The 114,236-nt window shown below is 69.9% G+C and carries 103 protein-coding genes, 4 tRNA genes and 4 pseudogenes (1 of these 111 cut by a window edge); 53 read left to right on the top strand and 58 right to left on the bottom strand.

Annotated features, from left to right (window positions below):
* A protein-coding gene (locus OG734_RS23765; RefSeq protein WP_330289526.1) for an ABC transporter substrate-binding protein crosses the window boundary here: on the bottom strand, positions 1 to 1,083 show its 5' portion. Its footprint begins 228 nt before the window's first position; only the first 1,083 of its 1,311 coding nucleotides appear in the window; its start codon is at positions 1,081 to 1,083; the stop codon falls past the left edge of the window.
* Between the two features lie 277 nt (positions 1,084 to 1,360).
* On the opposite strand from OG734_RS23765, the gene OG734_RS23760 reads away from it, so the two are divergent.
* The gene (locus tag OG734_RS23760) at positions 1,361 to 2,011 is read left to right on the top strand and encodes a hypothetical protein (protein WP_443064900.1); all 651 of its coding nucleotides are present in this window, start codon (positions 1,361 to 1,363) and stop codon (positions 2,009 to 2,011) included.
* Here the strand turns inward: OG734_RS23760 and OG734_RS23755 are convergent.
* The 3 genes from OG734_RS23755 to OG734_RS23745 form a co-directional block, all read right to left on the bottom strand.
* Positions 1,972 to 3,888, bottom strand: a complete 1,917-nt coding sequence (locus OG734_RS23755) for a copper resistance CopC/CopD family protein (protein ID WP_330289525.1) — start codon at positions 3,886 to 3,888, stop codon at positions 1,972 to 1,974. The genes OG734_RS23760 and OG734_RS23755 overlap by 40 nt on opposite strands.
* Before the next feature lie 187 nt (positions 3,889 to 4,075).
* Positions 4,076 to 4,915, bottom strand: a complete 840-nt coding sequence (locus OG734_RS23750) for an SDR family NAD(P)-dependent oxidoreductase (RefSeq protein WP_443064899.1) — start codon at positions 4,913 to 4,915, stop codon at positions 4,076 to 4,078.
* Positions 4,912 to 5,391, bottom strand: coding sequence for a cupin domain-containing protein (locus tag OG734_RS23745; RefSeq protein ID WP_330293767.1), 480 nt, complete (start codon positions 5,389 to 5,391; stop codon positions 4,912 to 4,914). Before OG734_RS23745 ends, OG734_RS23750 begins: the two co-directional genes overlap by 4 nt.
* A gap of 173 nt (positions 5,392 to 5,564) precedes the next feature.
* Between OG734_RS23745 and OG734_RS23740 the strand changes: the two genes are divergently transcribed.
* The 3 genes from OG734_RS23740 (at position 5,565) to OG734_RS23730 (ending at position 6,788) form a co-directional block, all read left to right on the top strand.
* The gene (locus tag OG734_RS23740) at positions 5,565 to 6,158 is read left to right on the top strand and encodes an HhH-GPD-type base excision DNA repair protein (RefSeq protein WP_330289523.1); all 594 of its coding nucleotides are present in this window, start codon (positions 5,565 to 5,567) and stop codon (positions 6,156 to 6,158) included.
* Between the two features lie 87 nt (positions 6,159 to 6,245).
* On the top strand, positions 6,246 to 6,590 hold the full coding sequence (locus tag OG734_RS23735; protein WP_330289522.1) for a hypothetical protein: 345 nt from the start codon (positions 6,246 to 6,248) through the stop codon (positions 6,588 to 6,590).
* Positions 6,591 to 6,665: 75 nt separating this feature from the next.
* Complete coding sequence (locus tag OG734_RS23730; protein WP_330289521.1) at positions 6,666 to 6,788, top strand: hypothetical protein; 123 nt, start codon at positions 6,666 to 6,668, stop codon at positions 6,786 to 6,788.
* 28 nt (positions 6,789 to 6,816) lie between these two features.
* Here OG734_RS23730 and OG734_RS23725 read toward each other — a convergent pair whose 3' ends face one another.
* Entirely contained in the window at positions 6,817 to 8,487 is a 1,671-nt protein-coding gene (locus tag OG734_RS23725) for a helicase HerA-like domain-containing protein (RefSeq protein ID WP_330289520.1), read from the bottom strand.
* A gap of 104 nt (positions 8,488 to 8,591) precedes the next feature.
* On the opposite strand from OG734_RS23725, the gene OG734_RS23720 reads away from it, so the two are divergent.
* Entirely contained in the window at positions 8,592 to 8,888 is a 297-nt protein-coding gene (locus tag OG734_RS23720) for a type II toxin-antitoxin system VapB family antitoxin (protein WP_006377352.1), read from the top strand.
* 101 nt (positions 8,889 to 8,989) lie between these two features.
* Positions 8,990 to 9,640 carry a LytR C-terminal domain-containing protein gene (locus tag OG734_RS23715; protein ID WP_330289519.1) on the top strand — a complete coding sequence of 217 codons (651 nt, stop codon included), beginning with the start codon at positions 8,990 to 8,992 and terminating at the stop codon, positions 9,638 to 9,640.
* Between the two features lie 44 nt (positions 9,641 to 9,684).
* Here OG734_RS23715 and upp read toward each other — a convergent pair whose 3' ends face one another.
* Positions 9,685 to 10,320, bottom strand: coding sequence for a uracil phosphoribosyltransferase (upp, locus tag OG734_RS23710; RefSeq protein WP_330289518.1), 636 nt, complete (start codon positions 10,318 to 10,320; stop codon positions 9,685 to 9,687).
* Positions 10,321 to 10,502: 182 nt separating this feature from the next.
* Between upp and OG734_RS23705 the strand changes: the two genes are divergently transcribed.
* The 9 genes from OG734_RS23705 (at position 10,503) to OG734_RS23665 (ending at position 15,923) form a co-directional block, all read left to right on the top strand.
* Positions 10,503 to 10,718 carry a hypothetical protein gene (locus OG734_RS23705; protein ID WP_330289517.1) on the top strand — a complete coding sequence of 72 codons (216 nt, stop codon included), beginning with the start codon at positions 10,503 to 10,505 and terminating at the stop codon, positions 10,716 to 10,718.
* 263 nt (positions 10,719 to 10,981) lie between these two features.
* Positions 10,982 to 11,536, top strand: a complete 555-nt coding sequence (locus OG734_RS23700; RefSeq protein WP_330289516.1) for a tRNA adenosine deaminase-associated protein — start codon at positions 10,982 to 10,984, stop codon at positions 11,534 to 11,536.
* A gap of 62 nt (positions 11,537 to 11,598) precedes the next feature.
* Positions 11,599 to 12,033: a tRNA adenosine(34) deaminase TadA gene (tadA, locus tag OG734_RS23695; RefSeq protein WP_330289515.1), complete on the top strand. Its 435-nt coding sequence runs from the start codon at positions 11,599 to 11,601 to the stop codon at positions 12,031 to 12,033.
* A 74-nt stretch (positions 12,034 to 12,107) separates the two neighbouring features.
* Positions 12,108 to 12,192 (top strand) — tRNA-Ser (locus OG734_RS23690).
* Positions 12,193 to 12,278: 86 nt separating this feature from the next.
* Positions 12,279 to 12,455: a hypothetical protein gene (locus tag OG734_RS23685; RefSeq protein ID WP_330289514.1), complete on the top strand. Its 177-nt coding sequence runs from the start codon at positions 12,279 to 12,281 to the stop codon at positions 12,453 to 12,455.
* A 39-nt stretch (positions 12,456 to 12,494) separates the two neighbouring features.
* Positions 12,495 to 12,788: a Dabb family protein gene (locus OG734_RS23680; protein ID WP_330289513.1), complete on the top strand. Its 294-nt coding sequence runs from the start codon at positions 12,495 to 12,497 to the stop codon at positions 12,786 to 12,788.
* A gap of 135 nt (positions 12,789 to 12,923) precedes the next feature.
* Positions 12,924 to 13,847: an RNA polymerase sigma factor SigF gene (locus OG734_RS23675; RefSeq protein ID WP_330289512.1), complete on the top strand. Its 924-nt coding sequence runs from the start codon at positions 12,924 to 12,926 to the stop codon at positions 13,845 to 13,847.
* Positions 13,848 to 14,148: 301 nt separating this feature from the next.
* Positions 14,149 to 15,066 (top strand): RNA polymerase sigma factor SigF, encoded by a 918-nt coding sequence (locus OG734_RS23670; protein ID WP_330289511.1) that lies wholly within the window; start codon positions 14,149 to 14,151, stop codon positions 15,064 to 15,066.
* 521 nt (positions 15,067 to 15,587) lie between these two features.
* On the top strand, positions 15,588 to 15,923 hold the full coding sequence (locus OG734_RS23665; RefSeq protein WP_330289510.1) for a hypothetical protein: 336 nt from the start codon (positions 15,588 to 15,590) through the stop codon (positions 15,921 to 15,923).
* A gap of 15 nt (positions 15,924 to 15,938) precedes the next feature.
* On the opposite strand, the gene OG734_RS23660 is transcribed toward OG734_RS23665, so the two are convergent.
* Complete coding sequence (locus OG734_RS23660; protein ID WP_330289509.1) at positions 15,939 to 17,126, bottom strand: endonuclease/exonuclease/phosphatase family protein; 1,188 nt, start codon at positions 17,124 to 17,126, stop codon at positions 15,939 to 15,941.
* A 253-nt stretch (positions 17,127 to 17,379) separates the two neighbouring features.
* Here OG734_RS23660 and OG734_RS23655 point away from each other — a divergent pair, with 253 nt between their 5' ends.
* Together OG734_RS23655 and OG734_RS23650 are read left to right on the top strand one after the other, a co-directional pair.
* Positions 17,380 to 18,078 (top strand): response regulator transcription factor, encoded by a 699-nt coding sequence (locus OG734_RS23655; protein WP_330289508.1) that lies wholly within the window; start codon positions 17,380 to 17,382, stop codon positions 18,076 to 18,078.
* Entirely contained in the window at positions 18,071 to 19,183 is a 1,113-nt protein-coding gene (locus OG734_RS23650) for a sensor histidine kinase (protein WP_330289507.1), read from the top strand. The genes OG734_RS23655 and OG734_RS23650 overlap by 8 nt, the downstream gene beginning before the upstream one ends.
* 97 nt (positions 19,184 to 19,280) lie before the next feature.
* Here OG734_RS23650 and OG734_RS23645 read toward each other — a convergent pair whose 3' ends face one another.
* The gene (locus OG734_RS23645; RefSeq protein ID WP_330289506.1) at positions 19,281 to 19,487 is read right to left on the bottom strand and encodes a hypothetical protein; all 207 of its coding nucleotides are present in this window, start codon (positions 19,485 to 19,487) and stop codon (positions 19,281 to 19,283) included.
* Between the two features lie 224 nt (positions 19,488 to 19,711).
* On the opposite strand from OG734_RS23645, the gene OG734_RS23640 reads away from it, so the two are divergent.
* The 3 genes from OG734_RS23640 (at position 19,712) to OG734_RS23630 (ending at position 23,584) form a co-directional block, all read left to right on the top strand.
* The gene (locus OG734_RS23640) at positions 19,712 to 20,149 is read left to right on the top strand and encodes a MarR family winged helix-turn-helix transcriptional regulator (protein WP_330289505.1); all 438 of its coding nucleotides are present in this window, start codon (positions 19,712 to 19,714) and stop codon (positions 20,147 to 20,149) included.
* Positions 20,150 to 20,233: 84 nt separating this feature from the next.
* Positions 20,234 to 22,729, top strand: a complete 2,496-nt coding sequence (locus OG734_RS23635; protein WP_330289504.1) for an MFS transporter — start codon at positions 20,234 to 20,236, stop codon at positions 22,727 to 22,729.
* Positions 22,730 to 22,735: 6 nt separating this feature from the next.
* Complete coding sequence (locus tag OG734_RS23630; protein WP_330289503.1) at positions 22,736 to 23,584, top strand: YceI family protein; 849 nt, start codon at positions 22,736 to 22,738, stop codon at positions 23,582 to 23,584.
* A 14-nt stretch (positions 23,585 to 23,598) separates the two neighbouring features.
* Here OG734_RS23630 and OG734_RS23625 read toward each other — a convergent pair whose 3' ends face one another.
* The 7 genes from OG734_RS23625 to OG734_RS23595 form a co-directional block, all read right to left on the bottom strand.
* Complete coding sequence (locus OG734_RS23625; RefSeq protein WP_330289502.1) at positions 23,599 to 24,000, bottom strand: hypothetical protein; 402 nt, start codon at positions 23,998 to 24,000, stop codon at positions 23,599 to 23,601.
* A 157-nt stretch (positions 24,001 to 24,157) separates the two neighbouring features.
* Positions 24,158 to 25,507, bottom strand: a complete 1,350-nt coding sequence (locus tag OG734_RS23620; RefSeq protein ID WP_330289501.1) for an ABC transporter permease — start codon at positions 25,505 to 25,507, stop codon at positions 24,158 to 24,160.
* The gene (locus tag OG734_RS23615; protein ID WP_330293766.1) at positions 25,504 to 26,187 is read right to left on the bottom strand and encodes an ABC transporter ATP-binding protein; all 684 of its coding nucleotides are present in this window, start codon (positions 26,185 to 26,187) and stop codon (positions 25,504 to 25,506) included. Before OG734_RS23615 ends, OG734_RS23620 begins: the two co-directional genes overlap by 4 nt.
* A 77-nt stretch (positions 26,188 to 26,264) precedes the next feature.
* On the bottom strand, positions 26,265 to 27,824 hold the full coding sequence (locus OG734_RS23610; RefSeq protein ID WP_330289500.1) for a peptidoglycan-binding protein: 1,560 nt from the start codon (positions 27,822 to 27,824) through the stop codon (positions 26,265 to 26,267).
* Entirely contained in the window at positions 27,821 to 28,771 is a 951-nt protein-coding gene (locus OG734_RS23605; protein WP_330289499.1) for a hypothetical protein, read from the bottom strand. Before OG734_RS23605 ends, OG734_RS23610 begins: the two co-directional genes overlap by 4 nt.
* Positions 28,772 to 28,851: 80 nt before the next feature.
* Entirely contained in the window at positions 28,852 to 29,676 is an 825-nt protein-coding gene (locus tag OG734_RS23600) for a hypothetical protein (RefSeq protein WP_330289498.1), read from the bottom strand.
* Positions 29,677 to 29,678: 2 nt separating this feature from the next.
* Complete coding sequence (locus OG734_RS23595; RefSeq protein ID WP_330293765.1) at positions 29,679 to 30,287, bottom strand: SigE family RNA polymerase sigma factor; 609 nt, start codon at positions 30,285 to 30,287, stop codon at positions 29,679 to 29,681.
* A gap of 273 nt (positions 30,288 to 30,560) precedes the next feature.
* On the opposite strand from OG734_RS23595, the gene OG734_RS23590 reads away from it, so the two are divergent.
* Positions 30,561 to 31,034, top strand: a complete 474-nt coding sequence (locus OG734_RS23590) for a PPOX class F420-dependent oxidoreductase (protein ID WP_330289497.1) — start codon at positions 30,561 to 30,563, stop codon at positions 31,032 to 31,034.
* A gap of 53 nt (positions 31,035 to 31,087) precedes the next feature.
* On the opposite strand, the gene OG734_RS23585 is transcribed toward OG734_RS23590, so the two are convergent.
* The 9 genes from OG734_RS23585 to OG734_RS23545 form a co-directional block, all read right to left on the bottom strand.
* On the bottom strand, positions 31,088 to 31,855 hold the full coding sequence (locus OG734_RS23585) for a TetR/AcrR family transcriptional regulator (RefSeq protein WP_330289496.1): 768 nt from the start codon (positions 31,853 to 31,855) through the stop codon (positions 31,088 to 31,090).
* 143 nt (positions 31,856 to 31,998) lie between these two features.
* The gene (locus OG734_RS23580; RefSeq protein ID WP_330289495.1) at positions 31,999 to 33,501 is read right to left on the bottom strand and encodes an MFS transporter; all 1,503 of its coding nucleotides are present in this window, start codon (positions 33,499 to 33,501) and stop codon (positions 31,999 to 32,001) included.
* A gap of 112 nt (positions 33,502 to 33,613) precedes the next feature.
* Complete coding sequence (locus OG734_RS23575) at positions 33,614 to 35,887, bottom strand: ArnT family glycosyltransferase (RefSeq protein WP_330289494.1); 2,274 nt, start codon at positions 35,885 to 35,887, stop codon at positions 33,614 to 33,616.
* Complete coding sequence (locus OG734_RS23570) at positions 35,884 to 37,416, bottom strand: bifunctional glycosyltransferase family 2/GtrA family protein (RefSeq protein ID WP_330289493.1); 1,533 nt, start codon at positions 37,414 to 37,416, stop codon at positions 35,884 to 35,886. Before OG734_RS23570 ends, OG734_RS23575 begins: the two co-directional genes overlap by 4 nt.
* A 14-nt stretch (positions 37,417 to 37,430) precedes the next feature.
* The gene (locus OG734_RS23565) at positions 37,431 to 39,206 is read right to left on the bottom strand and encodes a sensor histidine kinase (RefSeq protein ID WP_330289492.1); all 1,776 of its coding nucleotides are present in this window, start codon (positions 39,204 to 39,206) and stop codon (positions 37,431 to 37,433) included.
* Positions 39,207 to 39,269: 63 nt separating this feature from the next.
* Positions 39,270 to 40,007 carry a response regulator transcription factor gene (locus OG734_RS23560; RefSeq protein WP_330289491.1) on the bottom strand — a complete coding sequence of 246 codons (738 nt, stop codon included), beginning with the start codon at positions 40,005 to 40,007 and terminating at the stop codon, positions 39,270 to 39,272.
* Between the two features lie 366 nt (positions 40,008 to 40,373).
* Positions 40,374 to 41,285, bottom strand: a complete 912-nt coding sequence (locus OG734_RS23555; protein WP_330289490.1) for an amidohydrolase family protein — start codon at positions 41,283 to 41,285, stop codon at positions 40,374 to 40,376.
* A 78-nt stretch (positions 41,286 to 41,363) separates the two neighbouring features.
* Positions 41,364 to 42,281, bottom strand: coding sequence for a DUF2797 domain-containing protein (locus OG734_RS23550; protein ID WP_330289489.1), 918 nt, complete (start codon positions 42,279 to 42,281; stop codon positions 41,364 to 41,366).
* Positions 42,282 to 42,348: 67 nt separating this feature from the next.
* The gene (locus OG734_RS23545; protein WP_330289488.1) at positions 42,349 to 42,693 is read right to left on the bottom strand and encodes an HGxxPAAW family protein; all 345 of its coding nucleotides are present in this window, start codon (positions 42,691 to 42,693) and stop codon (positions 42,349 to 42,351) included.
* Between the two features lie 84 nt (positions 42,694 to 42,777).
* Between OG734_RS23545 and OG734_RS23540 the strand changes: the two genes are divergently transcribed.
* Positions 42,778 to 43,266 carry a MarR family transcriptional regulator gene (locus OG734_RS23540; RefSeq protein WP_330289487.1) on the top strand — a complete coding sequence of 163 codons (489 nt, stop codon included), beginning with the start codon at positions 42,778 to 42,780 and terminating at the stop codon, positions 43,264 to 43,266.
* Between the two features lie 195 nt (positions 43,267 to 43,461).
* Here OG734_RS23540 and OG734_RS23535 read toward each other — a convergent pair whose 3' ends face one another.
* The 5 genes from OG734_RS23535 to OG734_RS23515 form a co-directional block, all read right to left on the bottom strand.
* Positions 43,462 to 43,986, bottom strand: a complete 525-nt coding sequence (locus OG734_RS23535) for an NUDIX hydrolase (RefSeq protein WP_330289486.1) — start codon at positions 43,984 to 43,986, stop codon at positions 43,462 to 43,464.
* A 72-nt stretch (positions 43,987 to 44,058) separates the two neighbouring features.
* Positions 44,059 to 44,736 (bottom strand): class I SAM-dependent methyltransferase, encoded by a 678-nt coding sequence (locus OG734_RS23530; RefSeq protein ID WP_330289485.1) that lies wholly within the window; start codon positions 44,734 to 44,736, stop codon positions 44,059 to 44,061.
* Positions 44,737 to 45,254: 518 nt separating this feature from the next.
* A complete protein-coding gene (locus tag OG734_RS23525) occupies positions 45,255 to 45,836 on the bottom strand; it encodes a lamin tail domain-containing protein (RefSeq protein ID WP_330289484.1) in 582 nt (193 codons plus the stop codon).
* 476 nt (positions 45,837 to 46,312) lie between these two features.
* Positions 46,313 to 46,385: transfer RNA gene (locus OG734_RS23520), tRNA-Arg, on the bottom strand.
* Positions 46,386 to 46,559: 174 nt separating this feature from the next.
* Positions 46,560 to 46,650, bottom strand: a tRNA-Ser gene (locus OG734_RS23515).
* Between the two features lie 218 nt (positions 46,651 to 46,868).
* Here OG734_RS23515 and OG734_RS23510 point away from each other — a divergent pair.
* Together OG734_RS23510 and OG734_RS23505 are read left to right on the top strand one after the other, a co-directional pair.
* The gene (locus OG734_RS23510) at positions 46,869 to 47,435 is read left to right on the top strand and encodes an SSI family serine proteinase inhibitor (protein WP_330289483.1); all 567 of its coding nucleotides are present in this window, start codon (positions 46,869 to 46,871) and stop codon (positions 47,433 to 47,435) included.
* A gap of 246 nt (positions 47,436 to 47,681) precedes the next feature.
* Positions 47,682 to 52,109, top strand: coding sequence for a PAS domain-containing protein (locus OG734_RS23505; RefSeq protein ID WP_330289482.1), 4,428 nt, complete (start codon positions 47,682 to 47,684; stop codon positions 52,107 to 52,109).
* A gap of 89 nt (positions 52,110 to 52,198) precedes the next feature.
* Here OG734_RS23505 and OG734_RS23500 read toward each other — a convergent pair whose 3' ends face one another.
* From OG734_RS23500 to OG734_RS23475, 6 genes are all read right to left on the bottom strand, one after another.
* Positions 52,199 to 53,875 carry a long-chain fatty acid--CoA ligase gene (locus OG734_RS23500; protein WP_330289481.1) on the bottom strand — a complete coding sequence of 559 codons (1,677 nt, stop codon included), beginning with the start codon at positions 53,873 to 53,875 and terminating at the stop codon, positions 52,199 to 52,201.
* A gap of 167 nt (positions 53,876 to 54,042) precedes the next feature.
* Positions 54,043 to 54,615: a SigE family RNA polymerase sigma factor gene (locus OG734_RS23495; RefSeq protein ID WP_319213259.1), complete on the bottom strand. Its 573-nt coding sequence runs from the start codon at positions 54,613 to 54,615 to the stop codon at positions 54,043 to 54,045.
* A gap of 225 nt (positions 54,616 to 54,840) precedes the next feature.
* Positions 54,841 to 56,007, bottom strand: a complete 1,167-nt coding sequence (locus OG734_RS23490) for a lipid-transfer protein (RefSeq protein WP_330289480.1) — start codon at positions 56,005 to 56,007, stop codon at positions 54,841 to 54,843.
* Positions 56,004 to 56,408, bottom strand: coding sequence for a MaoC family dehydratase (locus OG734_RS23485; RefSeq protein ID WP_330289479.1), 405 nt, complete (start codon positions 56,406 to 56,408; stop codon positions 56,004 to 56,006). The genes OG734_RS23490 and OG734_RS23485 overlap by 4 nt, the downstream gene beginning before the upstream one ends.
* Positions 56,405 to 57,418: a bifunctional MaoC family dehydratase N-terminal/OB-fold nucleic acid binding domain-containing protein gene (locus tag OG734_RS23480; RefSeq protein WP_443064898.1), complete on the bottom strand. Its 1,014-nt coding sequence runs from the start codon at positions 57,416 to 57,418 to the stop codon at positions 56,405 to 56,407. Before OG734_RS23480 ends, OG734_RS23485 begins: the two co-directional genes overlap by 4 nt.
* Positions 57,419 to 57,595: 177 nt before the next feature.
* Entirely contained in the window at positions 57,596 to 57,901 is a 306-nt protein-coding gene (locus tag OG734_RS23475; protein WP_330289478.1) for a hypothetical protein, read from the bottom strand.
* Between the two features lie 452 nt (positions 57,902 to 58,353).
* Here OG734_RS23475 and OG734_RS23470 point away from each other — a divergent pair, with 452 nt between their 5' ends.
* Positions 58,354 to 59,214, top strand: a complete 861-nt coding sequence (locus OG734_RS23470) for a bifunctional DNA primase/polymerase (RefSeq protein ID WP_330289477.1) — start codon at positions 58,354 to 58,356, stop codon at positions 59,212 to 59,214.
* A gap of 157 nt (positions 59,215 to 59,371) precedes the next feature.
* Here the strand turns inward: OG734_RS23470 and OG734_RS23465 are convergent, their stop codons facing one another.
* Positions 59,372 to 59,785, bottom strand: coding sequence for an SH3 domain-containing protein (locus OG734_RS23465; RefSeq protein WP_330289476.1), 414 nt, complete (start codon positions 59,783 to 59,785; stop codon positions 59,372 to 59,374).
* A gap of 238 nt (positions 59,786 to 60,023) precedes the next feature.
* Here OG734_RS23465 and OG734_RS23460 point away from each other — a divergent pair, with 238 nt between their 5' ends.
* The 3 genes from OG734_RS23460 (at position 60,024) to OG734_RS23450 (ending at position 61,473) form a co-directional block, all read left to right on the top strand.
* On the top strand, positions 60,024 to 60,425 hold the full coding sequence (locus OG734_RS23460) for a hypothetical protein (RefSeq protein ID WP_330289475.1): 402 nt from the start codon (positions 60,024 to 60,026) through the stop codon (positions 60,423 to 60,425).
* A gap of 74 nt (positions 60,426 to 60,499) precedes the next feature.
* The gene (locus tag OG734_RS23455) at positions 60,500 to 60,736 is read left to right on the top strand and encodes a hypothetical protein (RefSeq protein WP_330289474.1); all 237 of its coding nucleotides are present in this window, start codon (positions 60,500 to 60,502) and stop codon (positions 60,734 to 60,736) included.
* A gap of 242 nt (positions 60,737 to 60,978) precedes the next feature.
* A complete protein-coding gene (locus tag OG734_RS23450) occupies positions 60,979 to 61,473 on the top strand; it encodes an NUDIX hydrolase (protein ID WP_330289473.1) in 495 nt (164 codons plus the stop codon).
* A 182-nt stretch (positions 61,474 to 61,655) separates the two neighbouring features.
* Here the strand turns inward: OG734_RS23450 and OG734_RS23445 are convergent.
* A tRNA-Ser gene (locus OG734_RS23445) sits at positions 61,656 to 61,745 on the bottom strand.
* Positions 61,746 to 61,809: 64 nt separating this feature from the next.
* Positions 61,810 to 63,291 (bottom strand): S1C family serine protease, encoded by a 1,482-nt coding sequence (locus OG734_RS23440; RefSeq protein WP_330289472.1) that lies wholly within the window; start codon positions 63,289 to 63,291, stop codon positions 61,810 to 61,812.
* Between the two features lie 285 nt (positions 63,292 to 63,576).
* Between OG734_RS23440 and OG734_RS23435 the strand changes: the two genes are divergently transcribed.
* The 3 genes from OG734_RS23435 (at position 63,577) to OG734_RS23425 (ending at position 66,331) form a co-directional block, all read left to right on the top strand.
* Positions 63,577 to 64,386 carry a glycerophosphodiester phosphodiesterase gene (locus OG734_RS23435; protein ID WP_330289471.1) on the top strand — a complete coding sequence of 270 codons (810 nt, stop codon included), beginning with the start codon at positions 63,577 to 63,579 and terminating at the stop codon, positions 64,384 to 64,386.
* Between the two features lie 195 nt (positions 64,387 to 64,581).
* The gene (locus tag OG734_RS23430) at positions 64,582 to 65,220 is read left to right on the top strand and encodes an ATP-binding protein (protein ID WP_330289470.1); all 639 of its coding nucleotides are present in this window, start codon (positions 64,582 to 64,584) and stop codon (positions 65,218 to 65,220) included.
* Positions 65,221 to 65,365: 145 nt separating this feature from the next.
* Positions 65,366 to 66,331 (top strand): DUF5926 family protein, encoded by a 966-nt coding sequence (locus OG734_RS23425; protein WP_330289469.1) that lies wholly within the window; start codon positions 65,366 to 65,368, stop codon positions 66,329 to 66,331.
* Between the two features lie 210 nt (positions 66,332 to 66,541).
* On the opposite strand, the gene OG734_RS23420 is transcribed toward OG734_RS23425, so the two are convergent.
* Positions 66,542 to 67,114, bottom strand: a complete 573-nt coding sequence (locus tag OG734_RS23420) for a hypothetical protein (protein ID WP_330289468.1) — start codon at positions 67,112 to 67,114, stop codon at positions 66,542 to 66,544.
* A 56-nt stretch (positions 67,115 to 67,170) separates the two neighbouring features.
* Positions 67,171 to 67,845 (bottom strand): bifunctional DNA primase/polymerase, encoded by a 675-nt coding sequence (locus tag OG734_RS23415; protein WP_330289467.1) that lies wholly within the window; start codon positions 67,843 to 67,845, stop codon positions 67,171 to 67,173.
* A gap of 612 nt (positions 67,846 to 68,457) precedes the next feature.
* On the opposite strand from OG734_RS23415, the gene OG734_RS23410 reads away from it, so the two are divergent.
* The 3 genes and pseudogenes from OG734_RS23410 to pdxR form a co-directional block, all read left to right on the top strand.
* Complete coding sequence (locus OG734_RS23410; protein ID WP_330289466.1) at positions 68,458 to 69,873, top strand: PP2C family protein-serine/threonine phosphatase; 1,416 nt, start codon at positions 68,458 to 68,460, stop codon at positions 69,871 to 69,873.
* Between the two features lie 111 nt (positions 69,874 to 69,984).
* Complete coding sequence (locus OG734_RS23405) at positions 69,985 to 71,451, top strand: aminopeptidase P family protein (RefSeq protein WP_330289465.1); 1,467 nt, start codon at positions 69,985 to 69,987, stop codon at positions 71,449 to 71,451.
* A gap of 85 nt (positions 71,452 to 71,536) precedes the next feature.
* Positions 71,537 to 72,622: pseudogene (gene pdxR, locus OG734_RS23400) on the top strand (MocR-like pyridoxine biosynthesis transcription factor PdxR); the annotation flags it as partial.
* A 17-nt stretch (positions 72,623 to 72,639) separates the two neighbouring features.
* Here pdxR and OG734_RS23395 read toward each other — a convergent pair.
* The 4 genes and pseudogenes from OG734_RS23395 to OG734_RS23380 all read right to left on the bottom strand — a co-directional run bounded on the left by OG734_RS23395 (position 72,640) and on the right by OG734_RS23380 (position 75,533).
* On the bottom strand, positions 72,640 to 73,473 hold the full coding sequence (locus tag OG734_RS23395) for a triphosphoribosyl-dephospho-CoA synthase (protein ID WP_330289464.1): 834 nt from the start codon (positions 73,471 to 73,473) through the stop codon (positions 72,640 to 72,642).
* A 9-nt stretch (positions 73,474 to 73,482) separates the two neighbouring features.
* Entirely contained in the window at positions 73,483 to 74,427 is a 945-nt protein-coding gene (locus tag OG734_RS23390) for an intradiol ring-cleavage dioxygenase (protein ID WP_330289463.1), read from the bottom strand.
* 26 nt (positions 74,428 to 74,453) lie between these two features.
* Positions 74,454 to 74,907, bottom strand: a pseudogene (locus OG734_RS23385) (zinc ribbon domain-containing protein); the annotation flags it as partial.
* Positions 74,908 to 75,056: 149 nt separating this feature from the next.
* Positions 75,057 to 75,533 carry an ATP-binding protein gene (locus tag OG734_RS23380; RefSeq protein ID WP_330289462.1) on the bottom strand — a complete coding sequence of 159 codons (477 nt, stop codon included), beginning with the start codon at positions 75,531 to 75,533 and terminating at the stop codon, positions 75,057 to 75,059.
* Positions 75,534 to 75,794: 261 nt separating this feature from the next.
* Between OG734_RS23380 and OG734_RS23375 the strand changes: the two genes are divergently transcribed.
* The 9 genes from OG734_RS23375 to OG734_RS23335 all read left to right on the top strand — a co-directional run bounded on the left by OG734_RS23375 (position 75,795) and on the right by OG734_RS23335 (position 85,964).
* On the top strand, positions 75,795 to 76,643 hold the full coding sequence (locus OG734_RS23375; protein ID WP_330289461.1) for a hypothetical protein: 849 nt from the start codon (positions 75,795 to 75,797) through the stop codon (positions 76,641 to 76,643).
* A 187-nt stretch (positions 76,644 to 76,830) separates the two neighbouring features.
* Positions 76,831 to 77,571: a YcnI family copper-binding membrane protein gene (locus tag OG734_RS23370; RefSeq protein WP_330289460.1), complete on the top strand. Its 741-nt coding sequence runs from the start codon at positions 76,831 to 76,833 to the stop codon at positions 77,569 to 77,571.
* Positions 77,572 to 77,693: 122 nt separating this feature from the next.
* The gene (locus OG734_RS23365) at positions 77,694 to 78,347 is read left to right on the top strand and encodes an SCO family protein (RefSeq protein ID WP_330289459.1); all 654 of its coding nucleotides are present in this window, start codon (positions 77,694 to 77,696) and stop codon (positions 78,345 to 78,347) included.
* A 56-nt stretch (positions 78,348 to 78,403) separates the two neighbouring features.
* Positions 78,404 to 78,847: a copper chaperone PCu(A)C gene (locus OG734_RS23360; RefSeq protein ID WP_330293763.1), complete on the top strand. Its 444-nt coding sequence runs from the start codon at positions 78,404 to 78,406 to the stop codon at positions 78,845 to 78,847.
* 19 nt (positions 78,848 to 78,866) lie between these two features.
* Entirely contained in the window at positions 78,867 to 80,846 is a 1,980-nt protein-coding gene (locus tag OG734_RS23355; protein WP_330289458.1) for a copper resistance CopC/CopD family protein, read from the top strand.
* Positions 80,847 to 80,854: 8 nt separating this feature from the next.
* Positions 80,855 to 82,174, top strand: coding sequence for an iron uptake transporter deferrochelatase/peroxidase subunit (gene efeB, locus OG734_RS23350; RefSeq protein WP_330289457.1), 1,320 nt, complete (start codon positions 80,855 to 80,857; stop codon positions 82,172 to 82,174).
* Between the two features lie 210 nt (positions 82,175 to 82,384).
* Positions 82,385 to 83,317, top strand: coding sequence for a prephenate dehydratase (gene pheA / locus OG734_RS23345; RefSeq protein WP_330289456.1), 933 nt, complete (start codon positions 82,385 to 82,387; stop codon positions 83,315 to 83,317).
* Between the two features lie 548 nt (positions 83,318 to 83,865).
* On the top strand, positions 83,866 to 85,155 hold the full coding sequence (gene serS, locus OG734_RS23340; RefSeq protein ID WP_330289455.1) for a serine--tRNA ligase: 1,290 nt from the start codon (positions 83,866 to 83,868) through the stop codon (positions 85,153 to 85,155).
* The gene (locus OG734_RS23335; protein ID WP_330289454.1) at positions 85,152 to 85,964 is read left to right on the top strand and encodes an HAD family hydrolase; all 813 of its coding nucleotides are present in this window, start codon (positions 85,152 to 85,154) and stop codon (positions 85,962 to 85,964) included. The genes serS and OG734_RS23335 overlap by 4 nt, the downstream gene beginning before the upstream one ends.
* Positions 85,965 to 86,270: 306 nt before the next feature.
* Here OG734_RS23335 and OG734_RS23330 read toward each other — a convergent pair whose 3' ends face one another.
* The 5 genes from OG734_RS23330 to OG734_RS23310 form a co-directional block, all read right to left on the bottom strand.
* The gene (locus tag OG734_RS23330) at positions 86,271 to 86,546 is read right to left on the bottom strand and encodes an SGM_3592 family protein (protein ID WP_330289453.1); all 276 of its coding nucleotides are present in this window, start codon (positions 86,544 to 86,546) and stop codon (positions 86,271 to 86,273) included.
* A gap of 110 nt (positions 86,547 to 86,656) precedes the next feature.
* A complete protein-coding gene (locus OG734_RS23325; protein WP_330289452.1) occupies positions 86,657 to 87,376 on the bottom strand; it encodes an ABC transporter permease subunit in 720 nt (239 codons plus the stop codon).
* A gap of 10 nt (positions 87,377 to 87,386) precedes the next feature.
* Positions 87,387 to 88,298 carry an ABC transporter ATP-binding protein gene (locus OG734_RS23320; RefSeq protein WP_330289451.1) on the bottom strand — a complete coding sequence of 304 codons (912 nt, stop codon included), beginning with the start codon at positions 88,296 to 88,298 and terminating at the stop codon, positions 87,387 to 87,389.
* On the bottom strand, positions 88,295 to 89,200 hold the full coding sequence (locus tag OG734_RS23315) for an ABC transporter permease subunit (protein ID WP_330289450.1): 906 nt from the start codon (positions 89,198 to 89,200) through the stop codon (positions 88,295 to 88,297). The genes OG734_RS23320 and OG734_RS23315 overlap by 4 nt, the downstream gene beginning before the upstream one ends.
* Complete coding sequence (locus OG734_RS23310) at positions 89,190 to 90,203, bottom strand: ABC transporter ATP-binding protein (protein WP_330293762.1); 1,014 nt, start codon at positions 90,201 to 90,203, stop codon at positions 89,190 to 89,192. Before OG734_RS23310 ends, OG734_RS23315 begins: the two co-directional genes overlap by 11 nt.
* Positions 90,204 to 90,456: 253 nt before the next feature.
* Here OG734_RS23310 and OG734_RS23305 point away from each other — a divergent pair, with 253 nt between their 5' ends.
* From OG734_RS23305 to OG734_RS23280, 6 genes and pseudogenes are all read left to right on the top strand, one after another.
* On the top strand, positions 90,457 to 91,299 hold the full coding sequence (locus tag OG734_RS23305; protein WP_330289449.1) for a M24 family metallopeptidase: 843 nt from the start codon (positions 90,457 to 90,459) through the stop codon (positions 91,297 to 91,299).
* Positions 91,296 to 93,050 carry an SDR family oxidoreductase gene (locus tag OG734_RS23300; RefSeq protein ID WP_330289448.1) on the top strand — a complete coding sequence of 585 codons (1,755 nt, stop codon included), beginning with the start codon at positions 91,296 to 91,298 and terminating at the stop codon, positions 93,048 to 93,050. Before OG734_RS23305 ends, OG734_RS23300 begins: the two co-directional genes overlap by 4 nt.
* 173 nt (positions 93,051 to 93,223) lie before the next feature.
* Positions 93,224 to 93,772 carry an RNA 2'-phosphotransferase gene (locus tag OG734_RS23295; RefSeq protein ID WP_330289447.1) on the top strand — a complete coding sequence of 183 codons (549 nt, stop codon included), beginning with the start codon at positions 93,224 to 93,226 and terminating at the stop codon, positions 93,770 to 93,772.
* A 35-nt stretch (positions 93,773 to 93,807) separates the two neighbouring features.
* Positions 93,808 to 94,076 (top strand): annotated as a pseudogene (locus OG734_RS23290) (hypothetical protein); the annotation flags it as partial.
* Between the two features lie 107 nt (positions 94,077 to 94,183).
* Positions 94,184 to 95,095 (top strand): LLM class flavin-dependent oxidoreductase, encoded by a 912-nt coding sequence (locus tag OG734_RS23285; RefSeq protein WP_330289446.1) that lies wholly within the window; start codon positions 94,184 to 94,186, stop codon positions 95,093 to 95,095.
* A 74-nt stretch (positions 95,096 to 95,169) separates the two neighbouring features.
* On the top strand, positions 95,170 to 96,039 hold the full coding sequence (locus OG734_RS23280) for an HAD-IIB family hydrolase (protein WP_330289445.1): 870 nt from the start codon (positions 95,170 to 95,172) through the stop codon (positions 96,037 to 96,039).
* A gap of 26 nt (positions 96,040 to 96,065) precedes the next feature.
* On the opposite strand, the gene OG734_RS23275 is transcribed toward OG734_RS23280, so the two are convergent.
* The 6 genes and pseudogenes from OG734_RS23275 to hisC all read right to left on the bottom strand — a co-directional run bounded on the left by OG734_RS23275 (position 96,066) and on the right by hisC (position 105,181).
* The gene (locus tag OG734_RS23275; RefSeq protein WP_330289444.1) at positions 96,066 to 97,133 is read right to left on the bottom strand and encodes a M23 family metallopeptidase; all 1,068 of its coding nucleotides are present in this window, start codon (positions 97,131 to 97,133) and stop codon (positions 96,066 to 96,068) included.
* A 97-nt stretch (positions 97,134 to 97,230) separates the two neighbouring features.
* Positions 97,231 to 97,544 (bottom strand): annotated as a pseudogene (locus tag OG734_RS23270) (histidine kinase); the annotation flags it as partial.
* 123 nt (positions 97,545 to 97,667) lie between these two features.
* The gene (gene cydD, locus OG734_RS23265; protein WP_330289443.1) at positions 97,668 to 101,204 is read right to left on the bottom strand and encodes a thiol reductant ABC exporter subunit CydD; all 3,537 of its coding nucleotides are present in this window, start codon (positions 101,202 to 101,204) and stop codon (positions 97,668 to 97,670) included.
* Positions 101,205 to 101,297: 93 nt separating this feature from the next.
* Positions 101,298 to 102,302: a cytochrome d ubiquinol oxidase subunit II gene (cydB, locus tag OG734_RS23260; RefSeq protein ID WP_330289442.1), complete on the bottom strand. Its 1,005-nt coding sequence runs from the start codon at positions 102,300 to 102,302 to the stop codon at positions 101,298 to 101,300.
* 21 nt (positions 102,303 to 102,323) lie between these two features.
* A complete protein-coding gene (locus OG734_RS23255; RefSeq protein WP_330289441.1) occupies positions 102,324 to 103,832 on the bottom strand; it encodes a cytochrome ubiquinol oxidase subunit I in 1,509 nt (502 codons plus the stop codon).
* Positions 103,833 to 104,101: 269 nt separating this feature from the next.
* On the bottom strand, positions 104,102 to 105,181 hold the full coding sequence (gene hisC, locus OG734_RS23250) for a histidinol-phosphate transaminase (protein WP_330289440.1): 1,080 nt from the start codon (positions 105,179 to 105,181) through the stop codon (positions 104,102 to 104,104).
* Positions 105,182 to 105,653: 472 nt separating this feature from the next.
* Here hisC and OG734_RS23245 point away from each other — a divergent pair, with 472 nt between their 5' ends.
* From OG734_RS23245 to OG734_RS23235, 3 genes are all read left to right on the top strand, one after another.
* Positions 105,654 to 106,766: a LacI family DNA-binding transcriptional regulator gene (locus OG734_RS23245; protein WP_330289439.1), complete on the top strand. Its 1,113-nt coding sequence runs from the start codon at positions 105,654 to 105,656 to the stop codon at positions 106,764 to 106,766.
* Positions 106,767 to 107,167: 401 nt separating this feature from the next.
* Entirely contained in the window at positions 107,168 to 108,286 is a 1,119-nt protein-coding gene (locus OG734_RS23240; RefSeq protein ID WP_330289438.1) for a metallophosphoesterase, read from the top strand.
* Positions 108,287 to 108,491: 205 nt separating this feature from the next.
* Positions 108,492 to 109,370: a hypothetical protein gene (locus OG734_RS23235; protein ID WP_330289437.1), complete on the top strand. Its 879-nt coding sequence runs from the start codon at positions 108,492 to 108,494 to the stop codon at positions 109,368 to 109,370.
* 46 nt (positions 109,371 to 109,416) lie between these two features.
* On the opposite strand, the gene OG734_RS23230 is transcribed toward OG734_RS23235, so the two are convergent.
* Together OG734_RS23230 and thiC are read right to left on the bottom strand one after the other, a co-directional pair.
* Positions 109,417 to 109,662: a hypothetical protein gene (locus OG734_RS23230; RefSeq protein WP_330289436.1), complete on the bottom strand. Its 246-nt coding sequence runs from the start codon at positions 109,660 to 109,662 to the stop codon at positions 109,417 to 109,419.
* A 131-nt stretch (positions 109,663 to 109,793) separates the two neighbouring features.
* Positions 109,794 to 111,596 carry a phosphomethylpyrimidine synthase ThiC gene (gene thiC, locus OG734_RS23225; RefSeq protein ID WP_330289435.1) on the bottom strand — a complete coding sequence of 601 codons (1,803 nt, stop codon included), beginning with the start codon at positions 111,594 to 111,596 and terminating at the stop codon, positions 109,794 to 109,796.
* Between the two features lie 502 nt (positions 111,597 to 112,098).
* On the opposite strand from thiC, the gene OG734_RS23220 reads away from it, so the two are divergent.
* Positions 112,099 to 113,637: a YibE/F family protein gene (locus OG734_RS23220; RefSeq protein WP_330293761.1), complete on the top strand. Its 1,539-nt coding sequence runs from the start codon at positions 112,099 to 112,101 to the stop codon at positions 113,635 to 113,637.
* A 108-nt stretch (positions 113,638 to 113,745) separates the two neighbouring features.
* Here the strand turns inward: OG734_RS23220 and OG734_RS23215 are convergent, their stop codons facing one another.
* Complete coding sequence (locus tag OG734_RS23215; RefSeq protein ID WP_330289434.1) at positions 113,746 to 114,183, bottom strand: SsgA family sporulation/cell division regulator; 438 nt, start codon at positions 114,181 to 114,183, stop codon at positions 113,746 to 113,748.
* Positions 114,184 to 114,236 lie beyond the last annotated feature (53 nt).

Below are 114,236 nucleotides of genomic sequence, written 5' to 3'. Positions count from 1 at the left end.
GGCGGCGACGACGTTCGGGTCGGCCTTGAGGTAGATCTCCTCGGCCTCCGGAGTGCCCAGGAACTCGAGGAGCTGGACGGAACCGGCCTTGTTCTTGGGGGCCTTGCTGAGCATGAAGCCGTCGGTCGGCGCCTCGACCGTGTCCTGCCCGAAGGAAGGGTCGATCTCCGGGAAGGCGAAGAAGTCGAGGTCCGCGAGATCGGTCGCGTTCGTGAACTGCTGGCCCACGAAGGTGCCCAGCAGATACATGCCGGCCTTCTTCGAGACGAGCGTCTGCGCCGCGTCCTGCCAGGTACGACCGGTCGATCCCTCCTGGCTGTAGGGGAGAATTTCGGCCCAGTTGTCGAACGTGGCGCGAACCTTCGCGTCGGTCCAGGATGCCTTTCCGGCCATCAGCTCGACGTGGAAGTCGTAGCCGTTGGTACGGAAGTTGATCTGGTCGAAGGTGCCGAGCGCGGGCCAGGCGTCCTTGTCGCCGAAGGCGATCGGGACCAGGCCGTCCTTCTGCATCTGCTTGCACAGCGCGATGAACTGCGCCCAGGTGGTGGGCACCTCGTAGCCGTGCTCCTTGAAGACGCTCTTCCGGTAGAACATCGCCCAGGGGTACGTGTACAGCGGCACGAAGTAGTACTTGCCGTCCGCGCCCTTGCTGAGCTGCTTCATCGGCTCGGGGAAGTTGCTCCCGATCTTCTGCCACACGTCGTCGATCGGGCTGGCCAGGCCCTTGCCCGCGAAGAACTGCATGCGGTAGCCGGCGAACCAGGTGAACACGTCGTCCGGGGTGCCCTGGAGGTAGGAGTTGATCTGCTCCTGGAACGTGTTGTGGTCCTTCGTGTTCACGTCGACCTTGATGCCGGTCTTCTTCGTGAACGCCGCATAGATCTCGGCGAAGGCCTTCTTCGGGACGGCGTCCGACGAGTTCGAGCCAAGGGTGACGGTCTTCGCGTCGGAGCCCGAGTCGCTGTCGCCGCAGGCGCTCAGCAGCGGCGCGGCAGCGCCGAGCGCCGCCGCGCCGCCGATCCCGCGCAGCAGGGTGCGGCGGCTCGGACCGGGGACGGAGAGGCCGGAGGGGGTGTGGTACATGACGGCTCCTGAGGACAGACCCCCCGAAACGGGGAGCAAGGTCGCGACTACGCTGGGTCCATGCTGATCTAAATCGACCAGAAATCAACTTGACCGAACATTGTGGCGGTAATAAGAGCCGCTTGTTCGGCCAGTCGTCAAGAGCTGGCTTCCGCCGTTCCTGAAACGTGATGGACATCAGAACGTGAAACTTTGCTAACAGATAGATGGCGAACACACGACGCAGACGCCTCCCTCGGCCGTTCGGCCGAGGGAGGCGCCCCTCCGAGCACGAAAGGTGACCTTTCGGCCGAGGCGGGCGGACCTGGGGCTCGCGCCGGCGGGCCGGCGGAGCGGTTCCGGTCGTGCGGCCGGTGTCGCGGCCGGGCTGGCGATGGGCGCCGCGGCGGCCCTGAAGTGGACCGCCTGGCCACTGCTCCCCGTCGGTCTCGTCCTGATCGCCGTCACGGCGGGCCGCCGCACGGCCGTACGGACTACGGCGACCGCTCTCCTGACGGCAGCGGCGGCGGTCGTACCGGCCGCCCTGGCCGACCCGCACGCCTTCGTCGAGCACGTGGTGCTGTTCCCGCTGGGCGGGGGCGGCGTCCACTCTCCGGCGACGAGCCCGCTGCCCGGGCACCTGCTCGCCGAGTACGTCCCCGGCGGCTTCGTTCTCGCGGTCGCGCTGCTGGTCACGAGTGCCGTGGCGGTGGCGGCGTCACTCGTGGTCCGGCCGCCGCACACGGTCCGGGCGGCGGCGGACCGGCTCGCCGTCGGCCTGGGGCTGGCGATGTGCCTGATGCCGGCCACCCGGTTCGGCTATCTGGTGTACCCGATCGTCCTGGCGGCGTGGTTCCGCACCGGCCCGACGGCTTCGGGGACCGCGGCGGCTCCTGCCGGCAGGGCGGTTCAGCGACCGATCTTCACCTTCCGCGACACACTCACCTGATCCACGTCCGAAGTCCGGACCGTGACCTTCATGGTCCAGGTGCCGGCGATCGGCAGGTTGAGGGTGTTGGTGCCCCAGTAGCCGCCCTGATCGGTGAGTTCGGCGTTGAGCGGGCCGATCTCCTTGCTGGGAAGGGAGAAGGAGAGGCGGAGTTCGGGGACGATCGCGAAGCCGTCGTCGGGGCCGAACACCACGGCCTGCACGGTGTTCTCGCCGACCCTGCCGGGTTCGAGGGTGATCTGCACCTTGCCGTGTCCGCCCGGCGTACCGACGTCGAAGGGGATCGTCGTCGAGGACGCGCTGATCACTCCGGGCACGGGCGCGTCCTTGGCTGCCTCAGCCGCCTCGGCGGCGGCCCGGCCCGGCAGGGTGGTCGTCAGGACGGTCGTGATCACCAACACCGCGATCCCGACGGCCACTTCGGCCAGCACGGAACGCCGGAGCCGACGACGGTAGGCGTCGGAGAGAGAGCCGGGAGAGACGGGCGAGGAGGAGCCGTCCTGGCGTACGTCGCCGGGAGTGTCCGGGCGTACGTCGCCGGGAGCGTCGCCGTCGCTCCCCCCGCCCGGCGTCGCCGGACCGCCGACCGTCTCCGGCACCCGCTCCACGACCTTGGCCTCCGCCCCCGCCTCCGCTGCCTCCGGCGCCATCAACTGCCCGGTCCAGCGGCGCGAGAACCCGGCCGCCACCAGCAGCAGCGCCACCGCGCACAGCTTGGCGATCAGGATGCGGCCGTACGACGTACCGGTCAACGCGTCCCAGGAGCCGAGACCGCGCCAGGACTGGTAGACGCCGGTGACGGTCAGGACGGCGACGGAGACGAAGGCCAGCCGGGAGAAGCGGGTGACGGTGGACGCCGGGAGCGGCTCCACCGTCTGGAGCAGGGTGAGCAGGGCCGCGAGGCCACCCAGCCAGACGGACATGGCGAGCAGATGCAGCACCGAGGACGCCATCGCCACCGGCACCTGGATACCGGCCGACGCGTGTTCGGCGGCGGCCCACGTCAGTGTGAGACCAACGGCGAGCACGCCGCCTGCGCCGAGGAGGACCGGACTCCCACGGTCCGGACTCCCGCTGGCCGGATTCCCGCTGCCCGGATTCCCGCTGTCACCACCCGGCTCTCCGTCGACGCGCTGCCGTCGGCGTCCAACCACCGTCAGCAGTACGGCCGTTGCCGCCAGCAGAGCGAACCGGGCCAGGAGTGCCAGGCCCGGCCTGCTGGTCGCGGTCCGTTCCAGGGTCGACAGGTCGAAGGCGCTGCCGGGGGCGGTGCCGGCCTCGTAGGGGCCGCGCAACAGGAGCAGGGCGACGGTGGCAACGAGGAGGGTCCACCAGCCCGTCAGGACCAGCCTGCGCAGAGGGTCCGTGCTCGACGGACGGCACAGGAGAACGAAGACGATGGTGCCGACGAGCAACGCCAGGGCCGCGTACGCCAGATAGCGGACGATGTCGTAGAGAGCGCTGGTGGCCGCGTTCTCGGTGGGGCCGGTGTCCACCGCGGCCGGGGTCGCGGAGGGTTCGCCGATGGAGAAGGTGAAGGCGCCCGAGATGGGGTGGCTGTCCGCCGAGACGACCCGCCAGGCCACGGTGAACGTGCCCTCGCCGAGCCCCCCGGGCAGGCTGACGCGCACCGCGTCGGAACGCCCGTCCACGTGCTCGGCCTCGCCGGTGCTCACCCGCCGGCTGTCGGGATCGAAGACGCGGAAGGAGTCGTCGAGCAGTGCCACGGACTCGGTGAAGGTCAGAGTGACCTGTCGGGGCGCGGAGTCGAGGACGCTGCCGTCCCGGGGGTCGGTGTCGCGGAGGGCGGCGTGCGCGGACGCGGTGCCCGCCCCGCCGACGAAGAGGAACAGGACCAGCATGGTGCCCAGCAGCACCAGCCTTTGAAGTCCCCTTCTCCTGGACCCGGGATGCTCTCCTCCTCCGGCTCGTCGGTGGTCGCGCCCTTCGTTCCGTAGTCGGCCCACGTACCTTCTCCGTCTTCGGGACTTTTCGGCTCTCGTATACGTACGCACGATCCTGGCGCCCCGCTCACCCCCGCCGGAACCGGATTCGCCGTGGCCTTCACCACGTGGGCCGGGCGGACACCCCTCCGTCCACGACCAGGTCGTGCCCGCTGATCCAGGACGCCAGCCGGGAGGCGAGGAACACGCACGCGTCACCGATGTCCTCGGGCCGCCCCAACCTCCCTACGGGCGCCGCCTGTTGCCACCGCCGCACCCCCTCCGGCCAGTCGTCGGCCAGTCCTTCCCGGTCGACGAGCCCGGGCGAGACGGTGTTGACGCGGATGCCGTACGGCCCGTACTCCAGAGCCGCCGACCGGGCGTGCATCACGACCGCCGCCTTCGAGGCGCTGTAGTGGGCGTGGCCGGGCGCCGGATGCGCGGCCTCGATGGACGCGACGTGCGTGACACTGCCGCCACCCCCGCCCGCGCCCCCGCCCCCGCTCTCTCCCTCGCCGTCCCCCCGTCCCTCCTGCTCCCGCATGACCTCCGCCGCGGCCTGAGTGCAGGCGAAGACGCTGAGTACGTTCGCGTCGACGACACCCCGCCAGTCCGCGACCGTCATCCCGGCCAGCTCCTGGACCGGCTGCACACCCGCGTTGTTGACCAGCGCGTCGAGCCGCCCGCCGCCCCACTCGGCGGCCTCCCGCACCACCCGCCGGCACTCGTCCTCGCCGGTGAGATCGCCCCGCAGTACGACGGCCCGCCCGCCCGACTCCTCGATCCGCGCGACCACTGCCCGCGCACCCTCGTCCGACGTCCGGCAGTGCACGGCGACAGCGGCCCCCTCCGCCGCGAACCGCAACGCGACCCCGCGCCCGATCCCGCCGCCGGCGCCGGTGACAAGGGCGACCTGACCGGCAAGAAGACCCGCAGAACTCATGGATGGTGATGGCGTCATGGGCGACACAGTTCCCCAATGCGAGCCGCCTCGGCCGGATAACGCGCGGCCAGCTCGTCGGCGTCACCGTGCTCGTAGCCCTCGTACGTGAACCCGGGCGCCATCGTGCACCCGAAGAACGTCCACGCGCCGCCCTCGACGACCCGCGCACCCATCCAGGTACCGGCGGGAACGGTGAGCTGGGGTTCCTGGCCGTGCAGGAGACCGGGCCCGAGCACGACCGTCCGGGAGGTGCCGTCCGGCGCGAGGAGCAGCAGTTCCAGCGGATCGCCGAGATAGAAGTGCCAGACCTCGTCCGACGGCAGCCGGTGCAGCGCGGAGAAGTCGCCGGGTGCGGAGGTCAGCAGCGCGACGATCGCCGAGCCCTCCGGCCGCCCGTCGGCCCGCTCGGGCCCCGCCCACGTACGCCGGAACAGCCCGCCCTCACGCGGGATCGGCTCCAGGCCGTAGTGGGCGACCAGGTCGTCGGGCGTCACACGTCCACCGGAGTTCGAGTTCACCCGGGAAAAGCTACCTCCCGGGGAAGAAAGGCCGGTTGAGCGCGATTCCCCGGCAGCTACAGGTACGTCTGGATAGCGCCCGCGCTGGGGTACTGGCAGCCGTAGCGTGCGACCAGGCATCCGTGCCGCTCTCGGGGCATGATCGACCCATGGACGTCACTCTCCACCTCGCCCAGGACTCCGAAGCCGACGCGCTCCTCGGCCGCAGCCCACTCGCGGCGCTGACCGGAATGCTGCTGGACCAGCAAGTGCCGATGGAGTGGGCGTTCAAAGGACCCGCGACCATCGCCCAGCGCCTCGGCGCCGACGACCTCGACGCGCACGAGATCGCGTCGTACGACCCCGAGGCCTTCGCCGCGCTCCTCTCCGACAAGCCGGCCGTGCACCGCTACCCCGGGTCCATGGCCAAACGCATCCAGCAGCTGTGCCAGTACCTCGTCGAGCACTACGACGGAGACGCCGAGGGAGTCTGGCGGGACGCGGCGACCGGCCAGGAACTGCTGAAGCGCCTCACCGACCTGCCCGGCTTCGGCAAGCAGAAGGCCCAGATCTTCCTGGCGCTCCTCGGAAAGCAGCTCGGCGTCCAGCCCAAGGGCTGGCGCGAGGCGGCCGGCGCGTACGGCGAGCCGAAGTCCTTCCGCTCCGTCGCCGACATCACGGGCCCCGAGTCCCTGATCAAGGTGCGGGCGCACAAGCAGGAGATGAAGGCGGCGGCGAAGGCCGCGAAGGCCTCCGGCAAGTAAGCGTCACCCGGGCGACCCGTACGCCGAGCGGGCGGTTCTCGCCGGCCTGGGGATGAACGACGCACTCCGCACGGGGAGACAAACCCCGTGAGCACCGCCGCACCACGAGCCCTCGGTCACGCCCGTCAGCGTGCCTGGCTGCGGGCGTTCGTCCTGCTGCTCGCCCTGAGCGTGCCGGGCACGCACGCGTGCGCGCATGCGGTGCCCCTCTCCATGACCTCGGCCGAGAGCGGTTCGGCGGTCGCCGAGTACGACGTCCTGGACACCGTGCTGCGGCCGGTGACCAGGGGCATCGGCCGTCCCGCCGTACCTCTGCGGCCCGCACCCTTCTCGATCCCGACCACGGACCCCACCGCCCCGCCCACCCGGTCCGTGCCGCCACGCACCCCGCGTTCCCTGCAGGCCCTGCGCTCGGTGGTCCTGCGCTGCTGACAGGACGGCTTCCCCGGTCCATCAGTCAGCACGCCCAGTACTCCCAGTACTCCGCACGGGACGAGGAACACCGACATGGCGATCGACCCTTACGCGATCCTGCGCGCCCTTCTGCGCGCCGAGGCCGTACGCAACGCACCGAAACCGCAGGTGAAGGAGGCCGAGCCGCAGCGACCCCCGAAGGAGCAGGCCCGCTGATCCACCGGCCGGAGGCGGAGCCCGGTGGCTACCGCCTCCGCCGTGCCGTACCGAAGACGGAACGCGTGATCTCCCGCCCGATCTGCGTTCCCAGGGAACGGGCCAGGGACTTGAACACGCCGCTGCCCACCACCTGTTCGACCACAGAGGAGTCCTCCTTGGACTCCCGCTTGGACTCCCTCTTGGACTCCCTGGGCTTCGCGGACTTCATCTCGTCCGGCCCCTTGGCTCCACCCGCTCCACCGGAGGTCCGCGCGGCCGTCAGTTTCTCGTACGCCGACTCTCTGTCCACAGCCTGTGCGTAACGGTCGTAGAGCTGCGAGGACCTGACCGCCCGGTCCAGGACGGCCGCGTCGACCGGGCCCATCAGGGACTCGGGGGCGCGGAGGCGAGTTGCGGCGACGGGCGTCGGGGCACCCTTCTCGCTCAGGACGGTGACCACCGCCTCGCCCGTTCCGAGGCCGGTGAGCAGTTCCTCCAGGTCGTAGGCCGAGTTCGGGAAGGTCTTCACCGTGGCCCTGAGTGCCTTCTGGTCGTCCGGGGTGAAGGCGCGCAGCGCGTGCTGGACACGGTTGCCGAGCTGGGCGAGCACATCGGAGGGGACGTCTCGCGGGGTCTGCGTCACGAAGAAGATGCCCACCCCCTTCGAACGAATGAGGCGGACGGTCTGGGTGATCGCGTCCAGGAAGGCCTTCGACGCGTCGTTGAAGAGCAGATGCGCCTCGTCGAAGAAGAAGACGAGCTTGGGTTTGTCGGCGTCGCCGACTTCCGGAAGGTCGTGGAAGAGGTCGGCCAGCAGCCACATCAGGAAGGTCGAGAACAGTTGCGGCCGGTCTTGTACGGCGGGCAGTTCGAGCAGCGAGACCACGCCCCGGCCGTCCGCCACCGTGCGCAGCAGCTCCGCCGTGTCGAACTCCGGTTCGCCGAAGAAGTCCGCCATGCCCTGTGCCTCGAAGGCGGTGAGGGAACGCAGGATCACCCCGGCCGTCGCCGTCGACAGCCCGCCGATGTTCTTCAGCTCGGCCTTGCCCTCGTCGGAGGTGAGGAACGCGACGACGGCCCGCAGGTCCTTCAGGTCCACCAGATCGAGCCCCTTCTGGTCGGCGTAGTGGAAGATCAGGCCGAGCGACTGCTCCTGGGTCTGGTTGAGCTGGAGCACCTTGGACAGCAGCACCGGGCCGAAACTGGTGATCGTGGCCCGCACCGGGATGCCGTGACCGAGACCGCCGAGGGCGTAGAACTCGGCGGGGAAGCCGGTCGCCGTCCACTTCTGGTGCACCTCGGCGGCGCGGGACCCGACCCGGTCGTTCCTGGTGCCCGGCGCCGAGATGCCGGAGACGTCGCCCTTCACATCGGCCAGGAAAACGGGCACACCTTGGGCGCTGAGCTGTTCGGCGATCAGCTGGAGCGTCTTGGTCTTGCCGGTGCCGGTGGCCCCCGCGACCAGACCGTGCCGGTTGAGCATGGGGAGGGGAATACGGATCTGGGCGTCCGGGAGGCATGTTCCGTCCCACAGAAGGGCGCCCAGATCGAGCGCCGGGCCGGTGAAGGCGTATCCGGCGGCGATCTCCAGCGCCGGCTGGGGGAGCGCGGGGGCGCTCCCCGGCGTACGGGGTGGTGAGTCGGGCGCGGTTGCCGGTGGCAAGGGCTGCGGGGTGGCCTCCGCGGTGGCCGATGGCACGGTCTCGCTGTCGCTCATGTCGGACCCCTCTTCCCGTTTGCCCCGTTTTGCGGCATCTTTTCCAGCGTCGCACTCCGTCTCCATGGCTGCGCCCGGAACGTCTGGACCGGTAGGCTTTCCGTGTGATCTTCAAGCGCATCGGAAACGGCCGGCCGTACCCCGACCACGGCCGGGAAAGCACCCGGCAGTGGGCGGACGTCGCGCCGCGCCCGGTCCGCCTCGATCAGCTCGTGACGACCAAGGGCCAGCTCGACCTGGAAACCCTGCTCGCCGAGGACTCGACGTTCTACGGCGACCTCTTCGCGCATGTCGTGAAGTGGCAGGGCGACCTGTATCTGGAGGACGGTCTGCACCGCGCTGTCCGGGCGGCCCTCCAGCAACGGCAGGTACTGCACGCCCGCGTCCTCGAAATGGACTGACGGCCGTCCTCGCGACGCTTATTGGCCCTTTCGGGTAGTACTGCGGCCGGGTCAATGATCATTTAGTAGGCATCACCGCCCGGGCGCACTACGCTGCGCCCATGAGCATGCTGACTCCCCCCGGAATGGGCGGCCAGTACCGCATTACGGGGGACAAGTACCCGCGGATGCGCCGACCCCGGGGTCGGCGCAGGCTGGTGCTCGGACTCGTGGCCTCGGTCGCCGCCCTGGGCCTGATCGGCTGGGGCACACTGCAGCTCATCGACGTCTTCACCGGCGGCGGCAGCAAGGCCACGGCCGCGGGCCCGAAGGCGGACTGCGCGTCCAAGGTGAGCCCCTCGCCCACGGCGACGCCGGCCGCCAGAGCGCTGCCCAAGCCCGGCCAGATCACCGTCAACGTCCTGAACGCCACGCCGCGCAGCGGCCTCGCCAAGCAGGCCGCGGACGAGCTGAAGAAGCGCGGCTTCCGCATCGGCGACGTCGGCAACGCGCCCAAGGCCTACGACAAGAAGATCGCCGGAGCCGGAATGGTGCTCGGCGCGACGTCGGCCGCCGAGGCCGCCCTGCCCGTGCTCGGCACCCAACTCGCCGGCGCCCAGCTGAAGACCGACACACGGCCGTCGGCCACCGAGGTCGACCTGCTTATCGGCACCACTTTCACGGCCCTGACCAGCAAGAAGGACGCCGACCAGGCCCTGGCCGCGTTGGCCGGTCCGGCGCCGGCGCCCTCCAGCAGCCCGCAGAGCTGCTGAGCCTCACGCTCCTGGCTGTACGGGTGGCTGTACGGGCGCTGCTGCTACTCGGCCGCGCCGTACAGCCGGTCGCCCGCGTCTCCGAGGCCCGGGACGATGTAGCCGTGCTCGTTCAGGCGCTCGTCGATCGAGGCCGTCACGACCGTGACCGGGGCGTCCGCCAGCTCGCGTTCCATGATCTCGACGCCCTCGGGGGCGGCCAGGAGGACCACGGCCGTCACATCGTCGGCGCCGCGCTTGATCAGCTCCCGGATCGCCGCGACCAGAGTGCCGCCGGTGGCGAGCATCGGGTCGAGGACGTACACCTGGCGTCCGGAGAGGTCCTCCGGCATGCGGGTCGCGTACGTCGACGCCTGGAGCGTCTCCTCGTCGCGCACCATGCCCATGAAGCCCACCTCGGCGGTCGGCAGCAGCCGGACCATGCCGTCCAGCATGCCGAGGCCGGCCCGCAGGATCGGCACCACCAGCGGGCGCGGGTGGGACAGCTTGACGCCCGTGGTCGAGGCGACCGGCGTCGTGATGTCGACCTGTTCGGTACGCACGTCGCGCGTGGCCTCGTAGGCGAGCAGGGTGACCAGCTCGTCGGCGAGACGGCGGAAGGTCGCGGAGTCGGTGCGCTGGTCGCGCAACGTTGTGAGCTTGTGGGCGACCAGAGGGTGGTCGACGACGTGGAGACGCATGGCCCTAACAGTAGCCGTGGTGCCGTACAGCGGCTCTGCTCCCCCGTACAGCGGGCCCATTCCCCTCTACAGCGGTTCCGCTTCCCCGTACAGCGGCTTCGCTCCCCCTCACCCTTCAGGTGGCATCAAACCGCCCGACGGAGGGAAGGTGGGAGGGACGCACCGACTGGGGGTGTCTGCCCATGCCAGACCGTGAACCGGACCGCGAACCCGCCCGGGAACACGCCCGGGAACGGGACCAGAATGCGTCGGAGACCGAGGCCGAGCGGCGTCGGCGCCGGGCCGTCTTCCTGCGCGAGCTGACCGAGGCCCGCGAGTTGCGCGACCGTGTCCAGCCCCGCCGCGCCAAGGCCGCCCGCCTCCGCCACGCCATGCGCATGCGTACGTTCCGCTGGTAGTACGCGCGTTGAAGGGGTAGCCGTGCGGGGGCCGCGAGGGAAGCCGGTTACGATCCGCTGGTGGCGGCAACGAGAGCGCTGCTGAAGGGCTCGGATGACAACCGATCAAAAGAGCCGGACACAGGGTGCCGAAGACGTCCCCTGAACGCTCCGTTTCTGCCACGATTCCCAGTGGGTGAGGCTCGGCGCACAGCCTTCCTCGCCCGTAACCTCCGCCGGGGGGACCCCCAACCGGCACGCCTAGGAACAGTGGGAGAGTCACGGTGTACTTCGCCGCACTGCTCGCGCGCACCGAAGACGGGTGGGAAGCGAGCGACACAGAGCTCGACGATGTGGAGACCCTGTCGGACCTGGCCGAACTGGCCCGTGAAGCCTCCCCCGAGGACGACACGGTGCTGGTGCTCATCGAACAGGAGGACGCCTGGTTCGGCGTCGTCCGCATCGACGGCGAGGACGACCCCCGTATCTACGTCTCGGACGCCGCCGCCGCTGCCCGTAGTTCGTACGGTGAGATCCTGCTCACGGCCGAGCTGCTCGGCCGAGATCCGGACGCCGACGAGCCGGATCTCGACGCCCTCGACCTCGACGGAACCGAGGACGGTGAGTCGGACTCCGATCCGGACAACGACGCCGACTCCGCCGACGACGAGACCGGCGCCCCCGCCGACGCGGTGCCGCACGGCCCCGTGGGGGACCCGGTGATCCTCGACGACCTCGGCATCGGCGAGAAAGAACTGCGCGCCCTGGACGCCGACGACGCGCTGGGCGCGATCGCCGAGGCCCTGGGCGCGTCGGAGGTCCTGGAGACGGTGCGCTGAGCCAGGAGGGCCTGACCGGCGAGGGGCCGCCCGACCCCGTACGTGATCCATGGCGGGCCGCGATGCGGCTCGCCCTGGCCGAGGCCGGGCGGGCCGTCCCTGGCGGTGACGTGCCCGTCGGTGCCGTCGTGCTGGCCGCCGACGGTACGACGGTGCTCGCGACCGGGCACAACGAGCGCGAGGCGACGGGCGATCCGACCGCGCACGCCGAGGTCCTCGCGATCCGGCGGGCAGCGAAAGACCTCGGCGAATGGCGGCTGTCCGGCTGCACACTCGTCGTGACGCTGGAGCCCTGCACGATGTGCGCGGGCGCCCTCGTACAGTCGCGGGTCGACCGGGTGGTCTACGGCGCCCGCGACGAGAAGGCGGGCGCGGCCGGCTCCCTCTGGGACGTCGTACGCGACCGCCGCCTCAACCACCGCCCCGAGGTGATCGCCGGCGTCCTCGCGGACGACTGCGCGCGCATCCTCACCGACTTCTTCCGCCACGACCGCTGACCGCGGTTTCACCGGCGGAGAATCAACGAATACTGATTTCGGAGCTCGCCGCACCTTGCTGTAAGGTCTCCCTCGGTAGCGTGTCCGAGCGGCCGAAGGAGCTCGCCTCGAAAGCGAGTGTGGCGCAAGTCACCGAGGGTTCAAATCCCTCCGCTACCGCTGTAGAAAGGCCTCGCCGGATTGGCGGGGCCTTTCGTGCGACATCAGTCGGGTGTGATCTGGTCGGGTCTGACGGGGAGGCCGCCGTGGCGGTGAATGCGAAGAAGATAGCCGTCTATGCCCTCGTGGTCTTCGTGGCGTACGTGATCATCACGGACCCCAGGGGGGCGGCCGACTACGTCGGGATAGCCTTCGAAGGCATCTCGAACGCGGCCAGCGCCATAGGCGATTTCATGACGTGGGTCGCCGACGGCGCCAAATAAAAGCCAGCTCACAGCCCAAGTAGCAGCCGGGGAGTACGTGTGATCCGCCATCTGGTCCTCTTCAAGCTCAACGAGGGCGTCCAGCGCGACGAACCGCGGGTCGTGGCCGGCGTGGAGGGCTTCCGTGCCCTGCCCGGCCAGATCGACGAACTCCGCTTCTGGGAGTGCGCCTGGAACATCACCGACCGCCCCATCGCCTACGACTTCGCGATCAACTCGGCGGTCGACGACACGGACGCTCTGAAGCAATACCTGGAACACCCGGCCCATCAGGCCGCTGCCGCACCGTGGCGCGAGTTCGCCACGTGGGTGATCGCCGACTACGAATTCTGAACCGTACGGCCACACAGACGGTCCCGCACCGGAACGGTGCGGGACTTTTCGTGTCTTATGCGCCAACTCTCCTTCAACACGGTGTTATGGGGTGCTTGCACACAGTGCACATGTCTTGTGATGCTATGACCGCTTTTGACGGATGAGTTGACCGATGAAGAGGTGGCGTTGACCGTGTCGGCCAGTACTGCGCCACCCCAGGTAGCCGTTGCCCAGGTAGCCGTTGCCCAGGTAGCCGTTGCCCAGGAATCCACCACCCAAGAAGCCGCACCCCAGGAACCTGCCCCCCAGCGGAGCAGGGGCGCGGACACCCGGGCACTCACCCAGGTGCTCTTCGGCCAGCTCAAGGTGCTGGAGCCGGGTACGCCGGAGCACAACCGCGTGCGGGGGGCGCTCATCGAGGCCAACCTCCCGCTCGTGCGCTACGCGGCCGCCCGCTTCCGCTCCCGCAACGAGCCGATGGAGGACGTCGTCCAGGTCGGCACCATCGGCCTGATCAACGCCATCGACCGGTTCGACCCGGACCGGGGCGTGCAGTTCCCGACGTTCGCGATGCCGACCGTCATCGGCGAGATCAAGCGGTACTTCCGGGACAACGTCCGCACGGTCCACGTACCGCGCCGGCTGCACGAGTTGTGGGTGCAGGTCAACGGGGCGACCGAGGACCTGACGACGGCGTTCGGGCGTACCCCGACGACTGCCGAGATCGCCGAGCGGCTGCGCATCAGCGAAGACGACGTGCTCTCCTGCATCGAGGCCGGCCGCTCGTACCACGCGACCTCCCTGGAGGCCGCCCAGGAGGGCGACGGCCTGCCCGGCCTGGTCGACCGCCTCGGCTACGAGGACCCCGCGCTGGACGGCGTGGAGCACCGCGACCTGGTCCGCCACCTCCTGGTCCAACTCCCGGAACGCGAGCAGCGCATCCTGTTGCTGCGTTACTACAGCAATCTCACCCAGTCGCAGATCAGCGCGGAACTCGGCGTCTCCCAGATGCACGTGTCCCGGCTACTGGCCCGTAGCTTCGCGCGGCTGCGCTCGGCGAACCGCGTCGAGGCGTAGTCCGAGGCGCAGTCCGAGGTAGTCCGAGGCGTATCGGATACAGGATCGAGTCGTCACCTGGGAGAGCGAATCGCTCAGTGGCGCACTTCCCGGCAGTTCTGGGGTGAAAAACCGTCAGACCCCCTTTTTCCAGGGCGGATTCGCGTCCCACATGTCGACATGTCACTACAGCGTGTTGCCGACATGTGACATTCTGCCGGAAGAGCGTTTGCCGTGGCTTCGGCTCCGGTATTCAGGTGAAGGCTGCGTTCCTCAGATCGGGAACGTCCGCCGCGACCGTCCGCGACCCAAAGGGGGTGGCATGTCCGCAGACCAGGGCAGCTCCAAGGTGCTCACGCTCACAAAGAGCGAGTCGGCGCCCGCCGAGCTTCACGACGTCCCGGCCCTCGTAGTGGAGGTCGAGGCAGAGGCAGCCCCGGCCGTCCAGGCCCTCCCGGCCGCTCCTCCGGCCACGGGGCCCATCGACACCCGCACCCTGTCCCGTTCCCTGTTCCTGCGGCTCGCCGCCCTCGACGAGAACAGCCCCGAGCGTGCGTACGTCCGGGACACCCTCATCGAGTTGAACCTCCCCCTCGTCCGGTACGCGGCGGCCCGCTTCCGCTCCCGGAACGAGCCGATGGAGGACATCGTCCAGGTCGGCACCATCGGCCTGATCAAGGCGATCGACCGCTTCGACTGCGAACGCGGCGTCGAGTTCCCGACGTTCGCGATGCCGACGGTCGTGGGCGAGATCAAGCGCTTCTTCCGCGACACGTCGTGGTCGGTGCGCGTACCGCGCCGCCTGCAGGAGCTGCGCCTGGCCCTCACCAAGGCCAGCGACGAACTCGCCCAGAAGCTGGACCGCTCCCCGACCGTCGCCGAACTCGCCGTGGTCCTGGGCGTGTCGGAGGAGGACGTCGTCGACGGCCTCGCGGTCGGCAACGCGTACACGGCCTCGTCCCTGGACTCCCCGGCCCCGGAGGACGACGGCGGCGAGGGCTCCCTGGCCGACCGCCTCGGCTACGAGGACACGGCTCTGGAGGGCGTGGAGTACCGCGAGTCCCTGAAGCCGCTGCTGGCCAAACTCCCGCCGCGCGAGCGCCGGATCATCATGCTGCGCTTCTTCGCCAACATGACGCAGTCGCAGATCGGCGAGGAGGTCGGCATCTCCCAGATGCACGTGTCCCGCCTCCTGACCCGGACCCTGTCCACGCTCCGCGAGGGCCTGATCTCCGACTGAGTCCGACGGCCGCCGGTCCGACAGCTGAGCCCGATCCCCGTCCGAGGGTTCTCTTCTGACGGGGTATCAGCGAAGATGTCGCGATGCTTCGACCGACGCGCACGCATGACCGCCGGGGCACCATCGCCCTGAGCACCTCGGCGGCCGTCGCAGCCTGCGCCGCCCTGGCAGGGGTGTTGGTGGCCTGCGGGGGCGGCGGGCACGACGAGGGGTACGTCGCCGTCGAACGACCGCCGGCGGTCGGAGGTACGGCGATTGCTCCCACCGGGGAGGTGACGTTCGTACCCCTGGAGGGACGGAAGCCGGAGACCCCGGCCCCCAATCCGGCCCCTGTACAAAGGAGTCGGCCGCACACGCCCGCAAGGACGCCCGGAACACCGCTCCTTCAGACGCAGGGCGCCAACTCGGCTCCTACGAGCACGAATTCGGCTTCCCCTGCGCTCCCGCCTGCGCCGGCACCGACGTCCACTGCAACGTCGACACCGGCTCCGGCTCCGACACCGGCTCCGACTCCGACTCCGGTGCCGTCACCGTCCGCCGGTCCCGCGCACCTGATCACGGGCGAGCTGGTAGGCGAGTCCACGGACAAACGCTGGTGCGAGAAGGTGACGCTCACCTTCGCCAACACCGGTGCCACACCGGTGCGTTCGGGCACCGTGACCTTCGGCACGCACATCATCGACGCCATCGGTATCGACTGGGCGACAGTCGAGTCGAGGGTGCCGCTTCCCACGCCGATCGGGGCGGGTAAGAGGCGGGAGGAGAGCTGGACGGTGTGCGTGGAGGAGTGGCGCGTGCCTTGGGGGATGCGGGTGGAGACTCGGGTCGTCGGGGTGGAGTGGGCACAGGCCGAGTAGCTGTGAGTGCTGTGTTCACCAGCTGATTCCGGCGGCGACCGGCAGATGGTCACTGCTGGTGGCCGGCAGCACCCGCGAACTCTTCGGCTCCACGCCGCGGACCAGGATCTGGTCGATCCGCGCCATCGGGAACTTCGCCGGCCAGGTGAAGCCGAAGCCGTCCCCGGCCGCGTCCTGGGCAGAGTGCAGCTTCGAGGTGATGCCGGCCAACGCGCGGTCGTCCAGGGTGCCGTTCAGGTCGCCCAGCAGCACCATCCGCTTGTTCTGCTCGGCGGCGACGGCCTTGGCGAGCGCCCGCGCGTTCCTGTCCCGCGTGTCCGTCCAGAAGCCCACCCTGGGATTCACGCGTACGGACCCCAGGTGGGCCACATAGACCGCCAGCGGCCCGTGGTCCGTGGTCACCGTGGTGCGCAGCGCCCGGTTGTAGGCAAGCTTGACGTCGGCCGGCTTGGTGTCCGCCAGCGGCCCGGCGTCCATCGCGATGTCGACCGGCCGGGTGTCCGAGAGCGGCAGCCTGCTCCACAGCCCTACCGTGCCCTGGACCGTGTGGTACGGATACACCTTCGCCAACTCCCTCTCGTACGTGCCCCTGGCCTGCTCGTCCAGCTCCTCCAGCGCCAGCACGTCCGCGCCGGAGACGGCCAGATCGCGGGCGGTGCCGACCGGGTCGGGGTTGTCGGCGCCGACGTTGTGGCTGGCCACGGTGAGGTCGCCGCCCGGGTGGGACTTGTCGCTGAGCAGCCCGCCGAAGAGGTTCAGCCACACCGTGACCGGGAGCAGCAGCGCGGCCACCGCGGCGGTGGAGCGGCGCCAGAGCGCCCCGGCCAGCAGCACCGGGACGAACAGGCCGAACCACGGCAGGAAGCTCTCCACCAGGCTGCCGATGTTCCCGATCCGGTTCGGGATCTGCGCGTGCAGCAGCATGAGCAGGCCGAGCAGCAACGCCAGCGCCGCGAGCACGAGGCCGCGCTTCCAGGGCCCCGGCCGGGACCCGATGCGGATCACCCGGCGGATGCCCGCCCGCCAGGACCCGGGGCCGGTGTCCCGGCGGATGCCGACGTGCCGGGTACCGGAGTCGGCGGCGTCCCGGTGGCCGACGCCGCCCTGTCCGGTCTGCGCCCTGTCCGACGTCTTCGACGTCTCCGCCGCATCCGCCGCATCCGCCTGTGGCGTCATCATCGGTCGTCGCTCGCCGGCGGTCACCGCTGCGTCCTCGGGTCATGGGTGGGGTCGGCATGCATGCGCGGGCAATCGCGAACACCCACATCGGTGCGCATTTCGCAGTTCCGGGGTTCGTTCCCGCAGATCGAGCGCAGCCCGTACTCGGCACCGCGGGTCGGTGTTCGTGCTGATGGTGGGGTTCGGGTCATACCGCCAGTCAAGGCAGCGCGGTGTTGCCGGCACGTATGTGGTTTTCGATATGCCCGCGATATGCGCCGGCTCGTAGCCTCGAACCATGCGTGTGCTGATTGTCGAGGACGAACCCTTTCTGGCAGAAGCCATCCGCGACGGCCTACGCCTGGAGGCGATCGCCGCCGACATCGCCGGTGACGGCGACACCGCCCTGGAACTGCTGAGCGTCAACGCCTACGCCGTCGCCGTCCTCGACCGCGACATCCCCGGCCCCTCCGGTGACGAGATCGCCAGACGTGTCGTCGCCTCCGGCAGCGGCATGCCGATCCTCATGCTCACCGCCGCGGACCGTCTCGACGACAAGGCCTCCGGGTTCGAGCTCGGCGCCGACGACTACCTCACGAAGCCGTTCGAGCTCCGGGAGCTCGTGCTCAGACTCAGGGCACTCGACCGCAGGCGCGCGCACAGCAGGCCACCCGTGCGGGAGATCGCCGGTCTGCGACTGGACCCGTTCCGCAGAGAGGTGTACCGGGACGACCGTTATGTGGCGCTGACCAGGAAGCAGTTCGCCGTGCTCGAAGTCCTCGTAGCCGCCGAAGGCGGTGTCGTCAGCGCCGAGGAGCTGCTGGAACGCGCGTGGGACGAGAACGCCGACCCGTTCACCAACGCCGTGCGCATCACCGTCTCGGCACTGCGCAAACGGCTCGGCGAACCCTGGATCATCGCCACCGTGCCAGGCGTCGGCTACCGCATCGACACACAGCCAGAGGCCGCCGGACCCGAGGGAGGCGAGGGTGGATAGGGCACCTGGGTTGAGCGTTCGCGTCAGACTCACCCTCACCTACGCCGGGTTCCTCATGCTTGCCGGTGCCTTGCTGCTCGCCGCCGTGTGGGTGTTCCTCCTGCGTTACGTCCCCGATCGCGCGACGCTCATCGTCCCCAACGGCCTCTCCACCGGCGGTGTCTTTCCCGTCCGGTCCACGCTCCTGCGCCTTTTCGCTCCGAGGGCAGCCGCGGTGTTGGCTTTCCTGCTGGTGTTCGGCCTCGTGGGGGGATGGATCCTCGCCGGTCGCATGCTCGCCCCCCTGACCCGGATCACCGAAGCCACCCGCATGGCCACGAACGGATCGCTCTCCCACCGGATCCGGCTACCGGGCCGCAGGGATGAGTTCCGCGAACTCGCCGACGCCTTCGACACGATGCTCGTGCGGCTCGAAGCGCACGTCGCCGAACAGCAGCGATTCGCGGCCAACGCCTCGCACGAGTTGCGTACCCCGCTGGCGATCTCGAAGACGCTCCTCGACGTGGCCCGCACCGATCCGAACCACGACGCCGGTGAGGTCATCGACCGCCTCCACGCCGTCAACACCCGGGCGATCAACCTGACCGAGGCACTGCTCCTGCTCAGCCGTGCTCAGCAGCGGTCCTTCACCCGAGAACGCGTCGACCTGTCCCTCATGGCGGAAGAGGCAACCGAAACACTCCTGCCCCTCGCGGAAAAGCATGGCGTCACCGTCGAGACCCGAGGTGACATCACTCCCACGATCGGATCGCACGCGCTTCTTCTGCAGCTGACGACGAACCTCGTGCAGAACGCGATCCTCCACAATCTGCCCGACCAGGGCGTCGTGTGGGTGAATACCGGCGTCCGCCGCAACAGTGTGGTGCTCACTGTCGAGAACACCGGCGAGGACATCTCCCCACAGCTCGCCTCGACACTCACCGAAGCATTCCAGCGCGGCACCGAACGCGTGCACACCGACCACGCAGGCGTCGGCCTCGGCCTGGCGATCGTCAAAACCATCACCCACGCACACGACGGAACGCTCACCCTCACCCCGCGCTCCGCCGGCGGGATCCGCATCACTGTGGAACTACCCGCGGCATCCCCGCACACCGACAGGTGAACGCGTTCCTGGGTGCGGACGCGTGCGCGGAGACGCATGGGCCCTCAGCGGCCCCTGGAACGCGCAGGCCGCATCGCCGGCGCGTTCCCCGCCCGTCCTACTTCAGTGCCAGCCAGGCCACCGCCGCGACGACCAGTACCGCGACGACCACGCCGACGATCAGGCCGATGCGGGGGCCCGCCGGGGCGGGTGCCTGACGGCTGGCGCCCTGGGGGGTCTCGTCGACGAATGCTCGGAACATCTGGGTGCTGCCCGCGGGGTCGTAGTTGCCCTCGGGGCCCTGGGTGCTGGGGGTGTTGGCCATGGTGCGAGACCCTAGCGAACCTGGCGCCGCCCGCCCAAGTGGGCCCTCTCCCTCACTGCCCCCACCTGTGCGTTTACGGTCGCCAATACTTGCCTTTGCCAAGTTTTTAAGCCACCTCCTCCCCGATTAATTTGCCTGTAGCAACCATTCTTTTCTATGGTTGCATGGTTGCCCCAAGCAACGAATAAAGGGTTCTGAAGCATGACGCAGAGGGTGGGGGTGCGATGGCCGAGCAGGCGCAGTACGAGGAGTTGGTACGTCAGTTCAGTGCCTTCGGTGCCGTGAAGCGGGAGATGGGGCGGATCATGCCGCCCGAGTGTCCCGGCGGTTCCGCCACCGTGCTGACGCTGCTCGACCGGCACGGGGACATGCGGATGAGCCGGCTCGCCGAGCTGCTCGCCGTCGACATGTCCGTGACCAGCCGCCATGTCGCCCACGTCGCCGGACGCGGCTGGATCGAACGGCTCCCCGACCCCGCCGACAAACGCTCCCGCATTCTGCGGCTGACCCCGTCCGGGCACGCGCAGATCGGTGAGCTGTCCCGGCGGTCCACCGAACTGCTCGCCCACCGGCTCGCCGACTGGAGCGACGAGGAGGTCGGGCAGCTCGCCCGGCTCATGGGCCGGCTCCGGGACAGCTTCGGCGCACATCAAGCGACGTAGCAGGCAGCGCAGATGGCGGCGTAAACGACGACGCAGACGACGACGCACAAGACACAGAAGACGCAGCACAGACAAGGAAGCTCAATGGCAACGACCACACCAGCCGGTGTGCGGGCGGCACACGCCAAGCACGGGGGAGGCTCCCACGGTTCCGCCCCCGACGGCGCGCCGATGTCGCACCGGCAGATCATGGAAGCGCTCACCGGGCTGCTGCTCGGCATGTTCGTCGCGATCCTGTCGTCGACGATCGTCTCCAACGCCCTGCCCGACATCATCAAGGACCTCGGCGGCGGCCAGAGCGCCTACACCTGGGTCGTGACCGCGTCGCTGCTCGCGATGACCGCGTCCACGCCGCTGTGGGGCAAGCTCGCCGACCTCTTCTCCAAGAAGCTGCTGATCCAGGTCGCTCTTGTCATCTTCGTGCTGGGGTCGGCTGCCGCCGGGCTCTCGCAGAACGCCGCAATGCTCATCGGCTTCCGTGCCGTGCAGGGCATCGGCATGGGCGGGCTGTCGGCTCTCGCCCAGATCATTCTCGCGGCGATGATCTCCCCGCGTGAGCGCGGACGCTACAACGGCTATCTCGGCGCGACCTTCGCGACCGCGATGGTCGGGGGCCCGCTGATCGGCGGTGTCATCACCGACACCAGCTGGCTGGGCTGGCGCTGGTGCTTCTACGTCGGCGTGCCCTTCGCCGTCGTCGCCCTCATCGTGCTGCAGCGGACCCTGCACCTGCCCGTCGTGAAGCGCCAGGCCAAGGTCGACTGGACCGGCGCCTTCTTCATCACCGCGGCCGTCTGCCTGCTGCTGGTCTGGGTGACCTTCGCCGGCGACAAGTACGACTGGGTGTCCTGGCAGACGTACGCGATGATCGGCGGCACGGTCGCGCTGCTCGGCGTCTTCGTCCTCGTCGAGTCGAAGGCCAGTGAGCCGATCATCCCGCTGCGGCTCTTCCGCAACCGTACGATCACCCTCGCCTCGCTCGCGTCGCTCTTCGTCGGCGTCGCGATGTTCGCGGGCACCATCTTCTTCAGCCAGTACTTCCAGCTGGCCCGGGACAAGTCGCCGACCATGTCCGGCGTCATGACGATCCCGATGATCGGCGGTCTGTTCGTCGCCTCCACCGTCTCCGGCCAGGTCATCACCCGTACGGGACGCTGGAAGGCGTGGCTGCTCGCGGGTGGTGTGCTGGTGACCGCCGGACTGGGCCTGCTGGGCACCCTGCGCTACGACACCGCGTACTGGCACGTCGCCATCTACATGGCGCTGCTCGGCCTCGGCGTCGGCATGATGATGCAGAACCTGGTGCTCTGCACCCAGAACCAGGTCTCCCCCTCCGACCTGGGCGTCGCCAGCTCGGTGGTCACCTTCTTCCGTTCCCTCGGCGGCGCGATCGGCGTCTCCGCGCTGGGCGCGGTTCTCAGTCACCGGATCGCCGACCACCTCAAGGACGGTCTGGCGACCATCGACCCGAAGTACGCGTCGGGGCTCTCCGGGTCCACCTCCAACACCATCCCCGACCTCGACGCGCTGCCCGCGCCGCTGCGCACGGTCATCGAGGGCGCGTACGGCCACGGCATCGGCGACGTCTTCCTCTACGCCGCCCCGGCCGCCCTCCTCGCGCTCGTCTTCTCCGTCTTCATCAAGGAGGTCCCGTTGCGGACCAAGGGCGCGTTGGCGCAGGCCGCGGAGGATGCGGGTGCTCCTTCGACTCCGGTCTCAACTCCGATCTCAACTCCGGTCGCGGATACGGCCGTCCAGTCCGCCGGCGCCGTCGCCACGGTGACGGTGGAGGAGTCGGCCGATGGCAGCGGTGGTGGCGGGATTCCGGTACGCGGTCACGTGCGCGGTGCCGAGAGCGCGCCCGTTCCGCAGGCCGCCGTCACGCTGATCTCCCTCTCCGGACGTCAGCTGGGCCGCGCGGTCGCACAGGGCGACGGCGGCTACGCGCTGGACGCGCCGGGCACGGGCTCGTACGTCCTGATCGCCTCCGCGGACGGATTCCAGCCGCAGGCCTCGACCGTCGTCGTGAACGGCGAGCCGGTCTCGTACGACATCCTGCTCAGCGGCACGAGCGGGCTCAGCGGACTGGTGAGGGCCACCGAATCCGGGTCGCCCGTCAAGGACGCGATGGTCGTCGTGACCGATGTGCGCGGGGATGTTCTGGCCACCGGGACCACCGGTGAGCAGGGCGAGTTCACGTTCGCCGAGCTGGTGCCGGGTGCCGTGACCGTGGCCGTGAACGCCGTCGGGTACCGGCCGCGGGCGCTGCCCGTCGAGGTCGGCGGTACCGGGGTCACCCGGGTCGAGGTGGAACTGGCGTCCGGGGCACACGTCCAGGGTGTCGTACGGGCGCCGCACGGACCCCTCGGGGACGCGCGGGTCACGCTCGTCGACGCGGCGGGCAACGTGGTCGGCACGTCGACGACCGGGGCGGACGGGGCGTACGCCTTCACCGATCTGGACAGCGGCGAGTACACGGTCATCGCGACCGGCTACCCGCCGGTGGCCACCGCCCTGACCGTCACCGGCAACGGAACCGACGGCCACGACATCGAACTCGCCCACCCGGGCGGGGAGTAGCGGGACATGACAGCCAGCACAGGCGTCACAGGGCTGAGCGCGCGGATTCGTACGCGGGACGGTTGGGCCGTGTCGCACGCCGTCGTCACCGTGACCGACATGACCGGGCAGCAGGTGCTGCGGGCCGGGGCCGACGCGGACGGGGTCGTGCGCGACGCGACCCCGCTCGCGCCCGGCGCGTACACCGTGATCGTGACGGCCGTCGGATACGCGCCCACCGCGTCCAGTGCCATCGTCACGGTGAGCGGGCGGACCGAGGTCGGGACTGTCACCCTCGCCCGGCTGGGCGGCGGCGCCGAACTGCCGCCGCCGGGGGCGTGGACCGTCGACCCGGCCCACTCGTCCGTCGGCGCGGTCGCCCAGCACCTGGGCATCTCCAGCGTGCACGGCCGGTTCACGGACTTCACGGCGACAATCGAGATCGCGCCGGACGAGGTCGCCAAGTCCCGCGTGGAGGCGGTCATTTCGGCCGCCTCGATCGATACGGGGAACGCGACACGGGACGATCATCTGCGGTCCGCCGACTTCCTGGACGTCGAGCGGTATCCGGAGGTCACGTTCCACTCGACGGGGCTCACCCCGGCCGCCGGAACCGACCGCTGGACCGTCCACGGCGAACTGAGCATGCGCGGTGTCGTACGGCCCGTCGACCTCGACCTCGCCTACCTCGGCACCGGCGCCGACCCCTGGGGCGGCACACGCGCCGCCTTCCGGGCGACGACCGAACTACGGCGCGAGGACTTCGCCATGAACTACAACCAGGTGGTACGGGCGGGGATCGCGGCGATCGGTACGACGTTGCGGGTGGAGATCGACATTCAGGCGGTGCAGGGGCATGCGCTGCCGACGGCGTGACTGACTAAGACGGGCTACAGCAGGCGCAGCAGACGGGGCGGGACGAAAAGGTGCCGGACTCGGTGTTCCTCGGCGTTCATCACGGCCGCGGGCATCCGGTCGGGCCGTCCCTCCGCCTTCGCCAGGGCCTCCTGGCGTTCGGCGCAGGTTCCGCAGGCGGGATCCCACGGGGGCAGCAACTCGGCGTGCGCGTCGGCGAGATGACGGCCGAGCCTGATCTGCGTTCCCAGAACGCTGTCGGTGAAGTCCCAGTCGACGGAGGAGTCCTCAGCCGTCAGCCCGGCCACTTCGGCCTGTACGTGGCGCATCTCCTCGTAGAGCCGGACGCAGTCGGCGCAGTCCCACATCCAGTCGGGGAGAAGGGGCCACTGTTCTGCGGCGCCGTCGCTCTCACCGTTGCTCGTACCGTTGCCCATACCGCTCCCCGACCCCAGGCTTCCGTTGTCCGTTGTCCGTCCGCTCGGATCCTTCTCCAGAACCGGCCGGTACCACTCACCCGCCCACCTCGAACCACAGCAACTTCCCGGCACCGCGATCCAGCAGACCGTCCCCCAGAGGCCAGCCGCCCCAGGGCTACGACGGTGCGCGGAGAGCTTCGGCCGGTTCCATGCGGGCGGCGCGCAGGGACGGGTAGAGGCCGGCGAGCAGGCCGACCAGGGCTCCGGCGATCGGGGCGCCGAGGGCGAGCCGCAGGTCGAGGACCGGGGTCCAGTCCTTGACGACGGAGACGCCCACCACGACGGCGATGCCCAGGGACGCCCCGATGACACCCCCCAGCAGGCCGATGGTCGTCGACTCCAGGAGGAACTGGCCCGCGACCTGCCGTCGTGACGCGCCCAGCGCCCGCCGCAGCCCGATCTCCCCGACCCGCTCCATCACCGTCACCAGGGTCACGTTGGCGATGCCGATCGCGCCCACCACGAGCGAGACCAGACCGAGGACGAGGAAGAGACCGTTGACGTCGTTCTGGACGCCGTCGCGGGACTTGGACAGATCGGGCGGCGCCACGACGGTGAGCGCGTCCTCGTGCCCGGGCGCCAGGGCGATCGGCGCCTGGCGCGCCACCTGCCGGGCGGCGCCGAGCGAGGTGTTGACCAGTACGCGTGTGACGTCGCGCAGACCGAGCCGGTCCGCGGCGGTCGTGGGCGGGAGCAGTACGGCCGTGGACAGCTGCCGCTCGCGCTTGATGCCGCCGAGGATGCCGATGACTGTGTACGACTGGCCCTGGAAGAAGACCGCCGGGGCGTCCTCCACCCGCCGGATGCCGAGAAGTTCCGCCGCCTGGTCGCCGAGCACCGCCACCTGGTCGTGCCGGTCGATGTCACCCGAGTCGAAGAACCGCCCGGCGGTCATCGCACCCCGTACGGCGTCCGGCAGGCCGGCCGAGGCGGCGACCACACCGAGGGTCTGGCTGGAGGTGTCACCGGGCGCGGTCACGTCGTTGGACCGCACCTGGACACTGTTGGTCGTGGCGGAGTCGGCCACGGCCGCGACCGACTCCACACCGGCCAGCCGCCGGACCGCGCCGGTTCCCGACCAGTCCACCAGGGGGCCGGTGTCGTCCGAGCCGGGAAGAGCCTGCGGCACCGTCACGGTCACCGAGGTCGCGGTGAGCGCGTCGAACCGGCCGACGATCTGGTTGCCCGCGGTGGAGGCCACGCCGATCGTGATGACGAGCGTGGTGATCCCGAGCACCGTGCCGAGCGTGGTCAGCGCGGACCGCACCGGCCGGGCGAGAACGCCGGCGAGGGCTTCCGTCCACAGGTCCCGCGGGTCCAGCCAGGGCCGCTCGACCCGCGTCGACCGGGCGGACAGAGCGGACAGAGCGGAGCTGATGGACCGGATGGACCTGGTCGACCCGCGCCTCCTTGTCTTCCTTGTCTTCCTTGTCTCTTCTATCTCCCTTGTCTCCGTACGTGTCACCCGGCCTCGGCCTCCGTGGTGAGGCGTCCGTCGGTGATCCGGACGCGGCGGGCGGCCCGGCGGCTGACCGCGTCGTCGTGGGTGATGACGACCAGGGTCACGCCCTGGGCACACAGCTCCTCGAAGAGTTCCAGCACGGAGACCGTGTTCTCGCTGTCCAGGTTGCCGGTCGGCTCGTCACAGAGCAGCAGCGCCGGATCACCGAGCAACGCCCGTGCGATGGCGACCCGTTGGCGCTCACCGCCGGACAACCGGTCGGGCCGGAAGCCCGAACGGTGACCGAGCCCCACCCGCTCGAGTGCCTCACGGGCCCGGGTGCGCCTGCTGCCGCGCCCGCGACCGGGGCGCGGCCTGCGATAGGCCTCGGCCAGCATCACGTTCTCGTCCACCGTCCGGTACGGCAGCAGATGGAAGGCCTGGAACACGAACCCGATCCGGCTGCCGCGCAGCGCGGTGCGTTCGAGGTCGCCGAGCCCGGTGGTCTCCACCCCGTCCAGCCGGTACGAGCCCGAAGTGGGCCGGTCCAGCAGGCCGAGGGTGTTGAGCAGCGTCGACTTCCCGGAGCCGGACGGCCCGACGATGGCCAGGTGCTCCCCGCGCCGCACGGTCAGATTCACTTCGCGCAGCGCGTGCACGGGCGGCTCGGAATCGAAGGTCCGCCGCACGTCGGTGAGTTCGATGACGGCGGAGGCATCGGACGAGTCGACGGCATCGGACGAGGCAAGGGAGGGGTTGGTGGTGTAGGAGGGACCGGGAGTCACTTGCCCACCACCACCTTGTCGCCCTGCTTGAGTGTGCCGCCGGCGGGCTTCACCTCTACGAGGCCGGCCGCGGAGAGCCCGACGGTCACGGAGACATCGCGCACCTCGCCGTCGCGCTCGACCTGCACCCGGGCCTTTCCGTCGGCCGAGGTGCGGATCGCGGCGAGCGGCACCGTCAGCACCTTGCCGTCCGAGGCGCCGACCCCGATGGTCACCTTCACCGAGGATTCGGCCTGCCCGGCCAGCGGTCCCGGATCGGGGATGGAGATCCGCAACTGGACCGGACCGGGCGCGCCTGCCCCGGTGGCGCCGCCCGTACCGGCCGTGTCGGCCGCATTGGCGTCGGCGCCGCCGCCGGACGCGTCCGAGGCATCCGCGTCGCTGCCCTCCGACGCCGCCTCGCCGACGCCGCCCGTCGTACCGGACGACGCGGCGGCGGAACCGATCGCCTCCACCTTGCCCTTCACCTTCTCCCCGCCCGTCGTCGTCACATCGACGGGCATACCGCGCCTCAGCAGTTCGGCGTCCTCACCAGGCACGGCCGCCTCCACGATCAGCTCGGAGCCGGTCACGGTGCCGACCGGGCCCGAGGGCGCGTCTCCGGCCTTCACGGTCACCTTGTCCAGCCGTACGGGCAGCTCCGGGAAGAAGACGACCTCGCCGGCCGGGACCTTCGTCCCGTAGGTGGCCTGGAAGGTGCTGAGGGCGCTGTTCGCCATGTCCAGGGACTTCTGCGCGGACTTGAGCTGTATCGCCTGGACCTGCCGGTCGATGCTGGACTGCGCGTCCGTACGAGTCCCCGAACCGGTCTCGGTACCGGTCTCGGCACCAGTGCCCGTACCCGTCTCCGTACCCGTCCCCGCTCCGGTGCCGGAACTGTCGCCGGTGTCGGTACCGTCCCCGGCGTTCGCGCTCCGCGTCGTGAGCAGCGCCTCCTGCGCGCTGGACACCGCCTGCTGGAGCTGGCCCAGCTGCTGCTGGTCCTCCGCGCTCGGCTGCTGGGCCTCGTACCCCTTGTTCCGGTACCAGTTGGCGACCGCTGTGGCCGTGCCCTGGCCGAACGTGCCGCCGACCGACCCGGGGTCGAACCCGAGCCGCCGCAACGCCTTCTGGAGCTGCTTCACGTCGTCACCGGTGCCTCCGGGGCCCATCGCCCGGTACATCGGTACGGATCCGGCGAGCGCGAGCACCGGGCGGCCGTTGACCATCATCAGTACGTCGCCCTCCTTGACCTTCGTACCGGCGACCGGTGCCTTGGTGACCCGCTGCTCCGCGCCCTCGCCGGACGGGCTCGTGACCGCCCCGGTGCCGACCGAGCCGGCCAGCGAGAGCGGCCGGGGCGCGGTGAACGCCACCGTCCCGGTCGCCACCACGGTCGCGGTGAGCGACCGCCGCTCCACCTCCACGGTCACCGGGCCGGCCTTCGGCGCGTTGTGCGAGGCGGCGGCGTCGGCGGGCGAGCGCACCTGCGTACCGGCGAACCAGCCCCCAGCGCCGACCAGCGCCACCGCGCCGACCATGGCGCCCAGCTGTCGGCGGCTGCCGAGCCGCTTCACGCGCCGTCACCCCAGTACGGGTTGGCCTTCTCCTTGGGGAAGTACGCCGCGCGGAACTTCTTGCCGCACTCCAGGTCCTTCAGAGCGATGTCGATGTCCGCGGTGAGCAGCGGCATCGCCTGCTCCTTGGTCCACTTGCTCCCGTCCTCCGGGAGCTTGCCGGCGAGGTCGATCCGCACCATGTGGGCCATGCCGGTCGGCTGGGTGGTGGAGACCGGGATGCCCTGCGCCTTCAGACAGGTGGCGTACTGCTGGGCGAGCTGCACCAGTTGGGTGTCGCCGTTGAGCGCCAGCCCGTTCTGACGGTTCTCCTCGGTCTTGGCGTTCTGCTTCTTCTTCTCCGCCGCGGCGCTCAACGGCGCCCCGTACGCCGCGGTGTTCCCCTCCAGGGTGCAGCCGGCGTCCTGCTCCTCCCCCTTGGACTTGGCCGGAGGACCGTACAGCGCGGCCTCGTACGCCTTCATCTGTGCCGGGGTCAGCCCCTTGGTGTCGTCGTCCACGGGGTCCAGGGTCTTTCCGCCGACCTTGCCGCCCGCGTTGCTGAAGGGGACATTCGGGTCGTCGGGGTAGGCGGCCGCCGCGTAGGTCCCGAAGCCGTACTTCTGGCGGTACTTCTTCGCCGCCGCGTAGTCCTCGCCGTCACCGTCGGTGTTGACGTCGGCAGGGGGCGTCTCTGACGCGTGCGGTGTGTAGGTGAACCCCTCCTTCTTCATACAGGCTGCGATGGCGTTCTCCCGGATGTACTCCTTCTTGGCTTCGGCGTTCACGCCCTCCGGGATGTTGAGCTGCGCGGCACCGTCGGCGTTCTTCGTGCCGCCGCCCGCCGCGGAACTCCCGCCGCTCTTGCCGTCCTCGTCGCCCGAACCGCCGCCGCAGGCGGCCAGCAGGGGGAGCATGCCGACCGCGAGGGCCGTGATCAGGTGACTGCGCAGGGTATTTTTGGACATGCCCATGACATCACTCCATTCAGGTAGGGTTCTGTTCTTGCCGGGTCTGGTTGTGCTCTTGCCTGTCGGTTACGGACCTGTCAGCCGCTGGTCTCCTTGACGGCGTCGAAGAGCCGGGGGTCGGTGGCCAGCCGGTACAGCGTCTGGCGGACCGAATCCGTGTACTCCTGGCCGCTCCTGCGGTTCTCGCCGGCCTCGCTCGCGATCGCCTGCACGGTCCAGCCGCCCGAGGTCACGTAGGCGACGCCCATCGCGTAGTCGTCGCTCGCGTCGCTCTTCGGTTCGGGCAGCTCCTGCTGGCTCACGTAGTACTCCAGCAGGTTGTCTCCCTCTTTTCTGGGGACGACGTGGCACTTCGTCAGCCGGCCGCCCCATGGGGTCGTGAGTGTGCGGCCGACACCGTCCCGGCACCCCACGTCGCCCGACGGGAGCAGGGACTGACCGGTCGTGGACCGCTCGACCGACACGTACAGATAGCTCGGACGACCGGACGCGTCGATCCAGCGGAAGTAGCGCTGATCCCCGTCCGGACGCTTCGGATCCGCCGGCTCGACCGTGCCGGCCTTCGCCGTGACGACCGACCGCAGCAGCCCCAGCGAGGGGTACCAGACCGTCGGCTCCGCGGCGGGCGGCGCGGGCGTACGTTCCACCGGCGACGGGATCACGGCGGCCCCCCCGACGAACACGGCCGCGACCGCCGCCACGGCGCTCAGCGCCACCCCGATCCTGCGCCGACGGCGGATCCGCCTGCCGCGCACGGTCGCGCCCGGCACCAGATCCGGCATCGGCGGCTCCGCGTCAGGACTCAGCCTGCCCAACGCGTCGACGAGGGCGAACTCGTACGCGTCCCCGCTTCCGTTCCCGTTCCTGTTCCCGCGCCCGCCGGCGCCGGACTCCCCAGCCATGCTCACCACCCCGCCCTCAGATATCCGTTGCCCGGGTCCATCCCCGCACCGCCACCACTACCGCCACCGCTTCCGGGCGGTGACGGCGCCAGTGGCGTGTCGCCCAGGATCCGGCGCAGTGCGGCCAGCCCCCGGGAGGTCTGGCTCTTCACCGTGCCGACACTGCATCCCAGTGCCGTCGCGGTCGCCTCCACGCTCTGGTCCTCCCAGAACCGCAGCACCAGCACCGCCCGGCTGCGCGCGGGCACCTGCCGCAGCGCGGCCAGGAGCGTCAGCCGAAGCTCCGGGTCCTGCGCCGGGGCCGCGACGTCGAACTCGTACGCTCTCGGCCGCTCCCACCAGCGCCGCCGCCGGGTCTCGTCCACGAAGGTCCGGAACAGCACCTTGCGGGCGTAGCCATCGGGACTGTCCAGCCGCACCCGGCGCCATGCCGCGTACAGCTTCGCGAGCGCCGTCTGCGTCAGGTCCTCGGCCAAGTGCCAGTCACCGCACAGCAGGTACGCCGTACGGCGCAGTTGCGCCTGGCGGCTGCGCGCGAACTCGTCGAAGTCGAGCCCGACTTCGACCGCGCCACCGGCGTCGGAGACGTCCTGTTCGTCCGGCGTCCGGATCACAGGCCCCCTCCGCCCGGCACCGCAGCGGAGCGCGGTGAGAAGTGCTTCATGCCGTACATACGGACTGGGCGACCCGGCAGGTTGTCACCGATCCGAAAAAACTTCGAGGACTTGCGAACAGGCACCTTCGGCCGCGCTGTCGGTGGTCGTGGTGGTGGCTCCAGACCCGTGACCTGCGACTTCACGATGCACACCACTCATTGCCTCAGCGCTGTGACATAGGCCCAACGGGGACAGGCCCTACAGCCCTCCTGCGCCTAGGCTGGCACCATGGCACCGAACATCGCTACGAACACCGCCGTGTCCCTGGACGAGCTGCTCGACTTCGTACGGCCCCGCCACCGGGCGATCCTCCTCACCCGGCGCGCGGACGGCTCCCCGCAGGCCTCGCCGCTGACCTGCGGGGTCGACGACTCGGGGCGGGTCGTCGTGTCGACGTACCCCGAGCGCGCCAAGACGCGCAACGCCAAGCGGGACGAGCGCGTCAGCCTGCTGGTGCTGAGCGACGACTGGAACGGGCCCTGGGTCCAGATCGACGGCACGGCCGAGGTCATCGACCCTCCCGATTCCGTCGAGCCCCTCGTCGAGTACTACCGGAACATCGCCGGTGAGCACCCGGACTGGGACGAGTACCGCGCGGCCATGCTCAAGCAGGGCAAGTCGATCATCCGGGTCACACCGGAGAAGTGGGGGCCCGTGGCTACGGGCGGGTTCCCGGCACGGTTGGTGGCCGAGGAGGCGTAGGGGCACGAGGAAGGGAAATGGGAGGTAGGAGGTAGGAGGCGGGCGGGAGGCGTTCAGGCCCTCGCCACCATCGCCTCGATCCCCGCCACCAGCAGCTCCAGCGCGAAGTCGAAATCCCGCTCGCGCATCTCCTCCACCGTGCCGCCGCCCCGCGCCGCCATCATGTCCGCCGACTCCTGGATGAACCCGGCGGTCTCCGGGGCGGCCCCGACGGCGCTCATGGCGTGCTGGAAATAGGCGTCCTGGGTCATGCCGGCGTCCGCGCAGCGGGCGATGAAGTGGCCCTCGACCGTGCCGAACCCGTACACGAACTGGAAGACGGCGGCGATGGCGCCCGTCAGCCCCCGCGGGGGCAGGCCGGTACGGCGGATGACGCGCTGTACGGCACGTGAGAAGGCCTGCGAGTGCGGGCCGATGTTGAGGTAGGTCCCGGCGAGCGGCGACACCCAGGGGTGGCGGACCAGCAGGGCGCGGTACTCGGCGGCCAGCATGCGCAACTGGTCCCGCCAGTCCTCGCCATCGGCCTCCGGGTCGGGCAGGCACAGCTCGGCGGAGGCCGCGTCGAGGGCGAGTTCGAGCAGGTCGTCCTTGGTGTCGACGTACCAGTACACGGACATCGCTGTGACGTTCAGCTCGGCGGCGAGACGCCGCATGGAGAACTTGGCCAGCCCCTCCGCGTCCAGCAGACGAACAGTCACCTCGGTGATCCGGTCCCGGTCGAGCCCGGACGGCTGCGCGGCTCGACCTGCACCACTCCGGCGCACGGCTTTACCGTCCAGCCACACGCTGGTCCGCGCCGGCCCCTCGGCTGCCCTCACCATGGCCGTACCTTTCGTCAGCTTTCGAACGCAGGTCATGCTAGGCGCCCCTATAGGGGCGCGGGGCTGTGACATTTGCGGCTCCGCCGCGTGGGCGCGATCAACCACAGACCGCCCGCAGCCGCACACGCACCGTTCCAACCGAGCTACTGGGCGACTACATCCACCTCGGAGCCTGCCCGCTCAGCCCTGCGCAACAACACCGCCGCGACAAACCCCCCTAGCAACACCGCCCCCGCCCCCACCAACTGACTGGCCTCCAAGCCGGAGGCAAACGCATCCGTAATACGCGCCCTCTCCGCAGCCGACCCCGCCTCCGCCAACGCCCCCGGCAGGGACACCGCGGCGACAGAAATCAGCGCCGCGAACCGCGAGTTCAGCACAGCGCCGAGCACCGCGACGCCCAGCCCCTGCCCGAACTCCGCCACCGTGCCGTTGATCCCCGCCCCGACGCCGGCCTTCTCCGGCGGGATCGAGCTCATGATCGCGTGTGCCATCGCCGGGCTGGCCACCGCGGCCCCCGTCCCGATGAGCAGCAGGCCGAGCAACGTACCCGCGTAACCGCCGGAGGCAACCGTCGCGATGGAGACCAGGCCGCACGCCATCAGTGTCATGCCCAGCCCGATGGCGAGCGGAGTCCCGAGCCTCGCCGCCCATTTCGCCGACACACCGGTGAAGTTGAGCGCCACGATCGCGAGCGCGAGCGGTGCCGTACGCAGCCCTGCCTCCAAGGGGCCGTAGCCGAGCACGAACTGCATGTGCTGGGTGAGCAGGAAGAGCGAGCCGCCCATCCCGAACGTGATCAGCACCGCACCCGCGACCGCTCCCGTGAACCGCCGGTTCCTGAAGAAGTGCATGTCGAGCATGGGGTACGGGATCCGGCTCTCCCAGTACGCGAAGGCGCCCAGCACCACGACCGCGACGGTCGCCGGCACCAGCACCCGGCCGGACGTCCAGCCGTGCTCGGGCCCGGAGATGATCGCGAACACGAGCGAGGACATACCGATCGTGGAGAGCAGGGCGCCCAGGAGGTCCGGGCGCTCGCCGGTCGGGTTTTTCGACTCGGGTACGAGGGCCACGGCCGCCACCAGTCCCAGTACCGCGACCGGGATGTTGACGAGGAAGATCGCGCCCCACCAGAAGTGGTTCAGCATGAATCCGCCGATGAGCGGACCGGTGGCGAACCCGAGCGAGTTGACCGCGGCCCAGATGCCGATGGCCTTCGGCTGCTCCTCGGGCGTGAAGATCTGCATCGCCACGGCGAGAGTGGTCGTCATCAGCAGCGCGCCGCCGACGCCCATCCCGGCGCGCGCCGCGATCAACTGGCCGGTGCTGTCGGCCAGTCCAGCGACCAGTGAGCCCACGCCGAACAGAACCAGCCCCGCGATCAGCATCTTCTTGCGGCCGTAGCGGTCGGCGGCGCTGCCGGCGGTGAGCAGCAGGCCCGACTGGACCAACGAGTACGCGTTGATCATCCACTGGATGTCCGAGGTGGAGGCGCCCAACTCCCGGGTGAGGGAGGGGATCGCGACGTTCAGGACGGTGTTGTCGAGCAGCACGGTGAGCTGCGCGAGACAGATGACACCAAGGATCAGCCAGCGCTGGGGGTGGCCCTGGCTCCGAAGGTCGCTCTGGGGGGACGTAGACATGCTGTACACCGTAGAACAGTTCCTATACGGCGTACAACAAATAACAAAGTGGTGGCCCGGAGCGAGATCACTCCGGGCCACCACCAGGGAAAAGAACCTCAGTTGACGCCGATCAGCTGCTGCTGCTCGTCGGCTGCGTCAGGTCGTAGAAGGTGGCCGAACCCACCGTCACCTCCTTGAAGTTGCTCTCGACCCACGAGCTGATCTGGGACGACGTACTCGTCGTGCTGCTGCCGCCGCCCATGCCACCGCCGCCGGAGCCGCTGGAGATGAAGTAGTGGATCTTGCCGTCCTCCACGTACTTCTTGAACTCGGCCAGCGTCGGGGACGGGTCGGTGCCGTTGAAGCCGCCGATCGCCATCACCGGGTCGCCGGTGGAGAGCTGGTAACTCGCCGCGTTCTGGGCGCCGATGGCCGCCGCGGCCCAGGTGTAGTCACTCGCGTTCTTCTCCAGCAGGGCCTTGGCCTCGCTGCCGACACTGGCACCGTTGAGCAGACCACCCACGCCACCGCCGCCGCCCATGCCGCCACCGTCACCGGTCTGCCCGCCAGGGCCACCCTGCTGGGTGTTGCCGTTGCCCTGCTGCTGATTCTGGGTGTTGCCGTTGGCACCGCCGGGGAAGCCACCCGTCGGGGGCTGGCCCATGCCGCCACCCTGCTGGTTGCCCTGGGTGTTGCCGTTGCCGTTCTGCTGACCCTGCTGGCCGCCCGTACCGCCACCGAAGCCACCGCGCATACCGCCACCACCGCCGGGACCACCACGACCGCCCGCCACGGACGGACCCGCCGTGATGATCGAGCCGGTGTGACCCTCGTTGAGGGTGGTGAGGGAGTACGCGGTCGGCCCCGCCAGCGCCGTGACAAAGCTCAACCCGACGACCGCCAGGGCCAGTTGACGCCCAAGCCTGTTGACGAAGATGAGACCCAGCGCGGCCACGAGCCCGCCCACCAGCACGAGCCACTTCAGCCAGGGCAGGTAGTCGGAGGAGCGGTTGAGGAGGACGTACCCCCAGACCGCGGTGGCCGTCGTGGCACCCGCGAGCGTCAGCGACGCCCACGTCTTGTCCCGCTCCTGCCAGAGCAGGGCCGCGCCCATGCCGACCAGCGGCGCGATGTAGGGGGCGAGGGCGACGGTGTAGTAGTCGTGGAAGATGCCCTGCATGTAACTGAAGATCACCATGGTGATCAGCAGCGAGCCGCCCCAGAGGAGGAGCCCGGCGCGGGCGGTGTCCGTGCGCTTGGCCTTGCGGCCGGCCCAGATCGCCGCGACGAGCAGGATCAGCGCGGCCGGGATCAGCCAGGAGATCTGGCCGCCGCTGCTGGAGCTGAACATCCGGTCCCAGCCGGTCTCGCCCCACATTCCGGTGCCGCCTCCGCCGCCACCGCCACCGACGCTGCCGGTCTCGTCGCCGTTGATACGGCCAAGTCCGTTGTAGCCAAAGGTCAGTTCGAGGAAGGAGTTGTTCTGCGAGCCGCCGATGTAGGGACGCGAGGACGCAGGCCACAGTTCGACGATCGCGACCCACCAGCCGCCCGCGACGATCATCGCGAGCCCGGCGGCCAGTACCTGTCCGATGCGCCTGCGGACGCTGGTCGGCGCGAAGATCACGTACACCAGTGCCAGCACCGGCAGGATCAGGAAGGCCTGGAGCGTCTTGACCAGGAAGGCGAAACCGATCGCCGTACCCGCCCAGACCAGCCACTTCGTCTCGGCCTTCTCCATGGCGCGCTGGGTGCAGTAGACCGCGGCGGCCATCAGGAGCGCGAGGAGCGCGTCAGGGTTGTTGAAGCGGAACATCAGCACGGCGACGGGCGTCAGCGCGAAGACCGCCATCGTGAGGAACCCGGCCGTGGCGCTGAACCGACGCCGCACGGACGCGTACAGCACACCCGCCGTGGCGACGGCCATCAGAACCTGCGGGAACAGGATCGCGAAGGAGTTGAGGCCGAAGAGCCGCACCGACAGCGACATCGGCCAGAGGGAGGCCGGGGGCTTGTCGACGGTGATGGCGTTGGCCGAGTCGAGGGACCCGAAGAAGAAGGCCTTCCAGGACTGGCTGCCGGCCTGAACTGCCGCGGAGTAGAAGGAGTTGGCGTATCCGGAGGCGGTCAGATTCCAGGTGTACAGCGCGCCGATCACCAGCAGCGTGGCGAGGAACGCGGGCCGCACCCACCGGTGGTCCTCGGGCCGCCCGCGCCACAGTCTGCCTACGAAGGGCTGCTTGGGCTCACCGGAAGAAGGCGCCGGCACAGCCGTCTCGGGAACCACCGTCTCGGGAACCACCGCCTGCTGTACGGCTGTTGAGTCCGGCGGCGGATACGAGGGGCTCGCACCCCCCGGACCCGAAGGGCCTGAATGTGTCGTCTGGTCGAAGTGAGTGGTCATCGCGGGTTCCTCGGATCCTGGCTGTCGTGCGGGCGCACCGGCTGGAGCCGCGTGGTCGCGTCCCCCCAGGTGCGGTCCGCGACATCACCGGCGCGGAACTGGTCGGTGGGGTAAGGGGAGTTGCCGTACGAAGCGTTGTTGTGCGACGCGTTGTTGTGCGACGCGTTGTTGAGCGACGCGTTGGCGTACGGGCCTGTGGTGTACGCCTGGTAGACGGGCGAGCTCGGCGTGTGCGAGGCGACCACCGTCGACGAGGAGGAAGAAGAGAAGGACGAGGAAGTCGGCTCGTCGTCCTGGTCCGGGAACACCCAGGCCCTGAAGAGCAGGAACCGCAGCACCGTCGCCGCGAGGTTGGCGGTGATGAGCACCGCCAGTTCCGTGGAGTGCCCGGGGTCGCTGGTCGCCGCGTTGAGGGCGGCGAGCGAGCCGCTGGTGAGGGCGAGTCCGATGCCGAAGACGACCAGACCCTGCGCCTGGTGACGCACGGCCCCGCCCCGGCCGCGCACCCCGAAGGTCAGCCGCCGGTTGGCCGCGGTGTTCGCGACGGCGGAGACCAGCAGCGCGAGCGCGTTGGCGGTCTGCGAACCGGCGAAGCCCCGGAAGGCGCTGTAGAGCACCAGATAGAAGAGGGTCGACATACCGCCGACCACACAGAACCCGACGAGCTGGCGGGCCAGCCCCTTCGGTACGTCCTTGATGTCACGGTCGCGCGGATCGTCGCCGAAGGGCCGGGTGAGCCGGTCCAGCGGCAGCGAGCCGGTGGCAAGGGCCTTGCCCACGCGCAACACCCCCTTGAGGTCGTCGGTCGCCGTCTTGACGATGTGGACGGTCGAGTCCGGGTCGTCGACCCAGTCGACCGGCACCTCGTGGATGCGCAGGCCCGCGCGCTCGGCCAGCACCAGCATCTCCGTGTCGAAGAACCAGCCGGTGTCCTCGATGAGCGGCAGCAGGATCTGGGCGACATCACGCCGGATGGCCTTGAATCCGCACTGCGCATCCGTGAAGCGGGCCTGGAGCGAGCCACGCAGGATCAGGTTGTACATCCGGCTGATGAACTCCCGCTTGGCACCGCGCACGACGCGCGAGGAGCGGGCGAGCCGGGAGCCGATCGCGAGGTCCGAGTGGCCGGAGATCAGCGGTGCCACCAGCGGCAGCAGGGCGTTCAGGTCGGTCGACAGGTCGACGTCCATGTAGGCGAGGATCGGCGCGTCCGACGCGGACCACACGGTCCGCAGTGCCCGGCCGCGCCCCTTCTGCTCCAGCCGGAAGGACCTGACCTCCGGCAGCTCCGCCGCCAGCCGCGCCGCCACCAGGGGAGTGGTGTCCGTGGACGCGTTGTCCGCGACCGTGATGCGGAACGCGTACGGGAACGTGCGCTTGAGGTGCTCGTGCAGTCTGAGCACGCATGGCTGGAGGTCCTTCTCCTCGTTGAAGACGGGGATCACTACGTCCAGGACAGGCGTACCGGCTGCCGCGGCCGGGAGGTGCTCCCGCGCCGGCAGGGTGCCGGGAGAAGAGTCGGTTCGCATAGGACCGACTTTCGTCAGGCCCCCTGTTGCACCCATGTGGTGGCACTGTGCTGTGCCTGTGAGTCCGATTGCCAGTTTGTTTCGGGTGCCGCTTCGGGGGCGAGGGCCGGCAGATGCACCGTGAAGACGGTCTGTCCGGGCACACTGTCGACGGTCACGGCGCCGCCGTGCGCGGTCGCGACGGCCTGCACGATGGCGAGCCCGAGCCCGGTCGACCCGGTGGTGCGGGAGCGCGCGGTGTCGCCGCGCGCGAACCTCTCGAACACATGCGGCAACAGGTCGGCCGGGATGCCCTGCCCGTCGTCCTGCACGTCCACACACAGCCACGGCCCGCGCCGCTGCACGCGCGCAGTGACGGTCGTCCCGGGCGGGGTGTGCGTACGGGCGTTGGCCAGCAGGTTCACCAGGACCTGTTGCAGCCGGGCCGCGTCCGCCGAGACCAGCGCGGGCTCGTCGGGCAGGTCGAGCCGCCAGTTGTGGTCCCGTCCGGCGGCGCGCGCGTCGCTGATGGTGTCCACGACGAGCGGTACGAGGTCGGTCTGGTCGAACTGGAGCGGGCGGCCCGCGTCGAGGCGGGCGAGGAGGAGGAGATCCTCGACGAGCAGGGTCATCCGCCCCGCCTCCGACTCGATCCGCCCGAGCGCGTGCCGCGTGTCCGGCCCGGTCTCCTCGCGTCCACGTCTGGTCAGCTCGGCGTACCCGCGAATGGAGGCGAGGGGCGTCCGCAGCTCATGGCTGGCGTCCGCGACGAACTGACGTACGCGCATCTCGCTCTGCTGGCGCGACTGCAGGGCGCCGTGCACATGATCGAGCATCCGGTTCAGCGCGGCGCCGACCTGGCCTACCTCGGTGTGCGGGTCGGTCTCGGACTCGGCGACACGCTCGTTGAGGGTCACCTCGCCGGTGTGCAGCGGGAGTTCGGAGACTCGGGTGGCGGTCGAGGCGACCCTGCGGAGGGGGCGCAGGGCCACACCGACGAGCACGGAGCCCGCGATACCGGCGGCGACGAGGCCTGCGGCGGTGACGCTGATCTCGACAAGGATCAGGGTGCTGATGGTCGAGGTGACGGACTCGGTGGGCAGGGCTACGTAGAAATTGCCCCGGTCACCGGAGGCGTACTTGACGCGGTACTCGCCGAGCCCGGTGAGGGTGACGGTGTGCAGGCTGTCGTCCCGGGGGATGGCGGCCAGCTCGGCCATCTGCGTCTCATTCAGATCGGCGGCCGTCATGTCATCGGCGACGTCGCTGTCGGTCGTGTCCGACTCCAGCTTGGCGATGACCGCCTTGGTGACACCGCCGGTCGTGTCGACGGCGGCGGCGATGGTGTCCTCCTGCGTCCCGCCCCTGGTGGCGAAGTCCGCGAGCCGCTCCTCGACGGTGGGGGTGGGAGCGCGCGTACCGGTGGAGGCGGTGCTGCCGCCGTTGGAGGACGCGGAACCGGTGGAACCTGTGGAACCGGTGGTGGACGAGCCGGTGGTGGACGAGCCGGTGCTGTCCGGCAGCTGGCCGGGAGGATTGCCGTTGCCACCGCCCGGGCCCACCGTCCCCTTCGGGGGACCTACGGCGCGGTTGGCGGCCTCCTTGACCTGGTCGTTCAACTGCGTGTTGAGGTGCTGTTGGAGCGCGATGGTCGTCACCGCGCCCATCACCGCGCACACCACGGCGATCAGCGTGACCGCCGAGACGACGAGCCGCGTACGCAGTGTCCGCGGCTTGTTCCGCCGCTGCTGCTCCTTCTGCTGCGACCTGCCCAGCCTTCGCTGCCCGCCCGCTCTCCTCTTACTACTCACCGTGCTGCCCCTCCTGCCGGGCTCGACCATGTCTTCCGGAGCGGCACCACCAATGACACGGGGTCAGCCGGCGGGCTTGATCAGATATCCGGCGCCGCGCCGGGTGTGGATCATCGGCTCGCGCCCGGCGTCGATCTTCCGCCGCAGGTAGGAGATGTACAGCTCGACGACGTTGGCCTGGCCGCCGAAGTCGTACGACCACACGCGGTCGAGTATCTGCGCCTTGCTGAGCACGCGCCGCGGGTTGCGCATCAGGAAGCGCAGCAGCTCGAACTCGGTCGCGGTGAGGTGGATGCCGTCCCCGGACCGCGACACCTCGTGGCTGTCCTCGTCGAGGGTGAGATCCCCGACGACCAGCATCGAGTCGGAGCGCCGGTCGGCGGCACCGGAGCGCCGGATCAGACCGCGCAACCGCGCCACGACCTCTTCGAGGCTGAACGGCTTGGTGACGTAGTCGTCGCCACCGGCGGTGAGGCCGGCGATCCGGTCCTCGACGGCATCCTTCGCCGTCAGGAACAGCACGGGTACCTCGGGCAGCTCGCGGCGCAGCCGGCCCAGGACGGTGAGGCCGTCCATGTCGGGCAGCATCATGTCGAGAACGACGGCGTCGGGCCGGAACTCTCGCGCGGTCTGCACCGCACCCGTTCCGTCACCCGCGCTGCGTATCTGCCAGCCTTCGTAGCGAAGGGCCATGGACAGCAGCTCGGTGATCGACAGCTCGTCGTCCACCACAAGCACTCGGACGGGGCTCCCGTCCGGCCTCAGCAGTTCGGTGCGCCCCTGGGGCGAGGTCGTGGTCATAGCGGAAACCATGTCGGTGCCCTCTGAGAACAAGCTTTCCGGAACCTGTGATTTTCCTGAGAAACACACAGGCACCTCTCAGGGAACCCCTGCGTTTTCTCAGCCCGGTAAGCCGGAGGAGCGGAGGTGCGGCCAGCTGCCGAGAAGCGCCGAATACCCATCCGACCTGCATGTTCCACGACCGCGCAGACAGCCTGGCCTACTCCCGGAAAGTCCCTGAGACCGCCATCGGGCATCCTGTGCGTCTCCTGGGCGAACCTGATCCGAAGTTACGCACCCCACTCCCGCCCGCCCGATTTGTCACCGCTGACCGTGCCTTCTCACCTCGAACTCATGCCGGTGTCAGACCCTCCTCATCCGTACGCGTCACAGCCCGAACAGCCGCGCCCCGTTGTCGTGGCACACGGCCCGGAGCCAGTCGTCGCCCAGGTCCAGGCGCTCCAGGGCGTGCAGTTGGTGGGCGTACGGATACGGGATGTTCGGGAAGTCCGAGCCGAGCAGGACGCGGTCGCCGAGGTCCGCCAGCCGGGGAAGCGCCGACCGGGGAAACTGGGCCATCCGCTCTGCGAAGTCGGTGAACGCCATCGTCGTGTCCAGCCGCACCTCGTCGTACCGCTCGGCGAGGCCGATGAACTCCTCGTACTCGGGCAGGCCCATGTGCGCGACGACCAGCCGCAACCGGGGATGCCGGGCCAGTACGCGCCCGATCGGTTCGGGCCCGGTGTGCTTGCCGGGTGCCGGACCGGAGCCGCAGTGGATCACCACGGGTGTCCCGGCCTCGGCGAGCAGTCCCCAGGCCGGGTCGAGGAGTTCGTCGGCCGGGTCGTACGCCCCCACCTGGACGTGCGCCTTGAAGACGCGCGCGCCGGACTCGACGGCCTCCCGGACGTACCCCTCGACGCCCGGCTCGGGGAAGAGGGTGGAGGTGTGCAGACAGTCGGGGGTACGGCGAGCGAAGTCGGTGGCCCACTGGTTGAGCCACTGGGCCATTCCGGCCTTGTGCGGGTAGAGCATCGCGGTGAAGGCCCGCACGCCGAACTCCCGTATCAGCGCGAGCCGTTCGTCCTCCTCCAGCCGGTAGGTGATCGGCCACTCGACGCCGTTGTCCGTCGACCCGACGGCGTCGAAGTAGGCCCAGACCTTCCGCAGGACGCGCTCAGGCATGAAGTGCGTGTGCACATCGACAAGGCCGGGCAGCCCGAGCCGCGTCCAGAACCGCCGGACCTCGGTCACCTCACGGTCGACGTCGGCGTCCCCGTCCTCCGAGGCTTCCCTCATGCCGTCCACTGTCACCCCTCTCGTCCCTCTCACCCTTCTCACGGTGAATCGCCGTACGGCGTCGCATGGAGTCGAGGCTCAGAACAACCCGTCCTGCACGCCCGCCGACTCCTTCGACCCCTTGAACTCCCGCACAGGAACGGTGAGTCCACCGCTCCCCACGGGCACCAGCTCCCACCCCGTCATCAGCCTCGTATCCAACACCACCACTCCCCGCCCGTTCCCCCGCCCGTCCTCGACCGCGAGATGCAGATCGGGCCCGGCCGCCGCCACCAGCTCACCCCCGACGACACCCCCCGCCACCAGCTCGCTCACTGCCCCCAAGGCCGGTGCCGGCCCCGTCAGCCCCGTAAGCCCCGTAAGCCCGAACACCCCGACATGGTCGACGACTTGGCAGGACGCGCGCTCCAGGGACTCGGGCCAGCCACCCAGCCCCACCGCCCGGGCATGCAGTTCCTCGACCTCGACGGCCCGCTCAGCCGCCGACCCCGGCAGCGCGGCCCGCACCGCCCGCTTGTCGGCGTACGGAATCCGGTCCGGGACACCGAGCGCGGCGCGCAGCAGCTCCTCCGTACGCCGGGCGGCCATCAGCGGGCCGGCCCCCAGCCAGCTGAAGACGACGGCCCCCTGCTCAAGCAGCCGCGCCGAGCCCCGCTCCAGCGCCGTGATGCCGACCTTGGTCATCCCGGGCCCGAACCACGCCAGATATACGTGATAGGGCCGTGGATCGTCCGCGATCGTGTCGGCGGCGACCGAGTGCGCCCGGTCCAGCCGCGCACACTCCTCGCACCGCGCCCCCGTACTCCGCCCCGACACCCCCGTCCGTATCGGACAGGCGTTCCCCCGCGCTCCCACACATGTCCGTACGCCCCCTTCCGTGACCCCGAAGGCCACCCTCTTCCCCCAGGTCAGCGCGCTAACGCGCCCACCGTCCCATCGCAGCACAGGACCGTCCGCCGACCACCGCAGCCCCGAACATCTCCACGCCTGTCCCATCCCTTGCGAGATTACGGGGTACCACTGACAACGCCTCGTCGGACGACAAAGACGCAGGTCAGACGGATCAGGCGCGTTCCGGAACGACCTCGGTGGCCGCAGCAGGAACGCTCGCACCGCTGCCCCTGCCCGCCAGTCGGCACCCCACGCACCCCGGATGCCCGGCCCGCGCCGAGCGGTCCCGGTCCCGCATCCGCCACTCGCCCACCGGCCGCACGCCCGGCGACTTCCCCCACCCCGCGAGATGCAGTGCCCAGGTGACCAGGACGGCGACCGCCAGCACCGCGGTGCCGCCTGCCACCGCAAGGGCCGAGGTCGTGCAGACCCCCAGCCCGAGCACGCAGGACCCGACGGTCGCGATGGCGGTGCCGGTCCAGCCGGCGACGGTGTGTCCCTCGTCGTATGTGCTCACGTCCGAGCCCCCCGTAGAATCGAGAATCCCTCACTCCGTAAGCAGTTTAGACACAAAATATCTCACGAGCTAAGGCAATTCGCGATGCAAGGCACTCCCGGCCCGCCCCGCCCGCCCGCGACCCCCGCCCACATGCTCAAGGAGATGGACCACACCATCGCGACACACCTGCTCAGCCAGCAGGAGATGGCGCGTCGTCTCAACCTGAACGTCACCGACCTCACCTGCTTCGCCTACGTCCTGGAGGCAGGCGAGGACCTGCTCACCGCCGGTGACCTGGCCGAACGCGCCCACGTCACCACGGGCGCCGTCACCGGAATCCTCAACCGCCTCGAACGCGCGGGCTACATCACCCGCCGCCCCGACCCCAACGACCGCCGCCGGGTCCGTGTGGCCGCCGAACCGGCCGCCGTCGCCCGGGCCCACGCCCTCTACGGCCCCTACTACGCCCGCCTGGCCACCCTCATCGCCGACTACTCCCCCGCCGAAGTAGCCGTACTGGCGGACTGGTTCACACGTCAGGGCCGACTGGCCCGGGAGTACATGGCCGAGATCCGCGAGGCGGACAAGTAAGCGGCGGACAAGCAAACAGGCAGGTCAACGGATATTTAAGAAAAGCCGCTCACTGCTGCCGCACCGGCAGAACCACCGCCGACGGACACCCGCGCGCACGCAGCACGACCACCTGGAACCCACCTTCGGCCAACAGCCGTACGGAACCGTCCCCTTGAGCCGCTGAAGGAGATGGAAGGAGATGGAAGGAGATGACTATGCAGGCTCATCGACAACAGCCCCCGACCGCACGCGGCGCAGGACCTCAACACCATCGGGTACGAAGGCCAGTTGTCGGGTCAGCTCCCACAACTCGCCCTCGCTGACCCACCCGTGCCAGGCGATCTCCGCCGGATCGGGAGAGACCTCCTCGGCGATGACAGCTTCGTGAACGCCGAGCCAGTACGGGCTGATGGCGCCCCGGCAAAGGAACTTGAAGGCGAGCCGCACATCCACCCGCACCCCCAGTTCCTCGGCGAGTTCACGAACGGCGGCCTCTTCCCAGCTCTCCCCGACGTCGACGGCGCCGCCCACCAGCCAGTTGTACTGCCCGGGAAACCGCGCGAGCCCGTCGGCCCGCCGATGCACCAGCACCCGCCCGCCCGCATCCCGGCACACAGTGGTGGCGACCCGGTGCAGCCACCCACGCCGAACGGCCTCCCCGCGCTCCACCACCCCGAGGACCTGATCCTGTTCGTCCACCCGTTCAACCAGCTCCACACGCCCCACCGGATCGGCCATGGGCCAACGGTGACACAGAAGAAGACCGAAAAAGGGAAGGAGAAGGGGAAGGAGAAGAGGACGAGAAAGAGGTCAACTCCGCACCGGCTGCCGCCACACCAGCGTGTACCGCCAGAAGAGCCGCCGCCGTACCCGACACCCGGGCAGCACCCGCCGCGCCTCCCTCACCACCTCGGCGAACCCCATCTCCGCCCCGCGCGTCCGCGCGGTCATGGCAACCGGCCGCGCCGCCGGCCGCCCCCGGTTCTTCACCCAGGCCATGACGACGTTCGCCGGAATGGCGGCACCCCCCAGCAAATGATCAACGAGGCTCTCGGCCCGAGACAACCCCACCACGACCAACGTCCCGCCGGGCGCCAGCCGCCGCCGGAAGAGAGTGAGCGCGTCGGCGTACGGAAGGTGGTGGACGACGGCGACGCAGGTGATGACGTCGTACACACCGTCCGGGCCGTCGGGAAGGCCGGTCATCGCGTCCGCAGCGGTGAACGTGATCGGGGCGTCGGGGGAGGTAAGTTCCCGCGCCCGATCGACGATCGCAGGGTCGGAGTCGACACCGAGCACCGACGACGTACTCCGCCCGGCCAGCAGCCGCACCAGGTCGCCGCTGCCACACCCCACGTCCAGCACACGGCCGTACCGCCTCGGCAACTGCCGCATGATCCACGGGTGGTAGTGGGCGTTGTGGTCCCAGGGGTGGGCGGCGTGAAATCGCTCAAGTGCGCGCAGCACGGATGGCGGCAAGATCGTCACACCTGAACGCTAAAGGCCCCCTGGAATTCGCCGCCGACCGGGGGCCTTTGGCCTGTGCGCACTCGGCAGGATTCGAACCCGCAACCTTCTGATCCGTAGGAGCGGGCGGCAGTCGGACCGAAGCTTCGTCTTCGTCAGAACGGATTGCTGACCGTGGTGATCAACAGGCCACATATGCCGCGGTGCTCCGAAGAGTGATGGCCCTGGCCGTCACCTCACCGTCCACGACCAGGACACGCTTCCCTCCTCGATGTCTCCAACAGCCGGCCAGCGGAGCAGGGCCACTGCCCCTGATCGGTATCAAACCGCGAAAGCCAAGCTGCCGGCCCTCCGTGCGGAGGGCCGGCAGCTTGGCGACGTCGCCCGGGTGTGCGGGAGTGATCCTCATGGAGGCTCATCCTCGCTTCGGACGGTCAGACCGTCGATCTCACGGTTCACCCGACCGGTTCGACCGCCGGCCTCGCGTTCCCGCGACGGGCGTAGCCACCGGTCACCGGCCATCAGCCGGCCGGGGTGAATCAGCCGCGGTGGTCGCCAGCGCCGCGGTGGTCGCCGCCGCCGCGGTGGTCGCCGCCGCCGCGGTGGTCGCCGCCGCCGCGGTGGTCGCCGCCGCCGCGGTGGTCGCCGCCGTGGTGGCGGTCACGGCCGCCCCAGGAGCTGTCGTCGACGAAGCGGCCGTGGTCGTTGCGCAGGGTGGCCGTGTCGGAGCGGTTGTCCCAGAACTCGCGGCGACGGTCCTGGAACAGGTCCCGACGACTGTCACGGCCCTCGCCGGTGTGGACGCGGACGGTGGCCCGTCCGTCCAGGCGGTAGTGGTCGAAGGTGTAGGTGTGGCCGTCCTCGTCGGCCAGCGTCCACCCGTCCAGGTTCACGCCGTGGCGGCTGTTGTTGGTGATCTCCACCCACTCCTTGTTGAGGGAGCGGTTCGAGTTGTCATTGCGGCCCGGGGCGTCGTACTGAACATCACTGATCTCCACGTTCGACCGGTGTGAGCGGTGGTCGGCCGCAGACGCCGGCAGCGTCACCGTCCCAACCAGTGCGCCGGCTGCCAGCGCGGCGGCGGCCAGACTGCGGGCGGTTACGATCTTGGAAACAGGCACAGGTTCTCCCTGCTCGGTGCACGCACAACTCCGCCTGTGGCCAGTCGACCGACGGGATGTGCGGTGTGCGAGTGGCGACCGGTCGGCCGCACATCCACACCGTGGACCCGATGTGCCGGAAATGCGGATGAGACGTGAACTACGTTACGAATCATCCACATCACTGCAACTCTCCCATGTATCACCCATCTATGAACCGTATGCACCAATTTGACGCCTTGGTGCGACGGCGGCCCATACGCCCGTTGCCCCCGGACATTCGCCACTCCTGCCACGCCACCCCACCAACGCATGCGACGCCACCCGAAAGTGAGTAACAAGCGCCGCCCAGCCGACGCCTCAAGACAGGCCGGCTGCCACCCCCCGTTGATCACGCGGCATCTCGGCACACCAGCCCACCCCTCACCCCGGGGCACTGCCGCCAACGCAAAAACCAGAGGCCCCGTGGATTCCTCCACGGGGCCTCTGGTCTGCTGTGCACTCGGCAGGATTCGAACCTGCAACCTTCTGATCCGTAGTCAGATGCTCTATCCGTTAAGCTACGAGTGCTTGTGTTTTCTGTTGTGTTTGCTCTTCCTTCCGGGCTTTTCGACCCGGTCGGCGTTGCGGGAACAACATTACATGACTGGCGGCGTGCAGTGAAATCCGTTTGCCGCACCCTGCCTGACCTGCGAAAACGACCGAAGCCCCGGTCATTGGCGACCAGGGCTTCGGGATGAGGTGCGGAGGCGGAGGGATTTGAACCCTCGATGGGATGTAAGTCCCAAACCGCATTAGCAGTGCGGCGCCATAGACCGGACTAGGCGACGCCTCCAGCACAACCGCCCGCGCGAGCGCGAGTGGTGCGTGCAGATGATGACACAGACGAGCGCGGTGTCACCAATCGCCTCCCACGGTACTAGGCAGGCGGGGCGCAGGGCAAAGCCGTTGTTCCTGCCGATGCCGCGTGATGCCGTCTGTGCTGCCCGGTGACCCGTCGGCCCGCCGGTCCGGCTCGCGCAACGTCCTTGGGCGTCAGGCGTTAGTCAGGTCATGTTCAAGGTCATCTCGCATGCCACTCATGCCCCTCATGCCGCCCGCGCCGCCCGCTCCCACGCCACCCTTCCCCCCGGCGCCCTCCGTCGCCTCGTGTTCGCCGCCACCGCCGGCGTCTCCCTCGCCGCCGCCTCCTTCTCCGCCGCGCCCGCGGCCGCCTACGCCGACGAGGCTCCCCAGACCCGCCCCCTCACGCCACTCACGCCCTTCGCACCCCTCCTCGCTCCCATGGGACGCGCCTCCGACCACCTCACCGTCACCGTCCGCCGCACCGGCGGGCGTGGGGACGGGCGGTTCGAGCTGGCCTGTCATCCCGGGAGCGGGAGTCATCCCGACGTCGAGGGGGCCTGTGGGTCGCTCGACCGGGGGGCTCGGTGGGGGAAGGATCCGTTCGCCCCCGTCTCCCCCGACAGCATCTGCACGATGATGTACGGGGGTCCGGCGACCGCTCATGTGACCGGGAACTGGGCCGGGCGTCCTGTCGACGCCACTTTCGACCGCAGCAACGGGTGCCAGATGGCGCGCTGGGACCGGCTCGTACCGCTGCTTCCTGATCTTCGGTGAGCCGCCCGACCAGCAGAACAACGCCCCCAAGGGCCCTCACGCCACAGGCACAGTGGCCCCGTACCGCATAAGTAGTGTGAAAGGCGCCGTCACAGCCTCTCTGTCACTTCGTCGTGCGACCTCCCTCTCATCCGGCGTCGCGAGCGCAACCACTGCCCTTAGACTCCCTCGCGTGACACGTTGCGGGACGGTTGGCAAGATGGCGCCCGCGGTCGGCAAGGTGCGGTAACAGGGAGGAAGCGTCTCGTGAGCAGCAGGCCATCCCGAGGCGCTGCTCGCCTCGCAGCCATACTCGATGCGCTTCCCGATGCGTTGGTGCTGGTCAACGCCAATGGGACCGTCGTCAACGCCAATACGATCGCCCTCGCGGCCTTCGAGACGCCGGGCACCGCCCTCGTCGGGCGCGGGCTGCTCGATCTGCTGCCGCAGTTCGACTCGCGGCTGATCCCCGGCACCATGCGGCGCCCCGATTCCATGGACCCGCACGGGCAGACCAAGCCGACCCGGATGATCGCCCGGCGGACGGACGGGAGCGAGTTTCCCGTCGAGGTCACCAGTGCGAATCTTGAGAACGGCCAGCAGGCGTACGACAGCTACGGCTACGCCAATGACGAGCTGCTCATGCTCGTCGTACGCGATCTGTCCGGCACCGTCGACACCGAGGCCGAACTCGCGCGTTCGCAACGTCAGACCGAGATGATCCTGCGTGCCGCCGCAGAAGGAGTCGTCGGGACGGACACCGAGGGGCGGGTTGTACTCGTCAATCCCGCCGCCGCTCAGATACTGGGTTACCGGGCCAGCGACCTCGGCGGGCGCGAGCTCCACACGCTCGTCCTGCACTCGCGCGCCGACGGCGAGCCCTTCCCGTACGGCGAGTCCCCGCTCGCCGACACCCTGCGGTCCGGACGCAAGCACCGGGTGCGCGGGCAGGTGCTGTGGTCCAAGAGCGGGGACCAGGTCTCCGTCGACCTGACGACCGCGCCCGTCCGGGACGGCGACCAGCTCGTGGGCGCCGTGATGACCTTCACCGACCGGCGTCCGTACGACTCCCTCGCCGAGGAGAAGGACGCCGCCGACAAGCTGCACCAGGAGGAGCTGGAGCGGGCCGCCGAGGAGCACGCGTCCGAGCTCACCGCCCTGCGCCAGCAGCACGTCACCGAGATCGAGCGGCTGCGCGAGGAGCACGAGGAGGAACTCGCCGCCGGTGAGGACCGGTACGCGGCCCTCGCGGAGCGCGAGAAGGACCGGTACGAGGCCCTGGCAGGCCGACAGGAGCAGCTGCTCGTGCTGCTCGGCCGTTCCCTGCGCGGCCCCCTCGACGAGCTGCGCCGCGAACTGGCCGCCCTCGCCGCCGACGACGCCGGGCAGCTGTGGCCCGAGGCCAACCAGGTGCTGCATCATCTGTCGGCCGGTTACTCGCGCATCACCACATTGGTCGACAACGTCCTGTCCTACCAGCGGCTCGACACGGGCGTCGACTCCGTCACCCGTACGAAGGTGATGCTCGACGCGGTCGTCGCCGCCGGGGTCGACGGGGCCGTCGAACTGATCGGGCCCGGGCGCGTCCAGTTCGCCGTGCACGCGCCGCCGATCGAGGCCGAGGTCGACCCGCAGCGCCTGGCCACCGCCCTCGCGCATCTCGTCGCGGACGTCGCCGGCGTCGACGCGACCGGCAACTCGCCCGCCTCCGCGGGCGGTTACATGGACAACACGGTGGTCGTGGCCGCCGCGCAGCGCGGAGAGGTCGTACGGATCGAGGTGCGCGGGCCGTATCCCGGGGGAGACCCGGTGCACGAGCCGATCGTGCGCGGGATCGTGCGAGCCCACGGCGGCGTGCTCCAGACGCACGAGGTGCCGGGCATGAGCGGCAGTGCGTACGTCCTTGAGGTGCCCATCGGGGGCGGGGCCGGCGCGGTGGTGGCCGAGGTCGGGGTCGAGGACGCGGAGACGGGTGTGGGCGCCGAGCTCGCCGTGCCCGAGCAGGTCGTGGACAACCAGGTCGTGGACAACAACGGCGACGGTGGTGTCAGCGGGCGGCGCCGGGCCCGGCGGTCCTCCGTGGACGCCTTCCTGGAGGGCGACGTTCCGGAGGACGCCGCCGAGGCCGAGGTCGAGGCCGATGTCGAGTCCGGTGCCTCCGGGAGCGAGGCGGTCGCGCCCACCGGACGGCGCCGGAGGCGGGCGGTCGAGGAGGCCGCCGCCGCTTCGGGCCCCGCTCCTCAACCCTCCGCCGATGGAGACAGCGGTACCGGGCGCCGGCGTGGCCGGCCCAGCCCCGTCGAAGGTGTTGACGCGGGTGCGGGCGACGATGGCGGCGTCTCCGAAGGCGCCGTCGTCATGGCGGGCGAACACGGTGCGGGCACCGCTGCCGCGGGGACCGGTCTGGGCGGGACGGTGCCGCCCCAGGGTGTGCCCGGCGCTCCGGCCCGGCGCGCCGGAGGCGAGCAGCACGCGTTGCCTCCCGCCCTTCCCGCGGCTCCTTCGGGGGCCGCAGGTGCGGAGGGCGCCGCTGACGACAGCGCGGGCGGGCAGCCGACCGGGCGCCGGCGCCGGGCCCTCGCGGCTGCGGCCGAGCGCGGCAACGCGCAAGAGACGGGCCCCCGTCCGGTGTTCGCCCTGCCCCCGGCCGAGGCCGACCGGACAGACCAGGGCGCCGCCGAGGCGCCCGCCGGGCCTGTCGGCGACCGGTTCGACGACGGTGGCCGTCATGACGGGCTCATGCACGATCCCGACGACGACCACACCCCGCCCCAGCCTCACCCGACGTCCACCCCGACCGGCCGCCGCCGTGCGCGCCAGGCCCCGGAACAGCCGGGGACCGTACCGCCGGGCGGGATTCCCGGACAGGCGGTTCCCGCACAGGCTCCCGTGCAGGCAACGGTCGCCCAGGCCGCCGCTGGTCCGCAGGGAGGCGTTCCGGGGCAGGGGCAGGCCGTGCCCGCACAGGGCATGCCTGGACAGGCCGCTCCTGCGGCTCAAATCGCGCAGGTCGCGCAGCCCATGCCCGGTCAACCTGTCCCGGCGCAGGGCATCCAGGGTCAGCAGGTTCCCCAACAGGCCCTGCAGCAGGCCCCTCAGCCCGTTTCCCAGCAGGTTCCGGCGCAGGGTACGGCGCCCCAGCCCGCCCTCGCCCAGGGCCTCGCCCCCGGCCAGGCGATCCCGGCCCAGGCCGCCCCCGTTGCCCAGCCCCAGCCCTGGCCCGCCGCCGACGACGAAACCCCGGATGTCGGCACCCACAACCTGAACGGGAACGCCCCGGCCGTCGCTCCTGCCCCCCTCCCCGCGCCCCAGGCGGCAGCCACCCCGCTCCCTCCTGAGCGTGTCGCGCCGCCCCGGCTCGGGCAGGCCCTGGCTGCCGAGGCCGCCGGCGCGCCGGTCGACCCGAACTCGACGCAGGGGCGCGCGATCAGTGTGCGGACGCTCGGGCAGGGAGTGCCGTTCAGTCGGCAGGCGGCGCAGGTCCAGACGCCGGGCCAGCCGCAGCCCGCGACGCCTCCGAACGGCACCAACGGCTCGAACGGCTCCGGTCGCCGCCGCAAGCTCGGTACCCGCCCGGAGCCCGCCGCCGGCCAGCCGGAGACGGCCGCCCGTCCCCACCCGCAGGTGGGTCAGGCCGCCACCGCCACGCCTCCGGCGGCACAGACCGCGCCCACCGCACCGGCCCCGGCCCAGCCCTCCTTGGCCGGACAGGCCCCCCTGCCCGGTCAGCCCTCCCTCGCCGGCCAGGTACCGCTCGCCCAAGTGCCGTTGCCCGCGCAGCCCTCGCTCGCAGGGCAGACACAGCTCGCCCCGGGTGCTCCGCGACTGCCCGGGTTCACCGAGGGGGCCGGCCGCTCGTACGCCATAGGAGCACCGGACGAGAACGCCGACGAAGGGCCGGAGCCGCTCGACGGGCCCGGCGGGGCCGTCGAGGTCTCCGACCAGCCGCAGCCGCGGCCGATGGACGACGAGCTGCCGCCGGAGCCGCTGGACAATCCGCGTCGGCTGCTGGTGTGGCCCGCGCCGGACGTCACCACGCAGCAGGCGCTCAGCGACCGTGGGTACCGGCCCGTCATCGTGCACTCGCGCGAGGAGGTCAACGCCCAGATCGCGGCCTTCCCGGCGGCGCTGTTCGTCGATCCGCTGACCGGACCGATCACCCGGACCGCCCTCCAGTCGCTGCGCCAGGCCGCCGTGGCCGCCGAGGTGCCGGTGCTGGTGACGGCTGGACTCGGGCAGGCGACGCGTGAGGCGGCGTACGGCGCCGATCCCGCCGTACTCCTGAAAGCGCTCGCGCCGCGTGACAGTGACCAGCATCCGCCGCGGGTGCTGCTCATCGAGGAGCATGCGGAGATCGCGCTCGCACTCACCGCGACGCTGGAGAGGCGCGGGATGCAGGTCGCGCGGGCCGCAAGTGACGCCGACGCGGTCACGCTGGCCTCACAGTTGCGGCCGAACCTCGTGGTCATGGACCTGCTTCAGGTGCGGCGCCGCAGGGCCGGCATCGTGGACTGGCTGAGGGCGAACGGGCAGTTGAACCGCACTCCGCTGGTCGTCTACACGGCCGCCGTCGATCAGGCCGACCTGCCGAGGCTCGCTTCGGGGGAGACGGTGCTGTTCCTCGCCGAGCGGTCCACCAGTACCGAGGTGCAGAGCCGTATCGTCGATCTGCTCGCGCGTATCGGTACCAACTGAGCGGGGCTATCGACACATTCGGTACGAGGGTCGGGGCAGTGTTTCACGTGAAACATTGCCCCGACCCATAGGTCAGCCCACGGCGGCCGTCAGAGCTTGGTGACGTCCAGCTCGCCCTCCGCGTACTGCTTGCGGAGGACCTTCTTGTCGAACTTGCCGACGCTCGTCTTCGGTACGGACGCGATGATCGTCCAGCGCTCCGGGAGCTGCCACTTGGCGATCTTTCCCTCGACGGCGAGGAAGGCGCGCAGGGACTCGAAGTCGGCGGTGGAGCCCTCCGACAGCACGACTGTGGCCAGTGGGCGTTCGCCCCACTTGTCGTCGGGGACGGCCACGACGGCCGCCTCCATGACGTCCGGGTGGGCCATGAGGGCGTTCTCCAGGTCGACGGAGGAGATCCACTCGCCGCCGGACTTGATGACGTCCTTGGCGCGGTCGGTGAGCGTCAGGAAGCCGTCGGGGCTGATGGTGCCCACGTCGCCCGTCTTGAGCCAGCCGTCCTCGCTGAACTTGTCAGCGGGGCGCAGGGGTTCACCGTCGGGGCCGTTGTAGTAGGCGCCCGCGATCCATGGGCCGCGCACCTCCAGCTCGCCGGCCGATTCGCCGTCCCAGGGGAGCCGTTCGCCACCGGGGCCGCTCAGCCGGGCCTCGACGCTCGTCGGGAAGCGGCCCTGCGTGAGGCGGTATGCGAACTCCTCCTCCGTGCCCACCACACGGGCCGGCGGGCGGGCGATCGTGCCGAGCGGGGAGGTCTCCGTCATGCCCCAGGCGTGACAGACGCGCATGCCCAGCTTGTCGAAGGCCGCCATGAGGGAGGGCGGGCAGGCGGCGCCGCCGATGGTGACCTGGGTGAGGGACGAGACGTCCCGGGGGTTCGCGGTGAGCTCCGCGAGCAGGCCCTGCCAGATGGTGGGGACGGCGGCAGCGTGCGTCGGCCGTTCCTTCTCGATCATCTCGGCGAGCGGGGCGGGCTGCAGGAACCGGTCCGGCATCAGCATGTTGACGCCGGTCATGAAGGTCGCATGGGGCAGTCCCCACGCGTTCACATGGAACTGGGGGACCACGATGAGGGAGGTGTCCTGGTCGGTCAGGCCCATGGACTGGGCCATGTTGACCTGCATGGAGTGCAGGTAGATGGAGCGGTGGCTGTAGACCACGCCCTTGGGGTCACCCGTCGTGCCGGAGGTGTAACACATGGCCGCGGCCGTACGTTCGTCCAGCTCGGGCCAGTCGTAGCCGGTCGGCTTCCCGGCGATGAGGTCCTCGTACTCGTGCACCTGGGCGTGCGACCCGGCGAGGGCGGAACGGTCACCGGGGCCGGAGATCACGACGTGCTCGACCGTCTTGAGGTGCGGGAGCAGCGGGGCGAGCAGCGGCAGCAGCGAGCCGTTCGTGATGACCACCTTGTCGGCGGCGTGGCTGACGATCCAGGCCAACTGCTCGGGGGGCAGACGCAGATTGAGGGTGTGCAGGACCGCGCCCATGGAGGGGATCGCGAAGTAGGCCTCGACGTGCTCGGGGTTGTTCCACATCAAAGTGGCCACGCGGTCGTCGCCGGTGACGCCCAGGTCGTCGCGCAGGGCATGTGCGAGCTGTGCCGTCCGGGCCCCGATCTCGGCGAAGGAGCGGCGCCGCGGTTCGGCCTCACCGGTCCAGGTGATGACCTGCGAGTCGCCGTGGATCGCCGACCCATGGGTCAGGATCCTTGAGATCAGCAGCGGTACGTCCTGCATGGTGCTCAGCACGGCGTCCTCCCGGGGCTTCATTGCCTACTCGGTGGTAAAGGTTGTGCTGATTCTGCGCACATACCGAGCGGTACGTCACTAGGAGAGAGTGATCGATCAGATCACGTCCCGCCTCGGGAACTACCGGGGATCACCACAGGTTCCCACACGGGAACCAAAGGGCGGAGCTGTCGGCGGACCTGCCGGAACTACCGGGCGAGCACCAGCTCGGGATCCTCGCGCAGTTTGCCCAGCGCCCGCGAGACAGCCGACTTGACCGTGCCCACCGACACCCCGAGCACCTCGGCCGTCTGAACCTCGCTCAGATCCTCGTAGTACCGCAGTACCACCATCGCGCGCTGCCGCGCCGGCAGCTTCATGATCGCGCGCCACATCGCGTCGTGCAGCACCTGGTGTTCCGCCGGATCGCCGACCGGCGTCCCCTCGGGCTCCGGCAGTTCGTCGCAGACGAACTCGTCGACCTTCCGCTTCCGCCACTGCGACGTCCGCGTGTTCAGGAGCGCCCGGCGGACATAGCCGTCGAGCGCACGGTGGTCCTCGATCCGCTCCCAGGCGACGTACGTCTTGGTGAGCGCGGTCTGCAGCAGGTCCTCCGCATCGCTCGGGTTCGCGGTCAGCGACCGGGCGGTGCGCAACAGCACCGGGCGGCGGGCCTTCACGTACGACGAGAACGACGGGTACGAGGTATACGACGCGAACGACAGGGTCTGCGTCGCCGGCGTAGCCGCGTTCGAAGCGCTGGTGCAGACGAGTGTGGTCATGGCTCTACGCTAGGTTCGACCCCTACTCGGGCGGATCGGCCGCAGGTCCCGAAGCCGCGTCCCCCTCAGGTTGTAGGAAGGGGGCTGTCTCCACCTCCTGAAGGTGGAGACAGGGTACGGGGCTATAGGGGTTCGACCCTGAGGGGTCGTACGGGGGTAGTACGGAGGCTGCTCCTCCAGTAGTAGGGGCAGCCGCGGGCTCAGCGGCCGACCGACCGGGCGCGCTCATCCGGCGGCCTCCAGTACCAACCCCGAGGTCGGCACCCCAGTACCCGCCGTGACCAGCACCCTTTCCACGCCCGGCACCTGGTTCACGGAGGATCCGCGAAGCTGCCGTACCGCCTCCGCGATGCCGTTCATGCCGTGCAGGTACGCCTCCCCGAGCTGACCCCCGTGCGTGTTCAGGGGCAGCCCCTCGGCCGCGACGAACTCCGCCGCCTCACCCGGGGCGCAGAAACCGAACTCTTCCAACTGCATCAGCACGAACGGTGTGAAGTGGTCGTACAGGATGGCGACGTCGATGTCGGACGGGCCCACGCCTGCGGTCCGCCACAACTGCCGGGCCACCACGCCCATCTCGGGGAGTCCGGTGAGGTCGTCGCGGTAGAAGCTGGTCATCTGTTCCTGGGCGCGGCCCGCGCCTTGGGCCGCCGCCGCGACGACGGCGGACGGGTGCCGCAGGTCGCGCGCCCGTTCGACGGAGGTGACGACGACCGCCTGGCCGCCGTCCGTCTCCTGGCAGCAGTCCAGCAGCCGCAGCGGCTCGGCGATCCAGCGCGAGGCCGCGTGGTCGGCGAGGGTGATGGGCCGGCCGTGGAACCAGGCGGCCGGATTGGTCGCCGCGTACTTCCGGCCACGGACGGCGACCTGCCCGAACGCCTCCGCCGACAGTCCGTACGTGTGCAGGTACCGCTGCGCCGCCATCGCCACCCAGGAGGCGGGCGTGAGCAGCCCGAACGGCAGCGACCAGCCGAGCGCGACCCCTTCGGCCGACGGCTCCCGCCGCTGCACCCCCGACCCGAACCGCCGCCCCGACCGCTCGTTGAACGCCCGGTAGCACACGACGACCTCGGCCACCCCGGCCGCGACGGCGAGCGCGGCCTGCTGCACGGTCGCACAGGCGGCGCCACCGCCGTAGTGGACCCGGGAGAAGAAGGACAGCTCCCCGATACCGGCGGCCTGCGCGACGGTGATCTCCGGGCTGGTGTCCATCGTGAACGTGACCATGCCGTCCACGTCGGCGGGCGTAAGCCCGGCGTCGTCGAGCGCGGCCCGCACCGCCTCCACGGCCAGCCGCAGCTCGCTGCGCCCCGAGTCCTTGGAGAACTCGGTGGCCCCGATGCCGACGATCGCCGTACGGCCGCCGAGAGCGTCGCGCGCGTGCAGGGTCACGGGGTGCCTCCCGAAGCCGAGGGGAGTACCGAGACGGTCACCGTTCCGGACACGTGCCGGCCGATCCCGTTCGCCCCGAGGACGCGTACGACGGCCGTGTCACCGTCGAGCTCCTCAATGCGGCCGGTCAACACCATGGTGTCGCCGGGGTAGTTGGGGGCACCGAGGCGGATGGCGAGCCTGCGCAGGACGGCAGCGGGCCCGAAGCAGTCGGTGACGTAGCGTCCCACCAGCCCGTTCGTGGTGAGGATGTTCATGAAGATGTCGGGGGAGCCCTTCGCCAGCGCCAGCTCGGCGTCGTGGTGGACATCCTGGAAGTCGCGGGACGCGATCGCGCCTGCGACGATCAGCGTGCGGGTGATCGCGATCTCCAGCGGCGGCAGCTCGTCCCCGGCCCTCATCCGCCCACCTCCGCGGGCAGGTCGCCCCGGAACACCGGAAGCGCCGACTGCCCCTCCTCGTACCGCACGAACTCCAGCCGCACGGGCATCCCGATCCGCACCTTGTCATAGGGCACGCCGACCACGTTGCTGATGATCCGCACCCCCTCAGCGAGCTCGATCAGCCCGACCGCGTAGGGCGGGTCGAAGGCCGGGAAGGGCGGGTGGTGCAGGACGACGTACGAGTAGACGGTGCCGTCGCCGCACGCCTCGACGGTGTCCCAGTCGCCGCTGCCGCAGGCGTTGCAGCCCGGCAGCCAGGGAAATCGGAGGGTGCGGCACCCGAGGCAGCGTTGGATGAGGAGCCGGTGGCGGTCGACACCTTCCCAGAATCCGGCGTTGTCACGGTTGATGACCGGCCGGGGGCGCGTGGGGGTGGCCTGGGGTTTCTGCCCCGCAGGCGTCTCAGGGGCGCGCGAGGGAGCGTACTTGCGTACCGGCGCGTACTTGAGGATCCGGAACCGATGGGTGCCCACCGGCTCACCGTCCACTCGTACATCCGTCCGGGTCGTGACGAAGTACCCGGTGCCGAGCTTGGTGGTCTTGGGCCCGGAGACGGACTCGACGACCGAGTCGAAGGTGACCCGGTCCCCCGGCCGCAGGGGCCGCAGATACTCCTGCTCGCAGTCGGTGGCGACGACCGAGGTGCAGCCCGCGCCGTCGAGCAGGGCGAGCAGTTCGTCGTACGCGGCCGAGCGGCCCGGATTCCCGGAGAGGCCGCCCATGGTCCACACCTGGAGCATGGCGGGCGGCGCGACGGCGTCCGGCCCGGCGTACGCCGCACTGGTGTCGCCCAGCGCCTCGCACCAGTGCCGGATCATCGGCTCGTTGACGGGATCCTTGCCGACACCGCCGACCACGGCGGGGCGCCCTTCGAACGCGGCGAGCCGCTCGGCGAGTTGATCACCGGGCGGATCATCAGGTCGACGGCCGGGCCGATGACTGGCCCGATGACTGGGTAGGTGACTCACAGTTTCTGACTGTCCGTCAGATACTGGAGAGTGTCAAGGGTACGAAAACGTCTGCGGGCACGTCTGCGCGGCGGCACGAAATACGTGCCGCCGCGCAGACGCATTACCACCCCATGAAGCGCTCCCCACAAGGGAGTTCAGGACCGCCGGGGACCCACACCCCCGCCGGCCCACGGCTCACCAGAGGTTGGTGAAGTTGACGACGGCGTTGGACTGGTCGATGGCCGTGAAGGCGGAACCATTGACCTGCGCGGTGTTGTTCTGGTTCGAGGCACCGGAGCCGACCGCCTGCTGCTGCGAGGTGGACGAGTTGCCGTTGTTGTCACCGGCCACACCACTGCCGATGACGCTGGCGACGGCCGCGTTCGATCCGTCGTCCGCGAAGGCGCCGCTGTCGGCCGCCGCGACGCCGCCGAACAGCGCGGCGGCGAGGGGCAGGGCCGAAACGGCGGCGAGAACGCGGGCGGTACGGCTGCTTGCCATGTCTGTTCCTCCAGAACATGTACGCCCCGGCTCCGTGCCGGACCGTACGAAGTACGTGTGGTGCGTAGCGCGTATTGCGTAGTGCTTGGTGCTTGGTTCGTGATGCGTGATGCGTGAACTACCTCCGACTCCAAGGCAGTTGGTCACCGCCTCGGTGCTGTGTCACCGCCGCGCACTGCGCCGCGAGATCAGAGTTGCCCACCGAATCCCCGGCGAACCACCCCGGAACCGTTTATTCCCCCTGAAGCGTGACGACAAGTCGATAAACCCTCTCCACATCACTGAAGCCGCAGGTCAGGACGATAGGGGTGATTCACGCCAAGCCGCCACCGGGACATCCCAGGGGACACAAGGACCGAAGCGTTCCCGCACATTTCCAGCCATTCCGTCAGGACGACCCCGGCGGGCCGCGCACCCTTCCCTTTTTCGAACATGCGTACGAAAATGGAGCCATGGCCACCACAGACCGGCAGGCCACGACGCTGGCCCTCGCCCACGCCCTCTCAGCCGCCGAGCGCGGCCTGGCCGTCATCCCCCTGTCCCGGACGAAACTCCCGGCCCTGCGCTCCCCCCACCGCGACGACCCCGCCCCCTGCCACGGCGAGTGCGGAGGCATGGGCCACGGCGTGTACGACGCCTCTACCGACCCGTCCCGCATCCGTGAACTCTTCGCCGCCGCCCCCTGGGCCACCGGCTACGGCATCGCCTGCGGCCTGCCCCCGCACCACCTCATCGGCATCGACCTGGACACCAAGTCGAGCACGGACTCCTCCGCGGCCCTTCGCGAACTGGCTCTGCGCCACCTCTTCACGATCCCCGAGACGGTCGTCGTCCTGACCCCGTCCGGCGGCCGCCATCTCTGGCTGACCGGCCCCCCGGACGCCGTCGTCCCCAACTCGGCGAGCAGGCTGGCCCCCGGTATCGACATCAGAGGGGCCGGCGGCTACCTGGTCGGCCCCGGCTCCCGCACCGAACACGGCGTCTACGGCACGGCCCCCGGCACGGCCCACCTGACCCCGGCCCCCTGCCCACCGTCCCTCCTGCGCCTCCTCCTGCCCCCGCCCCGCACACACCGCTCCGCGTCCCCCGCATCGGGCGAACACGGCCAGGGCCTGGTCCACTTCGTCCTCGCGGCCCACGAGGGCCAACGCAACACCCGCCTCTTCTGGGCAGCCTGCCGCGCTTACGAGAACGGCCTCGGGCCCGCCCTACTGGCCCCCTTGGTCGAAGCGGCCGTCCAGACGGGGCTGACGGAACGGGAAGCACGGGCGACTGTGGCATCGGCAGCACGGATGACGGGGTGGCGGGGGTGAACCGCCGGGCTCGGGCTGCGGGCCTGCAGGCCCGCGGGGCCCAACACACAGGAGGGGCGCCCCGGTGTCGGGGCGCCCCTCTGATCAGCAGTCGATCCAGTAGAGAATCGGGCAGCACCGCCCGAGCGGCGGAGCCGGCCCGCGTCGTGGCGACGTGTTACGGCCCGTAGCACTGCGGGACGCCGGGCAGCCAGTTGTCCGGGTGCGAGATGTAGTAGCTCGCCATCCACCCGTCGAAGCCCCGGGTCCGGTTCTCCACGAAGACCCAGTACGGGTTGCCGCCGACCGTCTCACCCCGCGTCTGGCACGTCACTTCGAGCTGGTCGCCCGGCTGCGCCTTGCCGATCACCCGCGGGCAGTTGCCGGGCGAGGGGAACTCGGGGCAGCGGAAGCCCGGGGCCGAGTCCTTGCGGACGTTCACATCCGTCGCCCAGGTGGTGAACACCGAGCCCGCGGGCCGCTGTTCGGCAGTCGCCTGGGCGGGCGCAGCGCCCACCGTCATGGCGAGCGCGCACAGCACCGCCGCCGCGCCGCCCAGTCGGGCGCCGCGCCTCGCTGACTTGTTCAACATGTCGTCCCCTTCGGACCGTTCGGACGCGTGCCCGTCTCGGGCTCGTGGTCGGTCAGGTGCGTTGCCCGCACCACCGGGTGGACGGGCGCACACGCCGCGCCGTATGAGGACGGGGCGAAGAGACATTTGCTGCCGGGACGGTCATACACCGAGGCGCCGAGTTCCGTCTGTGAGGCGGAAACGGATGCCACCGGGCCGCGAGCGACGAGCCCGGTTCTGGCCTGACGAGGAGTCCACCATGTTCAAGCGCAATGCCCGTCTCACCGCCGCCGGTCTCGCGGTCGGTACCGCCTTCACCCTGTTCGGCGGGGCCGGTGCCTCCCAGGCAGCCCCCAGCACCTCCCAGCCGGCTCCCAGCACCGTCCAGTCCTCCTCGATCCTGCAGCCGAACAGCAACATCAGGACCGGACCCGGTACGTCGTACAGGATCCTCAACACCAGCGGGCCGGAAGGAGCCCCCGGAGTGGTGAAGTGCTACGGGCGCGGTGAACGCGTCACGGCTGGCGGTTACACCACGGACGTCTGGTACCAGGTCAATGTCCAGTTCACCGGACATTCGTACTACTTCGTGTGGGCCTGGGGCGGCAACGTCAACGTCGGCGCCGACCCCGCCCCCGGCGTCGAGGTCTGCCCCTCCTAACCTCACCCCGTCACGCACTTCGCGCACTTCGCTACAGCAGGGTCCTCGATCCCTTCGGCTGTCGAGCTCGGACTGTGTTGGTCAACCGCGCGGCACTCGCCGCGCCGTTTGCGTTGCCCGTGCGCACAACGCAGCACGGGCGTTCCATCCTCCTGGAGGTGTTCTCCTGGGCGGCGGTGAACCTCTCACGGCCCGAAGTCCGCAAGGATCGGCACTGGTTTGACCTGGGGGTCGGGCTGGACTGGGCCAGTGAACAGCTTCAAGGGCGGATCTACGAGATTGACGGTGAGGACGGCACCGCCGAGCGGTAGAGCAGCAATGCCAAGCCGTACTGGCGGTCAGGCGGATACATGACGCCGTAGCCACGCTTGACGGGGAGGAGCGGTCCGAACCTCAACTGGCGAGCAACTCCGGCCTTCCGTTCACCGTGCAACCAAGGCGGTTCCGCGAACAGCTCTGGGGAGTTTCAGGGCTCTGACCGGAATTGCGGGAAGCCCAGCCCGGGTGGCCGCCTTCGTTGGTCGCTCGCGGGCCGCGATTCTATTCTGACCGGGTGACGAAGCTGGAGGGGAACCTGGTGCCGCGTCGCAGCGCGCGCGTGGTGTTGCTGGACGACGCCAATCGGCTACTGCTGTTCTCCGCCGTGAACGAGGTGGAGCGTTCCGTCCGATGGTTCACCCCTGGAGGCGGGCTCAAGCAGGGCGAAAGCCACGAGCAGGCGGCCCTACGGGAGTTGCGGGAGGAGACCGGGCTGATGAATGTCTCGCTGGGTCCGGAGGTCTGGCGAGGGCGTCCGTGGACAGCGGTCCGGGGCGACGTCGCCTATGAGGTTCGCCAGCGTTACTACATGGCTCGGGTTCCTGCGTTCGAGGTCGATACCTCGGCTTTCAAAGAGATCGAGAAGGCCGCGATCAGCGGGCACCGCTGGTGGACCGCAACAGAGCTGGCCGCGACCTCGGACGTGCTGCGGCCAGCTGAGCTGCCGGAACTACTGGCGTCCTTGCTGACGGACGGCCCACCGAACCGGCCGATCACGGTGGCCGGCTGAGCGTTGCTCCCAGAGAAGAGCGCGACCTTGCAGGGCCCCAGCGCGGCGTGGACCGTCGTCCACGCCTGGTCCACACGCACTGATCAACAACGCGACAGAGCCGCGTCAAGGTGAGACACCCACATGCAGAAGGGGCGCCCCTCACCGAGGGACACCCCATCTGACCTGCACACTCTCCGACCTGGCGGAAGCGGTGAGATTCGAACTCACGGTGACATCGCTGCCACGACGGTTTTCAAGACCGTTCCCTTAGGCCGCTCGGGCACGCTTCCCCGCGCCGGGCGTGATCAGCTCGGCGCGGGACAAGAGTAACGGGTCCTCGCGTGCACGTGTGGGTCAGCTGTCGCCCTCGCGGGAGCCCAGGGTCAGTTCGACCGTCTTTGCCTTGCCGTCGCGTTCGTAGGTGATCTGGACCTTGTCGCCGGGCTTGTGGGTCCAGATCTCGCCGATCAGGGTCGGGCCGCTGTCGATCACATGGTCGTCGAGCTTGGTGATGACGTCGCCGGGCTTCAGGCCCGCCGCAGCCGCCGGGCCGCCCGCCTCGACGGGGGCGGTGGTGTCCGTGGTCTTCTGGCTGATCTGCGCACCGCCCGTGCCCTCGGTCAGGGTGACCGAGGCGCCGATCTTCGCGTAGACCGGCTTGCCGGTCTTGATCAGCTGCTGGGCGACGTACTTCGCCTGGTTGATCGGGATGGCGAAGCCCAGGCCGATCGAGCCGGACTGGCCGGTGCCCAGGCCACCGCTGCTGGAGGACTGGATCGCCGAGTTGATGCCGATGACGTTGCCCGACGCGTCGAGCAGCGGGCCACCGGAGTTGCCCGGGTTGATCGACGCGTCCGTCTGCAGGGCGCTCATGTACGACGGCTTGCTGGTGGTGCCGCCGTCGCTGGAGGCCACCGGGCGGTTCTTGGAGCTGATGATGCCCGTGGTCACCGTGTTGGAGAGGCCGAAGGGGGCACCGATCGCGATCGTCGAGTCGCCCACGGCCACCTTGTCGGAGTCGCCGAGGGTGAGCGGCTGGAGGTCCGACGGAGCGTTCTTGAGCTTGATGACCGCCACGTCGTAGCCCTGCGCGTGGCCGACGACCTCGGCGTCGTACTTCCTGCCGTCGGGAAAGGTGGCCGTCAGCTTGCCGCCGTCGACCGCGTCCGCGACGACGTGGTTGTTGGTGACGATGTGGCCCTGGGTGTCGAAGACGAAGCCCGTCCCGGTGCCGCCCTCACCGCTGGAGCTCTCGGCCTCGATGGTGACCGTGCTCGGCAGCGCCTTGGCGGCCACGCCCGCGACGGTGCCCGCGTCCCGCTTGAGGTCGCCGCCGCTCTGCTGCGCGGCGGAGACGGTCGTCGACGTGGTGGACTCGTCGTTGCCCTTGGCCAGCGTGTAGCCGAGGCCGCCGCCCAGGCCGCCCGCGACCAGCGCGGCCACCAGCACCGCCGCGAACAGCCCGCCGCGCCCGGACTTCGGCTTCGGCTGCTGGTCGTACGTTGCGCCCCAGGGCGGGTGCGCGTCGCCGCCGCCTCCGCCGTCCATGTACGACGGTGTCGCCGGCGGCTGGGGCGGCGGCCAGGCGGCCGCCCCGGGGCCAGGACCGGCGCCCTGGGGCGTCTCGGGGGCTCCCGCCGACGCGTACGCCGGTACCTGACCCGCGTGCGCCAGTTCCGGCTCCGGTGCGCCCGGGGCGCTCGGAGGTACCGGCGGGAGCGGAGTCGTCTGGGCCTCGGGCGCGGTGGCCTGCGGGGAGGCAGCAGGAGATTCCACCGGCACGGGAGGTGCGGACGGGGCCGGGGGTACCGCAGTGCCCTCGTTCTCGGTGCTCACAGCTCTTTCTCCTCGATCCACGGCTGTCCTTCTCGGTCGCACTCGGTCACGTCCGATCACATGCGTGTACCCGTTTACACGGGTACACGGTCGGTACGTTTCAGCTGTGCGTGTCCTTTTGTATGCCGTCAGCTTTTCCCACAGGCCGTCAGGGCACCATAAGCGGTACCTGTGGGTCCGGGGCCATCCTTTATATCTGACAAATCACACACCATGAATGGCCGTTACGCGCGCGGGGGCACCCACAGCGTCACAGCCACCCTCCGACGGTGACACCATGACGCAGTGACCCACGCACGACAGCACCCGATCCAGGTCGTCGCCCACCGCGGAGCCTCCGAAGAGGCGCCCGAGCACACGCTGGCCGCCTACAAGAAGGCGATCGAGGCCGGCGCCGACGCCCTGGAGTGCGATGTACGACTGACCGCGGACGGCCATCTCGTCTGTGTCCACGACCGCCGCGTCAACCGTACGTCGAACGGGCGCGGCGCGGTCTCGGCCCTGGAGCTCGCCGACCTCGCCGCCCTGGACTTCGGTTCCTGGAAGACCGGCGACGAGGCCCCCGACTGGGAGCACCGCCCGGAGGACCGCGAGGACACCTCCGTACTCACCCTGGAGCGGCTGCTCGAACTCGTCGCCGACGCCGGGCGGCCGGTGGAGCTGGCCATCGAGACCAAGCACCCCACGCGCTGGGCGGGCCAGGTCGAGGAGCGGCTGCTGTTCCTGCTCAAGCGGTTCGGTCTGGACGCCCCGGCGACCCCTGCCGTTTCCCAGGTGCGGGTCATGAGCTTCTCGGCGCGCTCGCTGCAGCGCGTCCGGGCGGCCTCGCCGACGCTGCCGACGGTCTATCTGAACCAGTTCCTCTCGCCCCGGCTGCGCGACGGACGGCTGCCCACCGGCGTCCGGATCGCCGGCCCCTCGATCCGTATCGTGCGCAGTCACCCGGCGTACGTCGAGCGGCTGAAACTCGCCGGCCACCAGGTGCACGTCTGGACCGTGAACGAGCCGGAGGACGTCAGCCTCTGCGTCGACCTCGGCATCGACGCCATCATCACCAACCGTCCGGGCCCGGTTCTGCGGCAACTGGGCCGCTGACCAGCCGCGCTCCCGGAGCCCCGGAACCCCCTGCCGCGAGTCGCCTCTTACTCGACTCCGACCTCGGTTCGCTCCCGGACTCTTGACCTGGCGGTCCACGTGAGGAAACCTCCACCTTCGGCCATATCGTCGAAATCCGGCCACTCGGTTACAGGGAGTGCACCGGCGCGTTCGGTCCGCGTTCGATCATTACGAGTGCGTCACCGAAGGCGGAAGGGACGGTTTCCGGTACAGGCCAATGGGGCATTCACACCGTGGCGTGGGGCAAAGGAGGTCTCGGGGGTGGCGTTGGTGGTGGCACAGGAGGTGCCCACGTCGTCGAGCATGGCCGTTCCCCATGGCCCTGCGGGCGTGGGGAAAGCAAGACACCGGATGCGCGATCAGTTGCGCACGGGCGGTGTGTCGGAATCGGTCATCGACGACGCTGTGTTGATCCTGTCCGAACTCTTGAGCAATGCGTGCAAACACGGTCGGCCACTGGGCGAGGCCCTGGCCGGTGACGGCGACGTCAGGGCCGCGTGGCGCGTGGACTCCGGCGGCAGGCTCATCGTGGAGGTTACGGACGGCGGCGGCCCGACCCGCCCGGTTCCGGCGACCCCTTCGGTCACGGCGCACGGCGGTCGCGGGCTGAACATCATCACGGCGCTGGCCAACGACTGGGGCGTCCGGGACGACACGCGCGGCGAGGTCACGGTGTGGGCAGTCGTCGACGAGGACGTCCACAGCCCGGACTCGGGCCACCGGCGTACGGACTTCGCCACCCGCATCACGGCTCGCTCGATGTCCGCGATACCCGAGCTGGACTTCGCCGACGCGTTCGACGACATGGACTGACAGGAAGCCGGCGGATCCACTGACAGAACCTGCCAGAACCTGGCAGATCCGGTGACGACCGTTGTCCACAGGGTCCCGTCGTCCGTCGTACGAGCGGCTAGGCTCGCGCGGGTACGAGACGAGCCGTAACCGGGAGACACCCACGATGGCCAAGAAGCGACCCCAGACGAAGGCCTCGCGGCCGCAGCTGTCCGAGGGAGAGATCCCGGTTGTCGGCGCCCGCGAGCCCTGCCCCTGCAACAGCGGCCGGCGCTACAAGGCCTGTCACGGCCGGGCCGCCGCGCACGCGGTGACCGAACTGGTGCACCGGCCCTTCGAGGGCCTGCCCGGCGAGGGCGACTGGGTGGCCCTGCGCGAGCTGGTCCCCGCCGCCACCGTGGAGCTGACCCTGAAGGCCGGCCTCCCCGAGGGCGTTCCCTCGGTCACACTCGCGACGGTCCTGCCGATGGCCTGGCCCGCCCTGCGCCGCGACGACGGCTCGGTCCTGCTCGGGCTGCAGAACGACACGGCGTCCGGAGACATCAGCCGCGACCTCGCCGACACCCTGCAGCGCGCGCTCACCGCCGAGCCCGGCACGCCCGTCCAGGGCCGCCGCGCCCCGGCCGAGGGCCCGCGACTGCAGGACCTGCTCGACCCCGAAGGCGCGTTCGAGCCAGTTGTGCACACGGGCTTCGAGTTCTGGGTCCCGGACGCGCAGAACGCGACTGCGGACGTCACCGCTTCCCTGGAGCGGGCGAACGACGCAGCCATCCCGACCGTGAAGCTGACGGGCGTCGACGCCGCGTACTGGTGCGAGACGCCGGACAAGAACCACCTGCGCTGGGTGATGCCGCACGGCGAGGAGCAGCTGCTCGACGCCCTCGCGCGTCTCCACGCGGCCGGGCAGTCCAGCCTGGGCGAGGGCACCCGTCTGGTGGGTTCCTTCCGGGCGCACGGCCTCACCGTCCCGGTCTGGGACCTGCCGACCGGCGTCACCGCGGAGGACATCGAGAAGCCGGCCGCCGAGTTCGCCGAGCGCCTCACCACCGCCCTGGCCTCGGACGCTCCCCTCACTCCGGAAGAGCGCCGCGCCCGCGGCGGCCTGACCAACCGACAGGTGACTCTCAGCTGACGCACAGTCGGGCTCGCGGACTCCGAGCCCCGTGACTCCTGTCACAACTCCCCGTGAGAACAACGGAATCGGTGTCCGAATAGCCGAGATCGAATTTGCGAACAGCCGATCTCTTGTTAGCGTTGCAGTAGCCCGGTTGCTGGTGCATCCCCCGTCGCCAGCAGCCGGGTCTTTCTGTGCCCGGACTTCTGTACGGACCAGGGCCGCGCGTCAACTCCCGTCAAGCGCACCGGAGTTGCTCCCCGAGCGCAGTAGCAACGGCCCCGCACTCCCCGCGTCCGACGCGAACTCCGCGACCGCCGTGTACGCGCCCGGCTCGCCCTCAGTGCGTTCCCTGGGCGTCTCGCACAACCCCGGTTCGTCCTCGGCGCCCACCGCGCACCGCAGTTGCACAGTGTGGGCGTCGGGCCCCATGAGACTCAGCACGGACGTGAGTCCATGGCCGGTCGCGTTGCGGTAGTAAGTGCGCGCCCAGGTCTCCTCCCCCTGCGACAGCACACAGGTCTGCGCCTCGATGCCGTCGGGGGAGGTGAGTTCGGGACCGCAGCTGGCGGCCGTGGCGAGACCGAGGCCCAGCAGCGGGGAACCGGTGGGATCGGCGGAAGGATCGGCGGCTTCTCGCGCCTTGCCGTCCTCAGGGCCCTCCTGGGGGCCCTCTTCCGGCGTCAGGGAAAGGAGGGCGTCGCGGTCCGCGTCGCCCACGGGCCCCGCGGATGCCACGGCCAGCGGCAGCGCGACCGTGAGCGCCACGACGCCCGCGAGAGCGAGCAGACGGAGGTTCATGGAGGTGAAGATAACGACAGGGGACGGGCGCCCGGTTGCCCGCGCGCCCGACACCCCTACAACTCGGGCGCGCTCACACCCGTACGAGTGAGAGCCTCGACCACGGCGTCCACCACGGCCTCGACATCGGGTACCCAGGGCGAGGCAGAGCCGGGCAGCGGCGCGCGCTCCCAGCGGATCTGGCCCTGGCCGGTCTCGGTCGGAGGCAGGGCGATGTAGCCGCCCTCACTGTGGAAGCGGAGGGAGCCGGGCACGAAGTCCTGCGCGTACAGCAGTTCGCCCAGCTGTTCCATCGTGTACGGCTTCACGAGCAGCGACCAGCGGGTGGGGGCCGCGACGACCGGGCCCAGACGCATGCCCTTGCGGTCCAGTGCTTCGAGGGCGCGGGCTGCAGCCGGGGCCGGCAGGCTGACCGCGCACGGGGCCGCGCCGCCGGTGGCGAGGATGATGGGGGCCGTCGGCCTGTTGGTCCACCACCAGCGCACCATGCGCTCGTCGGTGGTGGCCGCGAGCAGGCCGGGGTCGAACGGGTGAGCGCCGGGGACCGTGCACTCCGGGTCGGGGCAGCCGCAGCGTGCGCGCCCCTGTGGATCCGGTGCCACGCCCGGGAGTACGGGCCACTGCCATCCGGTCGCGAACGTCAGAGCCGCGCCGAGCACTTCAGGCTTCCCGCCGTTACGCCGGGACAGGAGCCTGCGTCGCCTTCCGAGCCTTCCGAGGATCTCGCGCATGAGCGCTCGTTCCTTTCCGTTGCACGCCTGGCAACACCGTGGGCCACATCACGTCATGTGCAGATCACTTCACTGTGCGTACCTTCTGGCGCATCCCATCTCGTGGGAAGCAAGGGGCAGCCCCCCTGTTGTGCGCCGAGCGCCGAGCATTGGCTACGTCCGCATCCATACCGGGTTCATCAAAAGCATGGGCATGGCGCGGGGTGGCGGAGTCTGGCGTTTTGCCGTCCCGCTATTTCTCTCCGCCTCCGCCAAGGGAGGATGGGGCACGGTCGTCGATGGTTAAGACGCCCGGGTCCGTCGCCAGGTTCCGGGCGGTTCCACAACCACCCCTGGCCTTCACCGAGTACGTACCCATCAAGACCGCTGTGACGCTCCGTCGAACCAGGCCAGTCGACCGCAATAACCCGCTACCCGAGTCAGTTTTAGGCCAACTTCACCTTTTCGCAAGGGGACCCCGGTAAACCCACGGACACCAGGAATCCCGGCAGGACAATGCTGGACATCTCCTCACGAGTGCGTGTACATGTGGAGACACTGCTAGCGGCGCAGAATCACATGGGGGTTTGCGATGCTATTGAGCAATAAGCACCGGTCGGAAGGCCGGACGCCATGAACGCCCCTCACCTCCCGAAAGTGGCTGGAATCGATTCAACGGTTCCCTCGCCCGCACACACTGTCGCGCCCGCGCCCGCAATCCCGGACGCCTCTGCGGACACACCCTCGCTGACCTGCCCGAACGGCCCCGGTGCCCTCCTTCAGGACCGTCTCGCCGGCTGGGTGTCCGACCTCACAACGCTGCACGAACTCACCGAGCGCCTGGCGCGCACGGCGGCACTCGCCGACGCACTCGAGGAACTGCTGCACGCCGGAGCCGCCCTCGTGGGGGCCCGGCGCGGTCTCGTCGTCCTCGAACCGGGTGACGGCCTGGGCCCCGACACCACCGTTGGCCTGGGGCTGGCCCGCGCGGACCTCGGACACATCGAGACGATCCCGCGCGGCGTGATGCCGTACGGGCAGCTCCTCGACACGGCCGCCGGGCTGCCCGGCGGCGAGAGCGAAATCACACACCCGGACCTCCTCGCCGAGGACGGTCTCGACCCCCGTCACCGCGAGGTGGCCGCCCGCCTCGGCTACGCGGCGAGCTACTCGCTCCCCCTGTCCACCGAGTCCGCGGGCCGCCTCGGCGCGGCCGTCTGGCTGTACGACGAGCCCGCGGAGCCGGTCGAACGGCAGCGCCACCTCGTCGGCCTGTACGTGCGGTACGCGACCGAGCATCTGGCCCGGCTGGTCGAACTTGAACGCACACGCGCGTGCGTGCAGACGATCGCCGCGGAGCTGCTGCCCGCCCGACTGCCCCGGACGGCCGGTGTCCAGCTCGCCGCCCGGCACCGCACCGGCCCGCGCGGCGGCGGCGACTGGTACGACGCGCTGCCGCTCCCCGACGCGGCCCTCGGCCTGGCCGTGGGCGCGGTGACCGGCTCCGGGCCCAGCGCGATCGCCGCGATGGGGCGTCTGCGGGCCTCCCTGCGCGCGTACGCCGTGATGGAGGGCGAGGACCCGGTAGCGGTCCTCTCCGACCTGGAGCTGCTTCTGCGGCTCACCGAGCCCGCCCGCTGCGCCACCGCCCTGTTCGCTTACTGCGAGCCCGCGCTGCGCAAGGTCACGCTGGCCGGTGCCGGGCACTGCCCGCCTGTGGTGATCGGCGAGCGGCGCACGGCGTTCGTGGAGACCACCGTGTCGGCACCGCTCGGGATGCTCGCCTGCTGGGAGGCGCCAAGCGTGGAGTTCCGGACAGAGCCCGGAGACACGGTTCTGCTCTACACCGACGGGCTGCTGCACCGTACCGGCGACCCCGTGGACCGGGCCTTCTCCCGGCTGCACGCGGCGGCGGCGAGCGTGCCCAGGCAGCTGCGGGACGATCCGGGCGCGATCGCCGACCACGTCCTGCGGAGCATGCTGCCGGACGAGCTGGACGCGTCGGACGGTCAGGAGGACGTCGTACTGCTGTCGGCGCGGTTCGAGTGAGCGGCCGGTCACTCGCCCGGTCACCTGGTGGATCGCCTTTTGTACCTCTGGGCCCTGTCCCGTACGACCGTACGATGGACGGGGTCCAGTGCCGTATCTAGGAGGATTACCGTGGCGGACGAGCTCAATCCGGCGACCCCGGAGACTGAGACCGAGCCCGAAGAGCCCATCAAGCAGCGGAAGAACGGCCTGTATCCGGGCGTCTCCGACGAGCTTGCCGAGAGCATGAAGTCCGGCTGGGCCGACACCGAGCTGACGGGTCTCGAGCCCATCGCGCAGGCCGGGCACACCGCCGCCCGCCGCGCCGCGCTCTCGGCGCGCTTCCCGGGTGAGCGCCTGGTGATCCCCTCGGGCAATCTGAAGACGCGTTCGAACGACACGGAGTACCCCTTCCGCGCGTCGGTCGAGTACGCGTACCTGACCGGTAACCAGACAGAGGACGGCGTGCTCGTCCTGGAGCCGACGGCCGGTGGTCACAAGGCGACGATCTACCTCCTTCCGCGTTCCGACCGCGAGAACGGTGAGTTCTGGCTCTCGGGGCAGGGCGAGCTGTGGGTCGGCCGCCGGCACTCGCTCGCCGAGGCCGAACAGTTGTACGGCATTCCGGCATCGGACGTGCGCGAGCTGGCCGGCAGGCTGACGGAGGCCACCGGGCCGGTGCGGGTCGTACGCGGGTTCGACGCCGGTATCGAGGCCGCGCTGACCGACAAGGTCACCGCCGAGCGCGACGAGGAACTGCGGGTCTTCCTGTCCGAGGCGCGACTGGTCAAGGACGAGTTCGAGATCGGCGAGCTGCAGAAGGCCGTCGACTCGACGGTGCGCGGTTTCGAGGACGTGGTGAAGGTCCTCGACAAGGCCGAGGCCACCTCCGAGCGGTACATCGAGGGGACCTTCTTCCTCCGCGCGCGGGTCGAGGGCAACGACATCGGCTACGGCTCCATCTGCGCGGCCGGCCCGCACGCCTGCACGCTGCACTGGGTGCGCAACGACGGGGCCGTGCGCTCCGGTGAACTGCTGCTGCTGGACGCGGGCGTCGAGACGCACACGTACTACACGGCCGACGTCACACGGACGCTTCCGATCAACGGCACGTACACCGAGATCCAGAAGAAGATCTACGACGCGGTGTACGACGCCCAGGAGGCCGGGATCGCGGCCGTGCGGCCCGGGGGCAAGTACCGGGACTTCCACGATGCGGCGCAGCGGGTGCTGGCCGAGCGGATCGTGGAGTGGGGGCTTGTCGAGGGGCCCGTGGAGCGGGTGCTGGAGCTGGGGTTGCAGCGGAGGTGGACGCTGCACGGGACTGGGCACATGCTCGGCATGGATGTTCATGACTGTGCTGCGGCGCGGGTGGAGTTCTATGTCGACGGGACGTTGGAGCCGGGGATGGTGCTGACGGTTGAGCCCGGGTTGTACTTCCAGGCGGATGATCTGACCGTGCCTGTGGAGTATCGGGGTATCGGGGTGCGGATCGAGGACGACATCCTGGTGACGGATTCCGGGAATCGGAATCTGTCGGACGGGCTTCCTCGGCGGTCTGACGAGGTCGAGGCTTGGATGGCTCATCTCAAGGGTTGAGTTTCGACTGCGGGTAAGTCGTGGCTGGTCGCGCCCCGCGGCGGAGCCGCAGATCGATATCGCCCCGCGCCCCTAGGGGGTTGGTGTGGATCTGCATCTAGAAGTGATCGCCGCTGAAGGGCGTCGCGCGGGGATCGAGCGGGCCCTGCGTGACGCCGTCCGGGACGGACGGTTGACACCCGGCGCCTTGCTGCCCGCCACTCGGCGGCTCGCGACCGAACTCGGTGTGTCCCGGGGGACCGTGAAAGCCGCCTACGACCAGCTTGTCGCCGAGGGATATCTGACCGCTCGGCAGGGAGCCGGTACGCAGGTCGCCGCCTTGCCCTCCGTCGGCGCCGAGCCGCCGGAGGCCGCCGCACGCGCGCGTGTGCCCCTTTTTGATCTGCGGCCCGGGAGTCCGGACGTCGGGACGTTTCCGGCGGCGGCCTGGGTGCGGGCGCTGCGTCGGGCCGTCGCGACGGCGCCCTCCCTGGCGTACGACTACGGCGATCCGCGCGGCCGGATCGAGCTGCGGACGGCGCTGTCGGGCTACCTGGGGCGGGCCCGCGGGGTGCTCGCGCCGCCCGAGCGGATCGTGATCACCTCCGGGTACGTACAGGGGCTCGCGCTCCTCACGCGTGTGCTGGACGGCGCCGCGATCGCCATGGAGGACCCGGGGCTGCCCTTCCACCGGGAGGTCGTCCGGCAGGCCGGCGGGCGGGTCGTGCCGGTGGGCGTCGACGAACGCGGCGCCCGCGTCGAGGAGCTGGCGGGCCCGCATGACGTCTCCGCGGTCGTCGTCACGCCCGCCCACCAGTACCCGACCGGCGTGACCCTGCACCCGGAGCGGCGGCGGGCGCTCACCGACTGGGCACGCGCGCGTGACGGGCTGATCGTCGAGGACGACTACGACGGGGAGTTCCGCTACGACAGACAGCCCGTCGGCGCTCTTCAGGGCATGGCTCCGGGGCAGGTCGCCTACATCGGCACCGCTTCCAAGACGCTCGGGCCGGCCCTGCGCCTCGGCTGGATGGTGCTGCCGCCCCACCTGGTCGACGCGGTCGCCGACGCCAAGCTGCACAGCGACCACCACACCGAGTCCATCGGCCAGCTGGCCCTCGCCGAACTGATCACCAGCCATGCGTACGACCGGCACGTGCGCGCGTGCCGTCTGCGCTACTGGCGCCGACGGTCCGGTGGGCGCGGCTGTCAGGCAGCCCGTGTCAGTGAGCTGACCGGCAGCGAGTCCAGGAACAGGGCCCCCGCGAAGAGGCCGGCGCTGCCGCGGGGGCTCCACGCGCGCGTGTGGAGGTCGTCGTCGAAGGCGGTCAGTGCCATGGCGCCCGCCTCCGTGGACGTGCCGCCCGCTTCCAGGATTCCGCGGGCGCCCGCCTGCACGTGGCGCAGGCCGTGCGGGCCCGCCGTGTAGAGCAACTCAGTGTCCTGGAGCGTCGACATGACGGTCAGCAGGGCGTCCAGGCGGGCTTCCTCCTCCGTCGCACCGTTCGAGCGGGCGGTGGCCAGGGCGTCCAACGCCCGCCGTACGTGCGGGAATCCGGCCTTCGCCTCGCCGCGGGCGCCGGCCGCGCCGTACTTCGCCGACACCGAAGAACCCCGGGAGGGTCTGCGCGGGGCGCGTTTGTCGGGGTGGGAGGCGATGCGCTTGGCGGCCGCGGCGACGTCGAGCGCCTTGGCTCCGGGGGCCAGGGCGGCCGCCGCGACCAGCAGCCCGAGCGCCCACAGGGCGCCCCGGTGACCGCCGCCCGCGAGTGCCACCGAGTGCTCGGTGGACCGGCCGATCGCGCCCAGTTCCGTACGGAGCACGGGTGTCGGTTCGCCGGTACGGCGGGCCGCGGCGGCCATCGCCGTGAGGCCTGGCGCGAGCGCCTTGGCCGACCAGCGCAGGGCAAGTTGGTCCTTGCGCGTGGCGCGGGCGTCGAGATCGCGCGGATCGGGCAGGCCCGGCTTGGGAGCCAGCGCCAGCTGCCCGGTCAGCGCGTCCACGGCGGCCAGCGCCAGCGCCTCGTCCTCACGGCTGCTCATGGCCGTACCTTACGAGGACGCCGAAGCGGAGGGGGAGGCGTTGTCGGTCGGGGCGTCCGCCGGCGGCTCGCCGCTCGGGGGCGTACCGCCACCGCCACCGCTGCCCGCGCCGGTGTTCTCGGCGTCGGGGTCGATGCCCAGGGTGATGAAGCCCTTGTAGCCCTTTGAGACGTCCTTCTTGTGGACCGGCGTCAGGGTGAGCAGACCACTGGAGGCGCCGCCGCCGTCGTACACCATGTCGTTGTCGAGGGTGGTGTAGCTGCCGGTGTGCTGGGAGTAGGGCTCCAGGGTGAAGATCGCCTCAGCCGCGTCGTCCGGGAAGAACAGCTGGCCGGTGTAGTTGACCTTGCCGCCCTCGTAGGTGCCGTCCTCCTTCTGGCCGCCGGTGTGGACCTTGAGGTGGATGTGGCAGGTGCGTGGGGTGTACCAGCCGGGGAAGATCGTCTCGAACTTGACGACCCCGTTGGCGTTGGCGACCTGGTAGCCGCGCAGATAGGTGTTGTCGTCGGCGGTGGAGCCGTCCTCGCTCTCGGCGGGGGCCGAGCCGCCGGGATTGGCGGTGGTGTAGCCGGAGTAGTAGCCCCAGGCGTCGCAGTGCCAGATCTCCACGGCCGCGCCGGCCACCGGGGCGCACGACTCGGTGGTGTCCTGGACGGTGATGCGCAGCGTCAGCGGGACACCGGACTTGCCCTCGGTGATGTCCTTTCTCACGAGCGCGTTGTCGAGGTAGTACGGCCCCTCCGTGACGCTGGACATGAGCACGCAGGTGCCGCTGCTCTCGCTCGCGGTGGCGGACGCCGTGGCATCGGCCACCGCTGTGGCCCTGCTGGTCGCCTCGTCGGCGAAGGCCGACTGGTAGCCCGCGACCGCGAGTCCGCCGGCGGCGACCGTGCCTCCGGTCACCGCGAGAGCGCGGCGCCGGCTGATCGATGTGTCCTTGTGGTTTCCCGTCATGATCAGGAAATTAGGGACACCGTCCGTCAGGAACGTGAGCGTGGGCTGAGAGCTGCCTGTGAAGCGTGAGAAACGTCAACTGCCGGGCGCTGAGGCGCCGGGCTTGCACAACGGGCGTCACTGGCGGTGATGCGTCGTTTGCGTCCAGCCCCGCCCCGGCCGTCTGGCTTCGGGGGTGGAGCAGGGGCCGTTGACCGGGCCCCGCGTCGCCACAATTCCCACGCGCGAGCGCGGATGTTGCGGGAGCCTCCCCCACTCTCGGCTTCGCTCGAGCGGGAGGTGCCCCCATCGGTCTGCGTGGTCAACGAATCCGCAGTTCCGGCACGCGAACCAGGCCTGCGAGACCCGGTTCGCTTTGTCGATGTGGCCGCATTCGGCGCAGGTGCGGGAGGTGTACGCCGGATCGACGTACACCACCGGCACTCCCGCACGGCGGGCCTTGTACGCGATGAAGCTGCCGAGCTGGGCGAACGCCCAACTGCAGATGCCGGCTCACGACGGCACGTCCGCCGACCCGAGCGCGAGCAAGGAGACACTCATGGCCACACGCCGATCCGCACCCAATACAGCACGGATCATTTCATCAGGCCAGAGACCTGAACCTCACCATCTGAGCGCATCGGGCAGCGCTACACCGCCATCAGCGGCGAGTCCTTCTGCCACTTGAGGATCTTGTCGAAGCTGACCACCGCACCGCCCCTGCCCGGCTTGTTGCCGATGGTGACGTGATCGGCGAGTTCCTCGATCAGCGACAGGCCCCGCCCGTGCTCCGCGTCGTACGGGACGGCGGCCACGGGCACCGGACGGCGCGGGGCCTCCTGGACCGCCGGACCCGCCGGGAAGCCCGGCCCCGAGTCGGCGACCTCGATGCGGCACTTCTCCCCGTCGAGGTACGCGGTGACGCGATAGGCCCCGCGTGAGTCGCCGTGCCCGGTGTCCCCGCCGTGCTCGACGGCGTTCGCACAGGCCTCCGTGAGCGCGACGGAGAGGTCGTAGGAGATGTCCGGGTCGACGCCCGCCGTCTCCATGGTGCCCAGCAGCAGGCGTCTGGCGAGGGGAACGCTCGCAGCCTCTCGCCGAAGATGGAGTGACCACCAGATGCTCATGCTCCAGCCTCCAGGCCGCGGCTCGACATACCTGTACGTATTGCCGCGAGTGGCGGTGTGTAAGCACGCCATTGACGTGATGCCGCCCATAAGGGGGATGTACCGAGGGCTGCAAACGGTGTATGTAGTGCATCAACTGGCAGAAGTGACCTTCCGGTTTTACATCTTTTTACTCGCCCTTATGGGGTGGTACCTGGCTGCTCGCCACCTTGCGGACCTGCCGTACGGGTGCCATGGGGCCAGTGCGATGATGAGCCCGCCATGACTGCCCGCCGCAGGCGCACAGCGCCCTCCGGAAGCGCTCTCCGGATGCTGAGGGCCGCGGTGTTCGCCGCGGTCTGTGTCGTGCTGGCCGGAGCCGGCCACACCCTCGCCTCCTGCGCCTCCGTTCCGCTGTGGACTCTGGGCGCCGGTTTCCTCGGGGTCCTCGCGTGCGCGGCACCGCTCGCCGGGCGGACCCGCTCGCTGCCGGGCATCGTCGCTCTGCTGGCCGTCGGCCAGACAGTCCTGCACACACTGTTCGGACTGGGGCAGCACACCATGTCGTCGACGGTGGCCTCCACGGCCGCCACGACGGACACCGCCCTGGTCGCACGGGCGGCCCGGCTGCTGTGCGGTGTGCCGCTCGCGACGATCAGCCCGGCGCAGGCCCAGCGGATCCTCGCCGACGCGCGGATCAGTACGGGCGGTACCGGGGCGGGTGGTTCGGGGGCGGGCGCCGGCATGGACATGGGGTCCATGAGCCACCCTGCGGACGCCCTCGCCTCTGCCGGGTCGTTCACCTCCCTGTTGCCGACACTGCCCATGCTGCTCGGTCACGTCCTCGCGGCCGTCGCCACCGGCTGGCTGCTGCGCCGGGGCGACCTCGCCCTGCTGCGGCTGATGCGGCTGTCGGCGCACGGGGTGGCCGAAGGGGCGCTCGTACGATCCCTGCGCGGGGCGCTCGCTCTGGCGCGCGCACTCCGTACGGGCCTTCCGGGTACGCCCGGTATGGCACCGCACGCACCGCGCGCGTGGACCCTCGTACCCCTCAGGCCGGCCGCCACCGCGCTCCAGCACACGGTGATCCGGCGTGGGCCGCCGGCCGCCCCGCTCGTGCTCGCCGCCTGATACGACGCGACCGCTCCCCGTCGGGTCCCCAGGGTCTTCTGACCCGTGGGTCCGAGGGTCCGGGAGAGGGCCGCCGTCGTGCGGCACGCGCGCGTGTGCACCGTTTCGCACGCACGTCCCTCTTCCTCTCCGACCTGCCGGACTCTCCGACCCGTCGGACCTCACTCGAAGTGGAGCACCTTCCGTCATGAAGGTTTCCCGTATCGCCGCCACCGCCGCTCTCGCCGGTGCCACCGTCCTCGTCCTGTCCGGCCCCGCCTTCGCGCACGTCAGCGTGTCGGCCGAGGGCACCGCTGCCAAGGGCGGCTACGCGACCGTCAACTTCAAGGTGCCGAACGAGCGCGACAACGCCTCGACCACCAAGCTCGAGGTCAGCTTCCCGACCGAGCACCCGCTCGCTTCGGTGATGCCGGAAGTGATCCCCGGGTGGACCGCCAAGGTCACCAAGTCCAAGCTGGCCAAGCCTCTTGAGCTGCACGGCGAGAAGATCTCCGAGGCCGTCTCCAAGGTCACCTGGACCGCCGACGACGGCAAGGGCATCCAGGCCGGCTTCTTCCAGAAGTTCCCGCTCTCCCTCGGCCAGCTGCCCGAGGACACCGACGAGCTCGTCTTCAAGGCGCTCCAGACGTACTCCAACAAGGAGGTCGTCCGCTGGATCGAGGTCCAGAAGGACGGCGCCGAGGAACCCGACAACCCCGCTCCGGTGCTCGCACTGTCCGCCGCCACCGGGGACCACCACGGCAGCTCCGCGGCCTCGCCGGAGCCCGCCGAGCAGGCCGCCGCGAAGACCACGACCACCGCCGCCGCCGAGCCCGCCGACAGCAGCGACACCACCGCGCGCGTGCTGGCCGTCGTGGGCATCGTCGTCGGTGTCGCGGGCGTCGCATTCGGCGTGCTGGCCGGCCGTCGCCGCACCACCACGGTCTGACACCTGCTCACCTCCGGTGCGCGCCGGGGGCGTGCGGTTGTCCCGTACGCCCCCGGTGTCCCGTACACCCCCTTGGGCGCGCACCGAACCTTCCACGAACAACACCTTCGGGAACTCTCCTTATGCGCAAGAAGCTGTTCGCCGCGTCCGCCCTGCTCGTCGCGGCCACCCTGACCCTCTCCGCCTGCGGCAGCGGCGACGATTCCAAGCAGTCCGTCGCCGATGTCTCCGTCGAGGCCGGCTCGGACAAGGCGGCCACGATCCTCGACCAGCCATTCGAAAAGCCCGACCTCGTCCTCACCGACACCCAGGGCAAGCCGTACGACTTCCGCGCGGAGACCAAGGGCCGGCCCACGCTCGTCTACTTCGGCTACACCAACTGCCCCGACGTCTGCCCGCTGACGATGAGCAACATCGCCGTCGCCAAGAAGCAGTTGTCCAAGGCCGATCAGGACAAGCTCCGCATCGTGTTCGTCACCACCGACCCGAAGCGGGACACCCCGGCCGCGCTCGGCAAGTGGCTCAAGGGCATCGACCCCCAGGTGGTCGGCCTGACCGGCGACTTCGCCACCATCCAGGCCGGCGCCCGCACCCTCGGTATCTCCATCGAGCCGACGTCGAAGAACAAGAACGGCAAGACGATCTCGATGCACGGCACCCAGGTCATCGCCTTCTCCCCGAAGACCGACGGCGGCTATGTCCTGTACGGCGAGGATGCCACCGTCGACGACTACATCAAGGACCTCCCCAAGATCATCAAGGGGCAGAACCCGTGAGGCCCACGACGCCCGCGAAGTCCGTAAGGGTCGCGACGTCCGCGAGGCGTCTCTCCATCACGACGGCCGCGGCGCTCGCCGGGGCGATCGCCCTCACCGGGTGCGGGAGTTCGGACTCCGGGGACGGCGCCGGCCTGTCCGTCGGGTCCGCCTACATGCCCCAGCCGGTCTCGGACTCCATGGCGGCCGGATTCCTCGTCATCACCAACAAGGGCGCCGCCGGTGACGTACTCACCCGCGTCACCAGCGAGGTCTCGGGCGAAGTGACCGTGCACAAGACCGTCGGGCAGACCATGGAGGAGGCCGAGCGCCTCGACATCCCGGCCCACGGCGAACTCGTCCTCCAGAGCGGCGGCGACCATCTGATGTTCGAGCAGCTCAAGCGCAAGCCGCGAGAGGGCGAGAAGGTCTCCGTCCAGCTGCACTTTGCCAAAACCTCGCCGATCACCGTCGAGATGCCGGTGAAGTCTGCGACGTACAACCCGAAAACCGGACACTGAGACCGAGGGAGGGATCACCGTGACACACACCATCGCCCCCCGCGTACGGCCCCTGGTGCTGCTGTTTCTCGCGGTCGCCGCCGCACTGCTCGCCGGGCTGGCCGGCGCCGCGCCGGTCTCCGCACACGCCGCGCTCACCGGCAGCGCCCCGCAGCAGGGTGTGGTGGTCGACAAGGCCCCGACCCAGGTGACGCTGACCTTCTCCGAGAAGGTCGCGCTCGCCGACGGCGCGTTCCGCGTGCTCGACCCCAAGGGCAAGCGCGTCGACACCGGCAAGGCGACCGAGCTGAGCGGCACGACATACGGCGTCCCGCTCCACTCCGGCCTGCCCGACGGCACGTTCACCGTCGCCTACCAGGTCGTCTCGGCCGACAGTCACCCCGTCGCCGGCGCCTTCACCTTCTCCATCGGCGCCCCCTCCGTCACCTCCGTCTCGGTCTCCGACCAGACGGCGGGCGGCGGAGTCGTCGGTGCCCTCTACGGCTTCGGCCGGTACGTCTCGTACGCGGGCTTCATCATCATGGTCGGCGGCGCCGCCTTCGTACTCGCCTGTTGGCAGCGCGGCTCCGGCGTACGGGCGCTGCAACGGCTCGTCGTCTCCGGGTGGCTCGCGATGACCGCGGCCACGCTCACGCTGCTGCTGATGCGCGGCTCGTACACCGGCTCCGGCAAGGTCGGCGACATCTTCGACCTGGGTCTCCTCGGGGATGTCCTCCAGACCAAGACGGGCGCCGCTCTTGTCTCCCGGCTGCTGCTGCTCGCGGCCGGCGCGCTGTTCATCGCGGTCCTCTTCGGGGCGTACGCCCGGCCCGAAGAGGATGAGGACGACGGGGCGGAGGCCGAGGAGGGCGAAGCGGCGGACGACAGCTCCGCGAGGCGGGACCTCACCTTCGGGCTCGGCATCGGCGGCAGTGTCGTGGCGATCGGGCTGGCCGCCACCTGGGCGCTGGCCGAACACGCCTCGACCGGCCTCCAGTCCGACATCGCGATGCCCGTCGACGTGGCCCACCTGCTGGCCGTCGCCATCTGGCTCGGCGGCCTCTCCGCACTCCTGGTCGCGCTGTTCCGGGCGCCCGCGGACACCCCGATCGAGGGTTCGGCCGTACGCCGCTTCTCCCGCGTCGCCTTCGGCAGCGTGCTGGCACTCGTCGCGACCGGCGTCTACCAGTCGTGGCGCCAGCTCGGCTCCTGGTCGGCACTCACCGACACCTCGTACGGGCAGCTGCTGCTCGTCAAGATCGGCCTGGTGATCGTCCTCGTCGGCATCGCCTACATCTCGCGCCGCTGGACCGCCCAGCTGCCGGAGACCGCCGCGACCGAGACAGCGGAGCGTACGGAGGACCAGGCCGCCGACGCCGAGAAGGAACCGGTCGCCGCCGGGGCCGCCGGGGGCTCGGACACCAAGAGGGCCGCCCAACTCGCCCGGCAGCAGGCCGCCGTCGACACCGCGCGGCTGAAGCGGCTGCGCGACGCCGACCCGCTGCGCTCGGGGCTGCGCCGCTCGGTGCTCGCCGAGGCGGGCGTCGCCGTCGTCCTGCTCGCCGTCACCACAGTGCTCACGTCCACCGAACCGGGCCGTACGGAGGAAGAGGCCAAGGCCGCCACCTCGGCGTCGTCGTCCTCGTCGTCCTCTTCCTCCTCGGACTCGGACGGGACGGGCGCCCTGACCCTGGACATGCCCTTCGACACAGGCGGCCAGGACGGCAAGGGCCTCGTGCGGCTCGACATCAACCCCGCCCGCGTCGGCGGCAACGTCATGCACGTGTACGTGGAGCGCCCCAACGGCAGGGCGTTCGACGTGCCCGAGGTGAAGGTCGCCTTCACCCTCACCGCCAAGAACATCGGGCCACTGCCCGTGAACCCGGACCGCGTCGCCACCGGACACTGGACGGCGAACGCGGTCCAGATCCCCATGGCCGGCGACTGGAAGATCGCCGTGACCGTGCGGACCTCCGACATCGACCAAGTGACCGTCGACAAGAACGCGCAGATCGGCTGAACCGCACCATGGCTGACCAGTCCACCAAGGAAAACAACAAGGAAAGCAACGGGGAAACCGCCGTGGAGAGCGCCGAAGCGTACGGCGAGCAGGGCATCTCCCGTCGGCGGCTGCTCGGTACCGCCGGCGCCACCGGGCTCGTGCTCGGTGCGGCGGGCGGGGCCACCGGCTATGCCGTCGGCTCCTCCGATTCCGGCTCCACCGGCTCCACCGGTCAGTCCCCGGCGCTCACTTCGGTGGGCGCGGACATGGCAATGTTTCACGGGAAACATCAGCCGGGCATCACCGAGGGCCTCCAGGCCAGCGGCCACCTCGTCGCCTTCGACCTGGCGGCGGGCGCCGGCCGCAAGGAGGCCGCCGCGCTGCTGCGCCGCTGGTCCGACACCACCCAGCGGCTCATGTCCGGCGAGGCCGCGGCGCACGACGACACGGATGTCGCCCGGGACGCGGGCCCGTCGTCCCTGACGGTCACCTTCGGTTTCGGCTACGGCTTCTTCGCCCGCACCGGGCTGGAGAAGCAGCGCCCGGTGGCGCTCGACCCGCTGCCTGAGTTCTCCTCCGACCACCTCGACAAGGCCCGCAGCAACGGCGATCTGTGGGTGCAGATCGGCGCGAACGACGCCCTGGTCGCCTTCCACGCCCTGCGCGCGATCCAGAAGGACGCGGGCAGCGCGGCCCGCGTCCGCTGGCAGATGAACGGCTTCAACCGGTCGCCGGGCGCCACCGCGCAGCCGATGACCGCCCGCAACCTGATGGGCCAGATCGACGGCACCCGCAACCCCAAGCCGTCCGAGGCCGACTTCGACAAGCGCATCTTCGTGCCCGCCGCCAGCGAACCGTCCTGGATGGCGAACGGCTCCTATGCCGTCGTGCGCCGTATCCGCATGCTTCTCGACGACTGGGAGCAGCTGTCGGTCAAGCAGCAGGAGGACGTCGTCGGGCGGCGGAAGTCGACTGGGGCGCCGCTCAGCGGCGGGACCGAGACGACCGCGATGGACCTGGAGAAGGTCGACGCCAACGGCGATCTGGTGGTCCCCATCAACGCGCACTCCCGGATCACCCGCCCCGACGAGAACGGGGGCGCGGCCATCCTGCGGCGCCCCTTCTCCTTCCACGACGGCATCGGGGCGGACGGGACGCCCGACGCGGGGCTCCTCTTCGTCTGCTGGCAGGCCGACCCGCTGCGCGGGTTCGTCCCCGTCCAGCGCAAGCTCGACCGGGGCGACGCGCTGTCCACGTTCATCCGGCACGAGTCGAGCGGGCTGTTCGCGGTGCCGGGCGGGGCGGGCGAGGGGGAGTACGTGGGGCAGCGGCTGCTGGAGGGGTGACTCGGCGGTTCCCGGGACGCTGTCCGGGGAGGTGTCCGGGGTCGGGGTCACCCTCTGGGGCGGCGGGTCCGGGAAGCGTGCGCCGGGTTCGGCAAGGGCCTGTCCGGCGGATCAGGTCGGGGCAGAGCGGCGGCGCCCTATCGGCGCACGTGCGCCCCGCGTCCCCGGCATGGGCCGCCGGACAGCCCTAGGGGCCATTAGGGTGAGGGCATGCCAGCCAGCTACGCGTATCTCGGCCCCGAGGGCACCTTCACCGAGGTTGCCCTGCGCACGCTTCCGGAGACGGCCACCCGAGAGCTGATCCCGATGGTGTCCGTGCCGGCCACGCTCGACGCGGTGCGCAGCGGTGAGGTCGAGGCCGCGTTCGTGCCGATCGAGAACTCGGTCGAGGGCGGTATCACCACCACGCTCGACGAGCTGGTCGCGGGCTCCCCCTTGATGATCTACCGCGAGGTGCTGCTGTCGATCACCTTCGCGCTGCTGGTCAGGCCGGGCACCAAGCTGTCGGAGATCAAGACGGTCACGGCTCATCCGGCGGCGCAGTCGCAGATCCGCAACTGGATGAAGATCAACCTGCCGGACGTGGTCTGGGAGTCGTCCGCCTCGAACGCGGACGGTGCCCGGCTGGTACAGGAGGGCCGGTACGACGCCGCCTTCGCGGGCGAGTTCGCCGCCGCCCGGTACGGTCTCACCGCACTGGAGACCGGCATCCACGACGCGGAGAACGCGCAGACACGGTTCGTCCTGGTCGGCAGGCCCGCCCGGCCCGCGGCACCGACCGGCGCGGACAAGACGTCCGTGGTCATCTGGCAGCGCGACGACCACCCCGGTGGACTGCGTGATCTGCTGGGCGAGTTCGCGGTGCGGGGCGTCAACCTGATGCTGCTGCAGTCCCGGCCGACCGGGCAGGGCATCGGCAACTACTGCTTCGCCATTGACGCCGAGGGCCACATCTCCGACCGGAAGGTCGCCGAGGCGCTGATGGGGCTCAGGCGGATCTGTCTCAAGGTGCGGTACCTGGGTTCGTACCCACGTGCGGACATCGCAGTGGAGGACGTACGCGCTCCACTGCCGGGGACGTCCGACGAGGAGTTCGTAACGGCCGCCGACTGGGTGGCGCGCTGCCAGGACGGCCGCTTCTAGCCGGTCTGTCAGTCCTTCCGGCCAGTCCTACCAGCCGATTTCCGTTATCCACAGAAGTTATCCACAGGCTGGCTTCTCGACCTGGGGACAAGTCGACAACGGAAGGCCGACCTGTCGATAAATCGCCCTACAGGCCGTCGACCCGTCCACAGCCCGGCACCCCACCCTTCGTCCACTCGTTTCCTTGGCGTAACTCCCCGGGGTTACGCATTTCCACCCGAAAGTGGGCGTGACGGTGGTTTGCTTCGGGAATTGGCCATCTCGCGGACACCTTTCGAAACGATCACTTCCGTAATCCACAGATCTTTCGCACAGCCTGTGGATAACTTTCCCCGGGTGTGGATTACTGTGGACGACCCCACCCCCAAGTCCCCTTTCCCGCAAGGGATTCGGGTCAACCGGGCGCTACCGCCTGACCCTTTCCAGGGGAGTCGGCCGCCTTTCTTGACGCTCTTCGGGTAGGTCGACATTTCAGGCAAATGGCGACACAAGGTGTGTATGGAAATACCGAGTCGTGAGTGCCAACCGCGCACCGGTAGCCTTGGAGGGTGATTGACCTTCGCCTGCTCCGTGAGGACCCCGACCGTGTGCGCGCTTCGCAGCGCGCCCGTGGAGAGGACGTCGCGCTCGTCGACGCTCTCCTGTCCGCCGACGAGCGGCGCAGGTCGTCCGGCGTCCGCTTCGACGAGCTGCGTTCCGAGCAGAAGGCGCTCGGCAAGCTGATCCCCAAGGCCTCGGGCGACGAGAAGGCCGAGCTGCTGGCGAAGGCCGGGCAGCTCGCCGCCGACGTCAAGGCGGCCGACGCCGAACAGCACGAGGCGGACGAGGAAGCCAAGAAGCTCCTCCTCCAGCTCGGCAACCTGATCCACCCGGACGTCCCGGTCGGCGGCGAGGAGGACTTCGTCGTCCTGGAGACGCACGGCACGATCCGCGACTTCGGCGCCGAGGGCTTCGAGCCCAAGGACCACCTGGAGCTGGGCGAGGCGCTGGGCGCCATCGACGTCGAGCGCGGCGCCAAGGTGTCCGGCTCGCGCTTCTACTACCTCACCGGCGTCGGCGCGCTCCTTGAGCTCGCCCTCGTCAACGCGGCGATCGCACAGGCCACGGAGGCCGGCTTCATCCCGATGCTGACCCCGGCACTGGTCCGCCCGCGCGCGATGGAGGGCACCGGCTTCCTCGGCCAGGCCGCGGAGAACGTGTACCACCTGGAGAAGGACGACTACTACCTGGTCGGCACCTCCGAGGTCCCCCTCGCCGCGTACCACATGGACGAGATCCTCGACGCCGACAAGCTGCCGATGCGCTACGCCGGTTTCTCGCCGTGCTTCCGCCGCGAGGCCGGCACGTACGGCAAGGACACGCGGGGCATCTTCCGCGTCCACCAGTTCGACAAGGTCGAGATGTTCTCGTACGTCGACCCGGCGGACGCGGAGAACGAGCACCAGCGTCTCCTGAACTGGGAGAAGCAGTGGCTGACCGGCCTCGAACTGCCCTTCCAGGTCATCGACGTGGCCTCGGGCGACCTGGGCGCGTCCGCCTCGCGCAAGTTCGACTGCGAGGCGTGGATCCCGACCCAGGGCAAGTACCGCGAGCTGACCTCGGCCTCCAACTGCGACAGCTTCCAGGCCCGGCGCCTGTCCGTGCGGATGCGCGACACCAGCGGCGGCAAGAACAGGGTCCAGCCGCTCTCGACGCTGAACGGCACGCTGTGCGCCGTACCGCGCACGATCGTGGCGATCCTGGAGAACCACCAGCTGGCCGACGGTTCGGTGCGTGTACCCGAGGTGCTGCGCCCGTATCTGGGTGGCCGGGAGCTGCTGGAGCCGGTCGCCAAGTGACCGACGCCGCTGGATCGTTCCCCTACCGGCTCGTCGCGACCGACCTCGACGGAACGCTTCTGCGCTCCGACGGCTCGGTCTCGGCGCGCACCCGCGAGGCACTCGCCGCGGCCACCGCGGCGGGCGCCGCGCACATCGTCGTCACCGGCCGCGGGGTGCGCTGGACGCGACACATACTCGACGAACTGGGCTACGAGGGACTCGCGGTCTGCGGCCAGGGTGCACAGGTGTACGACGTCGGGGCGCATCGTCTGCTGACGTCGATCACCCTGGACCGGCAGCTGGCCTCACTCGCGCTGGCGAAGATCGAGGCGGAGGTCGGGCCGCTGTTCCTGGCGGCGAGTCGGGCGGGCCTCGACGGTGAGGTGCTGGTCGGGCCGGGCTACGCGGGCGTGGGCTCGCTCCCCTTCGTCCCGCTCGCGGACCCGTCGGAGCTCTGGGCCGAGCCGCTGGGCAAGATCTACATCCAGCACCCGACCCTGTCCGCCGACGAGCTCACCGAGGTCGCCGCCCGGACCGCGGGCGGCTTCGTCACGGTCACCATGGCCGGCGAGGCGATCGTCGAACTCCTCCCCCTGGGCCTGTCCAAGGCGAAGGGCCTGTCCCTGGCGGCCCGCCGGCTGGGCCTGAAGTCCGCGGACACGATCGCCTTCGGCGACATGCCCAACGACATCCCGATGTTCACCTGGGCGGCACGCGGGGTGGCGATGGCCAACGCCCACGCCGAACTGCGGGCGGTGGCGGACGAGGTGACGTCGTCGAACGACGAGGACGGTATCGCCGTGGTGCTGGAGCGGTTGCTGCCATAGGCGGGTATGGGGGGCCTGGGAGGGCGGCCCGCGCGAAGTGACTCGCGCGCTCGAAGTGGCCGCCCCGGGCAGCTCCCCCAGCTGAGCGGCCCCCCGGAGGTAGTGACTGCTCCGGAGCCCGCCGTGGGCTGCCCTGAAGGAAGCCACGCGGACTGCCGTGCATCGGCGTCGCGCGGCTCCGCTCCCAGAACCCGGCCCAGAACACCGGACAGATCCGGCGTACTGGACACAACTACTGTGCCTGTATGCCGAGTCGGGCGCCACTGAATAAAACTGGTGAACGGGCTCCCTGGCGGCCTCGCCGCTCTACTTGCGGCGCCACCTGCGGCGACGCGACTTGCTGAAGAACCAGCCGGCCGGGGGCTCGTCCGACCGCCACGGCTGCGGCTCCGGCGCCTCGGCGCGCCACCGCGCCGCGAGCATCCGGGCGCGGGCGGACGGTTCGGCGGTTCCGGCGGAGCGTATGAAGTCCTCGTCGAGAACCAGCTCGTCCCAGGCCTCCTCGGAGACCTCCCCGGATTCGGCCGGGCCGTCACCTTGGCCCTGGCCCTGCCCGTGGCCCCGTACTGCCTTCCCTGCCATCCCCGTTCCTCCTCGCCCCGCGTCCCCGTTTGTCCAGTGTGCCCGGACCCGCGTGAAGTCCCTGTCAGAAATCCCTGTCAAGACCGGTCGGCACCCGGGGCCGGTACGGCCTACTCCTCGCCGGTCGGTGTCAGCGTGCGCAGCTTCTGGCCGGCGTACCAGGTGGCGAGGACGGTGACCGCGATCAGCAGGACCGTCGCCGTGGTCAGGCCGACGTCCGAGGTGACCAGGTCGCCGCCGGTGACCTTGTGGCCGATTGCCAGTGCCCACTGCTGGACGCTCAGCGTGCGCGCCCCGGGCACCAGGGAGCCAAACAGGGCCTCCCAGACCAGCGCGTAGACGAGCCCGAAGACCACCGCGTGCCGGGACACCGTGCCGAGCAGCAGAAAGAGTGCGGCGTAGGCGATGGAGGCGACCAGCGCCGCGACCGTGTAGGCGACGGCGACCTGCTGGCCGTTGCCGTTGAGGATGAGGCCGGCGATGAACGTCGGCACCGCCGAGAACGCCATGGTGACGCCGATCGCGACGATCAGCTTGGTGTAGATGATCTTGGGCCGCTTGAGCGGCTTGGAGAGCAGGTACACCACGGAGCCGTCGTCGATCTCCGGGCCGATCGCGCCGGTGCCCGCGATGACACCGATGATCGGCACCATGGTGGCGAGCGCGAGTCCGCCCAGCACGTCCGCCGCCGTCTGGTCGTCGGCACCGACGAGGCCGCGTACGGCGACGGCGATCACGATGAGCAGCAGGGGCAGCGCGCCGAGGATGAGGGCTCGGCGGCGGCCGAGCAGGGCCCGGTAGGTGAGCCGGGCGACTGTGGGGTCGTACATTTTCGGCCTCCTACGCGGCGACGAGATACGAGAACACGGATTCGAGGGACTCGTCGGACGGCGAGACCGTGAGCAGCCGGATGCCGTGATCCCTGGCAACGCGGGGCAGCAGGGCGGTGAAGCGGCCGAAGTCGACGGCCTGGATGCGCAACGCGCCCTCCGCGAGGTCCACTTCGATGCCGGAGGTCGACGGGTCGGCGATCAGCGCGGCGGCGAGGGCCCGGTCGTCGCTGGAGCGTACGAGGTAGCGGTGCGGGCGGTCGGTCATCAGACGGCGGATGCGGCGGAAGTCGCCGCTGGCCGCGTGCCGTCCGGCGACGACGACCTCGATGTGGGCGGCCAACTGCTCGACCTCTTCGAGGATGTGCGAGGAGAACAGGACCGTGCGGCCATCGGCGCCCATGCGTCGCAGCAGGTCCATGAGCTGCATGCGCTGGCGCGGGTCCATGCCGTTGAAGGGCTCGTCGAGCAGGAGGAGCGACGGGTCGTGGACGAGCGCGCTCGCCATCTTCACGCGCTGGCGCATGCCCTTGGAGTACGTCGAGATCTTGCGGTCCTGCGCGTACTCCATCTCGACCGTGGCGAGCGCCCGCCCGGCCGCCTTGGCGCCCAGTCCGTGCAACTCGGCGTTGGCGACGACGAATTCACGGCCGGTGAGGAAGTCGTACATCGCCTCGCGCTCGGGGACGATGCCGATGTGCTTGTAGATCTGCTCGTTGCGCCACACGGGCTGTCCGTCGAGGGTGACGGTGCCGGTGGAGGGGGCCAGGAAGCCGCCCATCATGTTGATGAGGGTGGACTTTCCGGCGCCGTTGGGGCCGAGAAGCCCGGTGACACCGGGGCTGATCGTCATGGTGATGTCGTTGACCGCCACCACGTTGCCGAACCAGCGCGAGACGTGGTCGATGTTGAGCGTGGTCACAGTCCGACCTTTCGGTAGCGGCGCATCATGAGGCCGTAGCAGCCGGCGACGAGACCCAGGACGGCGAGGAGGAAGACCACGCCTTCGCCGGTGCTGGGGCCTACCCCTCCGGGGTAGGCGGACGTCGCGCCCAGGAAGGCTGTCTGCACCCCGTCGATGAGGGTGATCGGCGAGAAGAGGCCGATCCAGGGGACGGCACTCCCGCTGCCCTGCGCGTCTGCGATGGCCTGGAGCGTGGACACCGCCCCGTAGGAGATGGTCAGTACGGCGATGACCGCCGCGATACCGAAACCGCGGCGCGGGGTGACCGCCGAGATGACGAGGCCGATACCGGCGAACAGCAGCGAGAGCAGTGCCACGGAGACGAGCCCCTGGAGGAATCCCTTGGTCTGGTCGGTGAAGTCGAGCTTGGCCAGCAGGGCGCCCGCGTAGAGCACGACCAGCGGCACCGCGGTGATGAGGAACAGGGCCGAGGCCAGCGCCGCGAACTTCGCCCGGACGTAGTCCGCGGTCTCGATCGGGCGCGAGAAGTACAGCGGTACGGTCTTGAAGCGCAGGTCGCGGGAGACCGCCTGGGGTGCCTGGGAGGCGACGTACAGGCCGATGACCGCCTGCATGAGGATCGCGTAGTTCGTGTACTCGACGGGCAGCTTGTTGGCCTTGGTGGCGACCGTGACCGCCACCATGATGGCCGCCGGGACGCACATCACGGCGAAGAGCAGCATCGGCAGCACCTTGGACTTGACCGAACGGCCGAGGCCGTAGGCGCCGCGCAGGGACTGCGAGTAGAGCGAGCGACGGGCGTACGCCCGGCCCAGCCTCGGGCCGTCGTACGAGCGGTAGCCGATGTTGTGGATGCGGGACTGGGCGCCCGCCTGTGCCGGGGTCTGCTCAACCGCCATGGCCGACCGCCTCCTTTCCCGCGCTGTGCTGTGCGGTGCTCTGTGGTGTGGCGTTCTGCGCGGCGTTCTGCTGGTCGTCGCTGTCGGTGAAGACCTCGGAGATGTGGTGCCTGCGCTGTTCCATGCGCACCAGGCCGAGGCCGAGGTCGGCGACCGTGTCGCGCACCAGGTCGTAGGTGTCCTCGCCCTGGGCGGTGAGCAGCAGGATGCGTCCGGCGCCGGGCAGGCCGCTGCCGTCGTGGGTGTCCACCCCGCGCGCGTGGAGCGCGTCGCGCACCGCGGCGGTGCCGTCCGGGTGTTCGTCGGTGTCGGTCACCTCGATGGCGAGGATGGCCGTGGACTGGGTGAAGTCCGTGGTGGAGCTGGACCGCAGCAGCTTGCCGCCGTCGACGACCACCACGTGGTCACAGGTCCGTTCCAGCTCGCCCAGCAGGTGCGAGGTGACCAGGACCGAGATGCCGAAGTCTGTGTGGATACGGCGGATCAGGCCGAGCATCTCGTCGCGGCCGACCGGGTCGAGGCCGTTGGTCGGCTCGTCCAGGAACACCAATTGAGGGTCGTGGACCAGGGCCTGGGCCAGCTTCACACGCTGTTTCATGCCGGTCGAGTAGCCGCCGATGGGGCGGTAGCGCTCCTCGTACAGGCCGACATGGCGCAGGGTGTCCGCGGTGCGCTCGCGGGCGGCGGCCGGCGGGAGCCCGGACATGCGCGCCATGTGCACGACGAACTCGGTGGCCGAGACGTCGGGTGGCAGGCAGTCGTGCTCCGGCATGTAGCCGACGCGCTCACGGATGGCGCCGCCTTCGGTGGCGACGTCGAGTCCGAGCACAGTGGCCCGGCCCTCCGTGGCGGGAGACAGACCAAGCAGGATCTTGATCAGGGTGGACTTGCCGGCGCCGTTGGCGCCGACGAGTCCGGTCACACCGGGTCCGATATCCATGGAGAGCCGGTCGAGCGCGGTCACCCGGGGGAACCGCTTGCTCAGGCTTTCGGTTGCGATCACAGTCACGTCCACGACGGTAGTGGCGTACACCACAGCGGTCGTCAACCCGAAGAGCTGTCTCGGCATCCACCTTCAGTCGTACGGGCCCGTAGGGGTCCCCCTCAGGTCGAACAACCGACTGCGGGTTGTCCACATCGGCGCCCTTGTCCACAGACAGGCGTTCGACTGTTGACGCGGGCTCTAACAAGTGTCAGATTCGCAAGGTCAAGTTACGGGCACGTAGCGCGGTCGATGGGGACGGTGGACGGCGGCAATGGCGACGGCGGAGGCGGGCGAACTCGCCGCGGAACTGGCCGGATTCAGGCGGGTGCAACGGCTGGCGTACGAGTGTGCGGAGGCTGTGGCGGCACGGCTCGAACCGGGGGTCACCGAGCGCGCGGCGGCCCGGATGCAGCGGGAGTGGCTGCGCGAGCAGGGCGTGCGCGACTGGTTCCATCTGCCCTTCGCCTGGTTCGGGGACCGCACGGCGTTCGTGAACTTCCGCATCCCGCTCCAGTTCTTCCCGACCGGCCGCCGGCTGGAGCCGGGGATGCCGTTCATCCTGGACCTGGCCCCGGTCCACCGGGGTTTCGCGGCGGACATCGGCTACTCCGGCTCGCTGGGCGCCAACCCGGTGCAGGAGAGGCTGATGGCCGATCTGGAGGTGCACCGCGAGCTGATCCTGCGCGAAGTGCGCGAGCGGCGCCCACTGCGCGAGATCTACGAGGACGTGGACCGGCTCATGGTCCGCCAGGGCTACGCCAACCGGCATCGCGCGTATCCCTTCGGGGTGATCGCGCACAAGGTCGACCGGGTGCGAGAACGTCCCTGGTCACCCAGGCTGTTCGGGTTCGGCACGCAGTCCCTGAAGGGGCTGGCGGGCGACGCGCTGCGCGGCCACCGCGAGGGCTGGTCGCCCCTGTGGTCGCCGTACCGCTTCTCCGACCACCCGCCGCAGCCGGGCCTGTGGGCGGTCGAGCCGCATCTCGGATTCCGGGGCACGGGTGCGAAGTTCGAGGAGATCCTGGTCGTCACGGACTCCGCGGACCCGCAGGAGAGCGCGTTCTGGCTGGACGACGATCTGCCGCACGTGCGGCGCTGGGCGGAGGCGAAGTGACGGTCGACGGGGCGCGTGAGTGCCGGGTGCGGACGGGCGGGATCGAGCTGTGCGTCGCCGAGTCGGGGGACCCCGCGGACCCCACGGTGATCCTCGTGCACGGGTATCCGGACACCAAGGAGGTGTGGTCGGAGGTCGCCGCGCGCCTCGCCGACCGCTTCCACGTCGTGCTGTACGACGTGCGGGGCCACGGCCGTTCCACGGCACCGCGTCCGCTGCGCGGCGGCTTCACCCTGGAGAAACTGACCGACGATTTCCTGGCCGTCGCGGACGCGGTCAGCCCGGACCGGCCGGTGCACCTGGTGGGGCACGACTGGGGCTCGGTGCAGTCCTGGGAGTTCGTCACCGTCGCGCGCACTGAGGGCCGGATCGCGTCGTTCACGTCGATGTCCGGACCGTCCCTGGACCACCTGGGCCACTGGACGAAGGGACGCTTGAGGCGGCCCACCCCGCGCGCCGTCGCCCAACTCCTCGGCCAAGGCGGCAAGTCCTGGTACGTGTACGCGATGCACACGCCCGTGCTGCCCGAACTCGCCTGGCGCGGCCCACTCGGCAAACGCTGGCCGAAGCTGCTGGCCCGCCACGAACGGGTCTCCACGGATGGTTACCCGACCGACTCCCTGCGCGCGGACGCGGCCAACGGCCTGTGGCTGTACCGGGACAACGTACGGTCCCGGCTGCGCAGGCCGCGCATGGACGCGTACGCACACGCGCCCGTGCAACTCATCACGCCCCTGGGGGACACGTTCCTCTCCGAGCGGCTGAACGACGGACTTGAGCGATGGGCGCCCCGGCTGGTGCGCCGCTCGCTCGACGCCAAGCACTGGATCCCGCGCACCCGGCCCGACCAAGTGGCCGCCTGGATCGGGGAGTTCGTGACCGCCAACGAGGGCGGACGGCTCCCGGCGACGGCAACAGGCGCGTACGCACAGCGTTTCGGCGGGCAGCTCGTCCTGGTCACCGGGGCGGGCAGCGGCATCGGGCGGGCCACGGTCTTCGCGTTCGCCGAGGCGGGCGCACGCGTGGTGGCCGTCGACCGGGACGCCGAAAGCGCCGCCCGTACCGTCGAGTTGGCCCGTCTGATCGGCGCCCCCGAGGCCTGGGCGGAGCCTGTCGACGTCACGGACGAACAGGCGATGGAGAAGCTCGCCGAGAAGGTCGCCACCGAGTACGGCGTCGTGGACGTGCTGGTGAACAATGCGGGGATCGGGCTCTCCGGGTCTTTCTTCGACACCACCCCGGAAGACTGGAAGAAGGTCCTGGACGTCAACTTGTGGGGTGTGATCCACGGTTGCCGGCTGTTCGGAAAGCAGATGGCCGAGCGCGGACAGGGCGGCCACATCGTGAACATCGCCTCCGCTGCCGCCTACCAGCCCTCCAAGGCGCTGCCCGCGTACAGCACTTCGAAGGCCGCAGTGCTGATGCTCAGCGAGTGTTTGCGCGCCGAGCTTGCGGGCCAGGGCATCGGGGTCTCGGCGATCTGCCCCGGCTTCGTCAACACGAACATCACAACGACCGCGCGCTTCATGGGAGTCGACGCCGAGGAACAGGCACGCCGACAGAAGCGGACGGCACGTCTGTACGGGCTGCGCAACTACCCTCCGGAGAAAGTCGCTTCGGCGATCCTGCGCGCGGTGGTCCGCAACGAGGCGGTCGCACCGGTGACGCCGGAGGCTCGGGGAGCGCATCTCATGTCCCGCTTCATGCCAGGGGCGTTGAGGGCGCTGGCACGGATGGACCCGCCGCTGTGACCAGCGATTCCAAACAGGAGAAAATACGCTTAAGTTGACCAAAAGGCCTAAAACAACGGCCGGTTGTCCACAGTTTCTTCAATTCCCCTGTGGATAACTGCACTTGGCTGTGGATCAAACCTGGCGAACAAAATCAGGTGCGTGATCACCGTCTCGCCGCCCACTCTTACGGGATGGATGAAAGACGCACCGTGAAGGTGTCGAAGTACCTGTCGAAGCATCTGCGGCACCAGCCGGAGCGGATCGGGCTCGCGCTCGACGAGGCCGGCTGGGTCGAGATCGACACGCTGATAGCGGCGGCGACGGCCCACGGCTTCCGGTTCACCCGCGACGAACTGGATCACGTGGTCGCCGCCAACGACAAGAAGCGCTTCGCGATCGACGGAACCCGCATCCGCGCCAGCCAGGGCCACAGCGTCGAGGTCGACCTCGGGCTGCCCCCGGCCACCCCACCGCCGTACCTCTACCACGGCACGGTGGACCGCTTCCTGGACGCGATCCGCGCCGAGGGCCTGCGGCCCATGAACCGGCACGCCGTGCACCTCTCGGCCGACCGTGAGACCGCGACCCGGGTCGGCGCCCGCCGGGGCCGCGCCGTCGTGCTCTCGGTGCACTCGGCCGCCATGCACCACGATGGCCACCTCTTCCACGTGAGCGCGAACGGCGTGTGGCTCACGGAGGCCGTACCGCCGCGCTATCTGCGGTTCTCCGGCCCGCACTGACGCCGCACGGCACCGGCCCCGGCATGATCGAGGCCATGGACCACCTGCCCACCACCGAGGCCGCCGTCACCGCCCTGCCCGCCCTCGCCGCCGAGTACGCCCATGAGATCGAGGTCGGCCACGACATCGGCGCCGACCAGACTCCCGGCGCACGGCCGCGGGCATCGGCGTCACCACGGACCCGGACGGCTCGCTCCCGCACGAGGCCTTCGCCGAGCTCGGCGGAGTCCCCCGGGTGACCGCCCGTCTCTTCCCCGACGACGACGCGCTGATCACCATCGAGGGCGTCGAGTGCCCTGACATCCCGCTGCTCGGCCTCACCCCGTGGCTCAGCAGCCGCGTCCGTGACCCCTCGGCGAGTCCCCGGTGACTGTTTCACGTGAAACATGAACGGCGCCTAGGCTCTCAAGCATGAGTCTGCACCTGAGCACCGTGATCCTGCCGTACCGCCGTTGGCACGAGGGCGGCCGTTCGACCTGGCAGCGCGCGGAGCAGCTCGGTTTCCACACCGCTTTCACCTACGACCACCTGTCCTGGCGCACCTTCCGGGACGGCCCGTGGTTCGGTGCCGTGCCCACGCTCACGGCCGCCGCCGCTGTCACCGACCGGCTGCGCCTGGGCACCCTGGTGACCTCGCCGAACTTCCGGCACCCGGTGACCCTCGCCAAGGAGCTGATCTCCCTCGACGACGTGTCGAACGGACGGATCACCCTCGGCGTCGGCGCGGGCGGCACCGGTTTCGACGCCACCGCGCTCGGCCAGGACCCGTGGACACCCCGGGAGCGTGCCGACCGGTTCGGTGAGTTCGTCGCGCTCCTCGACATGCTGCTGGCCGAGGACGGCAAGGACGGTGTCTCGTACCGGGGCGACTACTACTCGGCCCACGAGGTGCGCAACATCCCGGGCTGTGTGCAGCGCCCCCGGCTGCCCTTCGCGGTGGCCGCCACCGGGCCGCGCGGGCTGAAGCTCGCCGCGCGGTACGGGCAGGCGTGGGTGACGACCGGCGACCCGCGGTTGTACGAGAACGGCACGCCCGAGCAGTCGGTCCAGGCCCTGCGCGGGCAGACCGAGAAGCTGGCCGACGCCTGCGCCGCGATCGGCCGGGACATGAACGGGCTCGACAGGATCCTGCTCACCGGGTTCACCCCGGACCGGGGGCGTCCGCTGGAGTCCGTGGACGCGTTCGTCGATTTCGCGGGCCGGCATCAGGAGCTGGGCTTCACCCAGATCGTGATCCACTGGCCCATCCCCGACTCCGACTTCGCGGCCGACGAGCGGGTCTTCGAGCGCATCGCCACAGAGGCACCGGCGCAGCTGCGCTGACGCGGGACCGTGGCGGCCACTCACCTGTGCGGGCTCCCGCACGGGCGTGCACGCACATACGCGAGAATGGCCGGGTGACCTCAGCGACCAGAGAGCCCGAGACCCCCGCCGCCGCCCTTCCCATCCGGCTGATCGCCACCGACCTCGACGGCACGCTCCTGCGCGACGACCAGTCGGTGTCCCCACGCACGGTCGCCGCCCTGGCCGCCGCCGAGGCAGCGGGTGTCGAGGTCTTCTTCGTCACGGGCCGCCCGGCCCGCTGGATGGACGTCGTCAGCGAGCATGTCCACGGTCATGGTCTGGCGATCTGCGGCAACGGCGCCGCCGTGGTCGACCTGCACGGCGGCCCCGGCGCCCACCGCTTCGTGAAGGTGCGGGAGCTGGCCAGGGACAACGCGCTGGACGCCGTACGACTGCTGCGCGAGGCCGCGCCGGGGACCGTGTACGCCGTGGAGCAGACGTACGGCTTCCACCAGGAGCCGGAGTATCCGAAGCTGCACATGGAGGTGCCGGACAATCTGGCACCCGCGGAGAAGCTGCTGGCCCCGGGCGGGCCGAGCGACGGTGAGCCCGTGCTCAAGATCCTGGCCTACCACCGCACCATCGACCCCGACGCGTTCCTCACCACCGCCCGGCTCGCGATCGGCGACCGTGCCACCGTCACCCGCTCAAGCCCCAGCGCTCTGCTGGAGATCAGCGGCCCCGAGGTCTCCAAGGCGAGCACCCTGGCCCTGTGCTGCGCCGAGCGGGGCATCTCGGCCGAAGAGGTCGTCGCCTTCGGGGACATGCCGAACGACGTCGAGATGCTCACCTGGGCGGGCCGGTCCTACGCGATGGGCAACGCGCATCCCGACGTCCTCGCGGCAGCCTCGGGGCACACGGCGCCCAACAACGAGGACGGGGTGGCCGTCGTGATCGAGCGGCTGCTCGCGGAACGCCTCTGAGGAAGCCGTCGTACGGGGACCGCGTCCTACAACTGCACCCCGTGCGCCATCAGCCACGCCGCCGGGTCCACCCCCGACCCCAGTTCTGGTGTCACGCGTACCTCGAAGTGCAGGTGCGGGCCGGTCGAGTTGCCGGTCGTGCCGGTCTGGCCGATCCACTGGCCCGGGGTCACCCGCTGCCCCTGGTCGACGGTGACGGCGGCGAGGTGCGCGTACTGCGTGTAGTAGCCCCCGGGGTGCTCGATCACGATCTCGATACCGAAGGCTCCCCCGCACGACACCGACACCACCGTGCCGGCGCCGACCGCCCGCACCGGGGTGCCGATCGGTACCGCGAAGTCCTGCCCGGTGTGCCCGTTGGCCCACCGGTCGCCGCCGCTGCCGAAACTCGCGGAGAGCTCGTAGGTCTCCACGGGCGTGACGAACTCCGGCATGGTCCCGGGGTCCGGCTGGTCGAGCCGGACGGCGCCCCGGCACGAGCCGGCCGCGACCGAGGCGTCGGCCCGGCCCTGCAGCGTCCAGCGGGCCTCTTCGAGTTTCGCCTCGATCGTCCGCTTCAGCTCGGCGATTTCACTGTTCCGCCGCTCCAGTTTCTGCCACTGCGCCGCAGCTTTCGCCTCGTCGGCGGCCAGCCGGGCCTCCGCGCGCCGACTCTTGCCGATCGCGTTGTTGACGGCGAGATCGGCCTGCCACACGGCTCGCTGACCGCGCATCAGCTCATCGGGGCTGTCCGCGAGCAGCATCTGCGCGGTGAGAGGCAGGCCGCCGCCACTGCGGTACTGGCCGCGTGCGATCCGGCCCAGGTCCTCGTGCAGGACCGCGATGTCGCGCCGTTCGCGGGTGAGGAGTTCCTCGTACCGTCGTGCCCGGGCCCCTTCCGCCTTCGACTCGCGCCGTCCGGCCTCGTACTTCTGCGTCACCACGGCGGCATCCGCGTAGAGCCGGGTCACCTCGGCGCTGAGGCCCGAGTCCGTATCGGAGTCGGATCCGAAGTCCGCGTTTTCGCCCGAGGCAGCCGTGGGCCGGGCGACGAGGAACGCGAGCGCGCACAGCAGCGCCGGAACAAGCAGTGGATGACGGCGATGTGAGCCCATGTCAGCGATCGTGTACCGCAAACCGGGCCGGTGGCCTGTTCAAGTCGTACGCCTGGGGGACTCCTTGCCACGAACGGCTCAGCAACGGGGTCCACGGCAGCCTCAGTACGGGTCGGCCGTCCGGCAGGGCACGTTCGCGTCGACCACGACATCAATCCAGGACGCGGGCAGGCTGAAGGCATTGGACAGCCCCTCCCGTAGAGCGGCGACGAGGTTCTTGATCGCGGTGCGGATCTCCTGGATGGTGACGTCGAGTTCGTCGACGGCCCTGCCGACGCCGTTCCGCACCTCGGGCGCGACCGACCCGCGCTGGGCGCTTTCGAGCATCATCCCGGTGGCGAACATCCGTTGGATGACGAGGTCGTGCAGGCCACGGGCGATCCGGCCGCGGTCCTCGAACACCGAGAGCCTCGGAGGGCCGTTCCGCGTCCATGGCGACGATCTTCGGGCCCACGAGACCAATCAGCGCTCTTTGTCATCGAAAGTCGAGATACCTGAAGGCCGAGTTGGAGAGACCTCCTGACGAGCAGGGGACTAACGCACCGCCGCCACCAGCGCCAACCGCTCGGACTCCGTCTCCCGCTCCGCCATCCTCCGCAGCGCCCCCTCGACGGCGACCAGCTCCACGTACGTCCCCCGTTGCACGACCTGCCCCCCGTCCAGCACGATCACCTCGTCCACGGCGTCGAGGCCGGCCAACCGGTGGGTGATGAGCAGCGTCGTACGGCCTTCGGTCGCGGCCAGGAGATCGGCGGTGAGCGCGTCGGCGGTCGGCAGGTCGAGGTGTTCGGCGGGCTCGTCGAGCACGAGCACCGGGAAGTCGGCGAGCAGCGCCCGGGCGAGCGCCAGCCGTTGCCGCTGTCCGCCGGACAGCCGCGCCCCGTGCTCGCCGACCAGTGTGTCGAGCCCATCGGGCAGCGACTCGGCCCAGTCCAGCAGTCGCGCCCGCGCGAGGGCGCCGCGCAGGTCGTCCTCGGTCGCGTCCTTCTTCGCCAGCAGCAGGTTCTCGCGCACGGAACTGTCGAAGAGGTGCGCGTCCTGGGCGCACAGCCCGATCAGCCGCCGTACGTCGTCGCTGTCCAGGGCGTACGCGTCCACGCCGCCCAGCGTGTAGGAGCCTGCGCCCACGTCCAGGAACCGCAGGAGCACCTGCGCAAGGGTCGTCTTGCCGGACCCGGACGGGCCGACGACGGCGATCCGGTGCCCTTCGTCGAGGGTGAGGTCGAGGCGGGCGAGCGCGTCCCGGTCCTGTCCGGCATGGCGGGCGGCCAGGTCCTTGACGACGACCGGGAAGGGCGACAGCGGCGCAGGGCGCGGCTCTTCGGGTTCGCGTACGGGCTCGGGCGCGTCCAGGACCTCGTACACGCGCTCGGCGCTCCTGCGCACCCGCTGCCGGTAGCGCGCGGCGAGCGGCAGCCCCAGGACGGCCTCGAAGGCGGCCAGGGGGATGAGGACGACGACAGCCATCACCACTCCGTCGAGCCGCCCGGCGGCGACTCCTTGGGCGCCCACGAGGGCGGTGGCTGCGACGGTCAGGCCGGACAGCAGCGAGGTGAGTCCGTCGCCGAGCGCGGTAGCTGTGGCGGCGCGCGAGGCTATCCGGGTGAGTGCGGAGTCAGCCTGACGTACCTGCTCGGTACGTCCCTTCAGGGCGCCCGCGACCGTCGACTCGGCGGTTCCGGTGAGCAAGTCGGCCACGCGTGTGGCGAGTGCCCCGCGGGCCGGGGCGAGCCGGCGTTCCGCGTGCCGGGTCACAGCACTGGTCACGAGGGGGACGCCGACGCCTGCTGCGAGCAGCCCGGCGGCGAGCACGGCCGCGGCCTCCGGCAGCAGCCACGCCGTGAACCCGACGGAGGCGGTGGAGACGACAAGAGCGGCCCCGGCGGGCAGCAGCCAGCGCAGCCAGTAGTCCTGGAGGGCGTCCACATCGGTGACGAGCCGCGACAGCAGGTCGCCGCGCCTGGTCGTCCGGAGTCCGGCGGGCGCCAGCCGTTCCAGGCGCCGGTAGACGGCCACTCGGGTGTCGGCCAGCATCCGCAGCACGGCGTCGTGCGACACCAGCCGCTCGGCGTACCGGAAGACGGCCCGCCCGATCCCGAAAGCACGCGTGGCCGTCACCGCGACCATCAGGTACAGCACGGGCGGCTGCTGCGAGGCCCGCGAGATGAGCCACCCGGAGGTCGCCATGAGCCCGACGGCGCTGCCGAGCGCGAGACTCCCGAGGAGCAGCGCGAGTCCGAGCCGCCCACGCCGGGCCCCGGACATCGCCCGCACCCGCGCAAGCACACCGAGTCGCCCCGAGGAAGCACCGGGCACGAGTTCTTCCTCGTCGAACACAGGGAGTTGTGCACCCTGCGGACCGCCCACGAGAAGTCCGTCACCGCCGAGGGAACCGCCGACCTGCTCGGAACCAGGCAGGTGAGCGGCGCGGACAGCCTCCTCCAGCCGCACCACCCGGTCCGCCACCCCCAACAACGCCGGTCGATGCACGACCAGCAGCACTGTCCGGCCGACAGCGAGGCGCCGTACGGCGCCCACGACCTCGGCCTCGGTGTCCCCGTCCAGCGCGGCCGTCGGCTCGTCGAGCAGCAGCACAGGCCGGTCCGCGAGGAACGCCCGGGCCAGCGCGAGCCGTTGCCGCTGCCCGGCGGAGAGCCCTGCGCCGTCCTCACCGAGCACCGCGTGGACGCCCTCGGGCAGCGCGTCCACGAACTGCATCGCACCGGCGTCGGCCAATGCCCTCCGTACGGCGGTGTCGTCGGCGTCAGGCCGAGCGAGCCGTACGTTCTCGGCGATCGACCCGGCGAACAGATGGGGCCGCTGCGGCACCCAGGCCACCCGCGAACGCCACTGCTCCAGATCGAGGCCGGCGAGATCGGTGCCCCCGACCGACACCCGCCCTTCCGTCGGCCGTACGAACCCGAGCAGCGCGTGCAGCAGCGTCGACTTGCCCGCGCCGCTCGGCCCGACGAGCGCGACCGTCTCGCCAGCCTCGACAGCGAAGGACACGTCCGCCACCGCGTCCACCGACCGCCCGGGATACCGGACTGTCACACCCTCGAAGGCCACCCCGCCCTCCGGAACCGCCCCGGTCCCGGATTCCGGCACCGGCGTCTCCAGCACGGCGAAGATCTCCTCGGCCGCGGCCAGGCCCTCCGCCGCCGCGTGGAACTGGGCGCCCACCTGCCGGAGCGGCAGATACGCCTCGGGCGCGAGGATGAGAATGACGAGCCCGATATAGAGGTCCATCTCGCCGTGCACGAGCCGCATGCCGATGGTCACTGCGACCAGCGCGACGGACAGCGTCGCCAACAGTTCCAGCGCGAAGGACGAGATGAAGGCGATTCGCAGGGTCCGCATCGTCGCCTGCCGGTACTCACCGGTGATCCGCCGGATCGACTCGGCCTGTGCCTTGGCCCGGCCGAACACCTTCAGCGTGGGCAGCCCTGCCACGACATCGAGGAAGTGGCCCGACAGCCGGGACAACAGCCGCCACTGACGGTCCATGTGGGACTGTGTGGCCCAGCCGATCAGCACCATGAAGACCGGAATGAGCGGCAGGGTGCCGACGATGATCGCGGCCGACACCCAGTCCTCGGTGACGATTCTCGCCAGCACGGCCACGGGCACCACCACGGCGAGCCCCAACTGCGGCAGATAGCGCGAGAAGTAGTCGTCGAGCGCGTCGACTCCCCGAGTCGCGAGGGCGACCAGCGATCCGGTCCGCTGCCCGCCGAGCCACCCGGGGCCGAGCGCGACGGCCCGCTCCAGCAACCGCCCGCGCAACTCCGACTTCACTGCCGCGCTTGTCCGGTGCGCGGCCAGCTCGGTGAGCCAGGACACCACCGCCCGGCCACCGGCGACGGCCACCAACAGCATGAGGGGCGTACGAAGTTCAGAGACCGGCAGTCCGTGCTGGAAGCCGCCGACCACCACCTCGGCGATGAGCATGGCCTGTGCGATGACCAGCCCCGCGCCGACGGCACCGAGGCCGACGACCGCCAGCAGGAAACGGCGCGTGGCACCGGCGTACCGGAGGAGCCGCGGATCGATTGGTTTCACGTGAAACATGCCCTTCGGTCCAGAGAGGTGGTTTCGCGAAGTTTCACGTGAAACATCGCGAAACCACCTCCCCCAGACAGAGATAACGCAGACAAAGACGGCTCAGTGCGCGGCCTCGGCGAGGTGCTGTGTGCCGATCCGCTTGCGGAACACCCAGTACGTCCAGCCCTGGTAGAGCAGGACCATCGGGGTGGCGATCCCCGCACACCACGTCATGATCTTCAACGTGTACGGGCTCGACGAGGCGTTGGTGACCGTGAGGTTCCAGTCCGGGTTGAGCGAGGACGGCATGACGTTCGGGAAGAGTGTCAGGAACAGCATCGCGACGGCTGCCACGATGGTGACCCCGGAGAACGCGAACGCCCAGCCCTCACGCCCCTTCCGCGCCGCCCCCAGCGCGACCACTAGGGCGAGCACGGCCACGATCGCCGCGGCCAGGGAGCCGCCGTCGCCCTTGTCGGCCTGGGTCCAGCTCAGGAACCCGAGCGCGACAACAGCGGCCACGAGTCCGACGCGGACCGCCAGCTTCCGCGCCCGTTCCCGGATGTCCCCGACGGTCTTGAGACCGACGAACACCGTGCCGTGGAAGGTGAACAGCGACAGGGTGACCAGGCCGCCGAGCAGGGCGTACGGGTTGAGCAGGTCGGCGAGATTCCCGACGTACTCGAAGTCCGCGTCGATCTTCACCCCGCGCACGATGTTGGCGAAGGCGACGCCCCAGAGGAACGCCGGGAGGAGTGAGGTCCAGAAGATCGCGGTCTCCCAGTTGCGCTGCCAGTTCTCCTCGGGGCGCTTCACTCGGTACTCGAAGGCGACGCCCCGCACGATCAGACACACCAGGATGAGCAGTAGCGGCAGATAGAAGCCGGAGAAGAGGGTGGCGTACCACTCGGGGAAGGCGGCGAAGGTCGCGCCGCCCGCCGAGAGCAGCCACACCTCGTTGCCGTCCCAGACGGGCCCGATGGTGTTGATGAGGACCCGCTTCTCGGCCCGGTCGCGGGCGAGCAGCTTGGTGAGGACGCCGACCCCGAAGTCGAAGCCCTCCAGGAAGAAGTAGCCGATCCACAGGACGGCGATGAGGACGAACCAGACGTCGTGAAGTTCCATGGCGATTCCAGCTCCCTGGGCCTAGTAGGAGAAGGCCATCGGCTTGTCGGCGTCCTGGGAGTCGCCGCCGATCTTCGTGGGCGGGTTGAGGTCGGCCTCGGTCAGTTCGGGCGGCCCGGCCTTGACGTACTTCACGAGGAGCTTCACCTCGATGACGGCGAGAATCGCGTAGAGCGAGGTGAAGACGATCATCGAGGTGAGGATCTCGCCCTGCGAGACTCCGGGGGAGACCGCGTCCCTTGTCTGGAAGATGCCGTACACGACCCACGGCTGACGGCCCATCTCGGTGAAGATCCAGCCCCACGAGCTGGCGATCAGCGGGAAGCCCAGGGTGAGGATCGCGATGCGCCAGTACCACTTGGTGAGCGTCGGGCCGAGCACCTTGCCGGGGATCAGCGAGAGGTGGGGCACCTCGTCGTCGCCGACCCGCAGATGCTGCGGCAGCATGAACTTCTTGCGGGTCAGCCAGAGACCGGCCAGCCCGATCGCGAAGGACGTCATCCCGAAGCCGATCATCCAGCGGAAGCCCCAGTAGGCGACCGGGATGTTGGGCCGGTAGTCGCCGGGCCCGAACTTCTCCTGCTCGGCCTTGTTGACGTCGTTGATGCCAGGGACGTACGAGGTGAAGTCGTCGTTGGCGAGGAAGGACAGCAGGCCCGGGATCTCGATGGCGACCTTGTTGTGGCCCTTCTCCACGTCGCCGTAGGCGAAGACCGAGAAGGGCGCGGGCGCCTCGCCGTCCCAGAGGGCCTCGGCGGCGGCCATCTTCATCGGCTGCTGCTTGAACATCACCTTGCCGAGGGTGTCGCCACTGACCGCGGTGAGCAGACCGCCGATGACCACGGTGACCAGGCCGAGCCGCAGCGAGGTCTTCATCACGTCGATGTGCTTCTTGCGTGTCAGATGGAAGGCGGCGATGCCGACCATGAAAGCGCCGCCCGTGAGGAAGGCCGCGGAGAGGGTGTGGAAGACCTGGGTCAGCGCGGTGTTCTGGGTGAGGACCAACCAGAAGTCGGTGAGTTCGGCGCGACCCTTCTGCTCGTTGATCCGGTAGCCGACGGGGTGCTGCATCCAGGAGTTGGCCGCGAGGATGAAATACGCCGACAGGATCGTGCCGATCGAGACCATCCAGATGCAGGCCAGGTGGATCCGCTTCGGGAGCTTGTCCCAGCCGAAGATCCACAGCCCGATGAAGGTGGACTCGAAGAAGAAGGCGATCAGTGCCTCGAAGGCGAGCGGGGCACCGAAGACATCGCCGACGAAGCGCGAGTAGTCGGACCAGTTCATGCCGAACTGGAACTCCTGCACGATGCCGGTGACGACACCCATCGCGATGTTGATCAGGAAGAGCTTGCCCCAGAATTTGGTGGCCTTGAGGTACTTCTCCTTCTCCGTGCGCACCCAGGCGGTCTGCAGGCCGGCGGTGAGCGCGGCAAGGGAGATCGTCAGCGGGACGAACAGGAAGTGGTAGACGGTGGTGATGCCGAACTGCCATCGCGCCAGAGTCTCCGGCGCCAGAGCGATGTCCACATCTCCTCCTTACAAGGCGTGATCATTTCGGCGGTCCGTCCCGGTCGCCGACCCGCACGAGAGGGACAAACGGGAAGCGCTTGTGAACGCGTTCACATTCACAAGCAATTATGGCGCATCCCCGTTCGACCCGGGAGACGCGGGGTGCCCAAACAGCCTCCGCCTGCCCCGGAGCGAGCGATTCAGGACCTCCAGGGCAGCAAAACGGCACGTCACCCGTGGTGAGTGACGTGCCGCACATGGCCTGCCGGACAGGCTCCGGAACCGTCCTAGAACTCCTTGTGGAACATCTCCGCGGTCTTCAGGAAGATGTCGTTCGCCTCGGTCTCGCCAACCGTCACCCGAACCCCCTCGCCCGGGAACGGCCGGACGACCACCCCGGCCCGCTCGCACACCGCCGCGAAGTCCACCGTGCGCTCCCCCAGCCGCAGCCACACGAAGTTCGCCTGGGTCTCTGGCACCGTCCAGCCCTGGCCGCGCAGACCGTCGACCACCCGCGTGCGCTCGGACACCAGCGAACCGACCCGGCCGAGCAGCGCGTCCTCGGCCCGCAGCGAGGCCACCGCCGCGTCCTGGGCGAGCTGGCTCACCCCGAACGGCACCGCCGTCTTGCGCAGCGCCGCCGCCACCGGCTCGTGCGCGATCGCGAACCCGACCCTGAGCCCGGCGAGGCCGTACGCCTTGGAGAAGGTCCGCAACACACAGACGTTCGGCCGGTCGCGGTAGAGCGTGACGCCGTCCGGCACCTCGATATCGCGAACGAACTCCTTGTACGCCTCGTCTATCACCACCAGCACATCACCGGGCACCCGGTCCAGGAACCGCTCCAGCTCGGCCCGCCGGACGGCCGTTCCGGTCGGGTTGTTGGGGTTGCAGACGAAGATCAACCGGGTGCGGTCGGTGATCGCGTCCGCCATCGCGTCGAGGTCGTGCACGTCCCCGGGAGTCAACGGGACCTTGACCGACGTGGCGCCACCGATCTGCGTGATGATCGGATAGGCCTCGAAGGACCGCCAGGCATAGATCACCTCGTCGCCGGGCCCGCTGGTGGACTGCACCAGCTGCTGTGCGACGCCGACCGAGCCGGTGCCGGTGGCGACATGGGAGACCGGCACGGCGAAACGTTCGGCCAGCTCGTTCATGAGCTCCGTACAGGCCATGTCCGGGTAGCGGTTGAAGGCCCCTGCCGCGGCCGTAACGGTCTCCAGCACGCCGGGCAGCGGCGGATACGGGTTCTCGTTCGAGGACAGCTTGTAGGCCACGGGGCCGCCGGCCGCCGCCGGCCTGCCCGGCTTGTACGTGGGGATACCCGCCAGCTCGGCGCGCAGCTTGGGGCTCGTCTCGCTCACCGCAGTCCTCCTCATGACCACCACCGGCTCAACACGGCCACCCGCTGCCGGTTACCGGGTACCAATGCTTCTCACCTTATGAGGATTCGGCGCCGCCGCGTACGGGTCGGTCGGTCCGAGACACGTCCGACGCGCTCCGCGCGCCCACCCCACCCACCTCACCTGCCCCACGCCCATCACGGGTATCACCGTGCAAAATTGCACGAATCAGGGGGCGCATCACACTTCTCAGCACGCGCCGGTGGCTCACGCCGTGGCGCGCATCCCTCGTAGAGGTGAGTTGAGACCTCTTCGAAACATCAGTCACTTGGCAGGCCTATGCGCGCCGACAAGTCACGTAGGGCAGTAATATCGTTCAACTGACTTTCTTTCTAAGGCAGTTGATAACAATTGACCATGCAGAAACGTGCCTGTCAACGGCTGCATATGCGTCCGCACTACCCCACCGCATGAGCCCTACTATCGGCTCGCCATGACAGCAGCAGGGAAGCACCAGGTGAGCCGCGCGGAGACAACCCGACGGGCCAGTCGGCCGGAGCGGGCAGGCATCAGAGACGTGGCCGCCGCCGCGGGGGTCTCGATCACGACCGTCTCCGACGCCCTCAACGGAAAGGGCCGGCTCCCGGACGCCACCCGACGCCATGTCCGTGAGGTCGCCGACCGGCTGGGCTACCGCCCGTCGGCCGCGGCCCGAACCCTCCGTACCGGCAAGTCCGGGCTGATCGGTCTGACCGTGACGACGTACGGGGATGAACCTTTCACCTTCACCGAGTTCGCGTACTTCGCGGAGATGGCGAGGGCCGCCACCTCGGCCGCGCTCGCCCGGGGCTACGCCCTGGTCATCCTCCCCGCGACCTCACGCCACGACGTGTGGTCGAACGTCGCCCTGGACGGCACGGTCGTCATCGACCCGTCCGACCACGACCCGGTGGTCAGCGAACTCGTACGACAGGGGCTGCCCGTCGTCTCCGACGGCCGCCCGGCCGGCTCGCTCCCGGTCACCGCATGGGTCGACAACGACCACGAGGCGGCGGTCCTGGGCATCCTCGACCACCTGGCCGACGCCGGCGCCCGCCGCATCGGCCTTTTGACGGGAACCTCGACCGACACCTACACGAACCTCTCCACCACGGCGTACCTGCGCTGGTGCGAGCGGGTCGGCCAGGACCCGGTGTACGAGGCCTACCCGGCCCACGACCCGTGCGCGGGCGCCGTGGCCGCCGACCGACTGCTGGCCCGCCCGGACCGCCCGGACGCCGTCTACGGCCTCTTCGACCCGAACGGCACCGACTTGTTGGCCGCGGCCCGCCGCTACGGCCTGCGCGTCCCGGACGACCTCCTGCTGGTCTGCTGCAGCGAGTCCACGGTGTACGCCAACACGGAGCCGCCGATCACCACCCTCTCCCTGAAGCCGCGCCGCATCGGCACGGCGGTGGTCCAACTCCTGATCGACGCCATCGAGAACGTCGACTCGGACCTGCCGGTCGAGCAGGTGATACCGACCGAACTGATCGTGCGGACGTCTTCGCAGCGCCGTCCGCCGCGCACGACGGTCAGTCCGCCGCGGTCGCCCGAGGAAGGGTGATCCGGGGACGGTGGTGAGGGGCGGGGACAGTGGGCTTGTGCGGGGCGGGCTCCCGAGGAGCGGGGCCGTACGAGGGGTCGGCCCCGTAGGGGAAGCGGGAGCCCGGCCCCGTGCAGGAACGCGGGTCACCGGCATCGGGACGGTTCACAGGAGCCGGTGTCATGATCGTACGAAGCGTCGATGTCCGAGGCACGAAGTAGGGAAGTTCACGCCGGGTCCGTACGGGAAAGCCCCTCCGAATCGGGGCGAAAGCCGCGGTGAACTGGCTCCTTCGCCGATTCACCACCCCTGGGTCATCACATGGCGCGATCCGCATTCCTATGATGGGCCCACGACACCGCGGGCCGCTGCGACCAGGCAGTCCGATGCGGTGCAGATGCGGCGCGATGGTGGAGGGGTCGATGACTCAGGGGGCCGGTCAGGGACCCGAGGTGACGCGGACGGCGACGTTGCGCGACTTCCGTGTGCCCGCGTACGTCCATGAGACCGGTCCGTACGCCGACGGCACGGCACCCGGCGACGTCACCGCCGGGGCAGCCGACACCGAGGTCCAGGAGACCCCGGAGGACACGCAGGCGCCGACGGACCTGGAGGAGTACCCGGACGGGTACACACCCACCCAACGCGACCTGCCCGTCATCAACCGCGATGACACGCTCCAGGTGACCATCGACCCCGCGGCCCTGGCCGCGGACGGCCCGGGGCCACTGTTCGTCGTCGGGGACGTTCACGGCTACCTCGACGAACTGGTGGGCGCCCTCCAGGAACAGGACCTGATCGACGGCGCGGGCAACTGGTCCGCGGGCACCGCCCGGCTCTGGTTCCTCGGCGACTTCACCGACCGCGGTCCGGACGGCATCGGCGTCATCGACCTCGTCATGCGGCTGTCCGCCGAGGCAGCCGCGGCCGGCGGCTACTGCAAGGCCCTCATGGGCAACCACGAGCTGCTGCTGCTGGGCGCCAAGCGGTTCGGTGACACCCCCGTCAACTCGGGCGCGGGCACGGCCACCTTCCAGGCGGCCTGGCTGCTGAACGGTGGCCAGAAGACCGACATGGACCGGCTTCAGGACCACCACCTCCAGTGGATGGCCCGTCTCGACGCGATCGAGGAGGTCGACGGCCACCTACTCGTGCACTCGGACACCACGGCCTACCTCGACTACGGCGACTCGATCGAGGCGGTCAACGACACCGTCCGCGAGACGATCACGCGCAACGACGCGGACGAGGTGTGGGATCTGTTCCGCAAGTTCACCAAGCGCTTCTCCTTCCGCGACGAGGGCGGCGCCGAGGCCGTACGCTCCCTCCTCGATACGTACGGCGGCGCCCGCATCGTTCACGGCCACAGCCCCATCCCGTATCTGGTGGGCGATGTCGGCGCCGAGGACGACGGTGAGGACAATTCCGGCCCGAACATCGAACATCCGCATGTCTACGCCGACGGACTCGCCATCGCGATGGACGGCGGCGTGACCATGGCCGGAAAACTGCTGGTCCAGGAGCTTCCGCTGGAGCTCTGACGGATACTCGGGCGTTTCCCGGGCAGGCGCTCCCCGACGACGTACCGCACCGGACGGGGGACAGTCAGACGGCAATTTCTTCAAACCCCCTGTCACCGCGCGCCGTCGCCGCTCTACCATCGGCTTATCCGTAGCAGGCTCCCCTCCGTTTCTGCCCGACGGCTCGTCAGCATGCCGAGCCCCAAGCCCTACGGAGCATCGGGGGATGCACATGAACAGCGTTCCGCAGCACCTGCTGAACGAGGACCGCCAGGAATACGAGCGGATCCTCGATGAGGCGCTGCGCTCCGCCCCACACCGCCCGGAACTGGCCGCCGTCGGTCAGCGGCTGAACCCCGAACAACTGCGCACCATGGCACTCAACGCCACCGCTCTCATCACGGTCGCCGCGGCGACCGAATACCAGCACTACGTGAAGGTCCGCGACGAAATGCGCCACCCGGCGCCGTCCGCCCCAGCGTCCGCCCACGAATCCGGCTCCACCGAGTCGGGCACGAGCACGATGGGGTTCGCAACCACCCTGGGCGAGGCCGCCACCGAGACCGCCGGGGCGGGCGCCGTCGCCGTCGTCGCGGTTCTGGCTCCCGTCCTCGCCGGCACGGCCGCGGCGATCTTCCTGCTCGTGGGCTACATCCTCAAGATGCTCGACCCCGAGCCGGCGTTCGCCCAGACCATGCTCACCACTGGATGGGTGTTCGGTGCGGTGACCGCAGCGGCGATATTCGTCGCCGCGGTCGGCCTTCTTCTCACCGCCCTGCGCAACAGCCCGGAGGCGGAGGAGACCGGAGCGTACGGCGAACTGACCGGGGAGGTGGCGCAGGCCAGGGAAGCCTGGCGCGAGGCCCTGTTGGAGCGCGGCATCCTGCCGTTCCTCCGCGAGGCCCTCGCCGACCCCGGTACAGCGGCCATGAAGCGCAAACCGGCCCCGGAACCCACCACGGGACGTATGCCCCAACTCGGCTACAACCGGCCCGGCTTCAGCAGCCCCGACGGCGGTCCCACGACCAGCCACCATCGCCCCAGCTTCACGAGCCCGGACTTCAGCAGCCCGGACTTCGGAGGGCCGGACCACCCACCGGAGTGACCGGCCGGCCCGGATGCGGGACCCAGGACTCAGGTGGAGCGGGCAGCTACTGAAGCCGCCTGACCACCTGGGCTTCCGCCCGCTCCACCTGAGTACTGCCGTGCACATGGACCATCGCCAGGTGGCCAGGGCCGGGGCAACCCGAAGCTGCAACTTCCGGATGCTCGGCCAGGGCCGTCCGGGAGATGTCGAACGACTCGACCGCGTGACGGACGCTGTTCCACATGTGTGTCCGCCCCTCTGCCCGCAGCCGCTCGTTCTCCACCTCGATCTCGTCCAGCCGGCCGGCCATCTCCTCGGGGAGCGTGACCTCCTGGTCGACCTACCGCGTCTCCGAGGCGCCCTGACAGCGACTCGGAAGCCGCTCGCACCCAGAGACGCGATCCATCATGAACCGGCGTCAACCGGCACTGGGAGTCGGTGTCAGTCCGCGATCGGCAGGTAGACGCGGTTGCCCGCCTCCGCGAACTCCTTCGACTTCTGTGCCATGCCCTGCTCGATCTCCACCGGTGTACTGCCGTGCTCGCGGCGGATGTCCTGCGAGATCTTCATGCTGCAGAACTTCGGCCCGCACATCGAGCAGAAGTGGGCCGTCTTGGCGGGTTCGGCCGGCAGGGTCTCGTCGTGGAACTCGCGTGCCGTGTCCGGGTCGAGGGCCAGATTGAACTGGTCCTCCCACCGGAACTCGAAGCGGGCGTCGGAAAGTGCGTCATCCCAGTCCTGCGCACCTGGGTGCCCCTTGGCGAGGTCGGCTGCGTGGGCGGCGATCTTGTAGGTGATGACGCCGGTCTTGACGTCGTCACGATTGGGCAGACCCAAGTGCTCCTTGGGTGTGACGTAGCAGAGCATGGCCGTGCCCCACCAGGCGATCATCGCGGCACCGATGCCGGAAGTGATGTGGTCGTACGCCGGCGCGACGTCCGTCGTCAGCGGGCCGAGCGTATAGAACGGTGCTTCAGCACAGATCTCCTGCTGTAGATCGATGTTCTCCTTGATCTTGTGCATCGGGACATGGCCCGGGCCTTCGATCATCGTCTGTACGTGGAAACGCTTCGCGATCGTGTTGAGTTCCCCGAGCGTCCGCAACTCCGCGAACTGTGCCTGGTCATTGGCATCAGCGATCGATCCGGGCCGCAGACCGTCGCCGAGGGAGTACGTCACGTCGTACGCGGCGAGAATCTCGCACAGTTCTTCGAAATTCTCGTACAGGAACGACTCCTTGTGGTGTGCCAGGCACCATGCCGCCATGATCGAGCCACCACGCGAGACGATGCCCGTCTTGCGGTTCGCGGTGAGCGGCACGTACGCCAGGCGGACACCCGCGTGCACCGTCATGTAGTCCACACCCTGCTCGGCCTGTTCGACGACCGTGTCCTTGTAGATCTCCCAGGTGAGTTCCTCGGCCCTGCCGTCCACCTTCTCCAACGCCTGGTACAGCGGCACCGTGCCGATGGGAACGGGGGAGTTGCGCAGCACCCATTCACGGGTGGTGTGGATATTGCGGCCGGTGGACAGGTCCATGACCGTGTCGGCGCCCCAGCGCGTCGCCCAGGTCATCTTCTCGACCTCTTCCTCGATGGAGGAGGTGACCGCGGAGTTGCCGATGTTGGCGTTGACTTTCACCAGGAACCGCTTGCCGATGATCATCGGCTCGATCTCCGGGTGGTTGACGTTCGCGGGCAGTACCGCCCGTCCCGCGGCAATCTCCTCGCGGACCACCTCGGGGTCGACGTTCTCCCGGACGGCCACGAACTCCATCTCGGGGGTTGTCTCCCCGCGGCGGGCGTACGCGAGTTGCGTCACCGCCTCTCCGCTCCGGCTCCGGCGTGGCTGCCGGGGCCTTCCCGGGAACACCGCGTCGAGGTTCCTGAGCCCGCCACGCGGCGACGTGTGCTTGATCCCGTCGTCCTCCGGGCGGACGGGACGCCCCGCGTACTCCTCGGTGTCACCGCGGGCAATGATCCAGTTGTCGCGTAGCGGCGCCAGCCCCCGGCGGACGTCGGTGTCGACCAGCGGATCGGTGTACGGGCCGGAGGTGTCGTACAGAGTGACCGACTTCCCGTTGGTGAGGTGCACCTGACGGACCGGCACCCGCAGGTCGGGGCGTGAGCCGCCGACATACCCCTTGTGCCAGCCGACGGACTTCCCGGCCTCCGGGGACTGGCCGCCCTCAATGGGCTGTTCGTCCTGGTCGGAGGCAGGCGTGCGTGCGTCCTTGATGGTCATGAGACCTACTCCCTACGCCGGCATTACCCGGTAACAGGTTCAGCGGTCGACGCAGCGGATTCCGTCTGCCGACGTTTCATGTGAAACATCACTCGTTCCACATGTTCCACGTGAAACATCGCTAAGACGGAGGTCAGCGCCCTCTCAGCCCGGTGCTCCGAGCTCCCGCGTGTGCAAAGGTGCCTCTACGCTAGCGTCAATTTGGGCGAGGTGAACAGAGGGCCCCTGTCGTTCTTGCGATGATCGGGCGGTGACCACGACGCAAGGATCCCCGTACCCGTCCTCCGAGCCACCGCGCGGAAGCGGTGCCGAGCGCGGCTCCGGGCCGGGCAGCAGAAACGGCGGCGACGGCGGGCCAACCGAATCTACTGGCGGTCCCGGATATGGGCCCGGCCAGAGGATCGACCGCGGCTACGGGCCCGGAGCGGGGGCGGGTCAAGGGGGCCGCACAGGCCCGGGTGGCCATCGAGGCCCGGAATTCGGGCACGATCACGGAACAGGCCTGGGACAAGGCGTCGGCCATGGCCACCAAGGACACGGGAAGGGCCCCGGCGACGGTGATCGTGGCGGACCTGGCGGCAGTTCTGGTGGTGGGCACGGCCCCGGTGACGGGCACGGGCACGGGCACGGGGACGGGAACGGGCGGGGGCCTGGTGACGGCCACGAACCTGACGACAATCACGGTCACTCGCACGGCCACAGCCACAGCCATGGCCCGGCCGCCCCTGTCTCCATCCACTTGCGGAAGATCATCGGGGCGATTCTGATCCCCTTCGCCGCAGCGGTCGTGGTCGGGCTCGTGGTGCTGTGGCCCGGGGGTGCCCCGGCGCACGAGCGCACCGGCGTCGGATTCGACCGGCAGACCCAGGAGGCCACGGTCACCAAGGTCGTCGCAGTGGACTGCAAGTCCGTCAACGCCTCGGGGGACACCCCGACCGGCGACACGTCCACCGCCGAGGGATCCTCGGCACAACAGCAGGCGACCGGCGACTGCAAGAAGGCGACGATCCGGGTCGACACCGGTGACGACAAGGGCCGTACTTTCACGGAGATCGTCCAGCCGGACCAGTCACGGCAGTTGCACCAGGGCGAGAAGGTCGTGGTGGCCTACGAGCCCTCGGCGCCGAAGGACCTCCAGTATTCGGTGGCCGACGTGAACCGCCGGTTCCCCATGGCCCTGCTGGCCGGTATCTTCGCGCTCGCCGTCGTGATCGTCGGACGCATGCGCGGTGTGATGGCACTGGTCGCACTGGCCGTCAGTTTCATGGTGCTGACCTTCTTCATCCTGCCGGCGGTCCTCCAGGGCTCGAACCCGCTGGTCGTGGCAGTCATCGGAGCCAGCGCCATCATGCTGATCGCGCTCTACATGTGCCATGGCCTCTCGGCACGTACGTCTGTGGCGGTGCTCGGCACCCTGATCTCGCTGGTGCTGATCGGCATCCTCGGCTCGTCGTTCATCGACTGGGCCGCGTTGACCGGCAACACGGACGACAACACGGGCCTTATCCATGGCCTGTATCCGTCCATCGACATGAGCGGTCTACTGCTCGCGGGCGTCATCATCGGTTCACTCGGCGTCCTGGACGATGTGACGGTGACGCAGACATCGGCGGTCTGGGAACTCCACGGGGCCAATCCGACGATGGGGTGGCGCGGACTGTACCGCGCCGGCATCCGCATCGGCCGCGACCACATCGCGTCCGTCGTCAACACCCTCGTCCTCGCCTACGCCGGGGCCGCGTTGCCGCTGCTGCTGCTCTTCTCGATCGCGCAGAGCAGCGTCGGGGCGGTCGCCAACAGCGAACTCGTCGCGGAGGAGATCGTACGGACCCTCGTGGGCTCGATCGGCTTGGTCGCGTCCGTACCGGTGACCACGCTCCTGGCTGCCCTGATGGTCTCGGCCGACCGCCCGGGCACGGCGCCGCTCACCGCAGGAGGGGCCGGACTCGGAACAGGGACTGCGGCGGGTGCAGGGGTGAGCACGGGGTCGGCCCACTCGGGCCAGGCCCGCGCCGGGAAGGGCCGTCGCCGCAAGCACTGACGGAGTCGGGACACACCGGCTACGCGCCTGGGCTGAAGTACGGCGCCCGCTTCTCCTCCGTCCAAGGAGAAGCGTTACACCACCGGCGAGAGCTCTGGCGGGACTCGCTCAGCCCGCGCTCTGTTCCTCCGCCAGAATGCGGTCCAGGGCCTCGTCGAGGTGCGCGTCGAAGTCGGCGAGGGAACGCTCCTGCCCCAGCGGCACAAGCTTGTCCGTGCGGTCGAGGAACGCCACCAGCGGCGCCGCACCGGAGCGGAACAGCGCCTGGTCGCCGCCGACCTGAAGCCGGATCAGCACCTCGCCCAGGACATCCGGGTCGGCGGGCGAGATCCGCACATCCCCGTCCCCGCAAGGCCGCCCCACGCCGTCGATCAGCAGCTCACGCCCGAAGGCCCAGGTCACAGGCGCGTCACCGGGCAAATGGAAGGTCAGCCGGACGGCATAGGGATCACAGGTCTCGTAGCGCAGCTCCACCGGAATGCGGAAGGAGAGATCCTCCGAGACAAGAAAGTTCATCATGACTTCTGCCTGCACCGACTCGCGCATCGCCTATCCCTGTCACTTCCCGTGGACTGGCCTGGAATCATCGCTCTGATACT

Origin of the sequence: Streptomyces sp. NBC_00576 (assembly GCF_036345175.1) — a bacterium.
Classification (GTDB): domain Bacteria; phylum Actinomycetota; class Actinomycetes; order Streptomycetales; family Streptomycetaceae; genus Streptomyces.
This window is presented reverse-complemented; position numbering and strand designations above follow the sequence as displayed.

What these genes read in the sequence shown, in the direction of transcription:
- OG734_RS23750 (WP_443064899.1), bottom strand. Translation starts at nt 4,915, where the DNA reads ATGACGCCATCACCATCCATGAGTTCTGCGGGTCTTCTTGCCGGTCAG.
- OG734_RS23740 (WP_330289523.1), top strand. Translation starts at nt 5,565, where the DNA reads ATGGACGTCACTCTCCACCTCGCCCAGGACTCCGAAGCCGACGCGCTC.
- OG734_RS23730 (WP_330289521.1), top strand. Translation starts at nt 6,666, where the DNA reads ATGGCGATCGACCCTTACGCGATCCTGCGCGCCCTTCTGCGCGCCGAG.
- OG734_RS23725 (WP_330289520.1), bottom strand. Translation starts at nt 8,487, where the DNA reads ATGAGCGACAGCGAGACCGTGCCATCGGCCACCGCGGAGGCCACCCCG.
- OG734_RS23715 (WP_330289519.1), top strand. Translation starts at nt 8,990, where the DNA reads ATGAGCATGCTGACTCCCCCCGGAATGGGCGGCCAGTACCGCATTACG.
- upp (WP_330289518.1), bottom strand. Translation starts at nt 10,320, where the DNA reads ATGCGTCTCCACGTCGTCGACCACCCTCTGGTCGCCCACAAGCTCACA.
- OG734_RS23705 (WP_330289517.1), top strand. Translation starts at nt 10,503, where the DNA reads ATGCCAGACCGTGAACCGGACCGCGAACCCGCCCGGGAACACGCCCGG.
- tadA (WP_330289515.1), top strand. Translation starts at nt 11,599, where the DNA reads ATGCGGCTCGCCCTGGCCGAGGCCGGGCGGGCCGTCCCTGGCGGTGAC.
- OG734_RS23670 (WP_330289511.1), top strand. Translation starts at nt 14,149, where the DNA reads ATGTCCGCAGACCAGGGCAGCTCCAAGGTGCTCACGCTCACAAAGAGC.
- OG734_RS23655 (WP_330289508.1), top strand. Translation starts at nt 17,380, where the DNA reads ATGCGTGTGCTGATTGTCGAGGACGAACCCTTTCTGGCAGAAGCCATC.
- OG734_RS23645 (WP_330289506.1), bottom strand. Translation starts at nt 19,487, where the DNA reads ATGGCCAACACCCCCAGCACCCAGGGCCCCGAGGGCAACTACGACCCC.
- OG734_RS23640 (WP_330289505.1), top strand. Translation starts at nt 19,712, where the DNA reads ATGGCCGAGCAGGCGCAGTACGAGGAGTTGGTACGTCAGTTCAGTGCC.
- OG734_RS23635 (WP_330289504.1), top strand. Translation starts at nt 20,234, where the DNA reads ATGGCAACGACCACACCAGCCGGTGTGCGGGCGGCACACGCCAAGCAC.
- OG734_RS23630 (WP_330289503.1), top strand. Translation starts at nt 22,736, where the DNA reads ATGACAGCCAGCACAGGCGTCACAGGGCTGAGCGCGCGGATTCGTACG.
- OG734_RS23625 (WP_330289502.1), bottom strand. Translation starts at nt 24,000, where the DNA reads ATGGGCAACGGTACGAGCAACGGTGAGAGCGACGGCGCCGCAGAACAG.
- OG734_RS23605 (WP_330289499.1), bottom strand. Translation starts at nt 28,771, where the DNA reads ATGTCCAAAAATACCCTGCGCAGTCACCTGATCACGGCCCTCGCGGTC.
- OG734_RS23600 (WP_330289498.1), bottom strand. Translation starts at nt 29,676, where the DNA reads ATGGCTGGGGAGTCCGGCGCCGGCGGGCGCGGGAACAGGAACGGGAAC.
- OG734_RS23590 (WP_330289497.1), top strand. Translation starts at nt 30,561, where the DNA reads ATGGCACCGAACATCGCTACGAACACCGCCGTGTCCCTGGACGAGCTG.
- OG734_RS23585 (WP_330289496.1), bottom strand. Translation starts at nt 31,855, where the DNA reads ATGGTGAGGGCAGCCGAGGGGCCGGCGCGGACCAGCGTGTGGCTGGAC.
- OG734_RS23580 (WP_330289495.1), bottom strand. Translation starts at nt 33,501, where the DNA reads ATGTCTACGTCCCCCCAGAGCGACCTTCGGAGCCAGGGCCACCCCCAG.
- OG734_RS23575 (WP_330289494.1), bottom strand. Translation starts at nt 35,887, where the DNA reads ATGACCACTCACTTCGACCAGACGACACATTCAGGCCCTTCGGGTCCG.
- OG734_RS23570 (WP_330289493.1), bottom strand. Translation starts at nt 37,416, where the DNA reads ATGCGAACCGACTCTTCTCCCGGCACCCTGCCGGCGCGGGAGCACCTC.
- OG734_RS23560 (WP_330289491.1), bottom strand. Translation starts at nt 40,007, where the DNA reads ATGACCACGACCTCGCCCCAGGGGCGCACCGAACTGCTGAGGCCGGAC.
- OG734_RS23555 (WP_330289490.1), bottom strand. Translation starts at nt 41,285, where the DNA reads ATGAGGGAAGCCTCGGAGGACGGGGACGCCGACGTCGACCGTGAGGTG.
- OG734_RS23550 (WP_330289489.1), bottom strand. Translation starts at nt 42,281, where the DNA reads ATGGGACAGGCGTGGAGATGTTCGGGGCTGCGGTGGTCGGCGGACGGT.
- OG734_RS23540 (WP_330289487.1), top strand. Translation starts at nt 42,778, where the DNA reads ATGCAAGGCACTCCCGGCCCGCCCCGCCCGCCCGCGACCCCCGCCCAC.
- OG734_RS23535 (WP_330289486.1), bottom strand. Translation starts at nt 43,986, where the DNA reads ATGGCCGATCCGGTGGGGCGTGTGGAGCTGGTTGAACGGGTGGACGAA.
- OG734_RS23510 (WP_330289483.1), top strand. Translation starts at nt 46,869, where the DNA reads ATGTTCAAGGTCATCTCGCATGCCACTCATGCCCCTCATGCCGCCCGC.
- OG734_RS23500 (WP_330289481.1), bottom strand. Translation starts at nt 53,875, where the DNA reads ATGAAGCCCCGGGAGGACGCCGTGCTGAGCACCATGCAGGACGTACCG.
- OG734_RS23495 (WP_319213259.1), bottom strand. Translation starts at nt 54,615, where the DNA reads ATGACCACACTCGTCTGCACCAGCGCTTCGAACGCGGCTACGCCGGCG.
- OG734_RS23485 (WP_330289479.1), bottom strand. Translation starts at nt 56,408, where the DNA reads ATGAGGGCCGGGGACGAGCTGCCGCCGCTGGAGATCGCGATCACCCGC.
- OG734_RS23475 (WP_330289478.1), bottom strand. Translation starts at nt 57,901, where the DNA reads ATGGCAAGCAGCCGTACCGCCCGCGTTCTCGCCGCCGTTTCGGCCCTG.
- OG734_RS23470 (WP_330289477.1), top strand. Translation starts at nt 58,354, where the DNA reads ATGGCCACCACAGACCGGCAGGCCACGACGCTGGCCCTCGCCCACGCC.
- OG734_RS23465 (WP_330289476.1), bottom strand. Translation starts at nt 59,785, where the DNA reads ATGTTGAACAAGTCAGCGAGGCGCGGCGCCCGACTGGGCGGCGCGGCG.
- OG734_RS23460 (WP_330289475.1), top strand. Translation starts at nt 60,024, where the DNA reads ATGTTCAAGCGCAATGCCCGTCTCACCGCCGCCGGTCTCGCGGTCGGT.
- OG734_RS23425 (WP_330289469.1), top strand. Translation starts at nt 65,366, where the DNA reads ATGGCCAAGAAGCGACCCCAGACGAAGGCCTCGCGGCCGCAGCTGTCC.
- OG734_RS23420 (WP_330289468.1), bottom strand. Translation starts at nt 67,114, where the DNA reads ATGAACCTCCGTCTGCTCGCTCTCGCGGGCGTCGTGGCGCTCACGGTC.
- OG734_RS23415 (WP_330289467.1), bottom strand. Translation starts at nt 67,845, where the DNA reads ATGCGCGAGATCCTCGGAAGGCTCGGAAGGCGACGCAGGCTCCTGTCC.
- OG734_RS23410 (WP_330289466.1), top strand. Translation starts at nt 68,458, where the DNA reads ATGAACGCCCCTCACCTCCCGAAAGTGGCTGGAATCGATTCAACGGTT.
- OG734_RS23395 (WP_330289464.1), bottom strand. Translation starts at nt 73,473, where the DNA reads ATGAGCAGCCGTGAGGACGAGGCGCTGGCGCTGGCCGCCGTGGACGCG.
- OG734_RS23390 (WP_330289463.1), bottom strand. Translation starts at nt 74,427, where the DNA reads ATGACGGGAAACCACAAGGACACATCGATCAGCCGGCGCCGCGCTCTC.
- OG734_RS23380 (WP_330289462.1), bottom strand. Translation starts at nt 75,533, where the DNA reads ATGAGCATCTGGTGGTCACTCCATCTTCGGCGAGAGGCTGCGAGCGTT.
- OG734_RS23375 (WP_330289461.1), top strand. Translation starts at nt 75,795, where the DNA reads ATGACTGCCCGCCGCAGGCGCACAGCGCCCTCCGGAAGCGCTCTCCGG.
- OG734_RS23370 (WP_330289460.1), top strand. Translation starts at nt 76,831, where the DNA reads ATGAAGGTTTCCCGTATCGCCGCCACCGCCGCTCTCGCCGGTGCCACC.
- OG734_RS23365 (WP_330289459.1), top strand. Translation starts at nt 77,694, where the DNA reads ATGCGCAAGAAGCTGTTCGCCGCGTCCGCCCTGCTCGTCGCGGCCACC.
- efeB (WP_330289457.1), top strand. Translation starts at nt 80,855, where the DNA reads ATGGCTGACCAGTCCACCAAGGAAAACAACAAGGAAAGCAACGGGGAA.
- pheA (WP_330289456.1), top strand. Translation starts at nt 82,385, where the DNA reads ATGCCAGCCAGCTACGCGTATCTCGGCCCCGAGGGCACCTTCACCGAG.
- OG734_RS23330 (WP_330289453.1), bottom strand. Translation starts at nt 86,546, where the DNA reads ATGGCAGGGAAGGCAGTACGGGGCCACGGGCAGGGCCAGGGCCAAGGT.
- OG734_RS23325 (WP_330289452.1), bottom strand. Translation starts at nt 87,376, where the DNA reads ATGTACGACCCCACAGTCGCCCGGCTCACCTACCGGGCCCTGCTCGGC.
- OG734_RS23315 (WP_330289450.1), bottom strand. Translation starts at nt 89,200, where the DNA reads ATGGCGGTTGAGCAGACCCCGGCACAGGCGGGCGCCCAGTCCCGCATC.
- OG734_RS23305 (WP_330289449.1), top strand. Translation starts at nt 90,457, where the DNA reads ATGGCGACGGCGGAGGCGGGCGAACTCGCCGCGGAACTGGCCGGATTC.
- OG734_RS23295 (WP_330289447.1), top strand. Translation starts at nt 93,224, where the DNA reads ATGGATGAAAGACGCACCGTGAAGGTGTCGAAGTACCTGTCGAAGCAT.
- OG734_RS23285 (WP_330289446.1), top strand. Translation starts at nt 94,184, where the DNA reads ATGAGTCTGCACCTGAGCACCGTGATCCTGCCGTACCGCCGTTGGCAC.
- OG734_RS23275 (WP_330289444.1), bottom strand. Translation starts at nt 97,133, where the DNA reads ATGGGCTCACATCGCCGTCATCCACTGCTTGTTCCGGCGCTGCTGTGC.
- cydD (WP_330289443.1), bottom strand. Translation starts at nt 101,204, where the DNA reads ATGTTTCACGTGAAACCAATCGATCCGCGGCTCCTCCGGTACGCCGGT.
- cydB (WP_330289442.1), bottom strand. Translation starts at nt 102,302, where the DNA reads ATGGAACTTCACGACGTCTGGTTCGTCCTCATCGCCGTCCTGTGGATC.
- OG734_RS23245 (WP_330289439.1), top strand. Translation starts at nt 105,654, where the DNA reads ATGACAGCAGCAGGGAAGCACCAGGTGAGCCGCGCGGAGACAACCCGA.
- OG734_RS23240 (WP_330289438.1), top strand. Translation starts at nt 107,168, where the DNA reads ATGACTCAGGGGGCCGGTCAGGGACCCGAGGTGACGCGGACGGCGACG.
- OG734_RS23235 (WP_330289437.1), top strand. Translation starts at nt 108,492, where the DNA reads ATGCACATGAACAGCGTTCCGCAGCACCTGCTGAACGAGGACCGCCAG.
- OG734_RS23230 (WP_330289436.1), bottom strand. Translation starts at nt 109,662, where the DNA reads ATGGCCGGCCGGCTGGACGAGATCGAGGTGGAGAACGAGCGGCTGCGG.
- thiC (WP_330289435.1), bottom strand. Translation starts at nt 111,596, where the DNA reads ATGACCATCAAGGACGCACGCACGCCTGCCTCCGACCAGGACGAACAG.
- OG734_RS23215 (WP_330289434.1), bottom strand. Translation starts at nt 114,183, where the DNA reads ATGCGCGAGTCGGTGCAGGCAGAAGTCATGATGAACTTTCTTGTCTCG.